This is a genomic window from Mycobacterium sp. 3-98 (assembly GCF_035918355.1).
GTDB lineage: Bacteria > Actinomycetota > Actinomycetes > Mycobacteriales > Mycobacteriaceae > Mycobacterium > Mycobacterium intracellulare.
In genome coordinates this window covers 4,667,083-4,778,604 of record NZ_CP142360.1, presented here as the reverse complement: position 1 = coordinate 4,778,604, position 111,522 = coordinate 4,667,083, and the positions used below count along the sequence as shown (strand labels likewise).

Below are 111,522 nucleotides of genomic sequence, written 5' to 3'. Positions count from 1 at the left end.
ATCGCCGACCTTGGGACCGCCCTCGACGAAGACGCGCCCTTGGTGGCCAAGGGATTCCCACGACACCAGCGACTCCGGTCCGCCGGAGCGCAGCGCGGTCTTCGGCGGCGCGCTGTCGGGGTTCATCTCGTTGTTGGCCGACGCGAAGGTGTCGTTCATGGTGCGCATGGCGAACTTGAGCACGACGCCGTTGAGCACGGTGACGGTCAGGACCGCCAGCGTGACGACCACGATGGTCGCCGAGAGCCGAAACGGCACGAACCGGTCGACCTGACCGACCAGGAAGCGGACCAACCAGCGGGTGAACTGGCCGATTTCGACCACCGTGAACAGCACCACCAGCGAGAGGACTCCCGACAGCGGGTAGTCGTACCACTCCAAATGTGGCACGCCCATCAGGTCGCGCACGTCGTCCTGCCACACGTGGAACCAGATCGCCATCAGTACCTGGCCGACCACACCGATCGGGATCAGCACCTTCCAGGCCCAGCGTGGCGGCGGCGGGCTGTGATCCTTTTCCCGCATGAACCGCACCAACCAGACCGAAAAGACGCCCAGCCCATAGCCGATGGCGCCGGAGAGCCCGCTGACGAGTCCCTGGAACAACGGGCCGCGCGGCAGCAGCGAGGGCGTCAGCGAAAGCCAGATGAAGACCAGGCCGACCGTGGTGCCGGTGAATGTGTAATGCCGCACCCACCAAGGCTTTTCGGTCCACGGCAGGGTGGGGGCGGCGCGCCCGGCCCGCGGGGCGGGCGGGGCCTGTGAAACGGCGACCGCGGATTCCTCGACGTCGTCCGCCGGCTTGTCGCCGGTGTCGACGTTGGTCGCGGAGCCGGGTTCGCTCATGGTGCGTCCTAGCGGTGGGTGAAGTTCGGCGCGCGCTTCTCGACGAAGGCCGCCATCCCCTCGGATTGGTCCTCGGTCGCGAAAGTGGAGTGGAACAGCCGGCGTTCGTAGAGCAGCCCCTCGGCCAGCGTGGATTCGAACGCGCGGTTGACGGCCTCTTTGGCCATCCGCGACGCCGACCGCGACATCTGGGAAATGGTGGTCGCGACTTTCTTCGCCTCGGTCAGTAGGTCGTCGGCGGGCACCACGCGCGAAACCAGCCCGCTCCGTTCGGCCTCCGCGGCGTCGATGGTGCGCCCGGTCAGGATGAGGTCCATGGCCTTGGCCTTGCCGATGGCGCGGGTCAGGCGCTGCGAGCCGCCCATGCCGGGCAGCACACCGAGTTTGATCTCGGGCTGGCCGAATTTCGCTGTGTCGGCGGCGATCAGCACGTCGCACATCATGGCCAGCTCGCAGCCGCCACCGAGCGCGTGCCCGGCCACCGCGGCGATCGTCGGGGTGCGGACCTCGGCGAGTCTGCCCCAGGGGGCGAAGAAGTCGGCGCCGAAGGCGTCGGCGAACGTCAGCTCGGCCATCTCCTTGATGTCGGCGCCGGCGGCGAACGCTTTGGCCGAGCCGGTGATGATGATCGCGCCGATGCCGGGGTCGTCGTCGAAATCCGCTGCCGCACTGGTGACCTCGTTCATCACCTGGGTGTTCAGCGCGTTGAGGGCCTTCGGCCGGTTCAGGGTGATGATGCCGACGCGCTCCTCGCGCTCGACGAGGATGGTCTCGTACTGCGTGTCTGTCATCTGGGCCGCCTTTCTAGAAACTCAGGTCGTCGTCGACCGGGGTGAAATACGCCTCGACATCGGCCGCCGTGACGGCGGCCAGCTGCGCCGGCGACCACTTGGGATTGCGATCCTTGTCGATCAGCTGCGCGCGAATTCCCTCGACCAGGTCGTGTGAGCGCAGCGACGCCGAGGACACCCGATAGTCCTGAACGAGAACGTCTTTGAGCGTTTCCAATTCGGCCGCGCGGCGTACCGCCTCCAGCGTCACCGACAACGCGATGGGGGAGCGGGTGGCGATCAGGTTGGCGGCGTCGTTCGCCGGGCCCGCGCCGTGGCCCGCGAGGGCCGCGACGATGTCCTCGACCGTGTCGCGCGCGAAGCAGTCGTCGATCCAATCGCGTTGTGCGGCAAGTTCACTCGGTGGCGGTTCGACGGTGTATTTGGCGAGCGCGTTCTCGACTCCGTCCCCGACGATCGCCCGACGGAACGCCTCGATGTCGGCGTGCGGCACGTAGTGGTCGGCGAAGCCCATGGCGATGGCGTCGGCTCCCGAGAACGGCGCCCCGGTCAGCGCGGCGTGCAGGCCCAGGCCGCCGGGCGCGCGCGACAGCAGGTAAACCCCGCCGACGTCGGGGATGAAGCCGATTCCGACCTCGGGCATGGCGATCTTGGAGGTGTCGGTCACCACCCGGGTGTTCGCGTGCGCGCTGACGCCCACACCGCCACCCATCACGATGCCGTCCATCACCGCGACGTATGGCTTGGCGAAGTCGGCGATCTGGGCGTTGAGCAGATATTCGTCGCGCCAGAAGCGTCGCGCCTCCGCCCCGTCCTTGCGCGCGCTGTGGTAGATCGAGACCACGTCGCCGCCCGCGCACAGTCCGCGTTCACCGGCGCCGGAGAGCACCACCGCGCGCACCGCCACGTCGCCGGCCCAGCCGGTGAGGATGGCGGTCAGATCGTCCACCATCCGTTGGTTCAGCGAGTTGATCGCCTTGGGCCGGTTGAGCGTGATCAAGCCGACGCTTCCGTCAACCTCGGTGAGAACCTCATCGGATCCGTCGGTCACGCCCTAGCCTCCCTCGCGCCGGTCCAGCCTCGAGGAAGAAATCTAGATCGTCACGACCGGCGCGGTATGCGCGGGTAAGGGTTATGTTTAACGCGACGACAACGGCTTAAGCCTTCCAAGGCTCGAGAACTCCGCAAAATGCCCAGCTCGGCTGGGAACCTGGGTGGGCCGCTGATCGTTGAGATGGTGTTCGCACAGCTCGAAGCCAATAAGAGAGGATCCGACGGTGCGGGAGACAAGCAACCCGGTATTTCGTTCGCTGCCTAAGCAGAGGGGCGGATACGCGCAATTCGGCACTGGCGCGGCCCCGATGCAGGGCTACCAGGCCGACCCCTATGCGGCTCCCTACCAGGCCCCGTACCAGGAGGCCCGGCCTTCGCGCCCGCTGACCATCGACGACGTCGTCACCAAGACCGGCATCACGCTGGCCGTGCTGGCGGCCTCCGCCGTCGTCTCCTACTTCTTGGTGGTCTCGAACCTCGCGCTGGCGATGCCGCTGACCCTGATCGGCGCGCTCGGCGGCCTGGGCCTGGTGCTGGTCGCGACCTTCGGTCGCAAGCAGGACAGCCCGGCGATCGTGCTCAGCTACGCCGTACTCGAGGGTCTGTTCCTGGGAGCGCTTTCGTTCGTCTTCGCCCACTTCTCGGTGTCGAACGCCAACGCCGGCGTGTTGATCGGGGAGGCCGTCATGGGCACCTTCGGGGTGTTCTTCGGCATGCTGGTCGTCTACAAGACCGGCGCCATCCGGGTCACGCCCAAGTTCACCCGCATGGTGGTCGCCGCGCTGTTCGGCGTGCTGGCCCTGATGCTCGGCAACTTCGTGCTGGCCATGTTCGGTGTCGGCGGCGGCGCGGGCCTGGGCCTGCGCAGCGGCGGCCCGCTCGCGATCATCTTCTCGCTGGTGTGCATCGGCATCGCGGCGTTCAGCTTCTTGATCGACTTCGACGCGGCCGACCAGATGGTCCGCGCCGGTGCGCCGGAGAAGGCGGCGTGGGGCATCGCGCTGGGCCTGACCGTGACGCTGGTCTGGCTGTACATCGAGATCCTGCGCCTGCTCAGCTATCTACAAAACGATTAGCTCTGCCACCCAAAAACCGGCACGCCGATGGGCGTGCCGGTTTTTTTGTCTGCGGTCCTCGTGCACTGCCGTTGAGTGTGAAGCGCCGGCGCCGAGGGTGAACCAGCGGTGCGCTGGCTCGGCTTGGGCTCAAGGGGTGATTGCAACACTTCGTAGTTAGGGGTGTTGATGACGGGTCAGCCTCAGTTGTTGTCGGTGCAGCGCCGGTATTGGGAGTTGATCGCGTCCGGGGTGTCCTCGGAGGACGCCGGGGTTGCGGTCGGCGTGTCGGCGACGTGCGGCGGCAAGTGGTTTCGCAGGTTTGGTGGTGTGAATCCGCGATGGTTAGCCCCTCAGGGGCAGAAACGGCCGCGGTTGTCGGCTGATGAGCGTGAACAGATCATGATCGGCGCCGCTCAGGGCGAATCGATTCGCTCGATGGCAGCCCGGTTGGGCCGGGCCCCGTCGACAGTCATGCGCGAGATCGCCAACAACGGCGTCATGCGGGGGTATGTGGGCCGTTATCGTTCTCGTTACCGCTTCGGAGCCCGCCGAGCGGGCGTGGATGCGAAATCGGGCTATTCGGCGCGGATTGCTCAGCTTCGCAGCGAGCAGCGAGCGCGCCGGCCCAAGATCGGCAAGCTGGGTCGCTGCCCTGCGTTGCGTGATCAGGTGCAAGCGTGGTTGGTCAAGAAGTACAGCCCGGAGCAGATTGCCGGGATGTTGGCCACGACGTATTCCGACCGCCCGGAGATGCAGGTGTCCCACGAAACCATCTACAAGGCGCTCTACGTGCAAGGACGCGGGGAGCTACGCCGCGAGCTGACTAAGTGTTTGCGGACCGGGCGGGCATTGCGCAAGCCACGGGCCAGAGTCGGCGCCCGTAGCGGCTGCGGCCGAATTCCGGGCATGGTCAACATCAGTGAGCGGCCCGCTGAGGCCGCTGACCGCGCGGTGCCCGGGCACTGGGAGGGTGACTTAATCCTGGGCAAAAATCAACACTCTCAGATCGGCGCCCTGGTCGAACGTTCCACCGGGTTCGTGCAACTGCTGCACCTGCCCGCCCGTCGCGACCCTGAGACGGTGGCTGATGCGATGATCGCCACCATCAAAACCCTGCCCCAGGCATTGCGGCGCTCGCTGACCTGGGACCAAGGCCACGAAATGTTGCGCCATGCCCGCATCAGTATCGACGCCGGCATCGACATCTACTTTTGCGATCCACACTCACCCTGGCAGCGCGGCAGCAACGAAAACACCAATGGCCTATTGCGCCAATACTTTCCGAAAGGCACCGACTTATCCGTGCACTCGGCCGACTACCTCGCCGAAGTCGCCGCTGAACTCAACGAACGCCCACGCAAACGCTTCGGCTGGGACAGCCCCGCCCAAGTCCTCAACCGGCTACTGTCAAACCCGCCACAAACCACTGTTGCAACCAAACCTTGAAACCACCCGGCGTGTCGCCGCCCAGGCTTCACACTCAAAGCCCGGGTTTCACACGCCAAAGCCGGGACGCACCCAACGACGAGCGGCTCAGCTGAGCCGCTCGATCACCATCGCCATGCCCTGCCCGCCGCCGACGCACATGGTCTCCAGGCCGAACGTCTTGTCGTGCGTCTGCAGGTTATTGAGCAGCGTGGTGGCGATGCGGGCGCCGGTCATGCCGAACGGGTGGCCCAGCGCGATCGCCCCGCCGGACACGTTCAGCTTGTCCTCGTCGATGCCCAGCTCCCGGGCCGAGCCCAGCACCTGGACGGCGAACGCCTCGTTGATCTCGAACAGGTCGATGTCGCTGACCGACAGCTTGGCCCGCGCCAGCGCCTTCTTGGTCGCCTCGATCGGGCCCAGGCCCATGATCTCCGGGGAGAGGCCGCTGACCCCGGTGGACACGATCCGCGCCAGCGGCGTCAGGCCGAGCTCCTTGGCCTTGGTGTCGCTGGTGATCACCACCGCGGCCGCGCCGTCGTTCAGCGGGCACGCGTTGCCCGCGGTCACCGTGCCGTTGGGCCGGAACACCGGCTTGAGCTGGCTGATCTTCTCGTAGGTGGTGCCGGGGCGGGGGCCGTCGTCGGTGCTCACCGTGGTGCCGTCGGGCAGGGTCACCGGGGTGATCTCCCGCTCGAAGAACCCGCTCTTGATCGCCTCCTCGGCGCGGTTCTGGCTGCGCACTCCCCAGTGGTCCTGGTCTTCGCGGCTGATGCCGGTCAGCAAGGCGACGTTCTCGGCGGTCTGCCCCATCGCGATGTACACGTCGGGCAGGTTGCCGTCGGCGCGGGGATCGTGCCACTCGTCGGCGCCCTCGGCCGCGGCGGCCGAACGCTCCTGAGCCTCGCCGAACAGCGAGTTCTTGGTGTCCGGCCACGAGTCGGCGCTGCCCTTGGCGAACCGCGACACGGTTTCCACACCCGCCGAGATGAACGCGTCGCCCTCACCGGCCTTGATCGCGTGGAACGCCATCCGGGAGGTCTGCAGCGAGGACGAGCAGTACCGGTTGACGGTGGTGCCCGGCAGGAAGTCGAAGCCGAGCTCGACGGCGATGACTCGCGCCAGGTTGTATCCGGATTCGCCGGCAGGCTGCCCGCAGCCCAGGATCAGGTCGTCGATCTGGTGCGGGTTCAGGGCGGGCACCTTGTCCAGCGCGGCCTTCACGATCTGGACGGTCAGGTCGTCGGGGCGCATGTTGACCAGCGACCCCTTCATCGCGCGGCCGATCGGCGAGCGAGCAGTTGAGACAATGACGGCTTCAGGCATGGTGGTTCCCTTCAGATCCCTGCAGATCCCACAGATGGGGCTGGCTCGCTTCATCATCGGGCGGTGGGCCCACGCCGACGGGCGAAGACAAATCTAGTCGCTGCCAACCTCGGGGCACGAAGACGGGGCAGGTCCGGGTGCCGGGCGCCGCCACAGCCGCGACATCACGCTGGCCCGCGTGTGGCGCTGCCCCAGGACCGGCTCCGCCGGCGGCACCGGCGGACTCAGCGGCGGGCGCTCCACCTCCTCGCCCAGCGCGTCGCACAGGGCCAGCAGCAGCGCGTCGGCGGCCAGCGCATAGGCGGGCGCCGACGGGTGGTAGCCGTCGGCGGAGAACATCGCGTCGGGCGTGGCCCGGAACTGCGGCGCCATCAGCTGCGCCAGCGGCACCGGCACGCCGCCGGCCGAGCGGACCGCCGCGGTCTGGGCGCGGGCGAGTTGCAGGCAACGCTCGTGCGCGAGCGACCGCAGCGGCTGCGGAATCGCGCTGATGAAGCCCAGATCCGGGCAGGTGCCGACGATCACCACGGCGCCCCGGGCGCGCAGCCTGCGGACGACCAACCCCAGCCGTTGCGCCGACTGGCTCACTCCGTTGAGCGCGGTGACGTCGTTGGCGCCGACCATGACCACCGCCACGTCCGGCGGGGGGCCGGCCACGAACATGGCGTCGACTTGGCCGCACAAGCCCTTCGAGGTGGCGCCCACAATGGCCTTGGTGCTCAGCCGGATTCGCTTGCCGGTCTGCTCGGCCAGGCCGCGCGCGATCCGCACCCCCGGCACCTCGTCGGCACTCATGCATCCGTATCCGGCGGCGGTCGAATCGCCGAAGATCATCAGGTGCAGGTCGGCCGCCATGCCGCGGCGCCACCGCTCCACGGGCCCGCCGCCGCGCGTGTACACGCCGTCGGCGCGGGGCGGGATGTCCCATGCCTTGGGGATGACGGTGCGCGCGTGGGACGCCTGGCCGACCAACAGACTGCGTGCCCCCAGGTAGGCGGTTCCTGTCGAGGCCAGCGCGCCCGCTGTGGCCAGGGCGATCGCCGACCGGCGTGGCACCCGAATGGTCACGCACTCAAGTTTAGGGCCGCTGCGGAGTTTGCGCGGCCGGTGCGAAAAAACGAACTGATCACGGTGCGAAGCAAAACTGGTATCAACTCAGAGATTTCATACGTTGCACTAAGCGATGGCTGTCAAGCTGAGAACAAGGGGATGGCTGAGCGCTTTGGCAAACGGTCGAACCAGACGCTCAACAGCCTCGTCACATGCTGTATCGCACTACAACGGCGTAGGAAGTGTTGAGCATGACCGCACCTAGCAAGGTATCGGGGTCGCCTGAGGCCACCGTTCGTGCCCATGATGTCCTCAAAGCCCGTCGCGCCCAGACGCGCAAGTTCGCGATCAGCGACGGCGCGCCCGTCGAGGTCCTCGAATCCGGCCCCAGCGTTGCTGCGCGATTGGCCAACCTGACGTCACGGCTGACGATCCGACCGATTCTGACCGTCGGCAGCCACGTCCCCAACCTGCCGTGGCCGTGGGGCCTCATCGACCTCACCGCGCGGGTGCTGATCCCGGCGTCGGCCACCGTCCGCGAGACGGTGAAGTTGCCGCACGCCTCGGCGCAGCTGGTGCGCGCGCCCGGCGTGCTTCCCGCCGACGGCAGCCGCCGCGTGGTCGTCTACCTCCACGGCGGCGCGTTTCTGACCTGCGGGGCAAACTCGCACGGCCGGCTCGTCGAGGCCCTCTCCAAGTTCGCCGACGCGCCCATCTTGGTGGTCAATTACCGTCTGCTGCCCAAGAATTCGGTGGGCATGGCGATCGAGGATTGCCACGACGCCTACCGATGGCTGCGGCTGCGCGGCTACCAAGCCGACCAGATCGTGCTGGCGGGCGATTCCGCGGGCGGCTACCTGGCGCTCACCCTCGCGCAACGCCTGCAGGAGGAAGGCGAGGAGCCCGCGGCGCTCGTGGCGATCTCGCCGCTGCTGCAGCTGGCGAAGGAACCCAAGCAGGCCCACCCCAACATCGACACCGACGCGATGTTCTCCGCCGGGGCGTTCGACGCCCTCGCCGAGCTGGTTGCCGCCGCGGCCGGAAAGAACAAGGTCGACGGCAAAGCCGAGGAGATCTACGAGCCGCTGGAACACATCAAGCCGGGCCTGCCGCGCACGCTGATTCACGTCTCGGGCTCCGAGGTGTTGCTGCACGACGCGCGGTTGGCGGCGAGCCGGCTGGCCGCAGTCGGCACCCCGGCCGAGGTGCGGGTGTGGCCCGGCCAGATCCACGACTTCCAGCTGGCCGCGCCGATGGTGCCGGAGGCCGTGCGCTCGCTGCGCCAGATCGGCGACTACATCCGCGAGGCCACCGAGTAGCGCGCCGCCCGAAACCGCCTGAGACGATGTGACGCATGCGGATCGCGCAGCACATCAGTGACCTCATCGGCGGCACGCCGCTGGTGCGCCTGAACTCCGTCGTTCCCGACGGTGCCGGCATCGTGGCGGCCAAGGTCGAATACCTCAACCCCGGCGGCAGCTCGAAGGACCGGATCGCGGTCAAGATGATCGACGCCGCCGAAGCCAGCGGACAGCTGCGGCCCGGCGGCACGATCGTCGAACCCACGTCGGGCAACACCGGCGTCGGGCTGGCGTTGGTCGCCCAGCACCGCGGGTACAAGTGTGTGTTCGTCTGCCCGGACAAGGTCAGCGAGGACAAGCGCAACGTGCTGATCGCGTACGGCGCCGAGGTGGTCGTGTGCCCGACGGCCGTGCCCCCCGACCACCCGGACAGCTACTACAGCGTCTCCGACCGGCTGGTCACCGAAATCGAGGGCGCGTGGAAACCGGACCAGTACGCCAACCCGGAAGGCCCGGCCAGCCACTACGCCACCACCGGCCCGGAGATCTGGGCCGACACCGACGGCAAGGTCACCCACTTCGTCGCCGGCATCGGCACCGGCGGCACGATCACCGGCGCCGGCCGCTACCTCAAGGAGATATCGAACGGGGCCGTGCGCATCATCGGCGCCGACCCCGAGGGCTCGGTGTATTCGGGCGGCACCGGCCGGCCCTATCTGGTGGAGGGCGTCGGCGAGGACTTCTGGCCGCAGGCGTATGACCGCACGGTGCCCGACGAGATCATCGCGGTGTCCGACTCCGACTCGTTCGACATGACCCGGCGCCTGGCCCGCGAGGAGGCGATGCTGGTCGGCGGGTCGTGCGGGATGGCGGTGGTCGCCGCGCTGCGCGTCGCCGAGCAAGCCGGACCCGACGCGCTCGTCGTGGTCCTGCTGCCCGACGGCGGCCGGGGCTACATGTCGAAGATCTTCAACGACGCCTGGATGTCGTCGTACGGGTTCCTGCGCAGCCGGCTCGACGGGTCCACCGAGCAGTCCAGGGTCGGCGACGTGTTGCGCCGCAAGTCCGGTGCGCTGCCCGACCTGGTGCACACCCACCCGTCGGAGACGGTGCGCGACGCCATCGGCATCCTGCGCGAGTACGGGGTGTCCCAGATGCCGGTGGTCGGCGCCGAGCCGCCGGTGATGGCGGGGGAGGTCGCCGGCAGCGTCTCCGAACGTGAATTGCTGTCGGCGGTGTTCGAGGGCCGGGCGAAACTGGCCGACGCGGTCGCCCAGCACATGAGCCCGCCGCTGCCGATGATCGGCGCGGGTGAGCTGATCAGCGCGGCGGGCACGGCGTTGCGGGACTGGGACGCGTTGATGGTGGTCGAAGAGGGCAAACCGGTCGGCGTGATCACCCGTTATGACCTGCTGGGCTTCCTCTCCGAGGCGCCCCGTGGACTGAGCGGACGCCGGTAGTTCGCCGCGCTCGGCGGGTGATGCGCGTCTCGCCCGTGCGTGAAACGCTCAGGTACGGTAATTCGGCTAATCCAGCGAGATGTCCAGCTGTTCCGCAGTGGAAGGTTGCCCATGACCGATCAACCGCCGACCGGCGGCGCCTACCCGCCGCCCCCCTCGTCGCCCGGCCCATCCGGTGGGCAGCAGCCGCCGTCCGGCGGTCAGGAGTTCCCGCCGCCTCCGTCGGCGCCCGGCGGCGGTTCCTACCCCCCGCCGCCACCGCCACCCGGCGGGTCCTACCCGCCACCGCCGCCGTCGTCCGGGGGCTACGCGCCGCCGCCGCCGGGACCGGCGATCCGGACCCTGCCGACGCAGGAGTACACGCCGTGGCTCACCCGCGCGCTGGCGTTCGTCATCGACATCCTCCCGTACGTCGTCGTGCACGGCATCGGCACCGCGATCCTGCTCGCCACGCAGCAGACGGCCTGCATCACCGACGTCACCCAGTACGCCGTCAACCAGTACTGCGCCACCCAGAATTCGACCCTGGGCATGGTGGCGCAGTGGTTGGCGTCGATCGTCGGGCTGTTCTACCTGATCTGGAATTACGGCTACCAGCAGGGCACGACCGGGTCGAGCGTCGGCAAATCGGTGATGAAATTCAAAGTGGTCAGCGAGATCACCGGCCAACCCCTGGGCTTCGGCCTGTCCGTGGTGCGGGCGCTGGCGCACTTCATCGACGCGATCATCTGTTTCATCGGTTTCCTTTTCCCGCTGTGGGATTCGAAGCGTCAGACGCTGGCGGACAAGATCATGACGACCGTGTGCCTGCCGATCGACGGGACCGAAAGGCCGCCGGTCACCTAGGCTGATCGTCGATGAGCGACGACGGCAACCCACACCCCGAGTTCACCGGGCTGGCCACCAAAGCGATTCACGCCGGCTACCGGCCGGACCCGGCGACCGGAGCGGTCAACGCCCCGATCTACGCCAGCAGCACCTTCGCCCAGGACGGCGTCGGCGCGCTGCGGGGCGGATTCGAATACGCGCGCACCGGCAACCCGACCCGCGCCGCGCTGGAGGCCGCGCTGGCCGCCGTCGAGGAAGGCAGCTACGGCCGGGCCTTCGCCTCGGGGATGGCCGCCACCGACTGCGCCCTTCGCACAGTGCTGCGGCCGGGTGACCACGTCGTGATCCCGAATGACGCCTACGGCGGCACGTTCCGGCTGATCGACAAGGTCTTCACCCAGTGGAACGTCGACTACACGCCCGTCGCGCTGCACGAGCCGGACGCCGTCGCCGCCGCGATCACGCCGCGCACCCGGATGATCTGGGTGGAAACCCCGACCAACCCGTTGCTGTCCATCGCCGATATCGCCGCCATCGCCGAGCTGGGCGAGCAGCATTCCGCGAAAGTGTTGGTGGACAACACCTTTGCCTCACCCGCGCTGCAGCAGCCGCTGACGCTGGGGGCGGACATCGTGCTGCACTCCACCACCAAGTACATCGGCGGCCATTCCGACGTGGTGGGCGGCGCGCTGGTCACCAACGACCAGGAACTCGACGACGCTTTCGGCTTCCTGCAGAACGGGGCCGGCGCGGTGCCCGGCCCGTTCGACGCCTACCTGACGATGCGCGGACTGAAGACCCTGGTGCTGCGCATGCAGCGGCACAGCGAAAACGCCATGGCCGTAGCGGAATTCCTCGCGGGCCATCGCGCGGTGAGCGCGGTGCTCTACCCCGGCCTGCCCAGCCACCCCGGGCACGAGGTCGCCGCGCGGCAGATGCGCGGGTTCGGCGGCATGGTCTCGGTGCGCATGAAAGGCGGCCGAGACGCCGCCCGGGATCTGTGCGCCAACACCAAGGTGTTCATCCTGGCCGAATCGCTGGGCGGGGTCGAGTCGCTGATCGAGCACCCCAGTGCCATGACGCATGCGTCGACGGCCGGGTCGCAATTGGAAGTGCCCGACGACCTGGTGCGGCTGTCGGTCGGCATCGAGGACGTCGCCGACCTGGTGGCCGATCTGCAGCAGGCCCTCGCCTAGCGCGCCTCGCGCAAAGCGATCAGGAGTGGTACGGCTCCGCGCTGACCAGGGTGACCTCGACGGTGTTGCCGTTGGGCACCACGTAGCTGCGGGTCTCGCCCACCTTGGCGTCGATCAGGGCGCCGCCCAGCGGTGAATTCGGCGAGTACACCTCGAGCTTGCCGTCGTTGACGCCCTCCTGGCGGGTGGCGATGAGGAACGTCTCGGTGTCGGACTTGTCGCCGTTGTAGTAGACCTTCACCACCGAACCGGGCAGCGCGACGCCGGACTGCTTGGGCGCTTCGCCGACCTTGGCGTTGTTGAGCAGATCCTGCAGCTGGCGAATCCGGGCCTCCTGCTGGCCCTGCTCTTCGCGGGCGGCGTGGTAGCCGCCGTTTTCGCGCAGGTCGCCCTCCTCGCGGCGGTCGTTGATCTCCGCGGCGATGACCGGACGATTCGCGATCAACTGGTCGAGCTCGGCCTTGAGTCGGTCGTGCGACTCCTGGGTCAGCCAGGTCACCGAAGTGTCCGTCATCTCGTCGTGCTCCTCGTATGTTGTTCCGCGAGTTCGCGTAAGTCCTGTTAACTCCGCCGTCGAAAGCGTGCGGGTCCATCCCCGTGTGCTGCGGCGCCGATCTGCTGACGGCCGCTAATGCAGCAACACGGTCCCAATCGGAACCGTGCATTCACCCATGTTACCACCGCGCGAACAACTGATGACTCCATCTTCGCTGTTCGGCGTCGATGGCGACGGTCAGGACGGGCGCAGGTAGGCGGGCACATCGGTGCCGCAGCCATAGATGTCGGCCACCGCCGGCGGCTGAGAGGATTTGACCGTCGTCGTCACCTGCACCGTGGCCGCGTCGGACGGCGGGACCAGCAGCTCACGTCGTCCCGTCTCGCTCCCGTCGGCGGAGCGGACCCGCACGATGCAGTCCACCGGACGCGACGGATCCGATCGGGTCACGCTGATCGTGATCGACGCCGTCTGGTCGTCGATCACCCGATAACCCGCCAGCGATCCCTTGACGTCGCTGGTGCCGAACCGGTGATAGCCGATGACGGCCACGACCAGCCCGGCGGCGACGACCAGCACCCCCAGCGCGACGAGCAGCCACCGCCGGGAGATACGCGACAACCGGGAACGCCCGTAGCGGGCCTCCGGACGCGGAACGGGGGTTTCGGTCATGGTTATGCCTGGTTGTCGGCCGTCGGGCACCGGCCGACGGCATGCACGCGATGTGGAACTGGAATTATAGGGTCAGACCGGGCGACCACCAGAGCTGACAAGGGGGCACGTGAGCGAATTGCGGTTGATGGCGGTGCACGCCCACCCCGACGACGAGTCCAGCAAGGGCGCGGCCACCCTGGCCCGCTACGCCGACGAGGGGCATCGGGTGCTGGTGGTGACGTTGACCGGCGGTGAGCGCGGCGACATCCTCAACCCCGCGATGGATCTGCCCGAGGTGCACGGGCACATCGCCGAAATCCGCCGCGACGAGATGGCCAAGGCCGCCGAGATCCTCGGGGTGGAGCACACCTGGCTCGGCTTCGTCGACTCCGGACTGCCCAAGGGCGACCCGCCGCCCCCGCTGCCCGAGGGGTGTTTCGCGCTGGTACCGCTGGAGGAGTCGATCGAGGCGCTGGTGCGCGTCGTACGCGAGTTCCGCCCGCACGTGATGACCACGTACGACGAGAACGGCGGCTACCCCCATCCCGATCACATTCGCTGCCACCAGGTTTCGGTCGGCGCTTTCGAGGCGGCCGGCGATTATCGGCGCTTCCCGGACGCCGGTGAACCGTGGACGGTGTCCAAGCTGTACTACAACCACGGCTTTCTGCGGGCCCGGATGCAGTTGCTGCACGACGAAGCCCTCAAGCACGGTCACGAACCGCCGTTCAAGAAGTGGCTCGAGCACTGGGACGCCGCGCACGACCCGTTCGAATCCCGGGTGACCACGCGCGTCGAGTGCTCGGCCTATTTCAGCCAGCGCGACGACGCGCTGCGGGCGCACACCACGCAGATCGACCCCGACCACGACTTCTTCGCGGCGCCCATCGAATGGCAGCAACGGCTTTGGCCCACCGAGGAATTCGAGTTGGCCCGCTCGCGGATCCCGGCCCGGCTGCCCGAGGACGACCTGTTCGCCGGGATCGAGACGGACGCGTGAATCACCTCGTCCTCCTCGCGAGCGCCGCCGGCTGGCAGGCCGACAACGCGCCGCAGCACACCGGGCCCGACTTCGGCAAGGCCAGCCCGGTCGGGCTGCTGATCGTCGTGTTGTTGTTGATCAGCACGCTGTTCTTGCTGCGCTCGATGAACCGGCAGCTGAAGAAGGTGCCGGAGTCGTTCGACCCCAAGCATCCCGAGCCGGACCAGGCCGCGGACGAGGGCACCGACGCGGTCGACCCGGGCGCCGGGCAGGCCCCGGATCGGGCGGACGGGTCACCGCGACCCCCGGGATCCGGCGATGAGCCAGGCTGACTCGTCCGCCGCGAACACCCTAGGGCTGGCCACCAGCCCGTATCTGCGCCAGCACGCCGACAATCCGGTGCACTGGCAGCAGTGGACACCGGAGGCGCTGGCCGACGCCGCCGCCCGCGACGTGCCGATCCTGCTGTCGGTCGGCTACGCGGCCTGTCACTGGTGTCACGTCATGGCGCACGAGTCGTTCGAGGACGCCGACGTCGCCGCCGCGATGAACGCGGGATTCGTCTGCATCAAGGTCGACCGCGAGGAACGGCCCGACATCGACGCGGTGTACATGAACGCCACGGTGGCCCTCACCGGGCAGGGCGGCTGGCCGATGACCTGTTTCCTCACGCCGGACGGGCGGCCCTTCTTCTGCGGCACCTACTATCCGAAAGATAGCTTCCTGCAACTTCTTTCGGCTGTCGCGGCCACATGGCGGGAGCGTCGTGGTGAGGTCGAGGAGGCGTCCGACCACATCGCCGGCGAGCTGCGCAAGATGGCTTCCGGTGTCGCGCGTGGCGGCCCCGCGGTGGCGGCCGACCTGTGTGACCACGCCGTCGCCGCGCTGCTCGGGGACGAGGACACCGTGCACGGCGGGTTCGGCGGTGCGCCCAAATTCCCGCCCTCGGCGCTGCTCGAGGCGCTGCTACGCAACTACGAGCGCACCGGATCGCCGGCGGCGCTCGACGCGGTGTCGCGCGCGGGCAGCGCGATGGCCCGCGGCGGCATCTACGACCAGCTCGGCGGCGGCTTCGCCCGGTACAGCGTCGACAACGCTTGGGTGGTACCGCATTTCGAGAAGATGCTGTACGACAACGCGCTGCTGCTGCGCGCCTACGCGCACTGGGCCCGGCGTACCGGCGATCCGCTGGCGCGCCGAATCGCCGACCAGACCGCGCGGTTCCTGCTCGACGACCTCGCCGACGGTGCCATGTTCACCTCATCGCTGGACGCCGACGCCGACGGCCGCGAGGGCTCGACCTATGTGTGGACGCCGGAACAGCTGAGCGACGCGCTCGGGCCCGACGACGGTCGTTGGGCCGCACAGGTTTTCGCGGTCACCCCGGCCGGCACCTTCGAGCACGGCGCCTCGGTGCTGCAGCTCCCCGCCGATCCGGAGGATGCGCCGCGGGCCGAACGCGTGCGGGCCGCGTTGTTGAACGCCCGGCGCGCCCGCGTCCAGCCCGGCCGCGACGACAAGATCGTCACGTCCTGGAACGGGCTGGCGATCACCGCCTTGGCCGAGGCCGGCGTGGCGTTGGACGAGCCCGAGTTCGTCCACGCCGCAAGCCGTTGCGCGCGGGCGCTGCTCGACCTGCACGTGGTCGACGGCAGGCTGCGGCGCGCCAGCCTCGGCGGCGTGGTCGGCGACAGCGCCGCCATCCTCGAGGACCACGCGATGCTGTCCACCGGGCTGCTGGCGCTCTACCAGCTGACGGGCGAGGCGGCCTGGCTGACAAGGGCGACCGATCTGTTGGACACCGCGTTGGCGCACTTCGCCGATCGTGAGCAGCCCGGCCGCTGGTTCGACACCGCCGACGATGCCGAGCGGTTGATGCTGCGGCCCGCCGACCCGCTGGACGGGGCGACCCCGTCGGGCGCGTCGTCGATCACCGAGGCCCTGCTGACCGCGGCGCACGTGGTCGACGGGGAGCGCGCCGAGCGGTACCTGCGGGCGGCGGACGACGCGCTGCGCGCGCACTCGGTGCTGCTGGAGCGTGCGCCGCGGTCGGCCGGGCATTGGCTGGCCGTGGCGGAGGCCGCGGTCCGCGGGCCGCTGCAGATCGCGGTGGCCTGCGACCCGTCGTGGTCGCCGCTGCTGGCCGAGGCGCGACGGCTGGCGCCCGGCGGGGCGGTCGTCGTGGGCGGGGACGTCGATTCCTCGGCGCTGCTGGCGGGCCGCGACCGGGTGGCCGGCGCCGACGCCGCCTACGTGTGTCGTGGCCAGGTCTGCGACCTTCCGGTGACCACCGCGGCCGAACTGGCCGCCGCCCTGGCTGTTTCCAGCCGCTGAGCCGGTGGTGGTGACCCGCTGCGCCCGGCTGCGCCGCGCTGGCGATCACCACTGAAGCCGGGTTACCCTGCCTCCCATGCCGAATGCCGCCAAGACCGAAGCGATCAGAAGCACGGTCCACCGCTACATCGAGCTGGTCGCCAAGGGCAGCGCCGACGACTTGGTCGAGCTGTACGCCGACGACGCCACGGTCGAGGACCCCGTCGGCGGCGAGGTGCACATCGGGCGCCAAGCGATCCACGGCTTCTACTCCGCGGTCGACAACCTGCAGCGCGAATGCGAACTGAAGACGCTGCGCGTGGCCGGCAACGAGGCGGCCTTCCAGTTCCGGCTGACCGTGACCGCCGGCGAGCACCGGATGGTGATCGAGCCGATCGATGTCATGGTCTTCGACGGCAGCGGGAAGATCGCGGCGATGAAGGCGTACTGGTCACCCGACGACGACGTCGACGAGGGCTAGCCGGGCGATCAGGCTCCCAACAGCCACGCGTGTTCTTCCGTGTAGAACACGGCGAACCACATGGCGATGTAATGCAGGATCGCCGCGATCGCGGTGAAGGCGTGGAAGAACTCGTGATAGCCGAACGTCCGCGGCCACAGGTCGGGCCAGCGTAGACCGTAGAAAATGCCACCGACGCTGTAGAACACGCCGCCGACGGCCAGCAGCACCATCGCGGCCACCCCGGCCTGGTGCAGAATCGTCGGCGCGTACCAGATCGCCACCCAGCCCAACAGCAGATAGAGCGGTACGCCCAGCCAGCGCGGCGCCGTCGGCCAGCACACCTTCAGCGCGATGCCCGCGAGCGCGCCGCCCCACACGATGCACAGCACCACCACGCCGGTGTCCTGCGGCATGACCAGCCGCGCGAACGGCGTGTAGCTGCCGGCGATGAAGATGAAGATCATCGAATGATCGAGCCGCTTCATGCGAATCCGGGCCAGGTCCGACTTCCAGTGCACCCGGTGATAGGTCGCGCTGACCGCGAACAACGCCACCGTGCACGCGGCGTAGATCAGCGTCGAATGCCCGGCGCGGGGCGAGGACGCCGCCCACGACACGGACACCAGCGTGGCGCCGGCGATGATCGCCAGCCACGCCGAGTAGAAGTGGATCCAGCCGCGCATCCGGGGTTTGCCCAAAACATTGGCGGCCCCTTCGGCGAGTCGCTCGACGCTGTTGCCCGGGGCGATCGGCTCGGGTTCGCGCTCAGGATGCGGGACGGTGCTGGTCTGGCTGCTCATGTCTCCTGTGGAATGTCTCTACAACGGGGGACGCCGGTGGCCACGGTGCCATGGGCGGGGTGTAAGAGCCAGAGTAGCCAGAGATGGTTACGGCGCAGTGTCGACTTCTCGCCCGGCTGCTCGGATGACCGGCCGAAATCGCAACCCGGAATCCATTGCGCCTGGCAGTAGGGTGTGTGTTCGTGGAAATCATCCCGCGGCGACTCAAAGAGCCGCTGTATCGGATCTACGAGATGCGGCTGCGGCAGGGCCTGACCGCTTCCAAGTCGGAACTGCCCCGCCACATCGCGGTGCTGTGCGACGGGAACCGCCGGTGGGCGCGCGACGCGGGATACGACGACGTGAGCTACGGCTACCGGATGGGCGCGGCCAAGATCGCGGAGATGCTGCGCTGGTGTCAGGAAGCCGGCATCGAGATGACCACCGTGTACCTGCTTTCCACGGAGAACCTGCAGCGCGATCCCGACGAGCTGGCCGGGCTCATCGAGATCATCACCGACGTCGTCGAGGAGATCTGCGCGCCGGCCAACCGCTGGAGCGTGCGCACCGTCGGCGACCTCGAGCTGCTCGGCGAGCAACCGGCCCGCCGGCTGCGCGGGGCGGTGGAGTCCACCCCGGTCGTGGCGCCCTTCCACGTCAACGTCGCCGTCGGCTACGGCGGTCGCCGCGAAATCGTCGACGCGGTGCGTTCGCTGCTGAGCAAGGAACTCGCCAACGGCGCGACCGCCGAAGAGCTGATCGACACCGTCACCGTCGATGCGATCTCGGAAAATCTCTACACCTCCGGTCAGCCCGATCCCGACCTGGTGATCCGCACCTCGGGCGAGCAACGGCTCTCCGGCTTCCTGCTGTGGCAAAGCGCGTACTCGGAGATGTGGTTCACCGAGGCGCACTGGCCCGCCTTCCGCCGCGTCGACTTCCTGCGCGCGCTGCGCGACTACAGCCAGCGCCATCGCCGCTACGGGAAGTAAATCCGCTGCGCCTGTGACTCGTGGGGCGGCTGATCCCGCCCGACTGGCGCGTGTCAAATATTTACCCGATAACGGGAATAGCCGGGTGAACCACCTCGTCGTTGTATCCGTGGCAATAGCCAACACCGCCATCGCGAGGAGTAATCACATGTTGCTTGTTTCTGGTGTATCCGGCCTCACCACGCGGCCCCTCTACGACGCGACCGACTCGCTGTTGCGCTTCGCCGTGCGCGCCGACGCCACCCTGACGGGACTCTTCGGCTTGGTCATCGCCTTCCTCGCCGACCCGCTCTCGTCGCTGACCGGCCTGACGTCCTTCGAGAATTACGCCATGGGGGCCTTCTTCGTGATCTACGGCCTCGTGGTGTTCAGCCTCGGGGCGATGCCGGACGTGCGCGGTGTCGGCATCGGCGTGATCGTGGCCAACATCTTTTTCACGCTGTCCTCGATCGTGGCAACCGAAGCATTGCCGCTGACCGTCACCGGGGCCGCGCTGACGCTGGCCAGCGGCGCCTACGCGGCCGCGTTCGCCGCGCTCCAATACCTGGGAGTGCGGCGCCTCGAGACGGCGTAGTCGCGCCTAGAGCTTGCGCAGCCGCAGCCGATTGATGGAGTGGTCGGCGTCCTTGCGCAGCACCAGCGTGGCGCGCGGCCGGGTGGGCAGGATGTTCTCGACCAGGTTGGGCCGGTTGATGGAGCGCCAGATCTCGCGGGCGGCGGCGACGGCCTTGGTGTCGTTGAGCGCCGCGTAGTGGTGGAAGTGCGACTCGGGATCGGCGAAGGCCGTGCTGCGCATGGCCAAAAACCGCGAGATGTACCACTGCTCGATGTCCTCGATCCGCGCGTCCACATAGACGCCGAAGTCGAACAGGTCCGACACCATCAGGGTCGGACCGGTCTGCAAAACGTTGAGGCCCTCGAGGATCAGGATGTCGGGATGCCGCACCACGTGCTTGGCCCCGGGGATCACGTCGTATTTCAAATGCGAATACACCGGCGCGCACGCGTAGTCCGAGCCCGACTTGACCGACGTAACGAACCGCATCAGTGCCCGACGGTTGTAGCTTTCCGGAAACCCCTTGCGATGCATCAGGTTTCGCCGGTCCAGCTCGGCATTGGGGTACAGGAATCCGTCGGTGGTCACCAGGTCCACCCGGGGATGATGGTCCCAGCGCGCCAAGAGCGCCTGCAGCACACGGGCGGTCGTCGACTTGCCGACCGCCACGCTGCCGGCGACCCCGATGATGAACGGCACCGGCCGGTCCGGGTTTTGCTGAGGTTCACCCAGGAACTCGGCGGTGGCGGCGAACAACCGCTGGCGCGCCGCGACCTGCAGGTGAATCAGCCGGGCCAGCGGCAGGTAAACCTCTTCGACTTCGAGCAAGTCGATCTGTTCACCCAGACCGCGCAGGCCGACCAGTTCCTCCTCGGTGAGGGCCAGCGGCGTCGACATACGAAGCGCACGCCATTGCTTTCGGTCGAACTCCACATAAGGGCTCGGCTCGCTAAGCCGCGGCATAGTGCAAGTGTTGCAGGAGCGCCGAAAAGCCCGACGGCTGGGCTGGCGAAAAGTCGGCGCTGGATAGACTGGCGCCGTGACTGCTGCACCTGACGCCCGCGCCACGACCTCCGTGATGTCCGCCCCGCTCGCCGAGGTTGATCCCGACATCGCCGGGCTGTTGGGCCAGGAGCTGGGCCGCCAGCGCGACATGCTGGAAATGATCGCGTCGGAGAACTTCGTCCCGCGCGCGGTGCTGCAGGCCCAGGGCAGCGTGCTGACCAACAAGTACGCCGAGGGCTTGCCGGGGCGCCGCTACTACGGCGGCTGCGAGTACGTCGACGTCGTGGAGAACATCGCCCGCGACCGGGCCAAGGCCCTCTTCGGCGCCGACTTCGCCAACGTGCAGCCGCATTCGGGCGCCCAGGCCAACGCCGCCGTCCTGCACGCGCTGATGACGCCGGGGGAGCGGCTGCTGGGTCTGGACCTGGCCAACGGCGGCCACCTGACGCACGGCATGAAGCTGAACTTCTCCGGCAAGCTCTACGAGAACGGTTTCTACGGTGTCGACCCGACGACGCATCTCGTCGACATGGACGCGGTGCGCGCCAAGGCGCTGGAATTTCGCCCCAAGGTCATCATCGCCGGTTGGTCGGCCTACCCGCGGATCCTCGACTTCGCGGCGTTCGCCTCGATCGCCGACGAGGTCGACGCCAAGCTCTGGGTGGACATGGCGCACTTCGCGGGCTTGGTCGCGGCCGGCCTGCACCCCTCGCCGGTGCCGCACGCCGACATCGTGTCGACGACCATTCACAAGACGCTCGGCGGCGGCCGCTCGGGCATGATCCTCGGCAAGCAGGAGTACGCCAAGGCGATCAACTCGGCGGTGTTCCCCGGCCAGCAGGGCGGACCGCTCATGCACGTCATCGCGGGCAAGGCCGTCGCGCTGAAGATCGCGAGCACCCCCGAATTCGTCGAGCGGCAGCAGCGCACCCTGTCGGGCGCGCGCATCCTCGCCGACCGGCTGTTGGCCGCCGACGTCGCCAAGGCCGGCGTATCGGTGGTCAGCGGCGGCACCGACGTGCACCTGGTGCTGGTGGATCTGCGCAACTCCCCGCTCGACGGCCAAGCCGCCGAGGACCTGCTGCACGAGGTCGGCATCACCGTCAACCGCAACGCCGTGCCCAACGACCCGCGGCCGCCGATGGTCACGTCGGGGCTGCGGATCGGCACGCCCGCCCTGGCCACCCGCGGCTTCGGCGACGCCGAGTTCAGCGAGGTCGCCGACGTCATCGCCACCGCCCTGGCCGCGGGCAGCTTGGCCGACGTGGCGGGGCTGCGCCAGCGCGTGACACGGCTGGCGCAGGAGTTCCCGCTGTACGACGGCCTGGAAGACTGGGCGCTGGTCGGCCGCTGACGCCCGTCTGGTCGGGTTCGAGGACCAACGTCACCACTTGCTCCGACACGACCCCGCCGATTTCATGAACCTGTGTACGCGGGTTACAGTTATCTCATGGCCGAAAGACCCGTCGCTAACGCGCTGACCCTGGAACTCGAGCCGGTCGTCGAAGCGAACGTCGACCGCCACCTGTCCACCGAAGAGCTCTGGTTCGCCCACGATTACGTGCCGTTCGATCGGGGCGAGAACTTCGCATTCCTCGGTGGGCGCGACTGGGACCCGTCGTCAATGACGTTGCCGAGACCGCTGACCGACGCCTGCGAGATCATGCTGCTGCTCAAGGACAACCTGGCCGCGCACCACCGCGAGCTGGTCGAGCACTTCATCCTCGAGGACTACTGGGGCCGCTGGCTGGGCCGGTGGACCGCCGAGGAGCACCTGCACGCCATCGCGTTGCGCGAGTACCTGGTGGTGACCCGTGAGGTCGACCCGACCGCCAACGAAGAGGCCCGCGTCCAGTACGTCATGAAGGGCTACCGCGCCGACACCTACTCGCAGGTGGAGACCCTGGTGCACATGGCGTTCGTCGAACGCACCCACGCCGTGTTCTGCGAGAACCTGGCCGCCAAGCTCGAGGAGCCCATCCTGGCCGGCCTGATCGACCGGATCGCCCGCGACGAGCGGCGGCACGAACTGTTCTTCTCCAACCTCGTCGAGCACTGCCTGGGATACACCCGCGACGAGACGATCGCGGCGATCGCCGCCCGTGCGGCCGACCTGGATGTGCCCGGCGCCGACATCGACGCGTACCGCGACAAGGTGCAGAACGTCGAAAAGGCAGGCATTTTCGGTCCGGAGCAGCTGCGTCAGGCGATCTCCGACCGCATCGCCGCATGGGGGCTCGCGGACGAGCCCGCGCTGCGGCAATTCATCGTCGGCTGAGCCGCGGCCCCCTCCCCGCCGATCCCTTTGGGGCGTCGTCGCGGCTCGTCATGTCGGCGCGCCTGCACAGCGGGCACGCGACCACGGGAGTAGCGTCGTTCCCGATGGTCAGCGTCATGCTCTGCTGCCAGGGCGGCACCTCCCGTCACCACAACGGAAGGACCGGCCCCGGTCCTGGTGCTGCGGTTCCCGTCGACATGCCTGTGCGGGTCCGCGCGGGCTCATCCCGCTCGAGGAGCGCTACGTGACCGATATCCGGACCTACGTGATCGACACTTCCGTGCTGCTGTCCGACCCATGGGCGTGCAGCCGGTTCGCCGAACACGAGGTGGTTGTTCCGTTGGTGGTGATCAGCGAGCTGGAGGCCAAACGCCACCACCACGAGCTGGGATGGTTCGCCCGCCAGGCGTTGCGCCTGTTCGACGATCTTCGGCTTGTGCACGGGCGCCTGGATCAACCCATTCCCGTTGGGATACAAGGCGGTACGCTCCACGTCGAACTCAACCACACCGACCCGGCGGTGCTGCCCGCCGGCTTCCGCAACGACAACAACGACTGCCGGATCCTGAGTTGCGCCGCCAACCTGGCCGCCGAAGGCAAACGAGTCACGTTGGTCAGCAAGGACATTCCGCTTCGGGTCAAGGCCGCCGCGGTGGGGCTGGCCGCCGACGAATACCACGCCCAAGACGTCGTGGCCTCCGGCTGGTCGGGCATGCGCGAGATCGAAACCGCCACCGAGGATATCGACGCCCTGTTCAGCGACGGCGAGATCGATCTGGCGGAGGCCCGAGACCTGCCCTGCCACACCGGCATTCGGCTGCTCGGTGGCAGCTCTCACGCGTTGGGCAGGGTCAACGCGGACAAGCGCGTTCAGCTGGTCCGCGGTGACCGCGAGGTGTTCGGATTGCGTGGGCGGTCCGCCGAACAGCGGGTCGCGCTGGACTTGCTGCTCGACGAGTCGGTCGGCATCGTGTCGCTGGGTGGCAAGGCCGGCACCGGCAAGTCGGCGCTGGCGCTGTGCGCCGGGCTGGAGGCCGTGCTGGAGCGGCGGACCCAGCGCAAGGTGGTGGTCTTCCGCCCGTTGTACGCCGTCGGCGGCCAGGAGCTGGGATACCTGCCCGGCAGCGAGAGCGAAAAGATGGGCCCGTGGGCGCAGGCAGTGTTCGACACCCTCGAGGGGCTGGCCAGCCCGGCGGTGCTAGAGGAAGTGCTGTCCCGCGGCATGCTCGAAGTGCTGCCGCTGACCCACATCCGGGGACGTTCGCTGCACGACTCGTTCGTCATCGTCGACGAGGCGCAGTCGCTGGAGCGCAACGTGTTGCTGACCGTGCTGTCCAGGCTGGGCACCGGGTCGCGGGTGGTCCTGACCCACGACATCGCCCAGCGCGACAACCTGCGGGTGGGCCGCCACGACGGGGTCGCGGCGGTGATCGAGAAGCTCAAGGGCCACCCGCTGTTCGCCCACATCACCCTGTTGCGCAGCGAGCGCTCGCCGATCGCCGCGCTGGTCACCGAGATGCTCGAGGAGATCGCCGGGCCGCACTGAGCGGTTTCGCCGCGAAGCTGTATTCCACGACAGCTCCACTCGCGATATGTGTCGCTGGTTGCAGTCTCGCGGTGAGTACGCTTTTACCGTGGCGAAACGACCCGACACCTTGGCCTGGCGCTACGGGCGCACGCTGGCCGGTGTCGTCGCCGCCGTCGCGGTGCTGGTTATCGGCGGGCTGACCGGTCACGTGACGCGCGCCGACGACCTGTCCTGCTCGGTCGTCAAATGCGTCGCGTTGACCTTCGATGACGGCCCCGGCCCCTTCGACGAGCGGCTGCTGCAGATCCTCAAGGGCAACGACGCGAAGGCCACCTTCTTTCTGATCGGCAACAAGGTGGCCGCCAACCCGGCGGGGGCCAAACGCATCGCCGACGCGGGGATGGAAATCGGCAGCCACACCTGGGAACACCCCAACATGACCACCATCCCGCGGGAGGACATCGCCGCGCAGTTCTCCAAGGCGAATGACGCGATCACCGCCGCGACCGGCCACACGCCGACGTTGTACCGGCCCGCGGGCGGCTTGTCCGACCCGGTGGTGCGCCAGACCGCCGGGCAATTCGGGCTGGCCGAAATCCTGTGGGACGTCATCCCTTTCGATTGGGCCAACGACTCGAACACGGCTGCGACGCGATCGATGCTGATGACCTACATCAAACCGGGCTCGGTGGTGCTGTTCCATAACACCTACTCGAGCACCGTCGATCTGGTCTATCAGTTCATCCCGGTGCTCAAGGCCAACGGCTACCGGATGGTGACGGTCAGCGAACTGCTGGGACCACGCGCGCCCGGCAGCAGTTATGGCGGCCGGGAGAACGGGCCACCCGTCAACGGTCTGCGCGACATCCCCGCCAGCGACATCCCCACGCTGCCCAACACGCCCTCACCCAAGCCGATGCCCAACTTCCCGATCACCGACATCCCCGGGCAGAATTCCGGCGGGCCGAACAACGGTGCCTAGCGCGACGAGCGGGCCCGCGACGAAAGGACGAAAGTCCGCTCGACGGTGGATGTTTCACTACGGCCTCGACTTGAGTCTGTCGTATGTGCTGGCGGTCGTCGAAGCGGCCGCCATCTTGATCCCGTTGCGCGGCCACACGTCCGTCGGGGCCAACGCCGACTTCGCGCGGCACAGCACGGGGCCGGTGGCGCTGCTCGTCGTGCTGGGCATCATCGGCGTCTCGGTGGCCGGCGCCTTGAGCCTGGCGCCCACACTGCGCTGGTTCGTGCCGGGCGACGAACCGACACCACAACAACGCGAGGCCGTGATGAAGCTCGCCGGGCGCCAGTCGGCGATCCTGGTGACGGCCTGGGCGCTGAGCGGCGGGACCTTCATCCTGCTGAATCTTGGTGGCGGGGCCCGGCTTCTGCTACCCATCGTGCTCGGCGTGCTGCTCGGCGGCTCGGCCGCCGCCGGCACGGGGATGCTGCTCGCGCAACGCACCCTGCGCCCCATCATGCGTGCCGCCACACTGGGCGCCGAGCCACGGCTGGCCGTGCCGAGCGTGTACGCGCGACTGGTTCTGCTGTGGTTCCTCTGCAGCGCGTTTCCCATCGCGGTCATCGCGTCCCTGGTCGTTTTGCGCTCCTACGGGTGGCTGATCGAGAAGTCGGCATCGTTGGACGTGCCGATCCTGGTGGTGTCGCTGGCGGCGCTGGTGTTGGGACTGCCGACGATGATCCTGACCTCGCGGTCCATCTCGGACCCGATCGGGGAGGTCGTCGACGCCATGGCGGAGGTTGAACATGGCCGCATGGAAACCTACGTCGGCGCCTACGAACGTTCCCAGATCGGGCGGCTGCAAACGGGTTTCAACCGTATGGTGGCCGGGCTCGCCGAGCGCGACCGGCTACGTGACCTGTTCGGCCGCCACGTCGGCGCCGACGTCGCGCAGCGCGCCGTCGAAGAGGGAGCCTCCCTGTCCGGCGACGTGGTCGAAGCGGCGGTGCTCTTCATCGACCTGGTGGGTTCCACGCAGCTCGCGGAAAGCCGCCCGCCGCAAGAAGTCGCCGAGGTGCTCAACGACTTCTTCCGGATCGTCGTCAACGCCGTCGACGAACACCACGGATTGATCAACAAATTCGCCGGAGACGCCGCGCTGGCCGTCTTCGGGGTGCCATTGCCGACCAGCGAGCCGGCGTCCGCAGCGCTGGCGACGGCCCGGGCGCTGGCCACTCAACTGCGCCGGCTGCCAGTCGATTTCGGCGTCGGCGTCTCCGCGGGGCGCGTGTTCGCCGGCAACGTCGGCGCCGAGAACCGGTACGAATACACCGTGATCGGCGACGCCGTCAACGAGGCCGCGCGGCTGGCCGACCTCGCCAAGACGTCCGATCGGCGAATCCTGTGTTCGGCGGCCGCCATCGATGCGGCCGGTGAGGCCGAACGCGGACACTGGGCCGAATGCTATTCCACCGTATTGCGTGGGCGATCCGAGACGACCCACGTCTCGGCGCCGACCACCTAGGACCAGGGCCGCGTCAGGATTTCGCCACCTTCAGCGCGGCGATGATCTTGCCGACGAGGTCCGCCGACGCGGTGTCACCGATGGGTGTGCTGCCGATGAACACGGTGACCGGCTTGGTGTCGACCGCGATGATGCTGACCGAGTCGCCCTTGACGTTGCGGGTGGGATCGGCGATCGTGACGTCGGCGTCGGCCCGCACCGCCTTGGTCCCGTCCACGGTGATCGACGACGTCTTGACCGGTCCCAGCGTGGGTGTCGCGTTGGCATAGCCGGGCCCGTTGACCACGCACTGCATCAGTTTGGTGGCTTGCGCCGTGAGGTCCATGCTGGCAACGAAATTGGTGATGCCGACCTCGGCCGTCATCATCCACTGATTGGCCCCGGGCACGTCCTGGGCGACGCCGAGTCCGCCGATCAGGTTGGGGCCCTGGTCATCGGAGAACACCGTCCACCCGGACGGCGCCGCACTGGCCGGGAACGACAGCTTTCCGGCGGTGATCGAGTCGCCCCGGGGCATCTCGCCGCCGGACACGTTCGGGGTGCAATCCGTGGCGTTCTGTGCCGAATTCTTCGGTTGCGAGACCGACGTGCTCGTCGACGGCGGCGCGGCGCTCGATCGCTTGTTGCCGTGGCCGCCCTTCATCACCACGAGGGTGGCCACCAGCGCGATCACGGCCAGCGCGACCAGGCCGGCGACGATCAGCCAGGGCAGCTTCGAGCCGCCTGGGGGAGGGCCGGGCGGGTAGGGCCCGCCGGGCGGAAATGGTTGTCCCGGCGGGGGATACTGCGGTGCCTGGTACGGATTGACGGCGGGACCACCCGGCGGCGGATACGGGTACTGACCGCCCGGCGGGTAGCCGTAGGGACCGCCCTGCGGGTAAGGACCCTGCGGGTAAGGGCCGCCGGCTGGCGGCTGGCCACCCCAATTCGGTTCCTGCCCATAGGGGTTGCTTCCGTAAGGCCCAGGGCCGTAGGGGCCGCCGCCGGGAGGAGCCGTCATGGAAAAACCACCCTTACACTCATCGACACCGTCGCCGCGTGACGGTCGGGCCTAGTCTTCCGGCTTGACCTTCGCCATGGCCAGCACGTCGAGCCGGCGGTCGAGCTCCTCGATCGACAGCTTGTCGCCGGTCAGGCCGCGGTCGATCACGGTCTGGCGAATCGTCTTGCGCTCCTTGAGGGCCTGCTTGGCGACCGCGGCGGCCTCCTCGTAGCCGATCGCCGAGTTCAGCGGCGTCACGATGGACGGCGACGACTCGGCGAGCTCGCGCAGGTGCTCGACGTTGGCCGCCAGGCCGGTGATGCAGCGCTCCGCGAACAGCTTCGAGACGTTGGTCAGCAGCTTGAACGACTCGAGGATGTTGCGGGCCATCATCGGGATGTACACGTTGAGCTCGAACGCGCCGTTCCCGCCGCCCCACGCGACCGCGGCGTCGTTGCCGATCACCTGCGCGGCCACCTGCGTAACTGCCTCGGGGAGAACGGGATTCACCTTACCGGGCATGATCGAGCTACCCGGTTGCAGGTCGGGCAGCTGAATCTCGGCCAGGCCGGTCAGCGGGCCCGAGCCCATCCAGCGGACGTCGTTGGCGATCTTGGTCAGCGACACGGCGATGGTGCGCAGCGCGCCGGACGCCTCGACCAGGCCGTCGCGCGCGGCCTGGGCCTCGAAGGAGTTTGCCGCCGTGCGCAATTCGCTCAGGCCGGTGGAGGCAACCAACGTTTCGACGACCTTGGCGCCGAAGCCGTCGGGAGCGTTGAGGCCGGTGCCCACCGCGGTGCCGCCGATCGCCAGCTCACCGAGCCGGGGCAGCGTGGCGCGCACCCGCTCGATGCCGGCCTCGATCTGGCGGGCGTACCCGCTGAATTCCTGGCCGAGCGTCACGGGCACGGCGTCCATCAGGTGGGTGCGGCCCGACTTGACCACGGTGTGCCATTCGCGGGCCTTGCTCGCCAGCGCGTCATGCAGCACCTCGAGCGCCGGAATGAGGTGGCGCACGGCGGCTTCGGTGGCCGCGATGTGGGTCGCGGTGGGGAAGGTGTCATTCGAGGACTGCGACATGTTGACGTCGTCGTTCGGGTGCACCGTGACGCCGTTGGCCGCGGCGATGCTGGCGATCACCTCGTTGGTGTTCATGTTGGAGCTGGTGCCCGAACCGGTCTGGAAGACGTCGATCGGAAACTGGTCGTCGTGGCGGCCGTCGGCGATTTCGGCGGCCGCGGCGATGATCGCGTCGGCCTTCTCCGGGGCCAGCAGCCCGAGGTCCTTGTTGACCTGCGCGCACGCGCCCTTCAGCAGGCCCAGGGCGCGGATCTGGGTGCGCTCCAGCCCGCGGCCCGAGATCGGAAAGTTCTCGACCGCGCGCTGGGTTTGCGCGCGCCACAACGCTTTTGCGGGGACGCGGACCTCGCCCATGGTGTCGTGCTCGATGCGGTACTCGGTGTCATCCGTGGCCATAGAGTGCTGGCTTCCTCGTTCTTCGATCTGGCGGTCAGGGCAGGGGATAGGCGGCAGAACTGTCGCCGGTGAAGTCGATGGCGGAGTATTCGTTGAGCTTCGAAAGCCGGTGGTAGGCCTCGATCATGCGGACGGTGCCCGATTTCGACCGCATGACGATCGACTGGGTGGTGCAGCCGCCGGGGTAGTACTGCACGCCCTTGAGCAGGTCGCCGTTGGTGACCCCGGTGGCGCAGAAGAAGACGTTCTCGCCGGACACGAGGTCCTCGGTGGTCAAGATCTGATCGAGGTCATAGCCGGCGTCGATGGCCTTTTGGCGTTCCTCGTCGTCGGTGGGGGCCAGCTGCGCCTGGATGGCGCCACCCATGCACCGGATCGCGGCGGCCGCGATGATGCCTTCCGGCGTACCGCCGATCCCGGCCAGCATGTCGGTGCCCGAGTGCGGCCGGCAGGCCGAGATCGCGCCCGCGACGTCGCCGTCGGTGATCAGCCGGATGCGGGCCCCGGTGGCCCGGACGTCCTCGATCAGCTGGGCGTGCCGCGGCCGGTCGAGAATGCATACGGTCATGTCGCGCACCGACAACGCCTTCACCTTCGCGACGGCCTTGATGTTCTCGGCGATGGGCGCGGTGATGTCGAGCACGTGCGCCGCCTCGGGGCCGACGGCGATCTTGTTCATGTAGAAGACCGCCGACGGGTCGAACATCGCGCCGCGGTCGGCCACCGCCAGCACGGAGATGGCGTTGGGCATGCCCTTGCTCATCAGTGTGGTGCCGTCGATCGGATCGACGGCGAAGTCGCACTCCGCGCCGTCCCCGTTGCCGACCTCTTCGCCGTTGTAGAGCATCGGCGCGTGGTCCTTCTCACCCTCGCCGATCACGACCACGCCGCGCATCGACACCGAGTTGACGAGCTCGCGCATCGCATCGACGGCCGCGCCGTCACCGCCCTCCTTGTCGCCGCGGCCTACCCAGCGTCCGGCCGCCATGGCGCCGGCCTCGGTGACCCGGACCAGTTCCAAGGCCAGGTTGCGGTCTGGAGCCTCACCGCGCGGCCGCGCCTGCGCTGGAGCTCGGCCATTGGCGGTGGACGAGCGGTTGCCCTCAACTGTCATGGTTGCTGATTGTCCCAGAAGCGGATCGGTCCGCTGGAACTGGGATACTCGGGGGATGACCGAGAAGCCGCCGCTGAATGCCAGCTCGGACGGCTCTGTGGCCGACGAGCCGGCCCCGGCCGCCGGGCCCGCGCCCAGGCCGGCGAAGCCTCGGCTGCTGCAGGACGGCCGGGACATGTTCTGGTCCCTGATTCCGCTGGTCATTGGCTGCGTGGTGCTGGCCGGGCTGCTGGGCATGTGTTCGTTTCAGCTCGACAGCCGCAGGGGCCCCATCCCGTCCTATGACGCCGCGGCGGCCCTGCGGGCGGACGCGGCGACGCTCGGCTTTCCCATCCGCCAACCGCAGTTGCCCGGCGGCTGGCAGGCCAACTCCGGGCACCGCGGCGGCATCCCCAACGGGCGATCCGACCCCGCGACGGGTCAACGCGTGAACGCGCCCATCTCGGTGGTCGGATACATCAGCCCGAGCGGCATGTATCTGAGCCTGACCCAGAGCAACGCCGACGAGGACAAGCTGATCAACTCGATCCATCCGTCGGCGTATCCCACCGGGGCGGTCGACGTCAGCGGGACCAACTGGGTCGTCTATCAGGGGTCCGGCGAAAGCGGCGCGGACGCCGAAGCCGTGTGGACGACCCGGCTAAGCGGCCCGGGCGGCGCGACGCAGATCGCGATAACCGGCGCCGGAAGCAGCGATCAGTTTCGTACGCTGGCCTCGGCGACGCAATCGCAGCCGCCGCTGCCGACGAGCCGATAGAAGGGGACTCGCATGGGTGCACCGGAGGCAGATCTGTCCGGGTGGTCGGCGGCGCCGTTCAGCGGTGGCGGCTACACCCACGACGTCTACCGCAAGGGCGCCGGCCCCGGTGTGGTGCTGATCCCTGAGCTGCCCGGAATACATCCCGGCGTGCTGGGCTTGGGTAATCACCTGGTGGACAACGGTTTCACCGTCGCAATCCCGTCGCTGTTCGGCGAGCCGGGCCGTGCCAAGACGGCCGGTTACCTCGTCGGCGCCATCGGACGAGCCTGTGTGGCAAGGGAATTCGCGGCGTTGGCGCTGAACAAGCAGCGGCCGGTGTCGGCGTTCCTGCGCGCGCTCGCGCGCGACCTCAACGCCTCGACGCCCGGCAAGGGCGTCGGCGTGATCGGCCAATGTTTCACCGGGGGATTCGCACTGGCCGCCGCGGTCGACGACAGCGTGCTGGCCCCGGTACTGTCGCAGCCGTCGGTGCCGTTCCCGCTCGGCGCCGCTCGGCGCCGCGACCCCGGCCTGAGCGAGTCCGAGCTGACCACCGTGGCCGACCGCTGCGCCACCGACGGCTTGTGCGCCATGGGATTACGATTCAGCGAGGACAAACTGTCGCCGGGCGAGCGGTTCGCGACGCTCAAGGAGCGCCTCGGGGACGCGTTCGAGGTGATCGACATCGATTCGGGCCCGACCAATCAGCACGGCTTCGGCAAGGCAGCGCATTCGGTGCTGACCGATGAGGTCCGTGAAATCGACGGACACCCCGCCTACGAGGCCCGTAAACGCGTGGTCCGATTCCTCACCGAGCGGCTCACCTAGCGGTCCGCTAGGCCGACCGCCTCGAACTGGCGAAATTCTCGGCGAGATCTGCTGCCTTGGCGACGCTTTCGGCGGGTGTCGTCATCCGGGCGGCAAGGTCGCGAGCTCGGATTGCGTACTCCGGCGCCAAGATTCGGCGCAGGTCTGCGACGAGCGATTCCCGGGTGGTGGCGGATAGGCGGCGGTGGGTGCCCACCTTGAGGCGGCGTTTCACCTGGGCTCCCCAGATGATCTGATTGCCGTCCACGGACAGGACCAGGGTGGGAATTCCGGCACGCAGACTTGCGGCGGTGGTGCCCGATCCGCCGTGGTGCACGGCGGCCCGGCACAGGGGAAAGATGGACGCGTAATTCAGCGCGCCGACCACCTTGACGTGATCGGAATGCGGGACGTCGTCGAAGTCGCTCCAGCCGGCGCAAATCAACGCGCGCTCGCCCAACTGCGCGCACGCCCCGCTGATCATCTCGATCGTGTCGGACGGAGATTCCACCGGCATGCTGCCGAAGCCGAAGAAAATCGGCGGTGTTCCCGCGGCAATCCACGAGGCGGCCTCGTCGTCGGCGCCCGTCGCCAACTCCATCGTCAGCGCGCCCACGAAGGGCCGTTGGCGCCGCCATTTCGCCCATTCGGCCGCCAATCCCGGGAAGGCAACCTCGTCGTATGCCTGCATTTCCAAGGCTCTCAATGCGGCAATTCGTCGCGGTGAGGAAGACGTTGTCTTCGGCAGGCCGAGTTCGCCGCGCTGCGCGTCCTCGAGCTTTTTGCTCAGGCGCCACGTCAGCCAGTCGAACGCCCGCACCGCGAAGCGAGAGGCCGGTGCCGGCAAGATCGCCACAACCTGGCCGTTGGGACGCATCGGAACATGGTGCAGGGTAACCAACGGAAGACCATGGTATTCAGCCACATTGGCGGCGATTTCCTGATAGGTCTGCCCGGCGAGTACCACGTCGGCCCCCTCCGCCAACGACTTCAATGTCTCGTTCATGTGCGCCCAAGACTGGTCGGTGACCTTCTTGATTTCGAGCCCAGACCGCGATATGTCCCGAACCCTCCAGAACCTGCTGAACAGCGTCGTGGTGAAGGTGCGAAACGCGTCCATCCAGGCGTTCGTCTCCGCCCCGTAGGGCACCGCGGACAGGCCGGCCGATTGCGCGAAGCCGACCAAATCGGGCGGGACTGCGATGCACACATCATGCCCTCTGCGCTGCAGTTCGCGGCCGATAACAACAGCAGGCTCGATATCGCCTCGAGTTCCATAGCTTGCCAGCGCAAATCTCATGACGGATCTCAAACTTTCAATCGAGTGAAACCGGGACGGGTCACGTTATCTCTGAGTACAATTCGGACCATTTCACGATGTCGTCCAGGGGGCTGAGGAAATCAGTGTGCCTAATATCGCTGCACTCTATGGCAGCTCTCTCGGCGTGTGAACGGTGAAAATGGAATCTGATGGCGGCGCGTTACCGGCGGCCGCGGCGGCCGAACCGGCCAAGAGGTTGTTGTCGATCGACCTACTCGATGCCGATGAACACAGCCAGCTCGACGAATGGGGCAACCGAGCGGTGCTCGCACAGCCGGCCCGCACGCCGGTCTCGATTCCGCAATTGTTCGCGGCGCAGGTGGCCCGCGACGCGGAGGCGGTAGCGGTCACGTGCGGGAGCCGCTCGATGACCTACGGCGAGCTGAACGCGGCATCTAATCGATTGGCGCACCTGCTCGTTGGCCGCGGCGCCGCCCCGGGCGAGCGTGTGGCGATGCTGCTGCCGCGCTGCGCCGAGGCGATCGTGGCGGTCCTGGCCGTGATCAAGACCGGGGCGGCCTACGTGCCGATGGATCCGGCGCACCCCGATGCGCGCCTCGGGATGGTCCTCGGTGACGCTGCCCCGATCGCCGTGATCACCACCGCGGACCTGCGTCTGCGGGTGGACACCTCGGACGTGCCCGTCATCGACATCAACGACTCCGCGATCGACGCCGGAGTTGCTGCAGCGTTGCCGACCCCCGCCGCCGACAACCTCGCCTACATCGTCTACACCTCGGGCACCACCGGCATGCCCAAGGGCGTGGCCGTCACGCACCGCAACGTGACCCGGCTTCTCGAGTCACTCGACGCCGAACTGGCGCGGGGACAGGTGTGGACGCAATGCCATTCCCTGGCCTTCGACTACTCCGTCTGGGAAATCTGGGCTCCGCTTCTGTACGGCTCTCGGCTGCTGATCGTGCCCGACGGTGTCGTGCGTTCGTCGGAAGAATTCCACGCCCTGCTGGTGCGCGAACAGGTCAGCGTCTTGAGCCAGACCCCGTCGGCGTTCCACGCGCTGCAGACCGCCGACGCGCTGCACTCCGAGATGGGGCAGCTGAACCTCCAGACGGTGGTCTTCGGCGGCGAAGCGCTTGAACCGCAACGCATTGCGTCGTGGTTCCGTAATCATCCGGGGTCGCCGCGGATGATCAACATGTACGGCATCACCGAGACGACGGTGCACGCCTCGTTCCGGGAGATCGCCGTCCGCGACGTCGAGAACAGCGTCAGCCCGATCGGCGTGCCGTTGGCGCATCTCGCCTTCTTCGTGCTCGATAAGTTCCTGCGTCGGGTGTCGGCGGGCGCCGTCGGTGAGCTGTATGTGGCCGGTGCGGGAGTGGCCTGCGGATACTGGGGCCGGTCCGGGTTGACGGCGTCGCGGTTCGTGGCGTGCCCGTTCGGCGATGCCCAGGCGCCCGGCCAATGTATGTATCGCACGGGCGATCTGGTGCGCTGGGACGCTGACGGTGAGCTGCAGTATGTGGGCCGCGCGGATGAGCAGGTGAAAATCCGCGGATATCGCATCGAGTTGGGCGAGGTCAGGGCGGCACTCGGCGCGCTGGACGGCGTCGAGCAGGCTGCCGTGATCGCCCGTGAGGACCGTCCCGGCGACAAGCGCCTGGTCGGCTACGTCACCGGGACCGCCGATCCGGTCAAGGTTCGCGCGCAACTGGCGGATCGATTGCCGGAATATATGGTGCCGGCCGCGGTCGTGGGGCTGCAGGCTCTGCCGCTGACGGTCAACGGCAAACTCGACACACGCGCCCTGCCGGCACCGGAGTACCGGGACGCCGACCGTTACCGCGCGCCGGGAGACGCGGTCGAGCAGGTCCTGGCCGATATCTATGCCCAGGTCCTCGGTGTCGATCGGGTCGGCGTGGACGACTCGTTCTTCGACCTGGGCGGGGACAGCGTGTTGTCGATGCAGGTGGTGGCCCGGGCGCGCGCGGCCGGTGTGGCGTGTCGACAGCGCGATGTCTTCGTCGAGCAGACGGTGGCCCGGCTTGCGCAGGTGGCCGTCTTGCTCGATGGCGAGGCGGCGGAGGTCGACGAGGGCGTCGGTGCGGTGGTGGCCACCCCAATCATGCGCTGGCTACACGATTTTGACGGTCCGGTCGATGAGTACAACCAGACGGTGGTGCTGCAAGCTCCCTCCGGAGTGACCGAGGCCGACGTCGTCGTCGTGTTGCAAGCCCTGCTGGACCGCCACGCCATGCTGCGGCTGCGCGCCGCGGACACCGGGAACGGGGATTGGTCGCTGTGGGTACCCGAGGTAGGGGCCGTGGACGCCCGCGCCTGCCTGCAGTCGGTGGATGCGCTGTCCGACGAGGCGCTCGTGGCCGCCCGGTCACGGTTGAATCCGGCGACCGGGGCGATGTTCACCGCGTTGTGGGTGCCGAACACGGGCCAGTTGGCGTTGATGATTCACCATCTGTCCGTGGATGTGCCGTCGTGGCGAATCCTGTTCGAAGACTTGAACATTGCATGGGCGCAACATCACCACGGGCAGCCGGTCGAATTGCCCACTGGTGGAACGTCGTTCGCGCGGTGGGCGGCGATACTGAGTGAGCACGCGCGCAGCCCGGCGGTCGTGGAGCTGGCCGACGCATGGCGCCAATTGCTGGCGACGCCCGCCGCGTTGCCCGCGGTGCGACCGGCGGTCGACACCTACGCCCGCGCTGGTCACCTGTTGGCGACGCTGGATATCGAGACCACTCACCAGTTGCTGGGCGAGGTGTCGGCCGCGTTTCACGCTGGGGTGCAAGACGTTCTGTTGATCGCGTTCGGGTTGGCCTGGAACGAATTCCTCGGCGCCGCCGGCGCACCGATCGGTATCAGCGTCAAAGGTCACGGCCGCGCCGAAGAACTGCGGCGCGACGTCGACCTGTCGCGCACCGTGGGATGGTTCACAAGTAAGTACCCGGTGGCGCTGACGGTGGGTGAATTGCCGTGGGCGCACGTAGCCGCCGGCGGGGCCGCGCTGGGACCGTTGATCGCGGCCACTTTGGAACGGCTTCGCGCCATGCCTGACGGCCTGACCTACGGTCTCCTGCGCTATTTGAATCCCGAAGTGGGACTGGCTGGTTCGGAGCCGACCATCGAATTCAACTACCTCGGGCGGTTTGACGCCGATGCGGCCGTTCTGTCCGAACATCTCTGGCGGGTCGACGAGGACGCCATGGCGACCATCCCCGCGGCGTCGGCGATACCCACGCCGCTCGGCCACACCGTGGAATTCAACGCCGCCCTCCTGGATACCGGTACCGGCCAGCGCCTGCACACGACATGGACGTGGGCACCCTCGGCACTGGACGAGGAACAGATCCAGCGGCTGAACCGGCTGTTGTTCGAGGCACTGACCGGCATCTGCGCGCATGTGCGGCACGGTGGCGGCGGCGAGCCGGCACCGTCGGCCTGATCGTCGACGATAATGGCGAACGACCCTGTTGAGCTCACTCGGGAGATTGTGCACGCGCATGGCGATCGACGACCTGGTGGTCGAAACCAGCAACGGCCCGGTCCGCGGCGTCGACGACGGCCGCGTCAAGGCGTGGAAGGGCATCCGCTACGCGGCGGCGCCGGTGGGCGACTTACGTTTCCGGGCGCCGCAACCGCCCGGGCGCTGGACCGAGATCGCCGACGCCACCGTGTTCGGGCCGGCCTGCCCGCAACCGGTCTTTCCCAACATGCCGCTGGATCTGGGCGCACCGCAGGGCGAGGACTGCCTGCGGCTCAACGTCTGGGCATCCTCTGAGACCCGGCCCGGGGACGCCAAACCGGTCCTGGTGTGGCTGCACGGCGGCGCCTACGTCCTGGGATCGAGCAGCCAGACGCTCTATGACGGCAGCAGGTTGGTCAGCCACGGCGACGTCGTCGTGGTGACGGTCAACTATCGGCTCGGCGTGCTCGGCTTCCTCGACCTGACGTCGTTGGACACCGCGGGGCGACGGTTCGACTCGAACGTCGGGCTGCGCGACGCGCTCGCGGCGCTGGAGTGGGTGCGCGACAACGTCGCCGCCTTCGGCGGCGATCCGCACCGGGTCACGCTGTTCGGTGAATCCGCCGGGGCGGGCATCGTCACGACGCTGCTGGCCAGCCCGGCAGCCGACGGCCTGTTCGCCGGCGCGATCGCGCAGAGCTCGCCGGCCACCTCGGTGTACGACCGCGACCGAGCGCACCGGGTCACCCAAGCCTTCCTCGGCAAACTGGGAATCGCCCCGTCGGAGGCGCAGCGGTTGGTCGACATGCCGATGGCGGCGATCCTGGCCGCGTCGCAAGAGGTGTTCGACGAAGTGCCGGCGCGCAACCCGGGAACGCTGGCGTTCGTGCCGATCGTCGACGGCGACGTGCTGGGCGATTACCCGGTCAAGCTGGCGCAGGAGGGCCGCACCCACCCGGTCCCGCTGATCATCGGCACCAACAAACACGAGGCGGCACTCTTCCGGCTGATGCGCTCGTCGCTGATGCCGATCACCCCGAGCGCGATCACCTCGATGTTCAACCAGATCGCCGCCGAGCAACCCGATTTGCAGTTGCCCACCGAGGAGGAGATCGGCTCGGCGTATTCGCGATTGCGGCGCAAGGCGCGGAGTTTGAGCATCGCCACCGACGTCGGCTTCCGGATGCCCTCGGTGTGGCTGGCCGAGGGACACGCCCACGCGGCACCGGTGTATCTGTACCGGTTCGACTACTCCACCCCGTTGTTGAGACTGCTGACGGTCGGAGCCGCGCACGCCACCGAATTGCCTTACGTCTGGGGAACTCTCGGTGCGCCCAAGGATCCCACGCTGAAGCTCGGCGGCACCAGAACCGCCAAGGCGGTCTCCAAGAGGGTGCGCACCCGATGGATCAACTTCGCCGCGCACGGCGCGCCCGCGGGACCCGCCGGTGAGCCGGAATGGCCCCGCTACCGGGCGACCGACCGTGCCTGCCTGCTCATCGGCAAGAAGGACACCCTCGCCCATGACGTCGACGCGAACATCCGCGCCGCCTGGGGCAGCGAGATGGTGAGCTTTCGCTAACCGGATGCCTTGGCCGTCAACGCGTCTCGCTTCATCTGCTCGAACATGCCCACGTAGTACGGCAGACATTCCGACAGCGCCTGCTCCGTGGTGAACAGCGGTTGATAGCCGAGGTCACGAGACGCTTTGGCGATCGAGAAGAAGTTGTCCAGGTACAGCCGCTCGACGGCCAGTGGCTCGAGCAGCGGCGCCGGTATCCCAAACCGGAAATGCAGCCGTTGCCAACCCGTCATCGCCGCGCGCACGACGGGGCCGTTCACCCGGACGCGGGGCCAATTCTCGCCGCAGGCCTCGATCACCGGCCGCGCGAACTCGAACATGTTGATCGGCTCGGCGTCGTTGATGAAGTACGCCTGACCGGGTGCGGTGCCGCCGGGTACCAGATGCTGGGCCGCCAAGATGAAACCGTGAATCAGGTTGTGCACGTAGGAGTTGTCCAACCTGGCCGATTTGCGGCCGATCAACACCTTGACGTGACCGGCGATCACGCTCTCGAACAGCTTGCGGAACATCGTCTGGTCGCCGCGGCCCCAGATGCCGCTGGGCCGGATCGCACACGTCAGTAGGCCGTCAACATTGTTCTGGCCCAATACAAATCGCTCGGCGATCACTTTGGTCTCGGTGTACAGATCGTTGAACCGGTCGGTGTAGGGCAGCGTCTCGTCGCCGCCCGCGATGTTCTGGCCGCCCATCACGACACTGTTCGACGAGGTGTAGACGAAGCGCTGCACCCCGGCCGCCTGCCCGGCGCGGACCAGGTTCTCGGTGCCCCCGACGTTGACCCCGAAGCTGCGCTGGCGGTACTCCTCGGTCACCGACGCGCCGCCCATCAGGTCGATGATCGCCGCGGTGTGAAACACCGTGTCGATGCCGTCGACCGCTCGGGCGCACACGGCCGTGTCGGTGATGTCTCCCTGCAGCACCTCCAACTGGGGATGCTTCGGTAGCGGCGAAGGGGCGCGGTCAAACGAGCGGACCTGATGCCCGCGGTCGAGCAGGGTGGTCACCAGGTTGGCGCCGACGAATCCGGACCCCCCGGTGACCAGGACGCGGCCGAGCTCGGCCGTCAGAGATGCATCACCCATGCGCGAAATCATAACTGAAACGTGTTCCAGTTCGGAAAAAATCTTTCAACGCAGCCCTCCGATGTTGCGGGTCTCAGGCGTCGTCGGCGTCGCCGGAGGCGAGCGCGCCCTCGATCCGCTTGCGGGCGCCAGCTAAATGCTCCTCGCAGCGTTTAGCCAGCTGTTCGCCTCGTTCCCATAGCTGCAGCGACGCATCGAGGTCCAGCCCGCCCTGCTCCAGCAGCCGCACGACCTCGATCAGTTCGTCCCGGCACGCTTCGTAGCCCAGCTGACTAATAGGTGTAATGGATTCGGTCCCCTCCGGCTCGGCGGGGCCCTCCCCGGCGTCATTCTTACGGGCCATCGGCCGGCCCCTCGCTGACGGCGGCCACGGCGCCGTCAGCCACCCGCACCCGCAAGCGGGTGCCCGCCGGCGCGTCGTCGACCGAACGCAGCACCCGGCTCTCGGCGGGACCGACCGATTGCACGACCGCATAGCCGCGCGCCAATGTGGCCGCCGGGCCCAGCGTCGCCAGCCGCGCGCTCAGATGGCCGATCCGTTCGGTTTCAGTGGCGGCCAGCCGGGTGATGTCGCGGCGAATCGCCGACCGGGCGCGGTGAATCTCGTCCGCGCGTGCCTTCAGCGCCGTCAGTGGCTCGGCGAGCACCGGGCGGCTGCGTATCTGGGCCAGGGCACGTTGCTCGCGAGATACCCAGTTGCGCAACGCCTGTGCGCTGCGCCGGCGCAGGTCGTCGATCAGCCGCTGTTCGGCCGCGGTGTCGGGAACCACCTTTTTGGCCGCGTCTGTCGGGGTGGCCGCACGCAGATCGGCGACCAGATCGCACAGCGGGTTGTCGGGTTCGTGGCCGACGGCGCTGATCACCGGGGTGCGGCACGCCGCGATCGCGCGGCACAGCGTCTCGTCGGAAAACGGCAACAGGTCCTCGACGCTGCCGCCGCCGCGGGCGAGGACGATGACGTCGACGTCGGCGTCGCGGTCGAGCTCACGTAGGGCGTCGACGATCTGCGCAACCGCGCTGGGCCCCTGGACCGCCGTGCTGCGCACCGCGAAACGGACCGCAGGCCAGCGGGCCGCCGCCACCGTTCTCACGTCGCGCTCGGCCGCGCTCGCCCGGCCGGTGATCAGGCCGATCATGTTGGGCAGGAAGGGGATTGGGCGCTTGAGCCGCGGATCGAAAAGCCCTTCGGCGTCCAACAGCCTGCGCAGCCGATCGATGCGTGCCAGCAGCTCTCCGAGCCCCACCGCGCGAATCTCGCTGAGCCGCAACGAAAATGTGCCGCGACCGGTGTAGAACGAGGGCTTGCCGCACACCACCACCTGCGTGCCCTCCGCCAGCTTCACCGGCGCATTCAGCACCAGGTCGCGCGGGCACGTCACGCTCAGCGACATGTCGGCGGCGGGGTCACGCAGCACCATGAACACGGTCTTGGAATCGGGCCGCATCGAGACCTGGGCGAGCTGACCCTCCACCCAGACGGTGCCCAGCTTGTCGATCCAGCCGGCCACCCGGATCGCCACCGCGCGCACCGGAAAAGGGTTTTCCGCGGAATTCGGTTCGGACGTATTGGCTCGGGTCACTTCGCGTTCGCGCGGGTGATCCTGTTGGCGAGCAACGTCTGGAACGGGGCGCGGCCCTTGGTCGCCTGCTCGTAGGCCAGCAGGTCTTCGAGTTCATCCACGCTCAGCGATTGCAGACGGGCCCGCAGCTGGGCCAACGTCAGCGCCGAGTAGTCCAGCTCGGTGGCCACCGCCGGCTGCGAGACCGACGCGCCGGCCGCCGGCTTCTTCGATGGGCGGGCGGGTTTGGTCAGCGCGCTGGCATCTTCGTGCGCGTCGGCCACCGAGTACAGCGCGAACCGTCCCTCGGCCCGGCGTTCGCCCTCGCCGCCGTCGGTCACCGTGGCATAAGCCCCGTCGATCGCGTCGTCCACGTCCTCGTCGAACGTCGCCCATTCCGGCTTCTCGTCCTTGGGCGGGAAAATCGACTCGAGGGTGCTGTCCCCCTTGATCACCAGCTCGGCGAGGTTTTGCTGGAAGCGCATCACGATGTGCGCCGCCTGACTGGCCAGTGTCATCGGGTACATCAGGATGGTTTTCGGCAGCCTGATGGTCTCCTCAACGGCGACCGTCGCCGCGCCGACCAGCAGCCGAACCCCATACGGTGCAGTAGCCATGGGTCCAAGATTGCCTTAAGCGGCGGCTAACTCCAAGCCCGCCGCCGCGAGCTGGCAGCCCCGTGTCGGCAGAACGTACCCTGGGGGACATGCCCTCGACCGTCGACATGGGGATTCCCGGCGCAACCAGCTCGGTCGCCGTCCCCCCGACCCGCAAGCGCGTGCTCCTGGCGGAGCCGCGCGGTTACTGCGCGGGCGTGGACAGGGCCGTCGAGACCGTGGAGCGCGCGCTGGAAAAGCACGGGCCGCCGGTCTATGTGCGTCACGAGATCGTGCACAACCGGCACGTGGTCAGCACGCTGGAAAAGGCCGGTGCGGTGTTCGTCGAGGAGACCGACGAGGTGCCCGAAGGCGCCATCGTGGTGTTCTCCGCGCACGGCGTCGCCCCCTCGGTGCACTCGGCGGCCGCCGAACGCAACCTGCACACCATCGACGCCACCTGCCCCCTGGTCACCAAGGTGCACAACGAGGCCCGGCGATTCGCCCGCAACGACTACGACATCCTGCTCATCGGCCACGAGGGCCACGAGGAGGTCGTCGGCACCGCCGGGGAGGCGCCCGACCATGTGCAGCTGGTCGACGGGGTCGCTGCCGTGGACAACGTGACGGTTCGCGACGAGGACAAGGTGGTGTGGCTCTCGCAGACCACGCTGTCGGTCGACGAGACCATGGAAATCGTCGAACGGCTGCGGCAACGATTCCCCAAGCTGCAGGACCCGCCCAGCGACGACATCTGCTATGCGACCCAAAACCGGCAGGTTGCGGTCAAGGCGATGGCGCCGGAGTGCGAGCTGGTGATCGTCGTCGGGTCGCGCAATTCGTCGAACTCGGTGCGCCTGGTGGAAGTGGCGCTGGGCGGCGGGGCCGCCGCGGCCCACCTGGTCGACTGGGCCGACGACATCGACCCGGCCTGGCTCGAGGGAGTCACCACGGTCGGCGTCACGTCCGGGGCGTCCGTTCCCGAGGTCTTGGTGCAAGGGGTGCTCGAGCGGCTCGCCGAGTGCGGCTTTGACCTGGTGCAACCGGTCACCACCGCGCAGGAGACCCTCGTGTTCGCGCTGCCGCGCGAGATCCGCTCAGCCCGCTGAGGGCCTTGGACCGCTGGCGGTGACTCGCCGCGCCCGGCTGCGCCGTTAGACGTCGTACTCCCAGGATTCCGCCGCGGGCCGCCCGTGCGCGCGACCCGGTGTGCGTGAGCGACTCCGGCGCTCGGTGTGCGGCTCCCGCGGTTGGTCCTGGGTGCCGCCGCGGTAGCGGACCTGCGAGATGGGGTGATGCGTCCCGCCGCTCCCGGTCGAAGGGGGCCGCCGGCGCCGCGGCTCGTAGGGCTCGCGGCTTTCCTCGTACCTGTCGCCGTAGGGCTCAAAGCCGTCGAAACGGCTGCCGCGGGGCGCGGGCCGGTCGTAGGGGCGCTCGTAGGGATTGCGGCGGGTGCGCGGCTCGCGGCGCGGCTCCCGGGGGGTTTGGCCGCGCAAGTCCGGGTCGCCCTCCGGCCTGGGCCGGCGCCGTGACCGGCGGGGCGGTTCGGCGTCGTAGTCGCGAGCGGCCGCAGGATTGCGGCGGGTACTGCGCCGTGGACGCTCGGGCCGCTCGACCGACTCGTCGTCGAGGGACGGTCGCGCATGCCGGGAGCGGGAACGCGTGGAGGAGCGACCGTCGCGCGCCGTTCTGCGTGTCCTGGCCGACGAGCCCGACGCGCGGCCGCGGCGCGACTCGGTGGCCTCGTCGGTGTCGTCGGCATCGGGCTGCAGCGCCGACTGCAGTTTGGCGCCGATGCTGTTGAAGAAGGACTTGACGTGCACGCCGGTGGCGCCGGCGGAATCGGCCGACGTGCTCGCCGCCTTCGTGCCCTGGGCGTTTCCGAAATACCAGCGGGCCAGTCCGATCGCCAGGACGGCGCCGGCGGTGCCCAGCATGAGCGGGAAGCGCTCGATGAGCGGATAGCCGCAGTTGATCAGCAGGTCTTTGAGGCGGCCGATCTTGGCGTCGTGGAACAGCCAGTAGGCGCCGGGCACGGCGCAGAACAGGATCAGCGGCGGCTGGATGATGGTGGTGAAAATGCCGTCCTGGCGCACCGCGAGCACCGCCGCCACGCAACCCGCTATATAGAAGCCCGCGAAGACGTGGGTCAGTTCCTTGTGACCAGCGTCGATTCCGTAGCCGATAGCTGTCGCGGTGACGGCGATAAGCAGGGCTGCATACCAGGGGGCGCCTGGGATGTTGGGGTGGACCGAACGGTGAGCACCATCCACCGTCGCACTAGCCCGCTGTGCTGACACATGTAGACCGTACCGGGAATGGACCGAAAGGCTCGTAAATACCTCGTAGCGATCCTGTGGCGTGCCCCATTCCCGCGCACGCTCGGCCGCGTGGCGGTCCCGATCGTCCGGCACGCCCGCGGCCCCTAGACTTGGCTCCCTGTGAGCCTGAGCCTGGGAATAGTCGGCCTGCCCAACGTCGGCAAGTCCACGTTGTTCAACGCGCTGACCCGGAACAACGTGGTGGCGGCCAACTACCCGTTCGCGACGATCGAACCCAACGAGGGCGTCGTCCCGCTGCCCGATCCGCGGCTGGACAAGCTGGCGGAGATGTTCGATTCCGAGAAAATCGTGCCGGCGCCGGTCACATTCGTCGACATCGCCGGGATCGTGAAGGGCGCGTCCGAGGGCGCCGGGCTGGGCAACAAGTTCCTGGCCAACATCCGCGAGTGTGACGCGATCTGTCAGGTGGTGCGGGTGTTCGCCGACGACGACGTCGTGCACGTCGACGGCAAGGTCGATCCGCGCTCGGACATCGAGGTGATCGAGACCGAGCTGATCCTCGCCGACATGCAGACCCTGGAGAAGGCCGTGCCGCGCCTGGAGAAGGAAGCCCGCAACAACAAGGAACGCAAGCCGGTGCACGAGGCGGCCGTCGCCGCGGAGGCGGTCCTGAACTCGGGCAAGACGCTGTTCGCGGCCGGCGTCGACGCGTCCCTGCTGCGCGAGCTGAACCTGATGACCACCAAGCCGTTTCTGTACGTGTTCAACGCCGACGAGTCCGTGCTGACCGACGATGCCCGCAAGGCCGAGCTGGCCGCGATGGTCGCCCCCGCCGACGCGGTGTTCCTGGACGCGAAGATCGAGGCCGAGCTGCAGGAGTTGGATGACGAGTCCGCCGCCGAGCTGCTCGAGTCCATCGGGCAAACCGAGCGGGGGCTAGACGCGTTGGCGCGGGCCGGTTTTCACACCCTCAAGCTGCAGACCTACCTGACGGCGGGCCCAAAAGAGGCGCGCGCCTGGGTGATTCACCAGGGCGACACCGCTCCCAAGGCCGCCGGGGTGATTCACACCGACTTCGAAAAGGGCTTCATCAAGGCCGAGATCGTGTCCTACGACGACCTGATCGCCGCGGGTTCGATGGCGGCGGCCAAGGCGGCCGGCAAGGTCCGCATGGAGGGCAAGGACTACGTCATGGCCGACGGCGACGTGGTGGAGTTCCGCTTCAACGTCTAAGCCATCAAAGTAGGGCGGTCGCTGGCGAACGAAGTCGAAAGTCTGCCTCGATCGATGTCCCGCACTCGTTCGCGACCTCTCACGCGACGGCGTGGGCGATCAGCAGGTGCGGTGCGTTGGCGTCTCCACTGATCTGGCGGTGTTCGACCGTGAGGCCGGTGCTGCGTAACGTGTCGATCACGTCCGGCACCGGACGGAGGTGAAAGCCGTGTTCCGTGAATGGCAGTTTTGCCATGACGTCGGGGTCGGCCAGTCCGATGACGAGTCGGCCCCGACCGTTTATCACCCTGGCAAGCTCTCTGAACGCTCTGTCGAGCTCGGCGACGAAGTAGATGGTGTTGACGGTGATGGCGCCGTCCAATGCCCCATCGGGAAAGGGCAACTGCGTCATGGACCCGGAATGCAACGACAGCCGCCCGGTTGCGATGTCACGGCGGTAGCGTCGCGCGGCTCGGCTGAGCATCGTCTCCGACACCTCGACACCGTGAACTCTGCCCGACGGACCGACACTTTCGAGCAGGAATTTCAGCCCCACTGCGCCACCGAATCCGACATCGGCCACCGCCGATGCTTCATCGGGTTGCAGCGCCCGCGCGGCGGCGCTCACGAAGCGCCGGTTGCCCCGATTGAGCGCCGCACCAACCAACCGCCCGCGCAGACCACTTGGATGGCCGAGCTGCTGAGCAATACCCGCCATGACCGCGTCCCGGACACCCATTTGACGACCGTAGAGCACGGACACTGATGCGGCACGGCTCATCGGATGAAGTGACTGGAGCCTGGGCAACGAAGGTGTCCGGTCGGCGGACGAATATCGTCCAGCACATCGTGACGACGCGCCGACGGCGACGTCGTGGAGTTCCGGTTCAACGTCTAGCTCCGTCCCAGGCCAACGCCGGCCGCGTGATCATGGCCCGAAGGACTCGCCGGTCGACTTGTGGCATCATGGTATGCATCAAATGATGCGTATGGAGGTGTCGATGAGGACAACAGTGACCATCGACGATGCCTTACTGGCTCAGGCGGCGGAACTGACCGGCGTGACGGAGAGTGCGGCGCTTCTCCGTCAGGGATTGCAGACCCTCATTCGGGTAGAGAGCGCCCGCCGTCTCGCGGCGCTCGGCGGCACGGACCCCAAGGCGTCGGCCGCCCCGCGGCGGAGGCCGCCGACCCGTGATCCTCGTTGACACATCGATATGGATTGACCATCTGCACGTCGCCGAGCATCGCCTCGTCGGCCGCTTGACCAACGACGAAATCGGTTGCCACCAAATGGTGATCGAGGAGCTGGCACTCGGTATGATCAAGCAGCGCGACGACGTACTGAGATTGCTGTCCCATCTGCGCGAGTTTCCGTTGTTGACGCACGCGGAAATCCTCCATCTCGTTGACCGTCGCCGCTTGTGGGGAAGGGGATTGAGCGCAATCGACGCCCACCTTCTTGGGTCGGTTGCTGTCGTCGACGGTGCACGGCTTTGGACGAGGGACAAGAAGTTGAAAGCGGCGTGTAAAGAAGTGGGTGTTGCGATCGTCGATGAGTCGTGACGTTGTTCGGTGCAGCCGTCATCCCGCTCCGCTTCAACAGTCACAACAAGGAGGCGCTATGCGGTGGCGGGGCGTGTGTCACGTCGAGTTCGCGGTGTTGGACTACGACGACTCGATCGCGTTCTACGACGCGTTGTTCGGCTGGCTCGGCTACAGCAGCTTCTCGTCGCTCAACATGGAATACCAGTCGACGTATTACATGACGCGTAATGTCAACCCGCACAGCTACATCGGCATCCAGCCCGCCCGCACCGGCGAGAAGTTGACGCACTCCGATCAGGCGGTCGGCATCAACCACATCGCGTTGTGGGCGCGCAGCAGGGCAGAGGTCGACCGCTTCCATCGTGAATTCTTGGTCGAACGTGCGATCCGCGTCACCGACGAGCCGAAGGAGTACCCGCAGTACTGGCCCGGCTACTACGCGGTGTTCTTCGACGACCCGATCAATGGGATTCACTGGGAGTTGGCCTGGGTTCCGAAAGTCCCTACGCCTCGCCAACTTTGGGCGTTCTATCGCGCGATTCGTGCCTTCGCGAAGAGCCGGCCGGACCTGGCGAACACGGTCCCGGGCGTCACGATCAGGCCAGGAGAACCCTGCCGGCCCGATGACCGCCGCCGTTGTCGGGGGTGGCGGTTAGCATCCTTCCCGCACGACACCCACACCGCCGGGGCCCGCAGGAGGACCGCATGAAGTTCGTATCGACCCGCATCATCACCGCCGACGTCAAGCGCCTGGTGGGTTTCTACGAGATGGTCACCCAGATCGCGGCCGTGTGGGGCAACGAGTTGTTCGCGGAGATTCCGACCCCGGCCGGCACGCTGGCCATTGGTAGCGACAAGACGGTGCCGCTGTTCGGGGCGGGATCGGCCGAGCCGGCGGCGAACCGGAGCGCAATCGTGGAATTCATCGTCGAGGACGTGGACGCCGAGTTCGAGCGGCTGCGCGAGCGTGTCACCGAGGTCGTGACGACGCCGACGACCATGCCCTGGGGCAACCGCGCGCTGTTGTTCCGGGATCCCGACGGAAACCTCGTCAACCTGTTCACTCCGGTCACCGACGAGGCGCGCGCGAAGTTCGGGCTCTGATCGCCGGGCGCCGCGATGGGGCGGTCGAACGGACCTGCAGGTTGCAGATGATCCGCAGAACTACTTGCCCACATCCCGGTCCAGGGAAATCCTGGGGAGATGACGACTGTCAAGCGAACGGGACCGTGGCCGCGGCGGGCTGCGCGCGTGCTGGTGAGCAGCGGGTTGGCATTGTCCGCGTTGGGGCTGGCCGGCGGCCCGGGCGCGCAGGCGGCACCGGCGCCCACCGACCACTGGTGCCCGGGCGAGCCATGGAACCCGGCCTGGGGCAACGTCTTGGACTGGGACTGGAATCGCTGCCACGAGTGGCAACATCCGGGCGGCCCGACCGCCCCGTCGGGCTGGGGTCCCTGGGGCCCCCCGCCGGCGTGGGCGCCGCCGCAGCCACCTCAACCGGCGTGGGCGCCGGGGGCTCAACTGATGTGGAACCCGACCGACGCCGATTGGGGCCTGTGGAACAACGGGATATGGACGCCCATCTGAGCAGGCGCCGTCTCGGGCCAAGGCCGCTTTGATCAGACGCGATTGGCGGCGCTAACGGTCAATCCTCGGCGCTAGGGTGAACTGTGGCCGCAGACGACCGCGCCCAGCCGCCCGAGGAGCCGGAATGCGGGCCCGACGCGCTCGAGGAGCGCGAAAGGGCCCTGGTCCGGCGGGAGGCTGAGCTCCGAAAGCGTGAATTTCTTGCCGGCAAAAGGGACCGTTTCGCCGATGAGCGCGACGAGATTGCCGACGAGCGCGAGCGGGCGGCGGACGAACGCGAGCAGCGCGCCGACGAACGCGAGGGCACGAGCGAAGAGCAGGAACACGCGCGACTGCGGCGCGCCGATGAAGGGGTGCAGCGCGCACAGGCGCGCGCGGAGCGGGACCAGGCCGACGTTGACCGCGAGATTGCGCAAAGCGAACGGGGCCCTGACCCCGCCTGACGGGTGACGCGACCGAGGTACCCCTGGACGGCATCGCCTAAATGCGGGCAATTTGCCGCCAAAAATATACCTGTGTGTAATAAATTTGCTTTAGCTGCGGCACAGGTCATTGCTGGTTTACCGAATGACGTGCGCCACAAATTTTGGTTGGCAATATATGTTATTGCTAGCCTCGCTGCCCATGGTCGTTATTGCTACATTGATGTCGTTGATCAATCAGGTTTCCGGCACGCCGTATATCGCGGGCGGAGATTCTCCCGCCGGGACCGATTGTTCGGGACTCGCTTCGTGGATTGCGAATGCCGCAACCGATAGGCCAGTTTTTGGGGATCGATTTAATACCGGAAACGAAGAAGCGGCGTTGCTGGCGCGAGGGTTCCAATACGGGACCGCGCCCAACGCCTTGGTCATCGGATGGAACGGTGGCCACACCGCGGTGACGCTGCCCGACGGGACGTCGGTGGCCAGCGGTGAGCGCGGCGGCGTCCACGTGGGCGGCCCCGGCGCCTACCAGGCCGGATTCACGCACCACATGTTCCTTCCGATGGAGTTGGAGGACGCGTTGCCGCCGCCGCCGGACGCCGCTTTGCCGCCGGACGCGTTGCCGCCGCCGCCCGACGCCCCTCCGCCGGCGGACGCTTTGCCGCCTCCGCCCGACGCTGCTGCGCCGGCGGACGCGCCCGCGCCCCCGCCGGAAGAGCCCGCTGTTTTGATCGACGCTGCGGCGCCGCCGATGGACGCCCCGCCGGCACTTTAATTGTATTTGTCCGACAGCGCGGTAATTGCGGATTCATAACAAATGAAATGCGTGCCGTCGGCCATTTATCGGTTCTTTCCGACGATTGGCGGCGGCCATCCCGACGGGCCGGCACAATAGTGAAATGACACGATCACCGAGTCTTGTGTGAGCTACGACACTGCCTTCGGAAAAGTGGCGGAAGTGCGCGCCGCGGCGAAAGTTTCTCCTGGGTTGCTTGTGACTCGTGAGAACACTTTGCTGCTGGCGTAGCTGACCGAATACGCGCCCGACACCCCGCCGCGGCAGTGCCCGCCGCCAGATAGGCTGGCGCTGCCTGCGGTGCGGGCACACCGAAATCGGCGAACCGAGGCGGGGCCGCAATGATCTTCATCGTCGTCAAGTTCGAAACCAAACCCGAGTGGACGGATCGGTGGCCTGAACTCGTCGCCGCGTTCACGGCGGCGACTCGTGCCGAGGAGGGCAACCTGTGGTTCGAGTGGTCGCGCAGCCTGGACAACCCGGCGGAGTACGTCCTGGTGGAAGCGTTCCGCGACGATGAGGCGGGCGGTGTCCACGTCAACAGCGATCACTTCAAGCGGGCCATGCACGAACTTCCGCAGGCGTTGAAGTCGACGCCGAAGATCATCAACCAGACGCTCGATGCCACTGGGTGGTCCGAGATGGGCGAGATGTCGGTCGGCTAGCCGCCGGCCACGGATGTCGGCGGCCGGCCAGACACCCTTCCCCCCAAGCTAGCCGGCCACCACGATCTCGATTTCGTCGCCCAGCGCGTATCCCGGTGTGAGCGGCAGGCTCTCACCGCTCCAGAACGAGCCGGGGTCAAACCAGTTCGAGTACTTCTCCGTGGCCATCAAACCCATTTCCTCGTAGGTGATGGCCACCGTTTCCGCGCAGTAGGCGGCCTCCAGGCCGAGGCGCTGGCGCTCCTTGCGCCGCAGCGTCGACTCTCGAACTTTCCTGTCCACGACCGGGATTCCGCGCGCCCAGTCGTACGCGTTCGGCAGGCGGCCGCGCAACCACCGGCCGGTCAGGCGCATGGTGGTCGGAAACGCGGTGCCGTCCATGCGGGCGATGACGCGCAGCAGCTTGTTCTCTTGCTCGCGGTTGGCCGGCGGCGTCAGCTGGCGCAGCCAGCACCGCTGGTGGTAGCGCTGGGTCCACTGCAAGACGGACTGCTGCAGATCGTTGAGTTGCACGCCGCGGTGGTTCGTCCCCGTCCACAGGTCGGCGAGCTTGTCACCCAGTTCGGCGTGCCAGATCAGCGGCGGCAAGTCGTCGATGGCCACCGTCATTCCCACGTGGTTCACCGGGGCGTTCGTCAAGGTCTGGATGGCACGGTCGGGTCCCGAACCGCCGCGAAACAGCCAAAGATCGCCCGTACGGGTCTCCTCGAGCGCTTGGTTCAAGGTGAGCATGGTTGTGTAAGCCCGTTCGCCGCTGCGGCTTTCGCCGGTCTCCTCGTCTCCTGAGCCCGCCTGCGCGTCGCGGTGCCGTGCCTCGCGGGCACACCAGTCAATCACAACCAGCGCGCGACGACGGGGACTACGCATAGCCTGGTCTCATGCGCAGTGTGTGGAAGTGGCTGGGACTGGCCGGTGCCGCCGGCGTCGTCGCCGGGGGCGTGCTGGTGGCTCGCGACCAGCGCAAGCGGCGCGCCTACACCGCCGACGAGGTCCGCAATCGGTTGCATCAGCGGTTGGCCGAATACGAAGGGGGAGGCCTTCAGTCCGGGCCGGGATCGGCCGAGGGCTCAACGGCGAACAACCGATAGCTGCCCGAAAAACCCTTCAGCTCGACGTCGCGGCCGCCGTCGAAACGGATGCCCTCGGACTCCGAAAGCGCGTCCCGCACCGGCTGACTCACCAAGATCTCGCCACCGGCGGCTTGTGCCGCGACCCGCGCCGCCATGGCGACATTGCGGCCGAACAAGTCATCGCCGCGGCGCACCGACCGTCCCATATGGATGCCGATCCGAACGCGAATCTCCTCGTGCCGCTTGCGGTTTGCATCCCTGCGCAACGCGCGTTGCAGGTCGATCCCGCAGCGCACCGCCTCTTCGGCGCGCGCGAAGGCGATCATGAATCCGTCGCCCTGACTCTTCACCACGTGCCCGGACCGCCGCTGCACCAGATCCGAGACCAGCTTGTCGTGCGAGCTGATCAGTTTGACCCACGCCCGGTCCCCGATGCGCTCGTTCAGCGCGGTGGACTCCTCGATGTCGGAGAACAGGATCACCACCCGGCCGTCCGGCGTGACCCGCGCGAGGTCGGGCCGTTCGACCTCGGCCCAGTCCGCGAGGTCTTCGATCGAGCTGCGCACCGCCGCCCCGAAGCCCTCCTTGCGCACCAGGTTGGCGGTGTTCCACACCGTCTTCACGGCTTCGCGGCCGCCCGACAGCAACCAGCTGCGGGCGTCGTTTCGCTGGCGCAGCTCGTCGAGCTCGCGCTGACTGCGCGCGAGCAGCTGCCACAGCACCACCAACCCGATGGCCTCGATCGCAGCAAACCCGGCCAGAATGTAGACCGAGACATGCAGCGCGTCACCCATGCCGGTCATCCTTGCAAGGCCGCGGTCCGGCTAGGTTGTCGGCCCTGTGAGCAGTGTCTAGGGTTGAGGCCGCCGGCCGCGGGTAGTGATCTCAGGGGCGTCCCATCAGGTGACTTTCGGGAGGAGCGGTTTTGGCCGACGGCGACGGTGATTCATCCGACCTGCTGGTGATCTTCGGAATCACCGGCGACCTGGCGCGCAAGATGACGTTTCGCGCCCTGTATCGCCTCGAGCGTCGCGACGAGCTACACCACCCGATCATCGGCGTGGCCAGCGACGACATCACCACCGAGCAGCTGCTGGACCGGGCGCGCGACGCCATCCAGAAATCCGGCGAGAAGTTCGACGACGCGGTGTTCGACCGGCTGGCCGGCCGGATCTCCTACTTGCACGGCGACGTCACCGATGCCGATCTCTACAAGCAGCTCGCCAAGGAGATCGATTCGGACGCGCATCCGCTCTACTACCTCGAGATGCCGCCGGCGCTGTTCGCGCCCATCGTGGAGAACCTGGCGAAGGCCGACCTGCTGGAGCGGGCGCGGGTGGCGATCGAGAAGCCGTTCGGCCACGACCTGGAGTCGGCGCGCGACCTCAACGCCCGGCTGCGCGCGGTGCTCGACGAAGACCAAATCCTGCGCGTGGACCACTTTTTGGGCAAACAACCCGTCGAAGAACTGCAGTACCTGCGCTTCGCCAACAACGGCCTGGCGAAGCTGTGGGACCGCGAGAGCATCTCCGAGATCCACATCACCATGGCCGAGGACTTCGGGATCGAGGACCGCGGCAAGTTCTACGACGCGGTGGGAGCGCTGCGCGACGTCGTGCAAAACCATCTGCTGCAGGTGCTGGCGCTGGTCGCCATGGAGCCCCCGGTGGGCGCCGGCGCCGACGACCTCAACGACAAGAAGGCCGAGGTTTTCCGGGCCATGCCCGCGCTGGACCCGGAGCGCTGCGTGCGTGGGCAGTACCGCGGTTATACCGAAGTCGCCGGCGTGGCAAAGGATTCCACCACCGAGACCTACGTCGCGCTGCGCACCGAGATCGACAACTGGCGCTGGGCCGGCGTGCCGATCTTCCTGCGCGCCGGCAAGGCGCTGCCGGAAAAGGTCACCGAGGTCCGGATGTTCCTGCACCATGTCCCCGGGTTTTCGTTCCTGCCCAACCGTCGCCCACCCGATCCCAACCAGATCGTGCTGCGCATCGACCCCGACCCCGGGATGCGGCTGCAGCTGTCCGCTCAGGTCGGCGATTCGTGGCACGACGTTCACCTGGACTCGTCGTTCGCCGAGGATCTCGGCGAGCCGGTACGCCCCTACGAACGGCTGCTCTACGCCGCGTTCAACGGAGATCGCCAGCTGTTCGCCCGCGAGGACGCCATCGAAGAGACGTGGCGGATCGTGCAGCCGTTGCTGGACAAGCCGGGTCGAATCCACCACTACGACCAAGGCTCCTGGGGGCCGGAGGCCGCCGAAGCGCTGGTGCGTGGCCACCACGCCTGGCAGGAGCCGTGGCTGCCGCGCAGCACGGCCACGAAACAGTAAGGAGACCAGGGACAGCATGCAGCTTGGGATGATCGGCCTCGGCCGGATGGGCGCCAACATCGTCCGACGCGTGGTCGCGGGAGGACATGAATGCGTGGTGTACGACCACAACCCCGACGCGGTGGAGGCGATGGCGGGGGAGGACAAGACCACCGGGGTGTCCTCGCTGCAAGAGCTCGCCGAGAAGATGACCGCGCCGCGCGTCGTATGGGTGATGGTGCCGGCCGGGACGATCACCACCGGGGTGATCGACGAACTGGCCGAGACACTCGAGTCCGGCGACATCGTCATCGACGGCGGGAACTCCTACTACCGCGACGACATCAGCCACGCAAAGACGCTGTCGGAGAAGGGCATTCACTTCCTGGACTGCGGCACCAGCGGCGGGGTGTGGGGCCGCGAACGTGGATACTGCCTGATGGTCGGCGGCGACGACGAAGCGTTCGCGCGCGCCGAGCCGATCTTCGCCACCGTCGCGCCGGGCGTCGACGCGGCACCGCGCACACCGGGCCGCGACGGCGAGGTCGCGACGTCGGAGCAGGGGTACTTGCATTGCGGGCCGGCCGGCGCCGGGCACTTCGTGAAGATGGTGCACAACGGCATCGAGTACGGCATGATGGCCTCGCTCGCCGAGGGGCTGAACATTTTGCGCAACGCCGACATCGGCAAGCACGTCCAGGAAGGTGACGCGGAAACGGCGCCGCTGTCGAATCCGGAGTTCTACCAGTACGACTTCGACATCCCCGAGGTCGCCGAGGTGTGGCGGCGCGGCAGCGTCATCGGGTCCTGGCTCTTGGATCTGACGGCGATCGCCCTGCACGAATCCCCGGAGCTGAAGGAATTCTCCGGGCGCGTCTCGGACTCCGGAGAGGGACGGTGGACGTCCATCGCCGCGATCGACGAGGGAGTCCCCTCGCCGGTGCTGACCACCGCGTTGCAGTCGCGCTTCGCCTCGCGTTCGCTCGACGACTTCGCCAACAAGGCGCTTTCGGCGATGCGTAAGCAATTCGGCGGGCACGCGGAGAAGCCGGCGAACTGACCGAACTGGTCAGTGGCGTTGGACGAATTTCACCACGGCGTCGCTGAACGCGTCGTTGTCGTCGCCGGCCGCGGTGTGCCCGGCGTTGGACAGCTCGACGAACTCCGCGCGCGGCACGGTGGCCAGGAAGTGCCGAACGCCCTCGGGGCTCACCACGTCGGAGAGCTTGCCGCGGATCAGCAGGACGGGAATCCTCAGGTTCTTGGCGGCCTGCTCGAAGCTCTCGGTGCGCAGTTCGGGATCGTCGCCGGGCTTGGTCATGAACGCCGGGTCCCAGTGCCAGTACCAGCGGCCGTCGCGCAGGCGCAGGTTCTTCTTCAGCCCCTCGGGGCTGCGGGGCTTGCTGCGGTAGGGCAGGTAGGCGGCGACGGCGTCGGCCGCTTCCTCCAGCGACTCGAACCCCTCGAGGCCGCTGAACATGAAATCGCGGATGCGGGCGCTGCCGCCCTTCTCGAAGCGGGGCACCACGTCGACCAGCACCAAGCGGGTCACCTTCGCCGGGCCGGCCCGGTGCGCGGCGAGGATGCCGGTCAACCCGCCCATGCTCGCCCCGATGATCGTCACCGGCCGCCCGATCGCGTCCAGCACCCGAAGGACGTCGGTCGTCAACGTCTCGATCTCGTAGTCGGCATCGGGTGAGCGATCGCTGTCACCGTGCCCGCGGGAGTCCAGGGCCACCACATGCAAACCCTCGTCGGCCAGCCTCTGACCGGTGTTCTTCCACGAAAACCGGTTCTGGCCGCCCCCGTGCAGCATCAGAATGCTCGGCCGGCCGGCGGCATCGGTGCCCCGATTCCATTCGTCGGCGATCAGGGTGATGCCCTTGGCGCCGGCAAACTCAACCGTCTGGGGGCTGCTGCTGACGGTGCTCATGCGTCCTGACGTTACATAGGTCGCATAAGCACTCTTGCGCGGGTCGACGGCGCGATGACTTTCCGTGTTCGCGGGGGTCTGTCTGTCGAACCCCCACGAGCGACCCAGGAGGCCATGCACATGCCATCGATCACCCCGTCGTTATGGTTCGACGACAAACTGGAGGAAGCCGCCGGCTTCTACACCTCGGTGTTCCCGAACTCCCACATCGAGGGGCTCAACCGGACCACCGACGCCGGACCTGGGGAGCCCGGCACCATCCTGTCCGGCAGCTTCGTGCTCGACGGCGCCCGGTTCATCGGGATCAACGGCGGTCCGCACTTCCAGTTCAGCGAGGCGGTCTCCTTCACGGTCCACTGCAAGGACCAGGACGAGGTCGACTACTACTGGGACCGGTTGACCGACGGCGGCGAGGAATCGCAATGCGGCTGGCTCAAAGACCGCTTCGGCCTGAGCTGGCAAATCGTCCCCGATCGGCTCTACGAATTGATCGGCGATCCCGATCGCGGCCGGGCCGCGGCCGCCACCCAGGCGATGTACGGCATGCGCAAGATCATCATCGCCGAGCTGGAACGGGCCGCGGAGGCGTCCGGCGACCCCGCGCGGTGATGACTCACTCTGACCGCGAAACCCCCTGAGGCGGGCCATATTTGACGAATATCCCGCGCCGGTCGGTGCATCGCGGAGTCCCACGGGTTAGGTTTGTCCGTGCGGACGCGCCGAACAGGAGTGGATATGGCGGACAACGCGAGATGACCGAGCCGCGGTGGATCGACGTGCCGGGGCCGCCCGGGGATCTCAAGGCGCTGACCTGGGGACCCGCCGACGGTCCGATCGCCCTATGCCTGCACGGCTTTCCCGACACGGCCTACGGCTGGCGCAAGATGGCCCCGCTCCTCGCGGCGGCGGGCTGGCGGGTCATCGCGCCGTTCATGCGCGGATACGCGCCCTCGTCGATTCCCGAGGACGGCAGCTATCACGTCGGGGCGATCATGGACGACGCCCTGCGCGTGCGGGCGGCCGCGGGAGGAACCGACCGCGACGTGGTGATCGGTCACGACTGGGGTGCGCTGGCGGCCACCGGCCTGGCCGCGATGCCCAACAGCCCGTTCACCAAAGCCGTGATCATGTCGGTGCCGGTCTCGGCCGCGTTCCGGGGGCAGGTGAGCGAGCGGGGCCGGCTGGCCCGTCAGCTGCCGCGCCAGTTGTTGCGCAGCTGGTACATGTTTTATTTCCAATTGCCTTTGCTGCCAGAGCGTTCCGCGCGCTGGATCTTGCCGCTGCTGTGGCGGCGATGGTCGCCGGGCTATCGCGGTGCCGACGAGGATCTGCGGCACGTCGACGCCGCGATCGGCACACCGGAAAGTTGGCGCGCGGCCCTGGGGACCTACCGGGCCACCCTGCGCAACACCAAGCCCCCGCAGCGGTACGCCGAGCTGAACGAGCGCTGGACCGAGGCGCCCATCCTGCCGAGCTTGTATCTGCACGGCCTCGACGACGGTTGCATGACTCCGGCTTTCGCGCACTGGACGGAAAAAGTGCTGCCGCCCGGAAGCGACGTGGCCATCATCGATCACGCCGGGCATTTCCTGCAGCTCGAACAGCCCGAGAAGGTGGCCGAGCGGGTGCTTGCGTTCGTCGGCCCACCCGGCTGACGCGATGACTGCGCGCCGGATGGCGGCCGTCGATGCGCAGTTCTACTGGATGTCGGCGAAAATCCCCAGCGACGAGTTCCTGCTGTACGCCTTCGCCGGCGAGCCCGCCGACCTCGGCCGTGCCGTCGAACAGGTTCGCCGCCGGGCGAATGGTTGCCCCGCCCTGTCGGTGCGGGTCCACGACCGGTCCTTACTGAGGTATCCGCAGTGGGTTCCCGCTCGGGTGGTGTCGGAGCAGATCGTGCGCCACGAGCTCGTCGAGCGCAGCTGGGGTGCGTGCCTGGAAGCGGTCGCCGGCCTCGCCAACAGCCAGCTGGACGTTCGCCGGATGCCCTGGCGGGTGCACCTGTTCACGCCGGTGGACGGCATCCCGGGCGTCGACGGCCCGGGCGCGGTCGCGGTCGTGCAGCTCGCGCATGCGCTGGCAGACGGGGGCCGCGGTGCGGCGATGGCGGCCTGGCTGTTCGGCCGGGACGTTCCGGTGCCCGAGGTGCGACGGTTGCCGGCGGGGTTCCTGCCGTGGCGGGCCGTGCAGGCGGCCCGCGCCGACCGCCGCCGGGTCCGCGATATCCGCGCGGGCGTGCTGACGCCCGGTGCCGGGCCCCGCCCGCTGTTGCCGACGAATGCCCGCCCGAACGGTGCGCGCTCGGTGCGCACGCTGGTGCGTCCCCGCGCGCAGCTTCGTGGGCCCACGGTGACCGTCGGGGCTCTCGCCGCCGTGTCGACCGCGCTGTATCGACTGCTGGGACGGGGATCCGAGACGTTAGGGGCCGAAGTCCCGATGGCCAAACCCGGTGTGCCTCATGCCAATAACCACTTCGGGAACGTGGTCGTCGGGCTGTACCCAGAGCTTGATCTGGATGCGCGGCTGCGGCGGATCGCGGCCGAGTTGGCCGATGGCCGGCGCCGGTTCGAGCATCCGGCCACGCGGACCGCGGACCGGGCCTTCGCCGCGGTGCCCGCACCGCTGTTGCGTTGGGGGATCAACCAGTTCGACCTCGACCAGCGTCCGAGGCAGGTGGCCGGCAACACCGTGGTGTCCAGCGTTTACCGCGGCGCCGCCGACCTGAGTTTCGGCGGCGCCCCGGTGGTGCTGACGGCCGGATATCCGGCGCTGTCGCCGATGATGGGTCTGACGCACGGCGTGCACGGCATCGGCGACACCATCGCGATCAGCGTGCACGCGGCGGCCTCGGCCATTCCCGATATCGACGCCTACACGGCGCTGCTCGACGAGGCCCTTTAGCTATTGCGCGTCGCCGGATCTGGCCGCTTCCTCGCGGGTCAGGCCGACGGCGACGATGAGTTCTTCGTGCAGCTCGAACCACACCGTGTGGTAGGAGTCGACCAGCGGCCTGGCCAGCCAGGAGGTCTCCCCGGCCTTGATTTTGTCCAATGCCGCAGCAAGTTTCGTCGCGTAGGCATTGAGTCGGGGCAGTTGGGCCGCGGCGGCCTCGACGATCGGCACGGCGCGGGCGTGCACGTCGTCGAGGCGGGCGAGCACGGCGGCGTCGTACTCGGCGTCGTCGTGGGTGTTGGGAACGCCGCCGGGGCCTCCCCTGAGCTGCCAATCCGTCACGAGGCGCTTGAAGTCGGCGTTGACGGCGCGAAAGTCGTGGTACACGGCGGCCATCGCGCCCGCATCGATGCCCTCGCGCTCCTCGGCCAGCAGCGTCGCCAACCGGTCGCTGCCGGCGCGGGTGATCTGCACGGTTGCGCCCTCGGCCAGCAGGCCCGCCGCGGTCAGTTGCTCGACGATGGTAGTGATGTCGCCGGGATCGGCCCCCAATGTCGCGGCCAGATCGGTTCTGCTCACCCGGCCCTTGAGCCGGACCCCTTGCAGCACATCCAGTTCGGTCATGGCGCCGCCCCCGCGGCCAGCCGCAGCGCGGTCAGCATGACGATCAACGGGGTGGCCGAGACCACGTCGGTGTGTCCGCGGTCGATGGCGGCACGCACGGCGGCCTCGGAGTTGTCGTCCAGCCGCGGATGGTCTCCGGTGACGTGGGCGCGCAGCGGGCTGACGCGTCGCGCGATGTCGGCCAGCTCGCGCAGCTCCGGCGAATCGTCTTCCGACCACGCGGACAAGGCCAAAAGGCCTTCGCGCACTTCACCTTCGGCGCCATCGACGGTGATCTGTCTGCCTGCCAGCGACGCCGCCACGCCCTGGCCGCAGCCCACCACCGCCACCCGGCCCAATTCGCGGCTGACCACCGCCGCATGACTGGCGGCGCCACCCACCTCGGTGACGACGCCCTGCGCCGCCAGCATCCCCGACACGTCTTCGGGCCGGGTGTGATCGCGCACCAGGATCACTCGTTCGCCACGGTCGGCGGCACGCAGCGCCTCGTCGACGTCGGTGTATGCCGTGCCCGACGCCACGCCCGGGCAGGCCGGCAGCCCCTTGGCCAAAAGCGGCGCCGCCAAGCGTATTTCGGGCTGAAGCGCGGGAAGCAGTAGGGTCTGCACGTGGGCCGGGGTCACCCGCCGCAGTGTTTCCGCGTCGTCGATGAGTCCCTCGTGCCGCAGCTGCAGCGCCGTGCGCACCGCGGCCTGCGCCGACCGCTCCGCCGCCCGGGTCTGCAGCAACCACAGTTTGCCGCTTTCGACGGTGAACTCGATCTCTTGGACGTCGGCATCCAGCCGCTCGAGGGTGCCGGCGGCGGCGACCAGCTCGTCGTAGACGGCCGCCTGCTCGTCGCGCAGCGCGGTGATCGGTTGCACCTCAACCGATCCCGACACCACGTCGTCGCCCTGGCCGCCGGGGAGCCACTCGCCGAACGGCTCGTTGTCGCCGGTTATCGGATTGCGTGAAATGAATGCCCCGGCACCGGAATTGGGGCCGTAATTCCCGAACACCATGGCCTGGACGACCACGGCGGTGCCGTGCTGATCACCGAAACCGTAGTGGGTGCGGTAGGCGACCGCGCGGGGCGAGTTCCACGAGGCGAACACGGCCTCCACGCCGGCGCGCAATTGAGCGTACGGGTCGGACGGAACGTCGTGCTGCTCACCGCCGCCCACGATGCGGCGGTACATGTCGCAGAACCGCCGGCGGGTGTCGCGGGCGAACGTCGGGTCGCCCGCCGCCAACGCCTGCTCGACGTCGTCGTTGATGCCCAGGTCCAAGATGGTGTCCATCATGCCCGGCATGGACTGGGTGGCGCCCGAGCGCACGCTGACCAGCAGGGGATTCGGTCCCCGTCCGAACGTGCGCGAGGTCTGGGTCTCCAGCCAGCCCATCCGGTCGAGCACGTCGTCCCAGATGGCGTCCATCGTCGCCGCGGGGTCGGCGAGGTACCGCAGCCCCACCGCGGTGGTGATGCAGAAGGCGGGCGGCACCGGCAGCTGGTGGCGGCGCATCGTCTGGATGCCGTGGCCCTTGTTGCCCAGCAGTTCGCGCGGGTGGTTCGATGCGCCGTCCAGTAACACCACGGGATGCTCGGCACGCGTGGCCCCGCTCGACGCATGGCGGTGGGCGCCGCTACCTGATGCGGTGCGAGCCGTGGTGCACCCCCTTTGTGGACTTAGCTACCGATGCCGACGTCGGAACGCCCGCTATGTTCCCACACGTACCAGCGGATAAAGCGCCGTAGCTGCTCGGCGGCTCTTGTCTTGCCACCCGCCCCATGATCTAGGTTTACAGTTATGACTTCATATGACACGTTCCATGACGTCGGAGTACTGATCCTGCGGCTGGTGTTGGGCGTGACGTTGGCCGCGCATGGCTACAACAAGTTCTTCGGCGGCGGCCGCATCCCGGGCACCGCACGGTGGTTCGAGAGCATCGGCATGAAACCCGGAAAGTTTCACGCCACGGTGGCGGCGACCACGGAAATGGCCGCTGGCCTGGGCCTGGCGGCGGGTTTGCTCACCCCCATCCCGGCCGCGGGCTTCGTCTCGCTGATGCTGGTCGCGGCCTGGACCGTGCACCGCGCCAACGGCTTCTTCATCGTCAAGGAGGGCTGGGAATACAACCTGGTGCTGGCCGTCAGCGCGGTCGTCGTGGCCACGCTGGGCGCCGGGAAGTACAGCCTGGACTACCTGGTCTTCGGGAAGAACTGGATGGACGGCTGGCACGGCCTGCTGATCTCGGTGGTGCTCGGCCTGGCCGGTGCCATCGGCCAGCTGGTCATCTTCTACCGGCCGCCGGCCAAGCAAGCCGGCTAGCCCCGGCGCCCCCCGCGCCGAACGTCGAGTTGTTGGGCCGACACGCCGGCGACGCGCGCAACTAGTCGACGCTCGAGGCCGCCACGGTCGCCGTGTCGGCCGCGGTCACCTCGGCCGCGGCGCGCTCCCCGGAGCGGATCGCGCCGTCGACCCACCCGCACATGACGGCCGAGCTCTCGGTGCCGGCCCAGTGGATGCGGCCGCAGGGTTCGCGCAGGGTGTAACCGAATTCGGTCAGCACGCCGGTGGGCGCGTGGCTGATCATGCCGCCGCCGGAATAGCGCTCCACCGTCCAGTTCTGTTCGTGGAATTCGCGGTAATCGTTCGCCTTGCTCCCGAAGCGGTCGACCAGCTCGCCGATGATGACCGCGTGGCGTTCCGCCTCGCCGAGCCTGCCGAGCCGTCGCGCCGCGGGCCCCTCGCTGATGACGCACATGACCCCCGGATTGCCCGTGTCGGTGCAGGCGTCGATGGTCAGCGTCGCCGGGCATCCCGGCGCGGCCGACTGGCCGGACAGCCCGTCGGCCCGCCAGAAGGGCTCGTCATAGACGACCGAGATCTTGACGACCGCGCCGCTCGGCATGCGCTGGTGCAGAAACGCCCGATCCACCGGCAGGGCCGGTTCGTAGGCGATCGACGTGGCGATCGCCAGCGGGATCGCCACGATCACCCGCCGCGCCCGCACCGTCATGCCCTCCGCGCTGACGGTGACGCCGTCGGCGTCCTGCGCGACCTGCCGGACCGGCCGCGACAGGTGCACCGCATCACCGAGCTCGGCGGCGATCTGTCGGTAGATGGCGCCCATGCCGCCGACCGGGCGGGCGTCCTGGGAGCCGCCCTTGCCGGAAATGGCGAACGTCGGGCCGCCGGCCGATCCCGTCTGCAGCAGCGCCCACAGCAACGACGTCTCGGATCCCGCCGAGGTGTACAGGCCGGACAGGGCCATGTCCAGCATTTGCCGGGCCGCCTTGGACAGCGTGTGCTTCTCGATCCACTCGCCCAGGCTGATCCGGTCCCACGCGGCGGCTTGCGTTGCCTCCCAAGGGGCTTCGCGCGGGAGCGTTTTGCACATTCTCTCGAACGACATCAGGGCGAGGCCCAGGTTGGTGACGGCCCACGGGCTCATCGTCCAGGGGATGGTGCCGCCGTAGCGGTGCTTCTTGCCGCCGACGATCATCATCGCGTCGCCGTCGTTGTGCTGCTTGTACTCGGGCACGCCGAACTCGTTCATCAGCGCGTAGATCCGGTCCTGGCCCGGGCCGATCCACGCGCCGCCGCGGTCGATCCACGTCCCGTCCGGGCGGGTCTCGGTGAAGGTGCGCCCACCGACCCGGTCGCGCGCCTCCAGCAAGGCCACCGATCGGCCGGCCCGCTGGAGCCGCAAGGCGGCCGTCAGGCCCGCGAATCCCGCTCCGACCACGCAATAATCGACGTCGGACATGGCCGGCTCCTCACCGTAGTCCCGCCCCAGCAGCAAACTACACCGACGGCGGCGTCCGCGACAGCGAGTTCACCCGGATTTCCGAGACGACGGTGTGGTCGGCGGCTCACGGAACCACGGGCACATGCCGGTTTTCGGCGGGACCGTTGTTGCCGAACTCGCCCGGCGGCGGGGGCGGAGGCACCACCCGTGGCGACCGCTGCCGCCCACACTTGCCTTGACGAGGGAAGCAACCGCAGTTTAGGCCGATGATGCAGCCAGTGAATCCCGCACCGCCAGCACGACTTTCGGGCGAAGCCGGAAGCGGTTGTGCCGGCGCCCCGCCGAACGAAGCGGCCGTCGTGGTGATCGACGGGCCCGCCGACGTCGCGACGACGCCGTCGTCGCATCCGACCGCCGAGACAAGCAGCGCGGCACCACCGAGAATTGTGAGGGTCTTCGCGACCAAGAATGTGGACAAAATTTCTCCCTGAAATACAGGTCCCGCGCGTACACCCGCCGATTGAGAGAGGTGTGCGGTGGCGCGTGAGCAGCAGGAGTTAACGTCGATGCGTCTGAGCGGCCGTCGCGCATGGCATGACGGCCGGTCCTGGCCGATCAGCGTCTGGAGACGCAGAGCCGGGTCAAAAGATCTTGGGCGCCAAGGGAAGTGCCGGTTGTACACGGGTCGACGCCGTCGGCTCGCCAACTCGACATGGATGAAGCCGGCGACGGTGACCACGGCGGCGCCGGCGTCCAGCGCGGCGAATTCGCTTGCCGGCCATGAGGTGCGGCCGCGGTCGCGGGAGGCTTGTGGTACTCGGCGGACAAACCCTGGTCAGGAGCCGGGTGGTCGTCGTGGCCAATAGCGGCGACCACCGGATGCGGGGCCGCGGACGCGGGAGGCCCGGAGCCCGCTGACTCCGAGCGCGACGGGCCGGATCCGACGACCGCGGCTAGCAACACCACCATGGCGGCGATCGCAATGACCGGGGGCGACCGTCGCGGTCTGGTTCCGTCGTTGAACCACACAATGATTCGATTCTAGCGACGGCGCGCTGGGCGCCGCCGAAACTCTGGCCGATCTCATATGTGCCGACCGTGGCCATACAGGCGGCAGATCAGTCCGGTTCGCCGTACTCGTCGAACCAGTACGCCAGTTTGCCGCGGCGACTCACCGCGCGGAGCCTACGCTCGGTGGGGGCGCGCGTCTTGGGTGTCGTGACGATCAGCAGCTCATCGCCGGCTTGGATGCGGGTGTGGGGCTGGGGGACGAAGGTACGGCCTTTCCGGATGATGAGCGTGATGACGGCCGGGTCGGGTAGCCGCAACTCGAGCACCGAGACATTGTGCAGCCGCGACGGTGGCGACACCGTCATCGTCAACAGTTCGGCCTCCAACACGTCCAGCGGCGCCGCTTCCACCTGGATCTCCCTCGTGGCTTCACGCGAGATCAGCCCGATCCTGTGCGCCAGCAGGCTCAATCCGGGGCCCTGGATCAGGGTGAAGACCACGACCAAAATGAACACGATGTTGAGCAGCCGGTAGCTGTCCGCGACCCCTTCGACGATGGGAAACGTCGCCAGCACGATGGGGACCGCGCCGCGCAACCCGGCCCACGAGAGGAACACCTGCTCGCGCCAAGGTACCCGAAACGGGGCCAGGGAGATCAAGACCGAGAGCGGCCGACCGAGCAACAGCAACACCGCGCCTACGACGATCGCCGGGATCAGTTCGCTGCCCAATTGGCTCGGGCTCACCAACAGGCCGAGGAGCACGAACAGCCCGATCTGAGCCAGCCAGCCGAGCCCCTCCGCGAAGGACCGGGTCGCCGAGCGATGGGGCAACCCGGAGTTCGCCAATATCACCGCCGACAGATACGCGGCGATGAACCCGCTGGCGTGGGCGCTGGCGGCCGCGGCGAACGCCACCATGCCCAGCGCAAATGTCGCCAACGGATAGAGGCCGGAGGCCGGCAGCGCCGCCCGTCGCATCGCGAAGGCGCCCAGCACGCCGCTGAACAGGCCGACCGCGACGCCGACGACCAGCTCGTACACCACGCCAGTCGCGGCGGTTCCCGGCGCCAGCGTCATGGGGGTCGTGCTGAACATGAGCACGAGAATCGCGGCGGGCGCGTCGTTGAATCCGGACTCGGCCTCGAGAAGACCGGCGAGGCGCCTGGGCAGCGGTAGGACGCGCAGGACCGAGAACACCGCGGCGGCATCGGTGGGCGAAACGATCGCCCCGAGCAACAACGAGAGCTGCCAGTTGATGCCGAGCAGCAGGTGCGCGCCCGCGGCGGTGATCACCATGCTGATGCCCACCCCGAGGGTGGCCAGCACACCCGCGGGTGCCAGCAGCTTGCGGATGTCGGCGAACCGCGTCGTCAATCCGCCTTCGACCAGAATGACGGCCAGCGCCGTGGTGCCGAGGTCGCTGGCGAGCTGGACGTCGTTGAATTCCAGCCCCAGCCCGTCGTTGCCGAGGGCCACGCCGACCGCGAGGAACAGCAGCAGGCTGGGCAACCCCACTTTGGCGGCCGCCCGGGTGGCGACGATGCTGGCCAGCAGCACGAGGCCCCCGACCAGCAGCGTCACGTACAGCTGCTGCAAGGTCATGTTGTTCATCGCCGTTCGGTCGCGGCTCAGGCCAGCGAAGTCGGGTTGTGTGCAAGTGAATCACTAGTAACACTAATGACTAGCTGGGGTACACGCCGACCAGCCGTCAGGAGAGTGGATAGTGCGCATCGGGATCGCCGGCGCGGGCGCGGTCGGTCGTTCGGTCGCACTCGAGCTACTCGAGGCCGGTCACCGCGTCTTGCTGATCGAGCGCAACGTCGACCATTACGTACCGCAGACGGTGCCCGACGCGGAGTGGTTACTCGCCGACGCGTGTGAGCTGGCGTCGCTCCAAGAGTCGGGACTGCAGCTGTGCGATGTCGTCATCGCGGCAACCGGCGACGACAAGGTGAACCTCGCGGCGGCGTTGTTGGCCAAGGCCGAGTTCGGGGTCGCCCGAGTGGTGGCGCGCGTCAACGACTTGAGAAACGAGTGGCTGTTCACCGAGGCGTGGGGCATCGACGTGGCGGTCTCCACGCCCCGCGCCATGGTGGCCGGGGTCGAGGGGGCCATCGACGTCGGCCACCTCGTGCAGCTGATGGGGCTCGCGCGCGGTCAGGTCGGCCTGTCGAAACTGACACTGCCGGTGGACAACCCGCTTGTCGGCCGCCGGATCAGTGACCTGCCGCTGCCGGATAACGCCGCGTTGATCACCGTGCTGCGCGCCGGCAGCGTCATCTTGCCGCAGCCCGACGACGTGCTCGAGGCCGGCGACGAAATGTTGTTCGTCGCAGGCAGTGCCGCCGAGAATCAGGTCCGCGCCCTCATCGTCCAGGGTGCCCCGGCCCGGGCGGCGCGCCGGCGTGAAATACCGGCCGGCCCGGTGAGAAACTTGCCCGCCTAGTTCGGGCCCAACGCGTGCCACCTACCTAGAACACGTTCTAGTCTGTGGAACCATGGGATTTCTGAAGCCCGAGCTACCGCAGCTCGACATGGCCGAATGGAACAAGGGCAGCCGCAGCGACAAGATCCGCCCGATGGCCAAGCACTGGGCCGAGGTCGGCTTCGGCACACCGGTCGCGCTGCACCTGTTCTACGTCGTCAAAATCCTGCTCTACATCCTCGGCGCGTGGGTGTTCGCCTCGGCCACCCGCGGCCTCGGCGGGTTCACACAGGTCGCGTCGTGGTGGTCGGAGCCGATCGTGTTCGAGAAGGTCGTGCTCTACACGATGCTGTTCGAGGTGATCGGCTTGGGTTGCGGCTTCGGCCCGCTGAACAACCGGTTCTTCCCCCCGATGGGTTCGGTCCTGTACTGGATGCGCTTCGGCACCATCCGGCTGCCACCCTGGCCGGACCGCGTGCCACTGACCAGGGGCACCAAGCGCAAACCGATCGACGTGGCCCTGTATGCGCTGTTCCTTCTGGTGACGTTCGCGGCGCTGTTCGCCGACGGCACCGGGCCGATCCCCGAACTGGGCACGACCATCGGGCTGCTGCCCGCATGGAAGGTCGTGCTGATCCTGCTGCTGCTCGCGGTGCTCGGCCTGCGCGACAAGGTGATCTTCCTGGCCGCGCGTGGCGAGGTCTACGCGACGATGGCGGTGACGTTCCTGTTCGCCGCGCCCGACATGATCGTCGGGTCCAAGGTGGTGTTCCTGGTGATCTGGATGGGCGCCGCGACATCCAAACTCAACAAACACTTTCCGTTCGTGATCTCCACGATGATGTCGAACAATCCGCTGGTGCGGCCCCGCTGGCTGAAAAGGCGCTTCTTCGAGAAGTTCCCGGACGACCTGCGGCCGGGGTGGCTGTCGCGGTGGCTGGCGCACCTGAGCACCGCCATCGAGATGCTGGTGCCGCTGCCGCTGTTCTTCTGTCACGGCGGCTGGCCCGTCACGGTGGCCGCGGTGGTCATGGTGTGCTTCCACCTCGGCATCCTGGTCTCGATCCCGATGGGCGTGCCGCTGGAGTGGAACGTCTTCATGATCTTCGGGGTGCTGTCGCTGTTCGTCGCCCACACCCAGCTCGGTCTCGCGGATCTCAAGCACCCGGTGGTGGTGGCGATCCTGTTTGTCGTGATCGCGGGAATCGTTCTGCTGGGCAACATGTTTCCGCGCAAGATCTCGTTTCTGCCCGGGATGCGGTACTACGCGGGCAACTGGGACACCACGCTGTGGTGCATCAAGCCGTCCGCCAACGACAAGATCGGCAGGGGCATCGTGGCGATCGCCAGCATGCCGCAGGCCCAGCTGGAACGGTTCTATGGCAGCCCGGAGGCGGCGCAGATTCCGCTCTACATGGGATACGCGTTCCGCGGCTTCAACACTCACGGCCGGGCGCTGTTCACGCTGGCGCACCGCGCCATGGCCGGCCAGAACGAGGACGACTACGTCCTCACCGACGGCGAGCGGATCTGCAGCACCGCGATCGGCTGGAACTTCGGCGACGGCCACATGCACAACGAGCAGCTGATCAGCGCGCTGCAGGAGCGCTGCCACTTCGAACCGGGCGAGGTCCGCGTGGTTCTGCTTGACGCGCAACCGATTCACAAGCAAACGCAGGCGTATCGGTTGGTCGACGCCGCGACCGGTGAGTTCGAGCGCGGCATCGTCCGGGTCGCCGACATGGTCACCCGCCAGCCCTGGGCCGACGACGTTCCCGTCGAGGTGGTGTCGGGGTAGGCGCGGTTGTAACGCCACGGCGACATTTCCCGCCGGAAGCCGCCGTGGCGTTACTCCCGCGATGCCTCAGACCCCCGCGCGCACTTCCTGCGCGGCGGCGACCATGTTCTTCAGCGACGCGGTCACCTCGTCGGAGTTGCGGGTCTTCAGTCCGCAGTCGGGGTTGACCCAAAGCCGTTCGGCCGGAACGGCTCGCAGCGCCGCGCGCAGCGACTCTGCCATCTCCTCGGTGCTCGGCACCCGGGGCGAGTGGATGTCGTAGACGCCCGGTCCGACGCTGTTGGAGAAGCCGATCGCGTTGAGGTCGTCGAGCACCTCCATGTGTGAGCGTGCCGCCTCGATCGACGTCACGTCGGCATCCAGATCGGCGATCGCGCCGATCACATCGCCGAATTCCGAGTAGCACAGGTGGGTGTGGATCTGCGTGGAGTCCGCGACACCCGACGTGGCCAGCCGGAAAGCCCCTACGGCCCAACGCAAGTAGTCGTCCTGGTCGGCGCGACGCAGCGGCAGCAGCTCACGCAGCGCCGGCTCGTCGACCTGGATCACCGCGATACCGGCGGACTGCAGGTCCACGGTCTCGTCGCGAATCGCGAGCGCCACCTGGTTGGCGGTGTCGGCCAGCGGCTGGTCGTCGCGCACGAACGACCACGCCAGGATCGTCACCGGACCGGTCAGCATGCCCTTCACCGGCTTGTCGGTCAGCGACTGCGCGTACTTGGCCCACTCCACCGTCATCGGGTGCTGGCGGATCACGTCGCCATAGAGGATCGGCGGACGCACGCAGCGGCTGCCGTAGGACTGCACCCAGCCGTTCTTGGTGGCGAAAAAGCCCTCCAGCTGCTCGGCGAAGTACTGCACCATGTCGTTGCGCTCGGGCTCGCCGTGCACCAGCACGTCGATCCCGAGGTTCTCCTGCAGCTTGATGACGTCGGCGATCTCCTGCTTCATCCGCTTTTCGTACTCGGCCGCGTCGATCTCGCCGGCGACCAGCGCGGCGCGGGCCTTGCGGATCTGAACGGTCTGCGGAAACGACCCGATCGTCGTCGTCGGCAGCGGCGGCAGCTGCAGCCGCTCGTCCTGGCTGGCCCGGCGCCTCGCCGCGTCACCGCGGTGTGTGCCGGAGGCCACGATCGATTCGATGCGGGCACGGATGCGGTCGTTGTGCAGGCGCGGATCGCTCTTGCGGGAGGCCACCGCGGCGTTCGATGCCGCGATCTCCTCGGCGACCGCCTCGCGCCCCTCGCGCAGCGCGCGAGCGAGCGCCACCACCTCGCCGACCTTCTCCTGTCCGAAGGCCAGCCAGCTGCGCAGCGCCTCGTCGAGTCCGGTCTCCGGCTCCAACGAATACGGGACGTGCAGCGTCGAGCAGGATGTCGAGACGGCAACCGCGGCAGCCGAACCCAGCAGGCTCGCCAGCTTGTCCAGCGCCGCCTGCAGGTCGGTGCGCCAGATGTTGCGTCCGTCGACGACGCCGGCCACCAGTACCTTGTCGGCTAGTTCGGGGACCGCGGCGATGGCCGTGTCGGGACCGTAGACCAGGTCGACGCCGATGGCCTCGACGGGCGTGCGGGCCAGACCGGCTAACGCCGCGCCGGGGTCACCGAAGTAGGTGGCGACGTAGATCGACGGCCGGTTGCTCACCGCGCCGAGCTTGTTGTAGACGGCCTCGGCCAACGCGGGCGCGTCGGGGGAGGCGTCGGTCACCAGCGCCGGCTCGTCGAGCTGCACCCACTGCGCGCCGTTGTCGGCGAGCAGCGACAGCAGCTCGGAATAGATCGGCACCAGTTCCTCGAGTCGTTCGATGGGTGCGCCCGCGCCGTCGACGCCCTTGCTGAGCAGCAGGAAGGTGATCGGCCCGATGACGACCGGCCGCGCGGGAATGCCCTGTGCCAGTGCCTCTTTCAGCTCCGAGAGCACCTTGTCGGGGTTCAGCGCGAACTTCGTGGTGGGGGCGATCTCGGGAACGATGTAGTGGTAGTTGGTGTCGAACCACTTGGTCATCTCCAGCGGCGCGACGTCGGAATTGCCGCGCGCGGCAGCGAAGTAGCGGTCGAGGTCGTCGGAGACCTGCGTGGCACGGGCCGGCAGCGCGTCGAGCATCACCGCGGTGTCCAGCATCTGGTCGTAGTAGGAGAAGGTGTTCACGGGCACCGAGTCGAGGCCCGCGGCCGCCAGGCCCGCCCAGGTGTCGCGGCGCAGTGTCGCGGCGACGGATTCCAGTTCCGATCTGCTGGTGCGGCCGGCCCAGTAGCCCTCGGTGGCGCGCTTGAGTTCGCGTTTCGGGCCGATGCGCGGCGAGCCGGTAACCGTGGCGGTGAATGGTTGAGTGGTCACGTTTTTCGTCCTTTTATCAACGGTCTGGTCACCGCCGGCGGACGCGAGGCCGAACCGTCTCGCGGTGCGTGCCCGATTTTCTTTCAGGCACTTACCACTAACGGTTACGGTCAAACGCCCATTCCACGAGGCGATGAGCCCGCCGGACGCGGCGCGTCCGGCACAGCTGGCAGGTCTTCGGACTCGCAGGCGCGCACCAGGTGGTGCTCACGCCCGGCCGACGATGCGGCCCGGAAGGGCCGCTGAGGAGCCGGGCAGTTCCTAATGGCCGTCGCTTCCCAGTCTTTTCGCCAGACCAGTGCTCGTGACGGCGGTCGTTCCTGCATACCGCTGCGGGACAGTCCCGGACTCCCACCGGGTTCCCTCTTGCGAAGCATGTCTAACATGTCTCGCTCGATGCCGACGCCGCGTTGTGCGGTGACGGCAGACCAGCTGCGTAGCGCAGCTTACTCCGCTGGTGACGGGGTCAGCGAGCCAGTGCCTGGGCGATCGGGACGTCGCCGTTGTTGAACTCGATGGTGCGGCCGATCGTGGAGTCGTCCGCCAGCGCGGCGGCGGCGACGTGCGCGACGTCGGCGCGCGAAACCGAGCCCTTGCCCTCGCCCAGCGCGATGCGCCCGGTCGCCGGCTCGAGGGTGAGCCGACCCGGGCCCAGCACCGTCCAGTCCAAGTCGCTGGCGCGCAGGTGGGCGTCCGCGGCCGCCTTGGCCTCCGCGTAGGCGAAGAACGGGTCGTCTTGCGGCACACCATGATCCGGGCCCGCGCCGAAGTAGGACACCATCACGAACCGCGTGACGCCCGCCTGGGCCGCGGCATCGATCACCCGGATGGCCGCGTCGCGGTCGACGGCATAGGTCCGTGCCGGGTTCCCGCCGCCGGCCCCGGCGGAGAACACGACCGCGTCATGCCCGGCCAGCAGGCCGGCCAGGGCGTCGGTGTCGAGCCGCTCGATGTCGGCCGTCACCGGTTCGGCGCCGGTGGCGGCGACATCGCCGGCGTGGTCCGGGTTGCGGAAGACCGAGCTCACGTCGTCGCCGCGTTCGGTCAGGATCCGGGCCAGTTGCAGGGCGACCTTGCCGTGGCCGCCGATGAGGGCGATGCGAGCCATGCCCCCACGCTACTTCCCGCCAAACTGCAACTCCCGACGCGAACGCCGGGTAGAGCGGTAGGCGGTTACAGTCTCGCGGGAGAAAGGTTAGAGCTTCACCTTGCCCATGATGATGTCGATGATCGGCTTGCCCGGCGCGTAGGCACCGGTCATCGAGGCCATGGTGTGGCCCGAGTCCACCAGCAGGGTGATCCCGCTGACGCCGCAGGCCGCCTCGCTGTTGAGGAAGGCCATCACGTCGCCCATCTGCTCGGGCGTGTGCACCTTGGAGCCGGTCTCGTCGCGGTAGTCCTGGGCGAAGGACAGCCACAGGTCGGCGTTGGCCTGGGCCAGCGGGGTGTCGGTCGGGCCGGGGCAGATCGCGTTGATGCGAATGCCCTTCTTCGCCAACGGGTAGCCCTGGGTCGCCACGTAGGTGTTGATCACCTTTTTGCTGGTGCCGTAGTGGTTGATCCCTTCGGCCTCGTGCGCCTGGCACCACGCCTCCGCCGCCGCGAAGTCCGGGGTGGCCAAAAATTCCAGCATCAGGTCCAGGTCGTTCTCCCAGCCCATGCCCGCGACCGAGGAGATGAAGCAGATGGCCGAGCCGTTGGGCAGTTGGTCCTTTTCCAGCAGGCGGTCGATCAGGTGGCGGTGGCCGATGAAGTTGATCTTCATCAGGTCGATCGTTCCGTCGGCGACGCCGGCGGCGGAGAACACCGCGTGGATGGGGCCGTCGACCTGCTCGAGGGCGGAATCGATGGACGCGGGGTCGCGCAGGTCCACCTGGACGGACTGGGCGACCTTGTAGTCCACCGGCGCGTAGTCCATCACGATCACTTCGGCCCCCAGTTCGGCCGCTGACTTGGCCGCGGCGGCGCCCATGCCAGTCGCGCCGCCGACCACCAGAGCGCGCTTGCCGTCGTAGCGCAACCGATCGACCATGGTCATGGAAATCCCCTTCTCGGATAATGCCAACGCGGTTCTAACTGCTCAACTGTATGGGTAACAGTTATTTGGTTCAATACCGGGGCGGGTTATTGCGGTTTACTTGCCGCGCACGGCGACGCCGCGCAGCACGGTGTCGCGGGCGTGTACCAGTCCCGCGCGTTTGCCGACGTCTCGGAGGATGTTCTCCGGTATCCACTGCAGGCCGACCACGCAGCGTGCCAACATCGCGGTGGACGGCGCGTCGACGCCGATCTCCCCGGACCGGATCCCCTCGGAAAGCAGCGTTTTCATTTGCCGCAGCCGCGTGGCGTACAGCCAGCCCGGGTTGGGCGTGTCCGGGGGCGATTGACGCATCCAGGCGAGTTGGATCCTGAACTCGTCGGAAAACCGGTCGAGCGCGTTGACATTGACCCAACTCAGCGCGTCCAGCTTTTCGATCGGGGTGGCATCCGAGCGCAGGACGTTGACCCAGCCCGCCTCCACCTTCTTGCCGAAGGACTCCATGATCGAGGCGAGCAGCTCGTCCTTGGATCCGATCACCCGGTACACGGTCCCGGTGCCAAGCCCGGCGGCCGACGCGATGTCCCTGATGGTGGTGACCTCATAACCCCTGCGTCCGAATTCCGTTCGCGCCACCGCGCGCACGAGTGCCGCCTTGTCGCTGGGGTCGGCGTCGCTGTCGTCGGACCAGGTGGCGATGACGTCGTCGGCGGCGGCGAAGGCCTTCGAGCGGTCCAGCGCGGCGTCGGTCGGCGAGCGAGTTGCCAACCCTTGCAGGATGATTCGGCACAGCAGGCCGGCCACCTGATCCCCGGGAGATTTGTGGCGCATGACGTCGAGGCCGACCTGCAGCATGGTTTGGCAGATGCGGTCGGCCAGTGTGGGCAGGTCGATGTCGGGTTTGATGTAACCACTCCACCGGCCGGCGCGCAGCGTTTGCAGCATCGCCTCCTGAATCGCGACCGGCCGCTGCTGCGTCAGCTTGATCAGCTCCGGATCCGTGCTCGGCCCCTCGTAGAAGGACATCTGCAGGGCGGCGCGGTGTTCGACGGCGCAGTTGGCGATCGCCGCCCCGAGCTCGATGATCTGTTCGGCGACCGGACGGGAGTCCGGTTCGTCCAGCTTCGCCTGCGCGGACCGGCCGATCCGTTCCAGATCGTCTTGGTAGCGCCGGATCAGCTCGACGAGGATCGCCTCTTTGGACTCGAAGTGGTGATACAGGCTGCCGGGAAGAATGCCTGCGGCATCGGCGATTTCCTGTAGCGAGGTCCGCAATCCGGAGGACGCGATCAGTGATGCCGCCGTGGCAAGGATCTCGGCGCGGCGCGTGGGGGAGTCGGTGATTCCGCCGGACCGCAGTGACTCGGCTTTCGCCATGATCAGCGGTGTGGGAATCCGGACGAGTGCGGGGTGGCGAGCATGCGCATTCGTCCTCTCGTGCCGAACCAAATCTTTGTTAGAGGCTATCAGACCCGGACCCGATGAATGCGCTGCACAAGCGGCGAAAACCCCATTCTAGAGCGCCGGGCCATCCCAGCGGTCGCGCGCGACCACGTCCTCGACCGGGCGCCGCGGGGCCGGCCGGAAGGTGCGGCCCGCGCGTAGGCGGCCCACCGGCAGCAGGCAGCCCTGAACGTAGGTTTGCGGAATCCCGAGCAACTTTCGGACTTCTTCCTCGTGGTGCAGGTGCAGCGTCGTGATGCAGGTCCCGTATCCGCGGGTGTGCAGGGCCAGCTGAAAATTCCACACCGGCGGGAAGATCGAACCGTACAGCGTTGCCAGGTGGAACGATTCGTCACCGTCGATGCGGGGCAAGTAGGCCTCATAGCAAGGGATCACCAGCAGCGGCACGCGCGCCATGTTCTCGACCAGCCACTCGGTGGACGACATGACCCGGCTCTCGGGTGTTCCCGCCGGCATCAGATCGGCAAGCAGCTGCCCGCCGACCCGCCGCAGGTAGGCCTCGCGATACAGCTCGGCGATCTTGGCGCGCAGCGCCGGATCGGCGATCACGAGCCAGCGCCACGACTGCGCGTTGGACCCGTTCGCGGCCTGCAGGCCGATCCGCAGGCACTCGCGGATGTCGCCGAGATCGACGTCGGCCTCCAGGTCGAGCGACTTTCGCGCCGACGGGGTTGCGGTGAGCAGATAGTCGATCTCCATCAGTGACAGCCTCTCTTCGCAAGGCGCGCACCGATTTCGGTGAGGTACCGGTCGGGCCCGCCGAGAAACGCGCTCCAGCCCAGCAAGCGCTTGAGATAGAGGTGAGCGTCGTGTTCCCAGGTGTAGCCGATCCCGCCGAACACCTGGATGGCGGTGTCGGCCACGGTCGCCAGCCGTCCGGCGAACGCCTTGGCCCGCAGCGCGGCAACATGCCGCTCGCCGCCGGATTGCCCGTCGGCGCCGGGGTGCGCGTCGCTGGCCCACAGGGCGTGGATCACCCCGCTGCGGGCCAGCTCGACGGTCTCGTACATGTCGACGCACAGATGCTGGATCGCCTGGAACGAGCCGATCGGCTGACCGAATTGCGTTCGGGCTTTGGCGTATCCGACGGCGAGGTCCATGACTGCGCGCGCGGCGCCGAGCGCGTCGGCGGCGGACGCGATCAGCACGTCGTCGATCACCGCGGCGATCTGGTGCGCAGACACCGGGGCCAGGCGCCGGGCGGGGGCGGCGTCGAACGAGACGCGAAACTGCTTGCGGGTCGGGTCGATGCCGGGCTGGGCCGCAATTGACACCCCGGGCGAGCCGTTTCGCACCGCGAAAAGCCCGGTGTCGCCGGCATCGTCGGCGAGCACGAGCAGCTCGTCGGCGGCGGCGGCATCGGGTACGCCGATGGCCTCGCCGCGGAGCGTTATGCCGTCGTCGCGGCGGCTGGCGGTGACGGACGCGTTGCCGAGGTCCAGGAAGCAGACGGCGGCGATCGTGGTGCCGTCCGCGATCCCGCGCAGCAGCTCTGCGGCGGTATCGTTGGCGCCCAACAGGTTCAGCGCCTGTGGGGCGGCCACCGCGGTCGACAACCACGGTCCCGGATGCAGTGCGGCCCCCAGCTCTTCGGCGACGATGCCGGCCTCGACCATCGTCATGCCGGAGCCGCCGCAGTCCTCCGGCACCAGCAGACCGGTGACGCCGAGACCGGCCAGGCCCCGCCACACCGACTCATCGGTGCCGGTCGGGTCGTCGAGTAGCGGGCGCACGTGGTCGGAGACGGAGGCCTTTTCGGCGAGGAAGCGCCGCGTGGTGTCGCGCAGCGCTGCCTGCTCGTCGCTGAGTTCGAGGTTCATTTTCGCGGCAGCCCCAGTACCCGTTGGGCGGTGATGTTCTTGTTGATCTGGCTGGTGCCGCCCGCGATGGTCAGCGCGCGCGACGTCAGGCGGTAGTCCGCCCACGGGGCACCGGTGTCGCGGCCGCCCAGCGCGTCAAAGGCCAGGGCGGCCAGGTCCTGCCCGATCTCGCCCCACACGGTCTTGGCGAGGCTGGCCGACCCCAATGCATCACCGCCGTGCATCGTGGCCGAGATCGATCGTTGACACAGGACTTCGAGATACTTGATGCGGACGGCGATTTCGCCGAGGCGCCGCAGCGTGACCGGGTCGTCCAGCGCGCCGGTGTCCGCCGCGGCGAGATCGTCCACCAGCTCTTCGAGCCGCACCTGCATCTCGGCGTACAACCGGGCGGCCCCGGCACGCTCGTGGCTGAGCGTGGTGGTGGCCACCTGCCAGCCGGCATTGAGTGGCCCGAGCAAGGCGTCCGCCGGCACCCGCACGTCGTGAAAGAACACCTCGGCGAAGTCGGCGTCGCCGTTGAGCGTGACCAGCGGGCGTGCCTCGATGCCGGGCAGGGTCATGTCGACGATCAGACAGGAGATCCCCTTGTGCTTGGGAGCGTCGGGATCGGTGCGCACGTAGAGCTGGCACCAGTCGGCCCGATGTCCCAGCGACGTCCAGATCTTTTGGCCGTTGACGATGAAGTCGTCGCCGTCACGCACGGCGCGGGTGCGCAACGCCGCGAGGTCCGAGCCCGCCTCGGGTTCCGACATGCCCTGACACCAGATGTCGTCGGCGCGCATCATGCGCGGGAGCAGGGTGCGCTTCTGGGACTCGGTGCCGTATTGCATGATCGCCGGCGCGATGTTGTTCAGCCCAATGACGTTGAGCGGCACGGGCGCTCGGGCGCGGGTGGTTTCCTCGGTGTAGACCAGTTGCTCGAGCACCGACGCGCCGCGCCCGCCGTACTCACGCGGCCACGACACCGCGGCCCATCCCGCGTCGGCCATCGTCGCGTTCCACACGCGCAGCTTCTCGAACGCGGCGTCGTTGCGCCCGGTGGGCCGGCGGGCGGCCACCAGCTCGTCGGTCAGGTTTTCCGAAAGCCACTCACGCAGCTCGGTGCGGAACTGTTCCACTTCCGCCGGGTATGAGAAGTCCACTTTCCCGGACTTTACGGTTGGGCACATAGGGGGTCAATGACGCGACGCCAGAAGCGGACGATCACGGGGCGTGCGCGGCCCCGACCGCGCGCGCAGCGCTGCGCGCGGTCGTAGATCGCCGTGCGATCGACCGGGCGCCGGACCTGCTCGCGCAGTTGGTCATCCACGGTCAGCTCCCGTGGTGTTGGGGTGCGGGGAATTCGATGTCGGTCCCGCCCGGCATCGGGCTGACACCGCGCCGCGCGCACACTTCGAGCACCTCGTCGACGATCGACGCGGGGATGATGAACTTCTCCGTCGACGACATCTGCTCGAGGTGTGCTTCGATGTCCTCGGCGGTGGGCCGGCTGCCCGCGTCGGAGAGCCATCCTTGGGTGAGGCCCACGAACACCCGCGCGTAGCGGCCGGCGGATGCCGAATAGTTGCGATGGCTGAACGTGCAGGCCCTGCTGGCGAGAAAAATCACCAACGGCACGACGAGTTCGGGCCTGATGGCCTGCATGAACCCGGATTCGGCGAGGAACTTCTCGTCACCGACGGTTTCGGTGACCATGCGCGAGAAGCCGGTCGGCAGCACGGAATTGGCGAGTATCCCGTGTGCCTCGCCTTCGATCGCGATGACGTTCGTCAACCCGACCAGGCCGGCCTTGGCTGCGGCGTAGTGCGCCTCCATCGGCTGACCGAAGATCCCGGCGGATGACGAGATGAACACGAATCGGCCGCCGCCGTTCTTCTTCATCACGCGGTACGCGGGCTGCGACAGGTGAAAGCCGCCGTCGAGATGCACCCGCAGCATGCGCGCCCAGTCGTCGTGCGAGAGGTCCTCGAAGGGTGCACTGCCGAAGATGCCGGCGTTGCTGATCACCGCGTCCAGGCGCCCGTACGTGTCGACCGCGGTGTCGACGATCGCCTGACCACCGGCGGGGGTGTCGACCGAGTCGTAGGAAGCGATCGCGGTGCCGCCGGCCTTCGTGATCTCGTCGACCACGTCGTCGGCCACGCGGGCGTCGGCGGCTTCGTTTGGTAGGCCCCGCATTCCGCCGCCCAGGTCGTTGACCACCACTGTGGCGCCGCGGCGGGCCAGGTCGAGCGCGTACAGCCGACCGAGCCCGCGGCCGGCGCCGGTCACCACCGCCACCTGGCCGGTGAAGTCAATCATGATGTGCTCCCGACTAACTCGTGTCCACCCGCGGTGGGGCGCCGGCCCGTTGGGACAGACCAACCCGGGCGATTGACTGCGCTCACGGCGGACTTTACGGTGGAACAGATATTTGGTCAACGACTGGTTCGGAGGTCCGGGGTGGCGGACGACGCGCGTGGCGACCGGGTGCGGGGGCTCGCGATGCTGGCCTCGGCGCTGGCGGGCCGCGCGGTGGCCGTCGCCGAACTGCAGCCGGGTGAACCGCCGTGGACGGACGGCCAGACGATCTACGTCGACCCGGTCGCGCCAGACCGCGCTCGGCTCGCATCGGTTGCGGTGCAGGCCTCGCTGATCGCGGCCGGCAGTCTGGATCCCGCCATTGTGCGTGCCCTGGTACGCCACCCGCGGCTGGCCAGACGCTATCTGGCGGTGGAGGGTCATCGCGCACTGGTGAGTAACGCCGACGTGCTGCCGGGCATCCTTGCGTCGGTCGGTGATCGCGGCGTCGCCGGCCGCAGTGACTCGCCTGCGGCGTCGCTGCGCATCGCCTCCGGCCGGGGCGCCGTCGAGGTCCCGCGGCCGGAATTCGGCGTGATCCGTGCGGCAAAGGTGGTGACGGCGGCCTCCCGCTTGGCACCGCAACGGAATCAGGCTGAATCCCAACACGTTCCGCGAAATTCGAGCGAGCAGAAGCGGGAACTCGAGGAGCTCGACGACGGTGACGTCGACGATTCCGACGACCCGGACTTGTTCACCAGCCCGGTGGGCGGGGGCGGCTTCATCGGCAAATGGCTGAAAAAGATGCTGTCGTCCGCGCGCAAGACCGGGAGCGGCGGGGGTCCGCCCGGCGCGGACGGCTTCACGCATCGCACCAACTCCACCAAGCGCGGCGCCTACGCCGTGGCGTCGCTGGCGTCGGCGCCCGGGGACGAGGGGAACGAGCAGGACCCCATCGCGGACGGCGTGCGGTATCCGGAATGGGATGTGGCGCGCAAGAGCTACCGGCCCGCATGGTGCACCGTGCGCGAGATCCAACCCGAGATCAAGGCCACCGCGACACAGGCCATCGACGACGCCATCGGTGTGCGCCGGCCACTTTCGCGGCTCGGCATGGGGTTGCACCGCCGGCACCGGCAGTCGCAAGGCGACGACATCGACATCGATGCCGCCGTCGAAGCCCGGGTCGAAGTGCGGGCCGGCGCGGTGCCCGACGAGGCGGTGTACCTCGACAGCCTGCGGCGCCGGCGCGACCTGTCGGTGTTGCTGCTGCTCGACGTGTCGGGGTCGGCGGGCGAACCGGGAACGGTCGGGCGGACGGTCCACGAGCAACAGCGCGCCGCGGTCGCCAACCTCACCGTGGCCCTGCACGACCTGGGCGACCGCGTCTCGCTCTACGCCTACTACTCGCAGGGCCGGCGCGCGGTGAGCATGGTGCCCGTGAAGCGCTTCGACGACCAGCTGAACGCCCTGGTCATCCGGCGGCTCAACAGCCTGGAACCCGGCGCGTACTCGCGGCTCGGCGCGGCGATCCGGCACGGTTCGGCGGTCCTGGAGGCGCGCGGCGGAACGTCGCGGCGGCTGCTGGTGGTGCTGTCCGACGGGCTCGCCTACGACCACGGATACGAGCGCGCCTACGGTGCCGCCGACGCGCGCCGCGCCCTGACCGAGGCCCGCCGGCGGGGGACCGGCTGTGTGTGCCTGACCGTCGGCGCGGGCACCGACGTGCAATCGCTGCGCAGGGTGTTCGGCAGCGCCGCGCACGCGACGATCGCACGCCCCGATCAGCTGGCCGGCGTCGTCGGCCCGCTGTTTCGGTCTGCGCTGCGCTCGGCGGAGGTTCGCCGCAGGGTGTCGGTGATGTCAAGTCCCAGAACACAGTTGGCGCGCCAACTCACCGGCCCCGCACGTTACGACGCTTGAAAACAAACATCTGTTCCGGTTAGGCTCCAATCGCCGGACGATCTGAAGGGAAGCTATGGCCAACGAGTCCGGGCTTGCGTACTTCGACCGCGGTAAGTCCGAGGGGGACGAAAAGGGAGAAGTGCGGCCCTATTACCAGGCGGTCGGTAGCGAAGAGACCGTCTTCAAGGCGGCGTACCGCCAGGGCCTGTCGCTGGTCCTCAAGGGTCCGACGGGCTGCGGAAAGACCCGATTCGTCGAGGCGATGGCCTACGACCTGGGCCGGCCGCTGATCACCGTCGCCTGTCATGACGACCTGACGACCGCGGACCTGGTCGGCCGCTATCTGCTGCGCGGTGACGAGACCGTCTGGGTGGACGGCCCGCTGACCCGGGCCGTGCGCGAGGGTGCGATCTGCTACCTCGACGAAGTGGTCGAAGCCCGGCAGGACACCACCGTGGTCCTGCATCCGCTCGCCGACCACCGCCGTCAGCTGCCCATCGAGCGGCTCGGTGTCACGCTGGACGCCGCCCCCGGATTCGGCCTGGTGGTGTCGTACAACCCGGGGTATCAGAGCGTGCTCAAGGACCTCAAGGATTCGACCCGGCAGCGCATGGTCGCGATCGAATTCGACTTCCCCGCAGCCGATGTCGAAGAGGGAATCGTCGCGCACGAGGCCGGGGTGGACGCCGCCGTCGCGGCCGAGTTGGTCCGTTTCGGCCAGGCGATCCGCCGGCTGGAGACCGGTGGGCTGCGTGAGGTCGCGTCGACGCGCGTGCTGATCGCGGCGGGCAGGCTGGTGGCCGAGGGGCTGAGCATGAAAGAGGCCGCCCGGGCCGCCATCGCGGGGCCGCTCACCGACGATGTGGCGGTGGGCAGGGCCCTGGGCGAGATGATCGAGATCTATCTGTGCGGGCCCGACGGGCGCGGTCATTGACGCTGCATACCGGCCCGGCTAGGGTCTGAACAAATATTAGGTTTTTGATTTGGGGCGCGCGCCTGAGTTCGTCACCCGGGAGGTCAGATGTCCTACGAAAGCAGCGCTGAGCCGATCAAGGTCGGCTACCTGATGGATTTCACGCTGCCGCCGGGCTTTCCGGAGGATCTGTTCGCGTCGTTCACCCAGACCTTCGACCTCATCTTCGAGGAGGCCGTCGCCCAGGGCCTGATGGACCGTCCGGTGCAGATGATCTATCGCGAGGTGGAGGGCCTGCCCAAGGGTTCGGTCAAGGCGGTGATCGATGCCTACGGCGAACTGGTCGACGAGGGCTGCCTGGTGGTCTTCGGCCCCAACATCACCGACAACTGTGTGCCGTTGCGCGAAGCGATCGAGGAGCGGTTCAAGGTGCCCGCGATCAGCGTGACCGGCACCGACGACTGGCTAGGCGAGTGGACCTTCGCGTTCCCCCAGGGATCGATGACCGACGAACCCATCTTCCTGGCCGACCTGATCGCCAAGCGGGGACTCGCCGAGGTCGGTGTCCTGGTCGAGCAGAGCCTCATCGGGGAGAGCTACCTGAAGAACCTGCGAAGTGCCTGTCGGCGCAAGGGCATTCGGATCGTGGCGGAGGCGGCGATCGCCCAGACGGCTCAGGACATCAACGCTGCGGTGCAGACGCTCCACGAGGCGAAGGCCGAGGCGATCGTGCACCTGGGATTCGGGTTCGGGATCGTCTTCATCAACCCGGCGCTCGAGGCTCTCGGCTGGGACCCACCCCGCTTCACCACCACCGCGTGGCAGAACGCCTGGGTGAACCCGATCATGTGGAACGCGTTCATGGGCTGGATCGGCGTCGACCAATACGACGAGGCCAACCGTATCGGCCAGGACTTCCTCGACAGCTACGCCAAGAAGTACAACGGCAGCCGCCCCGAGTTCTGCGTGACCGTGGTGAATCGCGACGTCGCCGCGACACTCGTGCGCGCATTCACGGACGCGCACCCGCTCAGCCCGCGCGGCGTCAAGGAGGCGCTGGAGCGGGTGAAGATGATGCCCGCCGCCTCGGGGGCGCCCGGAACCCGGGTCTCCTTCGGCAAGTGGACGCGCCGGGCATGGATGGGCGCCGGGTATCTCGTGGCCCGGACGTTGGATGCCGACGGCGTCAACTCGCACCTGGTTGATCGCTTCGGCGAGGAAGGGTGACGACGATGTCCACCGAACAGTCCACACCCCCTGCCGCGCCGCAGGAAACGGTTTCCCCGCCGCGAACCAACAGGCGCGGCTGGGGCGGTTGGATCTCCGGCGCCGCGCTGGCCGCCTTCGTGTTGTTCTTCATCGCGAACTGCCGGGTGGCCCTCGACCCGCGCGTGGCCAATCCGAACGTGCAGGGGCGGCCGCGCCCGGTGAAGTTCATGTTCGGGCTGGACTACATCGACTTCCTGGACTGGGCCACCGTGGTGGCGCTGATCGTGCTGTTGATCGTCTTCATCAGGGGCTGGCGCCGCAACCCCGGCAGCCCGGCGATGCTGATGTTCTTGTGCACCACGCTGATCGTGTGGCAGGACCCGATCATGAACTGGTCGCCGTTCGCGGTCTACAACCCCGATCTGGTGCACTGGCCGGAATCCTGGCCGCTGGTTTCGCTGTCGCCGACGGTCGAGCCGTTCGTGGTCTTCGGTTACGTGATGTTCTACTTCGGCCCCTACTTCCCGGCCGTCTGGCTGCTGCGCAAGCTGCAGGCGAAATACGGGCCCGCGAGCTATGCGTCGCGGCACCCCCTGGTGTGCCTGGGTCTGATCACCCTGGTGATCGGTTTCGTTTTCGACGCCTTCCTGGAGAACACGCTCGTCCACTGGGGCATGTACATCTACTCGCAGGTCATTCCGTGGGGATCGGTGTTCACCGGCACGACATTCCAGTTCCCGTTGATCTGGGAGTCGTTCTCGGTGTGCTTCGTGATGGTGCCGGCCGCGATCCTGTGTTATCGCGACGACACGGGTAAGTCGGTCGCGGAAAAGCTTGCCGCAAAAGCGAAGTTGTTCCCGGGGCGACCGGTGCTGGGCACGTTCCTGGTGATGTTCGTCATCATCAACGTGTCCTACTTCGCGTACGGCGGCTGGTTCTGGGTCATCAAGGTCACCCATGCCGCCACCTCGGTGGCTTGCCCGTGGCCGTACCCCGAGGCCAAAGTCTATGACCCGCAAGGCTTCTACGAGAAGGCGGGCGCGCAGGGTCCGTACTCGGTCGGCATCTGGTCGACGTGGGCGAGCGGGGAGCCCAACGGTCGACCCCACGTCGAGCCCCCGCCACCGGGCGAAGGCCCGTGTGCGACTCCCCCGTCGGGCAACCATGGCTGAGCCGCGCACGGTCGTCATCACCGGCGCGTCGCGCGGGTTGGGGTTCGCCTCGGCGGTGCGGCTGTATCGGGAGGGGTGGCGGGTCGTCGCGGCCATGCGCACACCCGACCGGGGAATGCCACTGCTGCGTCGGGCGATTCAGGACCGGGGGCTGTCGCCCGACGACGAACGGTTGATCGGTGTGCAGCTCGACCTGACCGACACCGCGTCGATCGCCGCGGCGGCCAAGGCCATCGAAGAGGCCGTGGGTGCACCGTATGCGCTGGTGCACAACGCGGGCATCTCCGCCGCCGGAATGGTGGAGGAGACCGACATGGCGTTGTGGCAGCGCATGTTCGCCACAAGCGTCCTGGGGCCCGTCGCGCTCACCCAGGCCCTGCTGCCGTCGATGCGGGCGGCCGGTGCGGGTCGAATTGTGTTGGTGTCCAGCGCCGCTGGAGTGCGCGGCCAGCCCGCCACCGCGCCGTACTCGGCGGCCAAGGGGGCGCTGGAGCGGTGGGGGGAATCGATGGCGTGCGAGATCGCGCCGTTCGGTCTCGGGGTCACCGTCCTGGTGGCGGGCACGTATGACACCGATATCATCACCGACGCCGGCACCATCGATGACCGCAACTTCGGCGGCCCGTACGCCCGGCTGCACACCACCATGAACAGCCGCGGGCGCTTCGCGATGAAATTGGCGCGGCCACCCGAGCGGTTCACCGACGGCCTGCTCAAGGCGCTCGAGGACCGCGCGCCGTTTCGCCGCCGCGGCATCGGCCCGGACGCGTCGATCCTGCTGGCGGCCAACAGGATCCTGCCCGCCTCAGGCATGCACCACATGTCGCGGACCGTGCTGGGCATACCGAGACAGGGGTCGATGCGGGGCGGGGCGTGGCCGCTGACGTGGGCCCAAAAGGCGATGGTGCTCGCCGCACGCGTTCTTCCGCAGCCCGTGCTGCAGCGCCTTGCGGCGCTGGCGGGGCGGCGTCAACAGGGGAGTGAGGGGAACTGATGGAGCAACTTTTCGACGACCTGGAAGACTTCGGCGCGTTCGATGACGCGGTGTCGGGCGACGTGCGCGACCCGTACACCGAATTGGCCCGGCTGCGCCGCGAGGAACCCATTCAGCGCCTCGACGCGTCGGGCATGCCGCATGAGGAATCCAAGCCCGTCTTCATCGTCTACCGCCACGAGGAAGCCCAGCAGATGCTGCGCGACAACGAGACGTTCTCCTCGGCGGCCGTCATCGCCGCGTTCGGCCCCGTGCTGGGGGAGCGGGTCATGCTCGGCATGGACGAGCCGGTGCACGGCCGGCTGCGATCGCTGGTGTCAAAGGCCTTCTCGCAGAAGGCCTTGGCTCGGTGGGAAGACGAATTGGTCGGGCGCGTGGGCAACAGCCTGATCGACAAGTTCGCGGCCAACGGCAAGGCCGATTTGGTCAAGGAATTCACCTTCGACTATCCCAGTCAGATCATCGCCGGCCTGCTGGGCCTGCCGCAGGAGGACTACCCGCAGTTTCAGCGCTGGTCCATCTCGCTGCTGAGCTGGATGCTGAATCCGGAACGCGGGCTTGCCGCCTCGGCCGCGCTGTGCGACTACTTCGCGCCGATCCTCGCGTCCCGCCGCGCCGAGCCCAAGGACGATCTGATCAGCGGGCTGGCCCAGGCGGAGATCGACGGCGAGAAACTCGAGGACGAGGAGATCTACTCGTTCCTGCGCCTGCTGCTCCCCGCCGGCGTCGAGACGACCTACCGGTCGCTCGGCAGCCTGCTGTTGGCGCTGCTGTCCGACCCCGTGCAGCTCGATGCCATCCGCGCCGACCGGTCGCTGCTGCCTCAGGCCATCGAAGAAGGCGTGCGGTGGGAACCGCCCCTGCTGACCATCACCCGGGTGGCCACCCGCGACACCGAACTCGGCGGGGTGCCGATACCGGCCGGCTCGACGGTGATGCCGATGCTGGGCGCGGCCAATCGGCAGGAAGACCGCTACCCCGAACCGGACACGTTCGACATCTTCCGCTCACCGAAGAGCCACCTGGGCTGGGGGCACGGCGTGCACGTCTGCCTCGGCATGCACTTGGCCCGGCTGGAGATGCGCACCGCCATCAACCTTTTGCTCGACCGGCTGCCGAACCTTCGGCTGGACCCCGACGCGGACGACCCCCATATCCGTGGACAGGTCTTCCGGTCGCCGACGTCGGTGCCGGTGCTGTTCGACCCGCAATAAGCGGCCCCGCGACCGGTCGCACCTTGCCAATCGGCTAGTTTCCGGTAAGGCTCTCCGTAGCCCCTCAACGACCCAGAAGAGAGTGACAGATATGACTGAGGCTGTAAAGGTCCGCTTCGAGCCGAAGATGATGATCGACGGCAAGCTCGTCGACGGGCAGGCCGGCACCTTCACCAACATCAACCCGGCGACCGAGGAGTCGCTCGGCGAGGTCGCGGACGCTTCCAAGGAGGACATGCACCGGGCGATCGACGCCGCCCGCCGCGCCTTCGACGAGACCGACTGGTCGACCAACCGCGAACTGCGCAAGCGCTGCCTGTTGCAGCTGCACGAGGCGATCGAATCGGAGAAGGAAGAACTGCGCGAGGAGCTCATCCTCGAGGTCGGCTCGCCGCGGGCCATCACGTTCGGCCCCCAGCTGGACGCCCCGCTGGAAGACGGGCTGAAGTATCCCGCCCGGTTGATCGACGAGTATGCGTGGGAGACCGACCTGGGCGACAAGGTCATCAGCCTCACCGGCACGCTGACCACCCGCAAGGTCTGGCGGGAGCCGGTGGGTGTGGTCGGTGCGATCGTGCCGTGGAACTTCCCGTTCGAGGTCACCCTCAACAAGCTCGGCCAGGCGCTGGGAACCGGCAACACGGTGGTGCTCAAGCCGGCGCCGAACACGCCGTTCAACGCCACCCGGCTCGGCCGGTTGATCGCCGAGAAGACCGACATCCCCGCCGGTGTGGTCAACGTCGTCACCGCGTCCGACCACTTCGTGGGCGAGGAGCTCACGCTGTCACCGAAGGTCGACCTGATCTCGTTCACCGGTTCGACGGTCGTCGGCAAGCGGATCATGGAAAAGGGTGCCGCCACCATGAAGCGGCTGTTCCTCGAGCTCGGCGGCAAGTCGGCCACCATCGTGCTCGAGGACGCCGACTTCGGGACGGCCTGCATGGTCGGCATCGCGCCGTGCATGCACGCCGGTCAGGGTTGCGCCAACCCGACCCGGCTGCTGCTGCCGCGGTCCCGCTATGACGAGGGCGTGGAGATCCTCAAGAACATCTACGAGAACGTCACCTGCGGCGACCCGCAGGACCCCGGAACCCTTTGCGGGCCGGTGATCTCGCAGCGGCAGCTCGACCGGGTGACGGGCTACATCAAGAAGGGCGTGGAAGAAGGTGCCACCGCGCTGGTCGGCGGTCCCGACGCCCCGACCGGATTCGACAAGGGATATTTCGTCCGCCCAACGCTTTTCACCAACGTCGACAACTCCATGACGATCGCGCAGGAGGAGATCTTCGGCCCGGTGCTCTCGGTCATCCCGTTCGACGACGAGGAGGACGCGATCCGCATCGCCAACGACAGCGTGTACGGGTTGGCCGGCAACGTGTTTGCGGGCTCCCTCGAGCGTGCGCTGTCGGTGACCCGCCGCATCAAGGCCGGCTTCATGGGCGTCAACGGCGGCGCCCCGTACGGTGCCGACACGCCGTTCGGCGGCTACAAGGAAAGCGGCGTGGGGCGCCAGAACGGTGTCGCCGGGTTCGACCAGTACACCGAGATCAAGTCGGTCGCCTACCCCGCCGGCTGAGGCTTGGGCGCGCCACCCAAAGCGGCTGTGACAGCGCTCTTTACGTGGCTGCCGAATGCGCCGGCACCCGTGCTGGCGCATTCGGCCACGCAATCGGTCACCTCGGCTCGATACGGGTGAGAAGCACCCCGGCCCTCGCCCTCCCAACCCCTTGGTTGACAATCGAGGCAAGACTCACTCGTTTTTCGAAGTCCACGTGTCAAAGGAGACAAGACCATGGCTGAAGCCGTCATCGTCGAGGCAGTGCGTTCACCGATCGGGAAGCGCAACGGCGGATTGTCCGGGGTGCACCCGGCGGATCTGTCCGCGCAGGTGCTCAACGGCCTGGTGGACAAGGCCGGCGTCGACCCGGGCATCGTCGACGACGTCATCTGGGGCTGCGTCATGCAGGCCGGGGAGCAGGCTCTCGACATCGGCCGCACCGCGCTGCTGACCGCCGGGTGGCCCGAGACCGTCCCCGGCGTGACCGTCGACCGTCAGTGCGGGTCGAGCCAGCAGTCGATCCACTTCGCGGCCGCCGGGGTGATCGCCGGGCACTACGACGTCGTCGTCGCCGGCGGCGTCGAGTCGATGTCGCGCACCCCGATGGGGGCGTCGCTGGCCAACGGCGGGCGGCCGTACTCGCAGGCCTTCCTGGACCGCTACCAGGGCCAGATCCCCAACCAGGGCATCGGGGCGGAAATGATCGCCGAGAAGTGGGGCTTCGACCGCACGGCGCTCGACGAGTTCTCGTTGGCCTCGCACGAAAAGGCCGCGGCCGCACAGGATTCCGGTGCCTTCGACGATCAGATCGTCGGCATCAAGGATCAGGACGGCAATGTGGTCCTCAAGGACGAGGGCATCCGCCGCGGCACGCCGATGGAGAAGATGGCCTCGCTGAAGCCGGCGTTCAAGGAGGACGGCGTGATCCACGCCGGCAACTCGTCGCAGATCTCCGACGGTTCGGCGGCGCTGCTTTTCATGTCGGCCGAGAAGGCCAAGGAGCTGGGCCTCAAGCCGATCGCCAAGGTGCACACCGCTTCGCTGGCCGGGGCCGACCCGGTGATCATGCTGACCGCCCCCATCCCGGCGACGCAGAAGGTGCTGAAGAAATCGGGGCTGTCCATCGACGACATCGGCGCCTACGAAGTCAACGAGGCGTTCGCGCCGGTCCCGCTGGCGTGGCTCAAGGACATCGGCGCCGACGAGAAGAAGCTCAACCCCAACGGCGGCGCCATCGCGCTGGGCCACCCGCTCGGCGGATCCGGCGCCCGGATCATGACCACCCTGCTGTATCACATGCGGGACAAGGGAATTCGCTACGGTCTGCAGACCATGTGCGAGGGTGGCGGCCAGGCCAACGCCACCATCGTGGAACTGTTGTGACCCAGGAGCCGGGCGCCCTGGCCGAACGCCGGGGCAACGTGATGGTGATAACCATCAACCGGCCGGAGGCCCGCAACGCGGTCAACGCCGCGGTCAGCATCGGTGTCGGGGATGCGCTGGAAGCGGCGCAACACGACCCCGAGGTGCGGGCGGTGGTGCTCACCGGCGCGGGCGACAAGTCGTTCTGCGCCGGTGCCGACCTCAAGGCGATCGCGCGCCGCGAAAACCTGTATCACCCCGACCATCCCGAATGGGGCTTCGCCGGCTACGTGCACCACTTCATCGACAAGCCGACCATCGCGGCGGTGAACGGGACCGCGTTGGGCGGCGGCACCGAGCTGGCGTTGGCCAGTGACCTGGTGGTGGCCGACGAGCGGGCCCAGTTCGGGCTCCCCGAGGTCAAGCGTGGGCTGATCGCCGCCGCCGGTGGCGTTTTCCGCATCGCGCAGCAGCTGCCGCGCAAGGTGGCGATGCAACTGCTGCTGACCGGCGAGCCGCTCACGGCGGCCGCCGCCTGCGAGTGGGGGCTGATCAACGAGGTCGCCCCGCAGGGCTCGGTGCTGGACGCAGCGCTGGCGCTGGCGGCGCGGGTCACCGTCAACGCGCCGCTGTCGGTGCAGGCCAGCAAGCGGGTCGCCTACGGCGTCGACGACGGGGTCGTCGTCGGCGACGAGCCGGGTTGGGACCGCACCGTGCGCGAGATGCGGGTTTTGCTCAAATCCGAGGACGCCAAGGAGGGGCCGCTGGCGTTCGCCGAGAAGCGGGAGCCGGTCTGGAAGGCGCGGTAACGCGCTGCTAGGCGGGCTAGTGCGCCAGGACGTTCACCCCGCGGCGGAACACCCCCGGTAGCAGCGTGCACGCCGGCACGACGGCGCGGCGCACCGCGGGCGGCGTGCTGGCCAGCACCAGCCCGCGGGTGAGCAGCCGGTAGTCGCGGGTGATCCGGTGCCAGGCCCTCTCGTAGGACGCGGGCGCCTCGGCGGCGATGGCATCGACGGCCGCGGCGGCCTGCTTGAGGGCCAGACTGATGCCCTCGCCGGTCAGGGCGTCCTCGTAACCGGCGGCGTCGCCGACCAGCAGGACGCGGCCCGCGACGCGCCGCGAGACCACCTGGCGCAGCGGGCCGCAGCCGCGCGGCTGCCCGCGGCTCGCGCCCTCCAGCTGCCGGGCCAGCCGCGGAAACCAGGCCAGGTCGGGCCGCCCGCGGGACAGGATCGCCACCCCGACCAGGTCGGGCTCGACCGGCGTCACGTACGCCTCGCCCCAGCGCGACCAGTGCACCTCGACGAAGTCGGTCCACGCCGGCACCCGGTAGTGCCAACGCACGCCGTAGCGTCGCGGCGTTCCCGCCGTCGCCGCGATGCCGACGTCCCGCCGGACCTGTGAATGCAGGCCGTCGGCCGCCACCAACCATTTCGCGCGCACCCCCGCGGCCGATACGCCGTGCGCGTCCTGCCGGACACCGGTCACCCGCGCTCGGATCCAGTCCGTGTCTTGCTCTTTGGCTCGCGCGGCCAGCGCCGCGTGCAGCGTGGTGCGCCGCACGCCGCGCCCCGGCCCGCCGCGAAACCGCGCCTGGGCCCGCCGCCGTTCGCTCACGTAGGCGATGCCATGGAACGGCATGCCGGCCGGGTCGACGCCCAGCGCGGTGAGCTCGGCCAGGCCGCCGGGCATCAGCCCCTCACCGCACGCCTTGTCGATGGGGCTCTCGCGCGGCTCGGCCACGATCACCGAAAGTCCAAGGCGTCGAGCGTGTAACGCCGTGGCCAGGCCGCCGGGGCCGCCGCCGACGATCAGCAGGTCCGCGTCGTAATCGCTCATGTGTAACCCAGAGCCGAGTTCTCCACCCGCAGCCGCACCCCGAGCAACGCGGCGTTGGCCAGCGTGAAGATGGCCGCGGTCAGCCACGCCGTGTGCACCAGCGGCAACGCCAACCCCTCAGCCACCACCGCAACATAGTTCGGATGGTGCAGCCAGCGGTAGGGACCTCGTCGCACCAGCGGGGCCTGCGGCAACACGATCACCCGGGTGTTCCACCGCCGCCCCAGCGTCGCGATGCACCACCAGCGCAGCGCCTGGCTGGCCGCCACCACCGCCAGCATCGGCCAGCCCAGCCACGGAATGAACGGCCGGTGCAGCGCCCACGGTTCGACGAGGCAACCGACCAGCAGCCCGGTGTGGATGACCACCATCACCGGATAGTGCGATCGGCCAAATTCTTTGGCGCCCTGGGTAAACGACCATCGCGCGTTGCGGGTGGACACCACCAGCTCGGCGACGCGCTCGACCCCGACGGCCAGCACCAGCAGGTAATACATGGCTACAGTCTTTACCAGCGCTACCAGGCCAGCAGCACCAGTTCGGAGCAGAACGCCGGCCCCATCGCGATCATCAGGCCGATCGAGCCCGGCGCCGGCGGATCGGCCATGTTGGCCGCGAGCACGTCGAGCACCGAGACCGACGACAGATTGCCGTTCTCGCGCAACGACTTTCGGGTGCGGTCCAGGGCGTCCGCGGGCAGGTCCAACACGTGCTCGACGGCCTCGATCACCCGGGGGCCGCCCGGGTGGCAGACCCAGGTCGTCACGTCGCGGGGGCGCAAACCGTAGTCGGCGAGGAAATCGCGGACGTCGTCGCCCAGGTATTTCTCGGCGATGGTGGCGATGTCGGCGGACAGCACGATGCGGAATCCGTCGCCGCCGATCTTCCAGCCCATGACGTCTTCGGTGTCGGGATAGATCCGGCTGCGGGTGGCCAGCACCCGGGGGCCGGTGTGTTCGGCGCCGGTGCGTTGGGCGCCCTCGCTGATCACCACGGCCGCGCCGTCGCCGAAGAGGCTGGTGGCGACCAGGTTGGCGACGGACGTGTCGTCGCGCTGGATGGTCAGCGAGCACAGTTCGACCGCGAGCAGCGCGGCCGTGTGGTCGGGGAAGGCGCGTAAATAGTCGTGCATGCGCGCCACCCCGGCCGCGCCGGCGACGCAGCCCAGCCCGAACAGCGGGACGCGTTTGACGTCGGGCCGCAGGCCGACCCGCGTCGCCAAGCGCGCTTCCAGCGTCGGCACGGCGAGCCCGGTGACCGTCGTGGAAAACACGATGTCGAGCTCCGACGGCTTGACCTTGGCCTCGTCCAGGGCCGCCACCAGCGCCTGCTCGCCGAGCTCGAGCGCGACGTCGAGGTAGGCGTCGTTGGCCTCGGTGAAGCCGCTCAGCTCGCGGTAGCGGGGCAGCCGCAAGGCGGTGTTGCGGAACTCGACCCCGCTGCTGCCGCCGAAACGGCGGAAATCGGGGCCGGCGATGTCGGTCAGCGCGCGGATGGCCTCGTGTTGGGTGTAGCGATTGGGCGGGAACTTCACCGCCACGCCGGCGATGGACGGATATTTCACCGCGGTGTCCGCGGCGCCCCCAGTGAACTTCTTCATGCCCCCGGTCACGGTGCCGGTGCCGCGCCGGTTCAAATTCGTCTTTGCGTCGCGCGGGCCACGGGCCAGATCGTCGGGCTAGGGTCGGGGTATGCGGGTTCTGGTCACCGGTGCCACCGGCTATGTGGGATCACGGCTGGTCACGGCGCTGCTGGAAAACCGGCACCAGGTGGTGGCCGCCACGCGAAACCCGTTGCGGCTCAAGCGCTTCGGCTGGTTCGACGACATCACACCGGTGACCCTCGACGCCGCCGACCCGGAGTCGCTGCGGGCGGCCTTCGCCGGCTGCGACCCCATTGACGTGGTGTATTACCTGGTGCACGCCATCGGTCAGCCCGGTTTCCGCGACGCGGACAAGTCCGCGGCCGCCAACCTCGCGACCGCGGCCCGCGACGCGGGGGTGCGCCGCATCGTCTACCTGGGCGGCTTCGTGCCCGCCGACGAGGCGTTATCCGAGCACCTGACCAGCCGGGCCGAGGTGGCCGAGGCGCTCACTGTCCCCGACGGCCCGGAGCTGGTGTGGCTTGGCGCGGCGATGATCATCGGCGCCGGCTCGACGTCGTTCGAGATGATGCGCTACGTGGGGGACCGCTTCCCGGTCATCCCGATCCCGAGCTGGATGGACAACCCGATCGACCCGATCTCGATCCGCGACGTCCTGCACTATCTCGTCGCCGCGGCCGATCGTGACCGGGTGCCTGCGGGGGCCTACGACATCTCGGGGCCCGACACCACCTCCTACCGGCGGCTGCTGAAGACCTACGCCCGTATTTCCGGGCGCTGGCACACCGGCTTGCCGGTCGGCAGGGTCGACACGGGGCTGGCCTCGCTGATCACCGGCGTCGCCCTGCCGGTGCCCCCGGGCCTGGCTGGGGACCTGGTCGAGTCGCTGGACCACCCGATGGTGGCGTCGGTCAGCGACCTGCGCGACCGGGTACCCGATCCGCCCGGCGGCCTGCTCGGGATCGACGACGCCATCGCGCTGGCGCTGCGCGGCCTCTCCAATCAGCGGCCGCGCCCGGTCAACGCCCTGGCCGATCCGCACGACCTCGCCAACACCGACGCCGCCTGGGCCGGTGGCGACGCGCGGCGCCTCCGCCAACTCGCCCAGCGCGTCACACCGTCCATCGCGCGGCCGACCCTGGGGCTGGTGAACAGGGTCCCCGGTCCGGTTGCCGGAGCGCTTCGCACCGGCCTCGACATTTTGATCGCCCTGACCCCGAAGGTGCGTCCCGCATGAGCCAGTCAACGGCCCCCTACCACAGCAGCGTCTTCGCCGAGTTGCGGCGCGCGATCACCAATGTTGCTGTGCCCCATCATGAATCGCCGTCCGTCGTGCGGCGGCGCCGCGTCATCGTCGCGATCACGCTGGTGGTCGGCGCGGCGGTGCTGGGGTATTCGTTGCGGCGCCATCCGGGGGAGGCCAGCTTCTACTGGCTGACGCTGGCGCTCGCGGCGGTGTGGACCGCGGGCGCGTTGGTCTCCGGCCCGCTGCACCTGGGCGGCATCTGCTGGCGGGGCCGCAACCAGCGGCCGGTCATCACCGGGACGACCGTCGGCCTGCTCGTCGCTGGCGCGTTCGTGGTGGGTGGGCTGATCGCCCGAGAGATCCCGGCCGTCTCCGACCTGATCACCCGGGTCCTGCTCTTCGCCCATCAGGGGTCCTTCCTGCTGGTCGTGCTGATCACCGTCATCAACGGCGTCGCCGAGGAGCTGTTCTTCCGCGGCGCGCTTTACACCGCGCTGGGCCGCTATCACCCGGTGCTGATCTCCACGCTGCTCTACACCGCCGCCACCATGGCCAGCGGCAACCCCATGCTGGGATTCGCCGCGATCATCCTCGGGACGGTGTGCGCGCTGGAGCGCCGGGCCAGCGGCGGCGTGCTGGCGCCGGTGCTGACCCACGTCGGCTGGGGGCTGATCATGGTGCTGGTCCTGCCGCCGATGTTCGGGGTCTGAGTCACCCCGGCGTGACGACCTCGCGCGCCAGGCCCCGCAGCGCCGCGACGCGCAACGGCCACACCGTGCGCCGGTACATCCGGCCGAGGACGCCGCGCGGCACGAAGATCAGCCGTTGCGTGTACCGGCTGGCGCCGCCGTCGTGCGGCCGCGTCGTGATCTCCAGCCAGGCCCGGCCCACTCGACTCGGCGTGGAGTGCAGCCGCAGGCCGACGCCGGGATCGCTTTCCTCGACCGTCCAGCCGCTAAGCGGTAGGCGTCGCTGCCACCGGCGGGCGGTTGCCGCGGCGCGGGCCGCCGACCACACGTCACCGGGTGCGGCGCCGGCGATCGCGGTCCGCACGTCGGTGTAGACGATCTCACCGGCCCAGTCGGGGTCGCTGGGCAACGGCTCGGCCGGCTCGGACCGCAGCGAGGACCAGCTGGTCTCGGGGACGCCGCGGGCGGCTCGCCGCAGCGCCAACTCGACCGCGCGGCGGTATCCGGTGAGCCCGCCCGGCGGCGGGGCGATGATGTCGTCGATGTCGGAATCACGGGTCACCGCATCGCATTCCAGCGACTCGACCAGCGGCCGGGCCAGGCCGGACGGGATCGGGGTCACCAGACCCACCCACAGGCTGGCGATCGCCGGGGTGAGAAACGGCAGCACGAACAGGTAGCGGTTGCCCAGCCCGGCGACCTCGGCGTAGACGCGCATCATGTCGCCGTACTCCAACACGTCGGGGCCACCGATGTCCCAGGTCCGCGACTTCGGGACCGGGGTGGTCGCCGCGGCGGCCAGGTAGTGCAGCACGTCGCGCACCGCGATCGGCTGGATCCGGTTGTGCACCCACTTCGGTGTGGTCATCACCGGCAACCGGTCGGTGAGGTGCCGGATCATCTCGAACGACGCCGACCCCGACCCGATGACCACCCCGGCCTGCAGCACCACGGTCTCGACGCCGGAGTCGATGAGGGCCTCGCCGACGGCCTTGCGCGACGCGAGATGCGGTGAGAGATCAGCGTTTTCGGGATGCAAGCCACTGAGGTAGACGATCCGGCGCACCCCGGTGCGCCGGGCGGCCGTCACGACATTGCGGGCGGCGCGGGTCTCCTCGGCGGCGAAGTCCTTCGACGTTCCCATCGAGTGGACCAGGTAGTACACCACGTCGATCCCGTCGCAGGCGGCGATGAGCGAATCGACGTCACCGAGGTCGCCGCGCGCGACCTCCGCCCCTTGCCGCCACGGCACCTCGGCCAGCTTGTCCGGGTTGCGCGCCAAGGCCCGAACGTGATGTCCCGCGTCCAGCAGCCGGGGCACCAGGCGCCCGCCGATGTAGCCGGTCGCTCCGGTCACCAGGCACCGCACCTGTTCGGGCATCGATTCTCCGCTCGTCAGCCGTCGTTCTCCTGACGAGAGGGTTACCGCATCGGCGCGGGCTCAAGCGTCGCGCCGGGCGGGCGCGACGGCCGTCAGCGGTCGGTGAAGTTGGGCGTGCGGCGCTGTTGGAAGGCCGTGGCGCCCTCGACGAAGTCGGGGGACTTCAGCAGCACCGACTGCCCGTCGAACTCCCGCTGCAGGGCCGGATCCAGTTCGGTGAGCGTGGCCGCGTTGATCGCCAGCTTGGTCTTGGCGAAGGCGACGGCCGGGCCGCCCAACAACCGTGCGATCACCTTGTCCACCTCGGCCTCGAAGTCGTCGGCCGGATAGACCGCGGTGACCAGCCCCCAGGACAACGCGTCGGCGGCGGTCAACCGTTCGGGCAGCAAGGCCATCTGCATGGCCCGGATCCGCCCGATCGCGGCCGCGATCAACGCCGACGCGCCGCCGTCGGGCATCAAGCCGATCTTGGTGAAGGCGAGCATGAAAAACGCGCTCTCCGAAGCCAATACGACGTCACAGGCCAGGGCGATGGAAACGCCCACCCCGGCGGCGGGGCCCTGGACGACCGCGACCACCGGGTGGGGCAGCGCGGCGATCGCGCGCACCAGCCGGTTGATCTCGAGGATGATCTCGTCCGGCGGGACGCCGCCCCCGTCGGACACGTCGTCGGCGCTGATGCCCGCACCGGAGCTGAAGCCGCGTCCGGCGCCGCCGAGCCGCACCACCTTGACCTCGGGGTCGGTCGCCGCGTACTCCATCGCGTCGGCGATCCCGGTGATCACCGGAATGGTCAGGGAATTCAGGCTGTCGGGCCGGTTGATGGTCACCGAGAACACGCCGCCGGACAGCGTGACGTCGAGGCCGGCGACGGGGGCGAGGGTGGCGATCGCGGATGAAGGCATGGGCTCACCATAAGTGACCGGGCTGCGCGGGCCACGGGCACGGCTGCGAAGATGTCGAACGACCGGTTGTTTGAGCACGAACGGTCGGAGTCGTCAGAGCGGACGAAAGGTCGGTGGATCATGGCTGGACCGTTGAAGGGGTTGCGTGTCATCGAGTTGGCCGGCATCGGGCCGGGCCCACACGCCGCGATGATCCTGGGGGATCTGGGTGCCGACGTGGTGCGCATCGATCGTCCTTCCTCGGGCCCCGGGGGTGTCGCCAAGGACGCCATGATGCGCAACCGCCGCGTGGTGACCGCCGATCTGAAGTCCGACGAAGGCCGCGGTCTCGTCCTCAAACTGATCGCCAAGGCCGATGTGCTGATCGAGGGCTACCGCCCGGGCGTCACCGAGCGGCTCGGCCTCGGCCCCGAGGACTGCGCGAAGGTCAACGACCGCCTCGTCTACGCGCGGATGACCGGCTGGGGTCAGACCGGCCCGCGCAGCCAGCAGGCCGGCCACGACATCAACTACATCTCGCTCAACGGCATCCTGCACTCCATCGGCCGGGTGAACGAACGGCCCGTCCCGCCGCTGAACCTCGTCGGGGACTTCGGCGGCGGCTCGATGTTCCTGCTGCTGGGCATCCTGTCGGCGCTGTGGGAGCGGCAGACGTCCGGCAAGGGGCAGGTCGTCGACGCGGCGATGGTGGACGGCTCGAGCGTGCTGGTCCAGATGATGTGGCAGATGCGCTCGTCGGGCATGTGGACCGACGCGCGCGGCACCAACCTGCTCGACGGCGGCGCCCCGTATTACGACACCTACGAATGCGCCGACGGCCGCTACGTCGCGGTCGGCGCCATCGAGCCGCAGTTCTACGCCGCGATGCTCGCCGGGCTGGGGCTGGACGGCGCGGACCTGCCCGGGCAGAACGACGTCGGCCGCTGGCCGGAACTGCGGGCGGTGCTGACCGAGAAATTCGCCGGCCAGGACCGCGACCACTGGGCCAAGGTGTTCTCCGACTCCGACGCGTGCGTGACGCCGGTGCTGGCCTTCGGCGAGGTGCAGACCGAGCCGCACATCACCGAGCGGGACACCTTCTACGAGGTCGACGGCGGCCTGCAGCCGCGGCCGGCGCCAAGGTTCTCCCGCACGGCGCCCGAGACACCGCGCCCCGCGACGCCGGTGGCCGACGCCGAAGCCGTACTCAACGACTGGGTATAGTCCCAACCAACCAGTTGGCTGGAATCCAGGAAATCAGGGAAGGACTCGCATGGAGATCAAAGACGCCGTCGCCGTCGTCACCGGGGGCGCCTCAGGGCTGGGCCTGGCCACCACCAAGCGGCTGCTCGACCGCGGCGCCCAGGTGGTGGTGATCGACCTGCGTGGCGAGGACGCCGTCCGCGAGCTGGGCGAGCGCGCCCGCTTCGTCGAGGCCGACGTCACCGACGAGGCCGCCGTCGGCAAGGCCTTGGACGCCGCGGAGTCGATGGGCACGCTGCGCATCAACGTCAACTGCGCCGGCATCGGCAACGCCATCAAGACGCTGTCCAAGGACGGCCCGTTCCCGCTGGACGGGTTCAAGAAGGTCATCGGCGTCAACCTGATCGGCACCTTCAACGTGCTGCGACTGGCCGCCGAGCGCATCGCCAAGACCGAACCCATTGGGCCCGAAACGAGCCCAGAGCGCGGCGTCATCATCAACACCGCCTCCGTCGCGGCGTTCGAGGGCCAGATCGGCCAGGCCGCCTACTCGGCATCCAAGGGCGGCGTGGTCGGAATGACGCTGCCGATCGCCCGCGACCTCTCGCGCGAGCTCATCCGCGTGGTGACTATCGCGCCCGGGCTGTTCAAGACCCCGCTTTTGGGTTCGCTGCCCGAGGAGGCGCAGGCCTCGCTGGGCAAGCAGGTGCCGCACCCGGCCCGGCTGGGCGACCCCGACGAGTACGGCGCGCTGGCCGTGCACATCGTCGAGAACCCGATGCTCAACGGCGAGGTCATCCGCCTGGACGGCGCCATTCGCATGGCGCCGCGCTAGGCGCGTGCCGCCGTCGGACAAAACGAAAGCCCCCCGCGTCGGCGGGGGGCTTTCGTGATGACCACGATCGATGGTTACTTGCGGAACCACCGACTGACGGAGGGTTCGGCCATTAACAGCCGTGCGAGCATGCTCATGGTCTGCCTCAGCTCGCCGCTTGCAGTTCGTCGAACTGCTCCGAGGTCTCGCCTTCCACCAGCACGTCGCCGTGGTAGAGGGCCTCGAAGTCGACCTTGATGACGTCGGCACTTGTGTCGTCGATCCACATGACACTGAGCGTATGGGCCACCCTTAAGGAAACTTTGAGTCACGATTCGGAAAATGGTGGCAATTTACCCGCGGGTAGGGTGGCCGCCATTTCCGCTGGGATTTGCGCCCTGAGCTGCTTATTTGCGACACAATTTTCTGGCCGGACTCTTACCGTTCTACCGGTTTAAAAAATGCGGCGTTGAACGATCCACCCGCCCGCCTGCGTGCTTAAGGACAACACTGTTCGACGCGTGGACATTAGCGTTTGTTACGTTGTCGCGGACTAGCCAGCCGCCAGCGCAACGGGGCACCGGCAGCGGAAGGGCTCACAATGCTGCAGAAAATCGCCCGAGTCGCTATCGCGGCGCCGCGCCGGATCATCGCGATCGGGGTGCTGGTTTTCATCGCCGCGGCCGTCTTCGGCGTTCCCGTCGCCAAGAGCTTGTCTCCCGGCGGCTTCCAGGATCCGGACTCGGAGTCCGCCCGCGCCATCGCCGTGTTGACCGACAAGTTCGGGCAGAGCGGTCAGCAGATGCTGATCCTGGTGACGGCCCCCGGCGGCACCAACAGCGAACAGGCCCGCGCGGTGGGCACCGACCTCGTCCACCAACTCCAAGGGTCCCCGCTGGTCTACAACGTGTCCTCGCCGTGGACCGGCGCGGCCCCAGCCGATCTCGTGAGCCGCGACGGCAAATCGGGCCTTATCGTGGTCAACCTCAAAGGCGGCGAAAACTTCGTCCAGAACAACGCGCAGACGCTGTCGGACCAGTTCGTCCACGACCGCGACGGGGTGACCGTCCGCGCCGGCGGCGCGGCCATGCAGTACGCCCAGATCAACAAGCAGAACCAGGACGACCTGCTGGTGATGGAGATGATCGCGCTGCCGCTGAGCTTCGTGGTGCTGATCTGGGTGTTCGGTGGGCTGCTGGCCGCCGCGTTGCCGATGGCGCTGGGCGCGCTTGCCGTCGTCGGCTCGATGTCGGTGTTGCGCCTGATCACCTTCACCACCGAGGTGTCGATCTTCGCCCTCAACCTCAGCACCGCCCTGGGCCTGGCGCTGGCAATCGACTACACGCTGCTCATCGTCAGCCGCTACCGCGACGAACTGGCCGAGGGCCACGACCGCGACCAGGCGCTGATCCGGACGATGGCCACCTCCGGCCGCACGGTGCTGTTCTCCGCGGTCACCGTGGCGCTGTCGATGTCGGCGACGGTGGCCTTCCCGATGTACTTCCTCAAATCGTTCGCCTACGCCGGGGTGGCCACGGTCGCCTTCGTCGCCACCGCCTCGATCGTGATCACCCCCGCCGCGATCGTGCTGTTGGGCGACCGGCTGGACGCGTTCAATGTGCGCCGGTTCTTGCGGCGGATGCTGCGGCGACCCGAGCCGGCGCCAAAGCCCGTCGAGCAACTGTTCTGGTATCGGTCGAGCAAGTTCGTGATGCGCCGCTGGGCGCCGGTCGGCCTGGCCGTCGTCGGCCTGCTCCTGCTGCTCGGGCTGCCGTTCTTCTCGGTGAAGTGGGGGTTCCCCGACGACCGGGTGCTGCCGCGCTCGGCGTCGGCGCACCAGGTCGGCGACCGGTTGCGCAACGACTTCGCCGACGATTCCGCGACGTCGGTGCCCGTCGTCGTCCCCGATGCCTCCGGCCTGAATCCCGGGGATTTCGACAGCTACGCCGCCGCGCTCTCGCGCGTGCCCGACGTGGCGGCCGTGTCCGCGCCCGGGGGCACCTTCACGGGCGGAAACCGGGTGGGGCCACCGGCCGGGGCGACCGGGCTGGCCCAGGGCAGCGCCTTTTTGACCGTCAGCAGCACGGCGCCGCTGTTCTCCGCGGCTAACGACGCCCAGCTCGCACGGTTGCACGACGTCCCCGGACCGGCCGGGCGGGCCATCGAGATGGGCGGCGTGGCGCAGGTCAACCGCGACAGCGTCGACGCCGTGACCGAACGGCTTCCGCTCGTCCTCGGGCTGATGGCCGCGATCACCTTCGTGCTGCTGTTCCTGCTCACCGGCAGCGTGCTGCTGCCGATCAAGGCGCTCGCGTGCAACTTCCTGTCGTTGACCGCGGCGTTCGGCGCGCTGGTGTGGATCTTCCAGGACGGCCATCTCGGTGCGCTGGGCACCACGCCGAGCGGGACGCTGGTGGCCAACATGCCGGTGCTGCTGTTCTGCATCGCCTTCGGACTGTCGATGGATTACGAGGTCTTCCTGCTCTCCCGGATCCGCGAATACTGGCTGGCGTCCGGCGCCGCCCGGCCCGCCCGGCCCACCCCGAAGCAGGCCCACGCCGCCAACGACGAGAGCGTGGCCCTCGGCGTCGCCCGCACCGGTCGGGTCATCACCGCGGCCGCGTTGGTGATGTCGATGTCGTTCGCCGCGCTGATCGCCGCGCACGTCTCGTTCATGCGGATGTTCGGTCTGGGCCTGGTGCTGGCCGTCTTCGCCGACGCCACCCTGGTGCGGATGGTGGTCGTCCCGGCCTTCATGCACGTGATGGGCCGCTGGAACTGGTGGGCGCCCCGGCCCCTGGCGTGGCTGCACGATCGGTTCGGGATCAGCGAAGGCGTCGACCCCGCGCCCCGCCCGCCCACCCCCGAGCCCGTCGCCGGGGCGGCGCTCGTGGAGCCGGTGCCCAATATCGGTTAACGTCCGGCCTGTCCCGGCGCCGAACCCTATTCTGGGCGTCATCCGAGACGGAAGGTTCACACACGTATGACAACGGCGGTCGTCGACAATCCCTTCTTCGCGCGCGTCTGGCCTTTCGTCGCCAACCATGAAGCCGAGGCGATCCGGGTCCTGCGGCGGGAGAACCTGGCCGGGTTGTCCGGCCGGGTGTTGGAAGTCGGCGCGGGGATCGGGACGAACTTTCCGCACTACCCGGCGTCGGTCGACGAGGTCATCGCGGTGGAGCCCGAACCGCGGCTGGCGGCGCGGGCCCGCGCCGCCGCCGACGCGGCCCCCGCCCGGGTGATCGTTTCCGGCGAGACGGCCGAAAGCCTCAGCGCCGGTGAGCCGTTCGACGCGGTGGTGTGCTCGCTGGTGTTGTGCTCGGTCCGTGACCCGGGCGCCGTGCTGCGGCGCCTGTACTCGTTGCTGCGACCGGGTGGGGAACTGCGCTACCTCGAGCACATCGCCAGTGCCGGCGCGCGGGGCCGCTTTCAGCGTTTCGTCGATGCGACGTTGTGGCCCCGGCTGTTTGGCAACTGCCACACCCATCGCGACACCGAACGCTCGATCCTCGACGCGGGATTCGAAGTCGACACCTCGCGGCGGGAGTGGACGCTGCCGGTCTGGGCGCCGATGCCGGTGTCCGAACTCCTGCTGGGCCGCGCGCGCCGGCCCGCCTAGTTCAGCAGGGCGGGCAGCCGCTGCAGCAGTCCCGGCAACGCCTGGCTCGCCGACTCGCGGATGCTGAGGGTGGCGTTGGCCGACAGCGGCGTGACTTCGGGATTGACCTCGATGACGGCGGCGCCGCGCGCCAGCGCCAGCTCCGCGAGCCCGGCCGCCGGATAGACGATCGCCGACGTCCCGACCACCACCATCACGTCGGCGGACTGGGTCGCCTCGACGGCGCGCCGCCACGGCTCGTCGGGCAACTGTTCACCGAACCACACGATGTCGGGCCGGATCAGGCCGCCGCAATGACACACCGGGGGCTCCACCTCGAGCGCCGGTTCGGGCATGTGCGGGAGCGCGCCGCTGTATGGCTCAGCGCAACGCGCACAACGGAATTCGAACAGGCTCCCGTGCAGGTGGTGGACGGAGCCGCTGCCGGCGCGCTCGTGCAGGTCGTCGACGTTCTGGGTGATGACGGTGACCCGGGCGTCGTCCTGCCAGGCGGCGATGGCGCGATGACCCGCATTGGGTTGCACGTCGGCGACCAGGTAATGCCGCCACAGGTACCAGCCCCAGACGCGCTGGGGGTTGTCGCGCCACCCTTGCGTGCTGGACAGCTCGTAGGGATCGAAGCGGGCCCACAACCCGTTCTTGTCGTCGCGGAACGTCGGCACACCGCTTTCCGCGGAGATCCCCGCGCCGCTGAGCACCGCTACGCGCATCCCACCAAGATAGCCGGAGGTGGGGGATACTGAACGGGTGGAGCTGGGTGACTGGTTGCGGGTCGACGTGAAGGCGGGCAAGCCGTTGTTCGACCAGCTCAGGACGCAGGTTATCGACGGGGTCCGCGAGGGCGCGCTGCCGCCGGGCACGCGCCTGCCCACCGTGCGGGACCTGGCCGGCCAGCTCGGGGTCGCGGTCAACACCGTGGCTCGCGCCTACCGCGAGCTGGAGACCTCCGCCATCATCGAAACCCGCGGCCGCTTCGGCACATTCGTCGCCCGCTACGACCCGACCGACGCCGCCATGGCCGCCGCCGCACGCGAGTACGTCCGGGTAGCGCGCGGACTCGGGTTGGACAAAGCCGATGCCCTGCGCTACATCGAATCGGTGCCCGACGAGTAAGCGCTACCGTTCGGCATCGAAAAGCGTTGGCGCGCAGCCCATGCGGTAGTACCGCTCAGCGCAGCACCTTGTCGAGCGTGCGCAGGTTGCGCGTCGTGGTCGACGACTTGTAGCGCGCCTTGCCCATCGTCTTGCCGATGGTGCTGTCCAGGGTGCCGCCCTTGGGGACCTGCCAGTAGACCACGCCGTCACCGCGGCTGATCCGCTCGTCCGGGCCGGCCTCCTGACCCAGCGCGGCGAGCTCGTCGAGCACCGCCTTATCGGCGACGAACGTGACGTAGGACTGGTAGCCGTCGGCGTCGCGCTCGAACGGATAGGCGTCGACCACCTCGCGCACGGTGCCGATGACATAGGCGAGCACCCAGGCGTCGTAGCCGAACCGTTCGCGCAACGCCGCCTCGGCCTTCCTGCGCACCGCCGCCACGCCGGCCGACGACTCCAGCACGACGTTGCCGCTGGCCAACACGGTTCGCACCTCGGTGAAGTCCGCGTCGGTCAGCGCGGCCGCCACCTCGGCCATCTTCAGATTGACGCCCCCGACGTTCACGCCACGCAGAAACGCCGCGTACTTGGTCATGCCCCGATTCCACCAGCCCGGCCGGGGGACGACCATCCCGGGCCGCCCGGGCGGCGCGCGACGTAGGCTTTCGTCATGGGACGCCAAGTCTTCGACGACAAGCTGCTGGCCTTGATAAGCGGACATTCCCTCGGGGTGCTGGCCACCATCAAGCGCGACGGGCGACCGCAACTGTCGAACGTGAGCTACCACTTCGACCCGCGCAGCATGGCGATCCAGGTGTCGATCACCGAGCCGCGCGCCAAAACGCGCAACCTGCGCCGAGACCCGCGGGCGTCGATCCTGGTCGACGCCGACGACGGCTGGTCGTACGCCGTCGCCGAGGGCACCGCCGAACTGACCCCCCCGGCGGCCGCGCCCGGCGACAGCACCGTGGAGGCGTTGATTGCCTTGTACCGCAACATCGCCGGCGAACATCCCGATTGGGACGAATACCGGCAGGCGATGGTCACCGATCGGCGGGTGCTGCTGACGTTGCCGATCTCGCACCTGTACGGCATGCCGCCCGGCATGCGGTAGCCGCGCCGCCTGCGCGCCCGCCCGTCAAACCGGGGCTAAGCTGCCCCTATGGCCGCATCGAATGCCCGGCAGGGTTCACAGTCGTCCAAGGCTTCGGGGGCTTCTGAACCGCCCGGGTCGGACGAGGACACCAAGCGCAAGTTCCGCGAAGCGCTCGACCGCAAGATGGCGAAATCCTCGACCGGATCCGACCACAAGGACGGCGCCGGCAAGCAGTCCCGGGCGCACGGCGCGGCGGGTAACCGGCGCGAGTTCCGCCGCAAGAGCGGCTGACCCCCGAGACTCGTTGGTAGACGGCCCGATTCGCCTAGCCGCTGGGTGGGCAGAACAGGCCGATCGAGGGGTCGTCTCGCCCCGGTTTGCCGCGCAGGCTTCCTCGGGTGCTGGGATGTCCGAAGTCCAGTCGGGACGGGTCGTTCTGGTAGGCCCAGTCCGCCACGATGGTGCGCCGGCTGAACTTCCAACGGCCGTCGTGCCTGGTGTACTCGTCCAGGTACCGGCCGCCGATGATGACGTCGACGTCGTGGTCGGGACCGGCGAAGGTGTGAAACACCAGGCAGTAGACCTCACCGTGGGCCTTTTCGCCCGCGACCACGAAGTTCGTCGTGGTGATGTTGTGTTGGGAGACACGCACATACGGCTGCGCGGCCTGCAACTGCGCGATGAACTGTTCGACACCGCCGGTCGAGAACGAGCCGTGCGAGTCGGTCGCGTCGGGGTGATACATCTCCCGCAGGCCTTCGTAGTCGGCGCGGTCGACGGCGCGGCAGTAGGACGTGACGAGCGCGTGCAGTTCGTCGCGGGCCAGCATCAGCTCCAATCGGGCCTCATCCACCACCACGTCACGATAACTCGACGGTTAGGGTGCTGGTCGTAGGCGCGGTTTCGGCGGTTGCTGTCGCACCAACCGGCCTCGGTCGTAGGGTGTTCACCGAAAGGAAGGTCGTTGACGGTGAAACTTTGGCTGGCTCAAGATCCCGAGGCCGACGCGCTGCTGGACGAGAATCCGTTGGCCCTGCTCATCGGGATGGTCCTCGATCAGCAGGTGCCGTTCGAGACCGCCTTTTGGGGACCGAAGAAGATCGCGGACCGCATGGGCGGTTTCGGCGCTCACGAGATCGCCGAGTACGACCCGGACAAGTTCGCCGCGCTGTGCTCGGAAAGACCTGCGATACACCGTTTTCCGGGATCGATGGCCAAACGTATCCAGACCCTGGCCCAGATCATCGTGGACCGCTACGACGGTGACGCCGCGGGCTTGTGGACCTCGGGTGACCCCGACGGCGAGGAGCTGCTGCGGCGCATCAAGGGGCTGCCCGGTTTCGGTGCGGTCAAGGCGCAGATCTTTCTGGCGCTGCTGGGCAAGCAGTACGGCGTGACGCCAAAGGGCTGGCGCGCGGCCGCCGGTGAGTTCGGCAAGGCGGGCACGCACATCTCCGTCGCCGATATCGTCGACGCCGAGTCGATGGGCGCGGTGCGTGCCTATAAGAAGCAGATGAAGGCGGCAGCCAAAGCGGCGAAGTAGTCGGTGCACAGAAGGGAAGGGCAGCAACGTGAAGACACACATAACGTGTCCGTGCGGCGAGGCCATTGTCGGCAAGGACGAGGACGAGCTGGTCGAACTGACCCAGGCTCATCTCGCCAGCGTTCATCCCGGCCTCGAATACGACCGCGACGCGATCCTGTTCATGGCGTACTAAAGCGAACGCGCGTGACCCCGGTGCGGGGACACGCGCGTTCGCAGGCGGCGAAACGGTGACGGCGCCGGTGTGTTACGGCACCACCGTCGAGCCGATCGTGGGCATGAACTGGCACTGCTTTTCCTTGGTCGTGACCTGACCGAAGATCGTCGACATGATGCTGCCCGAGCCCGTGTCGGCGATCGCGCTCAGCGTCGTCGGCCCGTCCGGGTTGATGTCCGGTCGCGGCTTGAGGGCGACGGTGCCTGACTTGCCGGTGGTCAGGTTCACCCAGGTGACGTTCAACGGCAGCTTCTGCACCTCGGCGGGTCCGGGCGTGCCGACCGCGGTGAACACGTAGGCGGTCTGGCCGGGCCCCGGGCCGGGAAGCGGAATCTTGGCCGGGCCCGCGACCGACAGCGCGGTGGCGATGGCGCTGCTGCCATCCGCCAGGCAGTTGGTGCCGATCGAGGGATACATGAAGTCCTGCGTGGGCGGCGTGTCGGCGCCGAATCCCGGGGCGGCCGCGGTCGGGGCGGCGTCCGGCGCGGGTGCGGGCGCCGGGGCGGCCTCCGGTGCCGGGGGTGCGGCGGCGGGTGCTGGTGGTGCCGGAATCGGCGCCGCGACGGGCACATTGGCGGGCTGGGCGGGCGCGGGCGCCGGCGCGGCGGCGGGTGCGGGCCCGGCCGCGTGCGCCGGGTCGACGCCGGCCGGCAGGTGCGCCTCGGGTGCCGGCTGGGGTGCGGGTCCCGCCGCGTGCACCGGGTTGATCCCCGCCGGCAGGTGCGCCTGCACACCGGGTTCCACCCCGGTCGCCGGAACGTGTTGCACCGGCGCGGTGGGCTCTTGGACGAACTGATTCACCGCCGCCGCCACGTTTTTGGACTCGCTGGGAGCGGTCGGGCTGTGGGCGAAGGCTTGCGCGGCGGCCATGAGCAGCTGTGTCGCCTGCTGCGGGTCGCCGGCCGCTTGCTGGATGAGCGGGCTGAGCTGCGACAGGGCAGGCAGCCCCGGCAGCTGTTGGGCCGCGCTGGATTGTGGTGTCGGCTGCGGCGCCGCCGGGTCGGCTGCCGCGCTCGGGCAAAGCCCGAGCGCGGCAACCGATGCCGTGACGACAGCGGACAAACCTTTGGACAGATTCCAAGTGGTTGCCACGGTTGTCCTCCGGTTCTCAGTGGTGGGTTAGGCCGATGACGACGCTGCTCAAGGCAGTGCGGCGAGCAGCGGCGCTGCCGGTCCGGCCGGGCTGGCGGCCGGCGCGGGTGCGGCCGGAGCGGCTGGTGCCGCCGGGGTCTGGCCCGAGGCCAGCGCCGGCAGATCCTGCGGAAGCCGCACCTGCGGGGGCACGTTGACCGGAAGGCCCGCCGGCATCGCCGGCATGTTGACCTGCGCCTGCGGGATTTGCGGTGCGGGCGGGGTGGCCGGCGCGCTCGGCGCCGACAGCCCCGGGATCGCGGGCAGGCCCGGGATCGACGAGGCCGGCGCGGCCGGACTCGCGGCCGCCGGCTGTGCGCCGGTCAGGCCCTGAATCATCCCCGGAATGCCGCTCGCCGCGGAGGGTGACGCCGGCGCGGCGGGCGTCGCCGACTGCGCCAGCCCCGGAATGGACGGCACCGCCGCCGGAGATGACGCGGGAGCGGCGGGTGCCGCCGGCGTCAGGCCGGGGATCGACGGGATGCCCGCCGTGGTCGCCGATGCCGGCGAGGCGGCCGAGGGAACACCCGGGAAGCTGATGCCCGGTGTGGCGGGCGCCGCGGGCGGCGTGGCGCCGAGCGCGGTCGCGAGGTTCTGCAGGATTTGCGGTGCGTTGGCCGCCGAGCTGATCAGCTGCTGCGGAATGTTCGGCACCGCCGGAGCCGGCACGGGGTCGGCGTGGGCGATACCGCCCGTCAATAGTGCTGCGGACGAACCGGCCAGGACGGCGGCTGCACGCAAGTAAGTCCAGATGGTTGGCATGACTCTCCCTGATTGATCGATTACAGGTCCCGGCGCTGAAGCTACTTTGATGCAGATGGGACTCAAGTGACACGTGTGGCATTTATTTATTCGTTACGGATACGAGTGGGAGCGGTGACCGAACGCGCGAAATGGCGCGCACTGCATAGATGTGCATGGGTCATCGGGGGACCGACGGGGCCGCGCCGCATGGTCCGATCGCTAAAGTCGGGCGGATAGACACCATCTCTGCCGCCCCGGCGGCACCCGTCACCCAGCGGTTGGCGAATCGCCTCGTCGTGGCCGCGCCGATCCTGCTCATCGCGAGCGTCGCGGCGCGGCTGGCCTGGACGTACCTGGCCCCCAACGGCGCGAACTTCGTCGACCTGCACGTCTACCTCGGCGGAGCCGCCGCGATCGACCATCCCGGCACCCTGTACAGCTACGTCTACGCCGACCAGACACCGGACTTCCCGCTGCCGTTCACCTACCCGCCCTTCGCGGCCGTCGTCTTCTACCCGCTGCACCTGCTGCCGTTCGGGCTCGTCGCATTCCTGTGGCAGATCGCGACCATGGCCGCCCTGTACGGCGCGATCCGGATCAGCCAGCGCCTGACGGCCGCGCCGGCCGGTCCCCGCGGCCGCCGACTGGCGATGGCGTGGACGGCGATCACGATCTGGATTGAGCCGCTGCGCAGCACATTCGACTACGGTCAGGTCAATGTTTTGCTCATGACCGCGGTGCTGTGGGCGGTCTACACCACGCGATGGTGGCTGTCGGGATTGCTGGTCGGCGCGGCCGCCGGAATCAAGTTGACCCCCGCGATCTCCGGGGTCTATCTGGCCGGCGCCCGGCGGTGGGGCGCGGCGGTGTTCTCGGCGGTCGTTTTCGTTGCCACCGTTGGGATTTCGGTCGTGGTCGTCGGCGGCCAGACCCGCTACTACTTCACCGAACTACTGGGCGACGCTCACCGGGTGGGTCCCATCGCCACCTCGTTCAATCAATCGTGGCGCGGCGCCATCTCACGCATCCTGGGCCACGACGTCGGATTCGGGCCGCCGCTGGTGGTCGCGCTCGTCGTCACCGCGGTGCTGGCCGTCCTGGCCTGGCGCGCGCTGGACGCCGCCGATCAGCTGGGCAGGCTGATCGTGGTCGAGCTGTTCGGGCTGCTGCTGTCGCCGATCTCCTGGACCCACCACTGGGTGTGGCTGGTGCCGTTGATGATCTGGGCGATCCACGGCGCGGGGCGCACGCTGCGCGGGGCGCGGATCGCCGGCTGGGCGTGGTTGGCGCTCACCCTGATCGGCGTGCCGTGGTTGTTGAGCTTCGCTCAACCGACCATCTGGCAGATCGGCCGCCCGTGGTATCTGGCCTGGGCCGGGCTGATCTACACCGCGGCCGCGGTGGCGACGCTGATCTGGATCGCGGCCACCGGCAACCGCGGCCGAGACGCCGCGCCCGGGGTACAGGCCGCCGGCTAGCTGTCGACGATCCCGTTGATGTCGCGGGCCATGTCGATATCGTTTTGGGTGATGCCACCCTCGGAGTGGGTGACGAGAGCGAAAGTCACTGTCCGCCAGCGTATATCGATGTCGGGGTGGTGGTCCTTGCTTTCCGCGTGCTCGGCGACGCGGCGCACCGCATCGATGCCGGCCAGGAAGCTTCCGAATTTGATCGAGCGGCGCAGGGCGCCGTCGGCACGCTCCCATCCGTCCAGATCGGGCAATGCGGCGTCTACTTGCTCATCCGTTAACACAGCCATGACTCGTCACCGTTCTGTTGTCCAAAATCCTTGCTACCGAGAATGTTACGGAGATCCGGGACGTCAGGACCTAGACTCCCCGCCACTGGTCGGGCTTCTGTTTGTCGCTGAGATGGCGGACGCGGGCGACGAGGGGTGAATGGCCCTGCTGCTTCGCCCAGTCGATGGCCTCCTGCTGGGTTTGGCTCTGGTGGAGCTCGCTGTCGCCGTGGTCCTCGACGACGTAGTGCGTGATCGGGTCTCCGTCGCGGCCCTTTGGTCGCGGTTCGATGAACACGTTGGGCATGGCGCTTCTCCTCACTGAGTGCGATCGGCCGACCTAGTGCATACCCAGACAACGCCGGCCTTCACAGCGCGCCGCGAATGAGTGCGCCAACCTCGGCGCCCGCCGTGGTGGCCGCGCGATAACACAGCCAGGACGCGACGGTATACCGTCACTGGCCATGCCGAACCAGATCGTCGTCGCGGGCGCCCTCATCCGCGACGCGCGCGTCTTGGTGGCACAGCGGGTACGCCCGCCGGAGCTGGCCGGGCGCTGGGAGCTGCCCGGGGGCAAGGTCGCGCCCGGTGAGACCGAGCGCGACGCGCTGGCCCGCGAGCTGGCCGAGGAGCTCGGTTTGGCGGCGGGCGACGTCGCGGTGGGCGAGCGGCTCGGCGCGGACATCGCGGTGGACGGCGGGATCACGCTGCGCGCCTACCGGGTGCATTTGCTCGGCGGCCGTCCGGACGCGCGTGAGCACCGGGCCCTGCGCTGGATCACCGCCGCTGAGCTGCACAATCTCGACTGGGTGCCGGCCGACCGGGGCTGGCTTCCGGCCCTGGCCGGCGCCTTATGAACGGGCCTGGCAACAAGTCCACAGACTTCCCGCAGCTGATGTACAGCCGCGTTGCAGGTCGCCACAGTGAACTGAAGGCAACAAAATGACTTGTAATAACGCCACACGAATCTGCCCTGGATGTGCGTGCCGATAACTAGCCAGATGGTTGTCCAGACCTTTGCCGTCCCGGCTCGGTGCCCGACCGGGAGGCCTTCGCGTGCGCGAAAACCGATGCTCATGACCCTGTTTCTCGCAGACTCACCGCGCGCGGCGAAGGTGATCGCCCCGCGCACATCGACCTATGCTGGTGCGGTATCGCCGCCCGCCCCGCGGGCCCGAAATGCCGATGGCTGAGCCGATCCGAGTTGGTGCGGACGGGCGGCTCAGGGGGCTGATCGCCGAACACAACTCAACTGGGGCCACGCACAGGGCCGGGCGACGCGGCGCGACGCTACCGACGAGGAGGAGTACTTCTTGACTGCCACACCGCACATTGGTGGAGTGCTCGAGGAGCTCTTGGAGCGCAGCGGGCGGTTCTTCACGCCCGGCGAGATCTCGGCCGACCTGCGCACCGTGACGCGGCGGGGCGGCCGCGAGGCCGACGTGTTCTACCGCGACCGGTGGAGCCACGACAAGGTGGTTCGCTCCACGCACGGCGTGAACTGCACCGGGTCCTGCTCCTGGAAGATCTACGTCAAAGACGGGATCATCACCTGGGAAACCCAGCAGACCGACTACCCGTCGGTGGGTCCGGACCGCCCCGAGTACGAGCCGCGCGGTTGCCCCCGCGGTGCGTCGTTCTCCTGGTACAGCTACTCGCCCACCCGGGTGCGCTATCCCTACGCCCGCGGCGTGCTGGTCGAGATGTACCGGGAGGCCAAGGCGCGCCTGGGTGATCCCGTGCTGGCGTGGGCCGACATCCAGGCCGACCCCGAACGCCGCCGGCGCTATCAGCGGGCGCGCGGAAAGGGCGGACTGGTCCGCGTCACCTGGGCCGAGGCCACCGAGCTGATCGCCGCCGCCCACGTGCACACCATCAAGACCTACGGCCCGGATCGGGTCGCCGGATTTTCCCCGATCCCGGCGATGTCGATGGTGTCGTATGCCGCCGGCTCGCGATTCTTCGAGCTGATCGGCGCTCCGATGACGTCGTTCTACGACTGGTACGCCGACCTCCCGGTGGCCTCACCGCAGGTGTTCGGCGACCAGACCGACGTCCCCGAATCCGGAGATTGGTGGGACGCAGCGTATTTGATGATGTGGGGCTCCAACGTGCCGATCACCCGGACCCCCGACGCGCACTGGATGGCCGAGGCGCGTTACCGCGGCACCAAGGTCGTCACCGTCAGCCCCGACTACGCCGACAACACCAAGTTCGCCGACGAGTGGATGCCGTGCGCGGCCGGCACCGACGGGGCGCTGGCCATGGCGATGGGGCACGTCATTCTCTCGGAATGCTATGTGCAAAAGCAGGTTCCATTCTTCGTCGACTATTCGCGTCGCTACACCGATCTGCCGTTCCTGATCAAGCTGGAAGAACGCGGCGACATGCTGGTGCCGGGCAAGAACCTGACGGCGGCGGACCTGGGCGAGGCGGTCGAGAACGCGGCACTCAAGCCCGCGGTGCTGGACGAAACGACCAATTCCGTTGTGGTGCCACATGGTTCGCTGGGATTTCGGTACG

Annotated in this window: 109 protein-coding genes, 1 pseudogene and 1 riboswitch (2 of these 111 cut by a window edge); of the genes and pseudogenes, 63 read left to right on the top strand and 47 right to left on the bottom strand. The window is 68.3% G+C overall.

Annotated elements, in window-relative coordinates; genetic code table 11:
- The 3 genes in view from QGN30_RS22310 to QGN30_RS22300 are tightly spaced (at most 13 nt apart) and all read right to left on the bottom strand, a layout consistent with a single transcriptional unit that may run on beyond the window.
- On the bottom strand, window positions 1–846 hold the start of the coding sequence (locus tag QGN30_RS22310; RefSeq protein ID WP_014381955.1) for an alpha/beta hydrolase. The gene continues 927 nt to the left of window position 1, outside the view; the window shows 846 of its 1,773 coding nt (coding positions 1–846); the start codon lies at window positions 844–846; its stop codon lies beyond the left edge, outside the window.
- 8 nt (window positions 847–854) lie between these two features.
- On the bottom strand, window positions 855–1,637 hold the full coding sequence (locus QGN30_RS22305; RefSeq protein ID WP_008254287.1) for an enoyl-CoA hydratase: 783 nt from the start codon (window positions 1,635–1,637) through the stop codon (window positions 855–857).
- A 13-nt stretch (window positions 1,638–1,650) separates the two neighbouring features.
- Window positions 1,651–2,688 carry an enoyl-CoA hydratase/isomerase family protein gene (locus tag QGN30_RS22300; protein WP_248923525.1) on the bottom strand — a complete coding sequence of 346 codons (1,038 nt, stop codon included), beginning with the start codon at window positions 2,686–2,688 and terminating at the stop codon, window positions 1,651–1,653.
- A 226-nt stretch (window positions 2,689–2,914) separates the two neighbouring features.
- On the opposite strand from QGN30_RS22300, the gene QGN30_RS22295 reads away from it, so the two are divergent.
- Both QGN30_RS22295 and QGN30_RS22290 read left to right on the top strand, forming a co-directional pair.
- Window positions 2,915–3,766: a Bax inhibitor-1/YccA family protein gene (locus tag QGN30_RS22295; protein ID WP_026071427.1), complete on the top strand. Its 852-nt coding sequence runs from the start codon at window positions 2,915–2,917 to the stop codon at window positions 3,764–3,766.
- 168 nt (window positions 3,767–3,934) lie between these two features.
- The gene (locus tag QGN30_RS22290) at window positions 3,935–5,194 is read left to right on the top strand and encodes an IS30 family transposase (RefSeq protein ID WP_326565607.1); all 1,260 of its coding nucleotides are present in this window, start codon (window positions 3,935–3,937) and stop codon (window positions 5,192–5,194) included.
- 87 nt (window positions 5,195–5,281) lie between these two features.
- Here the strand turns inward: QGN30_RS22290 and QGN30_RS22285 are convergent, their stop codons facing one another.
- Both QGN30_RS22285 and QGN30_RS22280 read right to left on the bottom strand, forming a co-directional pair.
- The gene (locus QGN30_RS22285) at window positions 5,282–6,499 is read right to left on the bottom strand and encodes an acetyl-CoA C-acetyltransferase (RefSeq protein WP_009954588.1); all 1,218 of its coding nucleotides are present in this window, start codon (window positions 6,497–6,499) and stop codon (window positions 5,282–5,284) included.
- 93 nt (window positions 6,500–6,592) lie between these two features.
- Entirely contained in the window at window positions 6,593–7,555 is a 963-nt protein-coding gene (locus QGN30_RS22280; RefSeq protein ID WP_225325524.1) for an SGNH/GDSL hydrolase family protein, read from the bottom strand.
- A gap of 245 nt (window positions 7,556–7,800) precedes the next feature.
- On the opposite strand from QGN30_RS22280, the gene QGN30_RS22275 reads away from it, so the two are divergent.
- The 4 genes from QGN30_RS22275 to QGN30_RS22260 all read left to right on the top strand — a co-directional run bounded on the left by QGN30_RS22275 (window position 7,801) and on the right by QGN30_RS22260 (window position 12,334).
- A complete protein-coding gene (locus QGN30_RS22275; protein ID WP_248923526.1) occupies window positions 7,801–8,868 on the top strand; it encodes an alpha/beta hydrolase in 1,068 nt (355 codons plus the stop codon).
- Between the two features lie 35 nt (window positions 8,869–8,903).
- The gene (locus QGN30_RS22270) at window positions 8,904–10,310 is read left to right on the top strand and encodes a cystathionine beta-synthase (RefSeq protein WP_014383986.1); all 1,407 of its coding nucleotides are present in this window, start codon (window positions 8,904–8,906) and stop codon (window positions 10,308–10,310) included.
- Between the two features lie 111 nt (window positions 10,311–10,421).
- Complete coding sequence (locus QGN30_RS22265) at window positions 10,422–11,156, top strand: RDD family protein (protein WP_225330734.1); 735 nt, start codon at window positions 10,422–10,424, stop codon at window positions 11,154–11,156.
- Between the two features lie 11 nt (window positions 11,157–11,167).
- Window positions 11,168–12,334, top strand: a complete 1,167-nt coding sequence (locus QGN30_RS22260) for a cystathionine gamma-synthase (protein ID WP_014381961.1) — start codon at window positions 11,168–11,170, stop codon at window positions 12,332–12,334.
- A 19-nt stretch (window positions 12,335–12,353) separates the two neighbouring features.
- Here the strand turns inward: QGN30_RS22260 and greA are convergent, their stop codons facing one another.
- Together greA and QGN30_RS22250 are read right to left on the bottom strand one after the other, a co-directional pair.
- Complete coding sequence (gene greA / locus QGN30_RS22255) at window positions 12,354–12,848, bottom strand: transcription elongation factor GreA (RefSeq protein WP_007168983.1); 495 nt, start codon at window positions 12,846–12,848, stop codon at window positions 12,354–12,356.
- A 219-nt stretch (window positions 12,849–13,067) separates the two neighbouring features.
- Complete coding sequence (locus QGN30_RS22250) at window positions 13,068–13,502, bottom strand: DUF4307 domain-containing protein (protein WP_248923527.1); 435 nt, start codon at window positions 13,500–13,502, stop codon at window positions 13,068–13,070.
- A gap of 109 nt (window positions 13,503–13,611) precedes the next feature.
- On the opposite strand from QGN30_RS22250, the gene mca reads away from it, so the two are divergent.
- The 4 genes from mca to QGN30_RS22230 all read left to right on the top strand — a co-directional run bounded on the left by mca (window position 13,612) and on the right by QGN30_RS22230 (window position 17,260).
- Window positions 13,612–14,484 (top strand): mycothiol conjugate amidase Mca, encoded by an 873-nt coding sequence (gene mca, locus QGN30_RS22245; protein ID WP_225330732.1) that lies wholly within the window; start codon window positions 13,612–13,614, stop codon window positions 14,482–14,484.
- Window positions 14,481–14,798: a hypothetical protein gene (locus tag QGN30_RS22240; protein WP_009954600.1), complete on the top strand. Its 318-nt coding sequence runs from the start codon at window positions 14,481–14,483 to the stop codon at window positions 14,796–14,798. The genes mca and QGN30_RS22240 overlap by 4 nt, the downstream gene beginning before the upstream one ends.
- A complete protein-coding gene (locus QGN30_RS22235; RefSeq protein ID WP_248923528.1) occupies window positions 14,785–16,800 on the top strand; it encodes a thioredoxin domain-containing protein in 2,016 nt (671 codons plus the stop codon). The genes QGN30_RS22240 and QGN30_RS22235 overlap by 14 nt, the downstream gene beginning before the upstream one ends.
- Before the next feature lie 76 nt (window positions 16,801–16,876).
- Complete coding sequence (locus QGN30_RS22230) at window positions 16,877–17,260, top strand: nuclear transport factor 2 family protein (protein ID WP_095579873.1); 384 nt, start codon at window positions 16,877–16,879, stop codon at window positions 17,258–17,260.
- Between the two features lie 8 nt (window positions 17,261–17,268).
- On the opposite strand, the gene trhA is transcribed toward QGN30_RS22230, so the two are convergent.
- Window positions 17,269–18,042 carry a PAQR family membrane homeostasis protein TrhA gene (gene trhA, locus QGN30_RS22225; protein WP_248923529.1) on the bottom strand — a complete coding sequence of 258 codons (774 nt, stop codon included), beginning with the start codon at window positions 18,040–18,042 and terminating at the stop codon, window positions 17,269–17,271.
- 182 nt (window positions 18,043–18,224) lie between these two features.
- On the opposite strand from trhA, the gene QGN30_RS22220 reads away from it, so the two are divergent.
- Both QGN30_RS22220 and QGN30_RS22215 read left to right on the top strand, forming a co-directional pair.
- Window positions 18,225–19,013, top strand: a complete 789-nt coding sequence (locus tag QGN30_RS22220) for a (2Z,6E)-farnesyl diphosphate synthase (RefSeq protein WP_008254334.1) — start codon at window positions 18,225–18,227, stop codon at window positions 19,011–19,013.
- 148 nt (window positions 19,014–19,161) lie between these two features.
- A complete protein-coding gene (locus QGN30_RS22215; RefSeq protein WP_008254335.1) occupies window positions 19,162–19,587 on the top strand; it encodes a hypothetical protein in 426 nt (141 codons plus the stop codon).
- Window positions 19,588–19,593: 6 nt separating this feature from the next.
- Here the strand turns inward: QGN30_RS22215 and coaA are convergent, their stop codons facing one another.
- On the bottom strand, window positions 19,594–20,532 hold the full coding sequence (gene coaA / locus QGN30_RS22210) for a type I pantothenate kinase (protein WP_008254336.1): 939 nt from the start codon (window positions 20,530–20,532) through the stop codon (window positions 19,594–19,596).
- Window positions 20,533–20,647: 115 nt separating this feature from the next.
- Here coaA and glyA point away from each other — a divergent pair, with 115 nt between their 5' ends.
- The 5 genes from glyA to QGN30_RS22185 all read left to right on the top strand — a co-directional run bounded on the left by glyA (window position 20,648) and on the right by QGN30_RS22185 (window position 26,866).
- A complete protein-coding gene (glyA, locus tag QGN30_RS22205; RefSeq protein WP_248923660.1) occupies window positions 20,648–21,928 on the top strand; it encodes a serine hydroxymethyltransferase in 1,281 nt (426 codons plus the stop codon).
- A 96-nt stretch (window positions 21,929–22,024) separates the two neighbouring features.
- Window positions 22,025–22,852 carry an acyl-ACP desaturase gene (locus QGN30_RS22200; protein WP_008254339.1) on the top strand — a complete coding sequence of 276 codons (828 nt, stop codon included), beginning with the start codon at window positions 22,025–22,027 and terminating at the stop codon, window positions 22,850–22,852.
- A 244-nt stretch (window positions 22,853–23,096) separates the two neighbouring features.
- Window positions 23,097–24,398 carry a PhoH family protein gene (locus QGN30_RS22195; RefSeq protein WP_014941401.1) on the top strand — a complete coding sequence of 434 codons (1,302 nt, stop codon included), beginning with the start codon at window positions 23,097–23,099 and terminating at the stop codon, window positions 24,396–24,398.
- A gap of 88 nt (window positions 24,399–24,486) precedes the next feature.
- Window positions 24,487–25,362, top strand: a complete 876-nt coding sequence (locus QGN30_RS22190; protein ID WP_008254353.1) for a polysaccharide deacetylase family protein — start codon at window positions 24,487–24,489, stop codon at window positions 25,360–25,362.
- 49 nt (window positions 25,363–25,411) lie between these two features.
- On the top strand, window positions 25,412–26,866 hold the full coding sequence (locus QGN30_RS22185; RefSeq protein ID WP_008254355.1) for an adenylate/guanylate cyclase domain-containing protein: 1,455 nt from the start codon (window positions 25,412–25,414) through the stop codon (window positions 26,864–26,866).
- A 13-nt stretch (window positions 26,867–26,879) separates the two neighbouring features.
- Here QGN30_RS22185 and QGN30_RS22180 read toward each other — a convergent pair whose 3' ends face one another.
- Genes QGN30_RS22180 through glpX form a run of 3 tightly spaced genes read right to left on the bottom strand, consistent with a single transcriptional unit; the run spans window position 26,880 to window position 30,438 of the window.
- Window positions 26,880–27,866 (bottom strand): hypothetical protein, encoded by a 987-nt coding sequence (locus QGN30_RS22180; protein WP_248923530.1) that lies wholly within the window; start codon window positions 27,864–27,866, stop codon window positions 26,880–26,882.
- A gap of 51 nt (window positions 27,867–27,917) precedes the next feature.
- Window positions 27,918–29,324, bottom strand: coding sequence for a class II fumarate hydratase (locus QGN30_RS22175; protein ID WP_248923531.1), 1,407 nt, complete (start codon window positions 29,322–29,324; stop codon window positions 27,918–27,920).
- A 34-nt stretch (window positions 29,325–29,358) separates the two neighbouring features.
- Window positions 29,359–30,438 carry a class II fructose-bisphosphatase gene (gene glpX, locus QGN30_RS22170; protein ID WP_248923532.1) on the bottom strand — a complete coding sequence of 360 codons (1,080 nt, stop codon included), beginning with the start codon at window positions 30,436–30,438 and terminating at the stop codon, window positions 29,359–29,361.
- 55 nt (window positions 30,439–30,493) lie between these two features.
- Between glpX and QGN30_RS22165 the strand changes: the two genes are divergently transcribed.
- Both QGN30_RS22165 and QGN30_RS22160 read left to right on the top strand, forming a co-directional pair.
- Window positions 30,494–31,195, top strand: coding sequence for a DUF4245 domain-containing protein (locus tag QGN30_RS22165; protein ID WP_008254364.1), 702 nt, complete (start codon window positions 30,494–30,496; stop codon window positions 31,193–31,195).
- Window positions 31,196–31,207: 12 nt separating this feature from the next.
- Window positions 31,208–32,005, top strand: coding sequence for a dienelactone hydrolase family protein (locus QGN30_RS22160; RefSeq protein ID WP_009953450.1), 798 nt, complete (start codon window positions 31,208–31,210; stop codon window positions 32,003–32,005).
- 7 nt (window positions 32,006–32,012) lie between these two features.
- Here the strand turns inward: QGN30_RS22160 and QGN30_RS22155 are convergent, their stop codons facing one another.
- Window positions 32,013–33,284, bottom strand: coding sequence for a glycosyltransferase (locus tag QGN30_RS22155; RefSeq protein ID WP_248923533.1), 1,272 nt, complete (start codon window positions 33,282–33,284; stop codon window positions 32,013–32,015).
- A gap of 154 nt (window positions 33,285–33,438) precedes the next feature.
- Between QGN30_RS22155 and QGN30_RS22150 the strand changes: the two genes are divergently transcribed.
- Together QGN30_RS22150 and QGN30_RS22145 are read left to right on the top strand one after the other, a co-directional pair.
- A complete protein-coding gene (locus tag QGN30_RS22150) occupies window positions 33,439–36,726 on the top strand; it encodes an amino acid adenylation domain-containing protein (RefSeq protein ID WP_326565591.1) in 3,288 nt (1,095 codons plus the stop codon).
- Between the two features lie 58 nt (window positions 36,727–36,784).
- Window positions 36,785–38,329 carry a carboxylesterase/lipase family protein gene (locus tag QGN30_RS22145; protein ID WP_248923535.1) on the top strand — a complete coding sequence of 515 codons (1,545 nt, stop codon included), beginning with the start codon at window positions 36,785–36,787 and terminating at the stop codon, window positions 38,327–38,329.
- Here QGN30_RS22145 and QGN30_RS22140 read toward each other — a convergent pair.
- The 4 genes from QGN30_RS22140 to QGN30_RS22125 form a co-directional block, all read right to left on the bottom strand.
- Entirely contained in the window at window positions 38,326–39,426 is a 1,101-nt protein-coding gene (locus tag QGN30_RS22140) for a 3-beta-hydroxysteroid dehydrogenase (protein ID WP_248923536.1), read from the bottom strand. The genes QGN30_RS22145 and QGN30_RS22140 overlap by 4 nt on opposite strands.
- Window positions 39,427–39,487: 61 nt before the next feature.
- On the bottom strand, window positions 39,488–39,757 hold the full coding sequence (locus QGN30_RS22135; protein WP_248923537.1) for an exodeoxyribonuclease VII small subunit: 270 nt from the start codon (window positions 39,755–39,757) through the stop codon (window positions 39,488–39,490).
- Window positions 39,747–40,994, bottom strand: a complete 1,248-nt coding sequence (gene xseA, locus QGN30_RS22130) for an exodeoxyribonuclease VII large subunit (protein ID WP_248923538.1) — start codon at window positions 40,992–40,994, stop codon at window positions 39,747–39,749. Before xseA ends, QGN30_RS22135 begins: the two co-directional genes overlap by 11 nt.
- Window positions 40,991–41,590 carry a lipid droplet-associated protein gene (locus QGN30_RS22125; RefSeq protein WP_009953444.1) on the bottom strand — a complete coding sequence of 200 codons (600 nt, stop codon included), beginning with the start codon at window positions 41,588–41,590 and terminating at the stop codon, window positions 40,991–40,993. Before QGN30_RS22125 ends, xseA begins: the two co-directional genes overlap by 4 nt.
- An 89-nt stretch (window positions 41,591–41,679) precedes the next feature.
- Here QGN30_RS22125 and QGN30_RS22120 point away from each other — a divergent pair, with 89 nt between their 5' ends.
- Window positions 41,680–42,678, top strand: coding sequence for a 4-hydroxy-3-methylbut-2-enyl diphosphate reductase (locus QGN30_RS22120; RefSeq protein ID WP_248923539.1), 999 nt, complete (start codon window positions 41,680–41,682; stop codon window positions 42,676–42,678).
- Between the two features lie 45 nt (window positions 42,679–42,723).
- On the opposite strand, the gene QGN30_RS22115 is transcribed toward QGN30_RS22120, so the two are convergent.
- Window positions 42,724–43,869 carry a DUF6542 domain-containing protein gene (locus QGN30_RS22115; RefSeq protein ID WP_248923540.1) on the bottom strand — a complete coding sequence of 382 codons (1,146 nt, stop codon included), beginning with the start codon at window positions 43,867–43,869 and terminating at the stop codon, window positions 42,724–42,726.
- A 141-nt stretch (window positions 43,870–44,010) separates the two neighbouring features.
- On the opposite strand from QGN30_RS22115, the gene ychF reads away from it, so the two are divergent.
- Complete coding sequence (ychF, locus tag QGN30_RS22110; RefSeq protein WP_009953440.1) at window positions 44,011–45,084, top strand: redox-regulated ATPase YchF; 1,074 nt, start codon at window positions 44,011–44,013, stop codon at window positions 45,082–45,084.
- A gap of 79 nt (window positions 45,085–45,163) precedes the next feature.
- On the opposite strand, the gene QGN30_RS22105 is transcribed toward ychF, so the two are convergent.
- Window positions 45,164–45,826, bottom strand: coding sequence for a class I SAM-dependent methyltransferase (locus QGN30_RS22105; protein ID WP_248923661.1), 663 nt, complete (start codon window positions 45,824–45,826; stop codon window positions 45,164–45,166).
- 238 nt (window positions 45,827–46,064) lie between these two features.
- Between QGN30_RS22105 and QGN30_RS22100 the strand changes: the two genes are divergently transcribed.
- From QGN30_RS22100 to QGN30_RS22065, 8 genes and pseudogenes are all read left to right on the top strand, one after another.
- Window positions 46,065–46,271, top strand: coding sequence for a type II toxin-antitoxin system VapB family antitoxin (locus tag QGN30_RS22100; RefSeq protein WP_026071432.1), 207 nt, complete (start codon window positions 46,065–46,067; stop codon window positions 46,269–46,271).
- Window positions 46,258–46,629 carry a type II toxin-antitoxin system VapC family toxin gene (locus QGN30_RS22095; RefSeq protein WP_041784823.1) on the top strand — a complete coding sequence of 124 codons (372 nt, stop codon included), beginning with the start codon at window positions 46,258–46,260 and terminating at the stop codon, window positions 46,627–46,629. The genes QGN30_RS22100 and QGN30_RS22095 overlap by 14 nt, the downstream gene beginning before the upstream one ends.
- A 58-nt stretch (window positions 46,630–46,687) precedes the next feature.
- Window positions 46,688–47,238, top strand: a pseudogene (locus QGN30_RS22090) (VOC family protein).
- 78 nt (window positions 47,239–47,316) lie between these two features.
- Window positions 47,317–47,715 (top strand): VOC family protein, encoded by a 399-nt coding sequence (locus QGN30_RS22085; protein WP_009953435.1) that lies wholly within the window; start codon window positions 47,317–47,319, stop codon window positions 47,713–47,715.
- A 99-nt stretch (window positions 47,716–47,814) separates the two neighbouring features.
- Window positions 47,815–48,198, top strand: a complete 384-nt coding sequence (locus QGN30_RS22080; RefSeq protein WP_026071433.1) for a hypothetical protein — start codon at window positions 47,815–47,817, stop codon at window positions 48,196–48,198.
- Between the two features lie 83 nt (window positions 48,199–48,281).
- Window positions 48,282–48,641 carry a hypothetical protein gene (locus tag QGN30_RS22075; RefSeq protein WP_248923541.1) on the top strand — a complete coding sequence of 120 codons (360 nt, stop codon included), beginning with the start codon at window positions 48,282–48,284 and terminating at the stop codon, window positions 48,639–48,641.
- A gap of 157 nt (window positions 48,642–48,798) precedes the next feature.
- Window positions 48,799–49,398, top strand: coding sequence for a peptidoglycan endopeptidase (locus tag QGN30_RS22070; protein ID WP_416366873.1), 600 nt, complete (start codon window positions 48,799–48,801; stop codon window positions 49,396–49,398).
- A 362-nt stretch (window positions 49,399–49,760) separates the two neighbouring features.
- Complete coding sequence (locus QGN30_RS22065) at window positions 49,761–50,084, top strand: putative quinol monooxygenase (protein WP_009953431.1); 324 nt, start codon at window positions 49,761–49,763, stop codon at window positions 50,082–50,084.
- 48 nt (window positions 50,085–50,132) lie between these two features.
- On the opposite strand, the gene QGN30_RS22060 is transcribed toward QGN30_RS22065, so the two are convergent.
- Complete coding sequence (locus tag QGN30_RS22060; protein WP_014384004.1) at window positions 50,133–50,816, bottom strand: hypothetical protein; 684 nt, start codon at window positions 50,814–50,816, stop codon at window positions 50,133–50,135.
- Between the two features lie 146 nt (window positions 50,817–50,962).
- On the opposite strand from QGN30_RS22060, the gene QGN30_RS22055 reads away from it, so the two are divergent.
- A complete protein-coding gene (locus QGN30_RS22055) occupies window positions 50,963–51,172 on the top strand; it encodes a hypothetical protein (RefSeq protein WP_014381976.1) in 210 nt (69 codons plus the stop codon).
- Here the strand turns inward: QGN30_RS22055 and QGN30_RS22050 are convergent.
- Window positions 51,124–51,957 carry an adenylate/guanylate cyclase domain-containing protein gene (locus tag QGN30_RS22050; RefSeq protein WP_009953429.1) on the bottom strand — a complete coding sequence of 278 codons (834 nt, stop codon included), beginning with the start codon at window positions 51,955–51,957 and terminating at the stop codon, window positions 51,124–51,126. The genes QGN30_RS22055 and QGN30_RS22050 overlap by 49 nt on opposite strands.
- Before the next feature lie 122 nt (window positions 51,958–52,079).
- Here QGN30_RS22050 and QGN30_RS22045 point away from each other — a divergent pair, with 122 nt between their 5' ends.
- Together QGN30_RS22045 and gnd are read left to right on the top strand one after the other, a co-directional pair.
- Window positions 52,080–53,489: a glucose-6-phosphate dehydrogenase gene (locus tag QGN30_RS22045; RefSeq protein ID WP_014384005.1), complete on the top strand. Its 1,410-nt coding sequence runs from the start codon at window positions 52,080–52,082 to the stop codon at window positions 53,487–53,489.
- Between the two features lie 16 nt (window positions 53,490–53,505).
- Entirely contained in the window at window positions 53,506–54,528 is a 1,023-nt protein-coding gene (gnd, locus tag QGN30_RS22040) for a phosphogluconate dehydrogenase (NAD(+)-dependent, decarboxylating) (RefSeq protein ID WP_009953426.1), read from the top strand.
- A 9-nt stretch (window positions 54,529–54,537) separates the two neighbouring features.
- Here gnd and QGN30_RS22035 read toward each other — a convergent pair whose 3' ends face one another.
- Window positions 54,538–55,401: an alpha/beta fold hydrolase gene (locus QGN30_RS22035; protein ID WP_008254400.1), complete on the bottom strand. Its 864-nt coding sequence runs from the start codon at window positions 55,399–55,401 to the stop codon at window positions 54,538–54,540.
- Window positions 55,402–55,521: 120 nt separating this feature from the next.
- On the opposite strand from QGN30_RS22035, the gene QGN30_RS22030 reads away from it, so the two are divergent.
- From QGN30_RS22030 to QGN30_RS22020, 3 genes are all read left to right on the top strand, one after another.
- A complete protein-coding gene (locus QGN30_RS22030; protein ID WP_326565582.1) occupies window positions 55,522–56,010 on the top strand; it encodes a VOC family protein in 489 nt (162 codons plus the stop codon).
- Window positions 56,011–56,153: 143 nt separating this feature from the next.
- Window positions 56,154–57,056, top strand: coding sequence for an alpha/beta fold hydrolase (locus QGN30_RS22025; protein ID WP_008254405.1), 903 nt, complete (start codon window positions 56,154–56,156; stop codon window positions 57,054–57,056).
- Between the two features lie 4 nt (window positions 57,057–57,060).
- A complete protein-coding gene (locus QGN30_RS22020) occupies window positions 57,061–58,302 on the top strand; it encodes a WS/DGAT domain-containing protein (RefSeq protein ID WP_248923542.1) in 1,242 nt (413 codons plus the stop codon).
- On the opposite strand, the gene QGN30_RS22015 is transcribed toward QGN30_RS22020, so the two are convergent.
- Both QGN30_RS22015 and QGN30_RS22010 read right to left on the bottom strand, forming a co-directional pair.
- Window positions 58,303–58,917: a hypothetical protein gene (locus QGN30_RS22015; protein ID WP_008254409.1), complete on the bottom strand. Its 615-nt coding sequence runs from the start codon at window positions 58,915–58,917 to the stop codon at window positions 58,303–58,305.
- Window positions 58,914–60,491 carry a pyruvate, phosphate dikinase gene (locus tag QGN30_RS22010; protein WP_008254411.1) on the bottom strand — a complete coding sequence of 526 codons (1,578 nt, stop codon included), beginning with the start codon at window positions 60,489–60,491 and terminating at the stop codon, window positions 58,914–58,916. Before QGN30_RS22010 ends, QGN30_RS22015 begins: the two co-directional genes overlap by 4 nt.
- Before the next feature lie 213 nt (window positions 60,492–60,704).
- Between QGN30_RS22010 and QGN30_RS22005 the strand changes: the two genes are divergently transcribed.
- Window positions 60,705–61,226, top strand: a complete 522-nt coding sequence (locus tag QGN30_RS22005; RefSeq protein WP_008254413.1) for a DoxX family protein — start codon at window positions 60,705–60,707, stop codon at window positions 61,224–61,226.
- A 61-nt stretch (window positions 61,227–61,287) separates the two neighbouring features.
- Here QGN30_RS22005 and QGN30_RS22000 read toward each other — a convergent pair whose 3' ends face one another.
- Both QGN30_RS22000 and QGN30_RS21995 read right to left on the bottom strand, forming a co-directional pair.
- Window positions 61,288–62,667 carry a flavin monoamine oxidase family protein gene (locus QGN30_RS22000; protein WP_051473048.1) on the bottom strand — a complete coding sequence of 460 codons (1,380 nt, stop codon included), beginning with the start codon at window positions 62,665–62,667 and terminating at the stop codon, window positions 61,288–61,290.
- 1,100 nt (window positions 62,668–63,767) lie between these two features.
- Window positions 63,768–65,264 carry a potassium/proton antiporter gene (locus QGN30_RS21995; protein WP_026071435.1) on the bottom strand — a complete coding sequence of 499 codons (1,497 nt, stop codon included), beginning with the start codon at window positions 65,262–65,264 and terminating at the stop codon, window positions 63,768–63,770.
- Window positions 65,265–65,385: 121 nt separating this feature from the next.
- Here QGN30_RS21995 and QGN30_RS21990 point away from each other — a divergent pair, with 121 nt between their 5' ends.
- Window positions 65,386–66,108 (top strand): potassium channel family protein, encoded by a 723-nt coding sequence (locus QGN30_RS21990; protein WP_009957546.1) that lies wholly within the window; start codon window positions 65,386–65,388, stop codon window positions 66,106–66,108.
- Window positions 66,109–66,160: 52 nt separating this feature from the next.
- Entirely contained in the window at window positions 66,161–67,885 is a 1,725-nt protein-coding gene (locus tag QGN30_RS21985) for a DUF3556 domain-containing protein (protein ID WP_009957547.1), read from the top strand.
- Window positions 67,886–67,951: 66 nt separating this feature from the next.
- Here QGN30_RS21985 and metE read toward each other — a convergent pair whose 3' ends face one another.
- The 8 genes from metE to QGN30_RS21945 form a co-directional block, all read right to left on the bottom strand.
- Window positions 67,952–70,222: a 5-methyltetrahydropteroyltriglutamate--homocysteine S-methyltransferase gene (gene metE, locus QGN30_RS21980; RefSeq protein ID WP_009957549.1), complete on the bottom strand. Its 2,271-nt coding sequence runs from the start codon at window positions 70,220–70,222 to the stop codon at window positions 67,952–67,954.
- Window positions 70,223–70,391: 169 nt separating this feature from the next.
- Window positions 70,392–70,615: riboswitch (cobalamin riboswitch) on the bottom strand.
- A 73-nt stretch (window positions 70,616–70,688) separates the two neighbouring features.
- Window positions 70,689–71,330, bottom strand: a complete 642-nt coding sequence (locus tag QGN30_RS21975) for an SDR family oxidoreductase (protein ID WP_009957550.1) — start codon at window positions 71,328–71,330, stop codon at window positions 70,689–70,691.
- 87 nt (window positions 71,331–71,417) lie between these two features.
- On the bottom strand, window positions 71,418–72,260 hold the full coding sequence (locus QGN30_RS21970; protein ID WP_038535287.1) for an SDR family oxidoreductase: 843 nt from the start codon (window positions 72,258–72,260) through the stop codon (window positions 71,418–71,420).
- 96 nt (window positions 72,261–72,356) lie between these two features.
- The gene (locus QGN30_RS21965; protein WP_009957551.1) at window positions 72,357–73,637 is read right to left on the bottom strand and encodes a TetR/AcrR family transcriptional regulator; all 1,281 of its coding nucleotides are present in this window, start codon (window positions 73,635–73,637) and stop codon (window positions 72,357–72,359) included.
- Window positions 73,638–73,775: 138 nt separating this feature from the next.
- Window positions 73,776–74,423, bottom strand: coding sequence for a nitroreductase family protein (locus tag QGN30_RS21960; RefSeq protein ID WP_009957552.1), 648 nt, complete (start codon window positions 74,421–74,423; stop codon window positions 73,776–73,778).
- Window positions 74,423–75,544, bottom strand: a complete 1,122-nt coding sequence (locus QGN30_RS21955; RefSeq protein ID WP_009957554.1) for an acyl-CoA dehydrogenase family protein — start codon at window positions 75,542–75,544, stop codon at window positions 74,423–74,425. The genes QGN30_RS21960 and QGN30_RS21955 overlap by 1 nt, the downstream gene beginning before the upstream one ends.
- Window positions 75,541–76,716, bottom strand: coding sequence for an acyl-CoA dehydrogenase family protein (locus QGN30_RS21950; RefSeq protein WP_179293418.1), 1,176 nt, complete (start codon window positions 76,714–76,716; stop codon window positions 75,541–75,543). Before QGN30_RS21950 ends, QGN30_RS21955 begins: the two co-directional genes overlap by 4 nt.
- A 142-nt stretch (window positions 76,717–76,858) precedes the next feature.
- Window positions 76,859–77,848 (bottom strand): SDR family NAD(P)-dependent oxidoreductase, encoded by a 990-nt coding sequence (locus QGN30_RS21945; protein ID WP_009957558.1) that lies wholly within the window; start codon window positions 77,846–77,848, stop codon window positions 76,859–76,861.
- A gap of 141 nt (window positions 77,849–77,989) precedes the next feature.
- Between QGN30_RS21945 and QGN30_RS21940 the strand changes: the two genes are divergently transcribed.
- The 9 genes from QGN30_RS21940 (at window position 77,990) to QGN30_RS21900 (ending at window position 88,963) form a co-directional block, all read left to right on the top strand.
- The gene (locus QGN30_RS21940; RefSeq protein WP_014381984.1) at window positions 77,990–79,750 is read left to right on the top strand and encodes a nitric oxide reductase activation protein NorD; all 1,761 of its coding nucleotides are present in this window, start codon (window positions 77,990–77,992) and stop codon (window positions 79,748–79,750) included.
- Between the two features lie 55 nt (window positions 79,751–79,805).
- Window positions 79,806–80,666, top strand: a complete 861-nt coding sequence (locus tag QGN30_RS21935; protein WP_014379398.1) for a CbbQ/NirQ/NorQ/GpvN family protein — start codon at window positions 79,806–79,808, stop codon at window positions 80,664–80,666.
- An 87-nt stretch (window positions 80,667–80,753) separates the two neighbouring features.
- A complete protein-coding gene (locus QGN30_RS21930; RefSeq protein ID WP_009957561.1) occupies window positions 80,754–81,872 on the top strand; it encodes an ABC transporter substrate-binding protein in 1,119 nt (372 codons plus the stop codon).
- A gap of 5 nt (window positions 81,873–81,877) precedes the next feature.
- Complete coding sequence (locus QGN30_RS21925) at window positions 81,878–83,026, top strand: spirocyclase AveC family protein (protein ID WP_026071436.1); 1,149 nt, start codon at window positions 81,878–81,880, stop codon at window positions 83,024–83,026.
- Complete coding sequence (locus QGN30_RS21920; protein WP_038535290.1) at window positions 83,019–84,020, top strand: SDR family oxidoreductase; 1,002 nt, start codon at window positions 83,019–83,021, stop codon at window positions 84,018–84,020. Before QGN30_RS21925 ends, QGN30_RS21920 begins: the two co-directional genes overlap by 8 nt.
- Window positions 84,020–85,234 carry a cytochrome P450 gene (locus QGN30_RS21915; RefSeq protein ID WP_009957564.1) on the top strand — a complete coding sequence of 405 codons (1,215 nt, stop codon included), beginning with the start codon at window positions 84,020–84,022 and terminating at the stop codon, window positions 85,232–85,234. Before QGN30_RS21920 ends, QGN30_RS21915 begins: the two co-directional genes overlap by 1 nt.
- A gap of 91 nt (window positions 85,235–85,325) precedes the next feature.
- On the top strand, window positions 85,326–86,810 hold the full coding sequence (locus QGN30_RS21910) for an aldehyde dehydrogenase family protein (protein WP_008254448.1): 1,485 nt from the start codon (window positions 85,326–85,328) through the stop codon (window positions 86,808–86,810).
- A 216-nt stretch (window positions 86,811–87,026) separates the two neighbouring features.
- A complete protein-coding gene (locus QGN30_RS21905) occupies window positions 87,027–88,175 on the top strand; it encodes a thiolase family protein (protein WP_008254449.1) in 1,149 nt (382 codons plus the stop codon).
- Window positions 88,172–88,963, top strand: coding sequence for a crotonase/enoyl-CoA hydratase family protein (locus QGN30_RS21900; RefSeq protein ID WP_009957567.1), 792 nt, complete (start codon window positions 88,172–88,174; stop codon window positions 88,961–88,963). The genes QGN30_RS21905 and QGN30_RS21900 overlap by 4 nt, the downstream gene beginning before the upstream one ends.
- A gap of 16 nt (window positions 88,964–88,979) precedes the next feature.
- Here the strand turns inward: QGN30_RS21900 and QGN30_RS21895 are convergent, their stop codons facing one another.
- Genes QGN30_RS21895 through QGN30_RS21885 form a run of 3 tightly spaced genes read right to left on the bottom strand, consistent with a single transcriptional unit; the run spans window position 88,980 to window position 91,596 of the window.
- On the bottom strand, window positions 88,980–89,996 hold the full coding sequence (locus QGN30_RS21895) for an NAD(P)/FAD-dependent oxidoreductase (protein WP_014381992.1): 1,017 nt from the start codon (window positions 89,994–89,996) through the stop codon (window positions 88,980–88,982).
- Complete coding sequence (locus tag QGN30_RS21890) at window positions 89,993–90,493, bottom strand: isoprenylcysteine carboxyl methyltransferase family protein (RefSeq protein WP_014379405.1); 501 nt, start codon at window positions 90,491–90,493, stop codon at window positions 89,993–89,995. The genes QGN30_RS21895 and QGN30_RS21890 overlap by 4 nt, the downstream gene beginning before the upstream one ends.
- 20 nt (window positions 90,494–90,513) lie before the next feature.
- A complete protein-coding gene (locus QGN30_RS21885) occupies window positions 90,514–91,596 on the bottom strand; it encodes a type III polyketide synthase (protein ID WP_043955624.1) in 1,083 nt (360 codons plus the stop codon).
- A gap of 91 nt (window positions 91,597–91,687) precedes the next feature.
- On the opposite strand from QGN30_RS21885, the gene QGN30_RS21880 reads away from it, so the two are divergent.
- Together QGN30_RS21880 and QGN30_RS21875 are read left to right on the top strand one after the other, a co-directional pair.
- Window positions 91,688–92,836, top strand: coding sequence for an NAD(P)H-binding protein (locus tag QGN30_RS21880; RefSeq protein ID WP_014381994.1), 1,149 nt, complete (start codon window positions 91,688–91,690; stop codon window positions 92,834–92,836).
- On the top strand, window positions 92,833–93,555 hold the full coding sequence (locus QGN30_RS21875) for a CPBP family intramembrane glutamic endopeptidase (RefSeq protein ID WP_014381995.1): 723 nt from the start codon (window positions 92,833–92,835) through the stop codon (window positions 93,553–93,555). The genes QGN30_RS21880 and QGN30_RS21875 overlap by 4 nt, the downstream gene beginning before the upstream one ends.
- 1 nt (window position 93,556) lies before the next feature.
- Here QGN30_RS21875 and QGN30_RS21870 read toward each other — a convergent pair whose 3' ends face one another.
- Window positions 93,557–94,915 (bottom strand): NAD(P)H-binding protein, encoded by a 1,359-nt coding sequence (locus QGN30_RS21870; RefSeq protein WP_036458332.1) that lies wholly within the window; start codon window positions 94,913–94,915, stop codon window positions 93,557–93,559.
- Window positions 94,916–95,007: 92 nt separating this feature from the next.
- A complete protein-coding gene (locus QGN30_RS21865; protein ID WP_014379411.1) occupies window positions 95,008–95,820 on the bottom strand; it encodes an enoyl-CoA hydratase in 813 nt (270 codons plus the stop codon).
- Window positions 95,821–95,940: 120 nt separating this feature from the next.
- Between QGN30_RS21865 and QGN30_RS21860 the strand changes: the two genes are divergently transcribed.
- Both QGN30_RS21860 and QGN30_RS21855 read left to right on the top strand, forming a co-directional pair.
- Window positions 95,941–97,023, top strand: coding sequence for a CaiB/BaiF CoA transferase family protein (locus QGN30_RS21860; protein WP_014381997.1), 1,083 nt, complete (start codon window positions 95,941–95,943; stop codon window positions 97,021–97,023).
- A gap of 49 nt (window positions 97,024–97,072) precedes the next feature.
- Window positions 97,073–97,837, top strand: a complete 765-nt coding sequence (locus QGN30_RS21855) for a 3-hydroxyacyl-CoA dehydrogenase (RefSeq protein ID WP_009954646.1) — start codon at window positions 97,073–97,075, stop codon at window positions 97,835–97,837.
- Window positions 97,838–97,982: 145 nt separating this feature from the next.
- Here QGN30_RS21855 and QGN30_RS21850 read toward each other — a convergent pair whose 3' ends face one another.
- Window positions 97,983–98,105: a hypothetical protein gene (locus QGN30_RS21850; RefSeq protein ID WP_003878506.1), complete on the bottom strand. Its 123-nt coding sequence runs from the start codon at window positions 98,103–98,105 to the stop codon at window positions 97,983–97,985.
- Window positions 98,106–98,417: 312 nt separating this feature from the next.
- Here QGN30_RS21850 and QGN30_RS21845 point away from each other — a divergent pair, with 312 nt between their 5' ends.
- Both QGN30_RS21845 and QGN30_RS21840 read left to right on the top strand, forming a co-directional pair.
- The gene (locus QGN30_RS21845) at window positions 98,418–100,733 is read left to right on the top strand and encodes an MMPL family transporter (RefSeq protein WP_095562492.1); all 2,316 of its coding nucleotides are present in this window, start codon (window positions 98,418–98,420) and stop codon (window positions 100,731–100,733) included.
- Window positions 100,734–100,799: 66 nt separating this feature from the next.
- Window positions 100,800–101,435 carry a class I SAM-dependent methyltransferase gene (locus QGN30_RS21840; protein ID WP_042792245.1) on the top strand — a complete coding sequence of 212 codons (636 nt, stop codon included), beginning with the start codon at window positions 100,800–100,802 and terminating at the stop codon, window positions 101,433–101,435.
- Here QGN30_RS21840 and QGN30_RS21835 read toward each other — a convergent pair.
- Window positions 101,432–102,145, bottom strand: a complete 714-nt coding sequence (locus tag QGN30_RS21835) for an NAD-dependent deacylase (RefSeq protein ID WP_009954638.1) — start codon at window positions 102,143–102,145, stop codon at window positions 101,432–101,434. The genes QGN30_RS21840 and QGN30_RS21835 overlap by 4 nt on opposite strands.
- Before the next feature lie 37 nt (window positions 102,146–102,182).
- On the opposite strand from QGN30_RS21835, the gene QGN30_RS21830 reads away from it, so the two are divergent.
- Entirely contained in the window at window positions 102,183–102,548 is a 366-nt protein-coding gene (locus tag QGN30_RS21830; RefSeq protein WP_038535302.1) for a GntR family transcriptional regulator, read from the top strand.
- A 55-nt stretch (window positions 102,549–102,603) separates the two neighbouring features.
- On the opposite strand, the gene QGN30_RS21825 is transcribed toward QGN30_RS21830, so the two are convergent.
- A complete protein-coding gene (locus QGN30_RS21825; protein ID WP_248923543.1) occupies window positions 102,604–103,125 on the bottom strand; it encodes a DUF1697 domain-containing protein in 522 nt (173 codons plus the stop codon).
- A gap of 75 nt (window positions 103,126–103,200) precedes the next feature.
- On the opposite strand from QGN30_RS21825, the gene QGN30_RS21820 reads away from it, so the two are divergent.
- Together QGN30_RS21820 and QGN30_RS21815 are read left to right on the top strand one after the other, a co-directional pair.
- On the top strand, window positions 103,201–103,644 hold the full coding sequence (locus tag QGN30_RS21820) for a PPOX class F420-dependent oxidoreductase (RefSeq protein WP_008254475.1): 444 nt from the start codon (window positions 103,201–103,203) through the stop codon (window positions 103,642–103,644).
- Window positions 103,645–103,692: 48 nt separating this feature from the next.
- The gene (locus QGN30_RS21815; RefSeq protein ID WP_009954636.1) at window positions 103,693–103,917 is read left to right on the top strand and encodes a DUF5302 domain-containing protein; all 225 of its coding nucleotides are present in this window, start codon (window positions 103,693–103,695) and stop codon (window positions 103,915–103,917) included.
- A gap of 34 nt (window positions 103,918–103,951) precedes the next feature.
- Here QGN30_RS21815 and QGN30_RS21810 read toward each other — a convergent pair whose 3' ends face one another.
- The gene (locus QGN30_RS21810; protein WP_009954635.1) at window positions 103,952–104,485 is read right to left on the bottom strand and encodes a nuclear transport factor 2 family protein; all 534 of its coding nucleotides are present in this window, start codon (window positions 104,483–104,485) and stop codon (window positions 103,952–103,954) included.
- 111 nt (window positions 104,486–104,596) lie between these two features.
- Here QGN30_RS21810 and QGN30_RS21805 point away from each other — a divergent pair, with 111 nt between their 5' ends.
- The gene (locus QGN30_RS21805; RefSeq protein ID WP_036458338.1) at window positions 104,597–105,169 is read left to right on the top strand and encodes an HhH-GPD-type base excision DNA repair protein; all 573 of its coding nucleotides are present in this window, start codon (window positions 104,597–104,599) and stop codon (window positions 105,167–105,169) included.
- Between the two features lie 28 nt (window positions 105,170–105,197).
- A complete protein-coding gene (locus QGN30_RS21800; protein WP_003875447.1) occupies window positions 105,198–105,344 on the top strand; it encodes a hypothetical protein in 147 nt (48 codons plus the stop codon).
- 72 nt (window positions 105,345–105,416) lie between these two features.
- Here the strand turns inward: QGN30_RS21800 and QGN30_RS21795 are convergent, their stop codons facing one another.
- Together QGN30_RS21795 and QGN30_RS21790 are read right to left on the bottom strand one after the other, a co-directional pair.
- Window positions 105,417–106,478, bottom strand: coding sequence for an Rv1157c family protein (locus tag QGN30_RS21795; RefSeq protein ID WP_201407795.1), 1,062 nt, complete (start codon window positions 106,476–106,478; stop codon window positions 105,417–105,419).
- Between the two features lie 48 nt (window positions 106,479–106,526).
- Window positions 106,527–107,279, bottom strand: coding sequence for a hypothetical protein (locus QGN30_RS21790; RefSeq protein ID WP_038535309.1), 753 nt, complete (start codon window positions 107,277–107,279; stop codon window positions 106,527–106,529).
- 149 nt (window positions 107,280–107,428) lie between these two features.
- Here QGN30_RS21790 and QGN30_RS21785 point away from each other — a divergent pair, with 149 nt between their 5' ends.
- Window positions 107,429–108,739, top strand: coding sequence for a mannosyltransferase (locus QGN30_RS21785; RefSeq protein WP_248923544.1), 1,311 nt, complete (start codon window positions 107,429–107,431; stop codon window positions 108,737–108,739).
- On the opposite strand, the gene QGN30_RS21780 is transcribed toward QGN30_RS21785, so the two are convergent.
- Both QGN30_RS21780 and QGN30_RS21775 read right to left on the bottom strand, forming a co-directional pair.
- Window positions 108,736–109,020: a 4a-hydroxytetrahydrobiopterin dehydratase gene (locus QGN30_RS21780; RefSeq protein WP_009952356.1), complete on the bottom strand. Its 285-nt coding sequence runs from the start codon at window positions 109,018–109,020 to the stop codon at window positions 108,736–108,738. The genes QGN30_RS21785 and QGN30_RS21780 overlap by 4 nt on opposite strands.
- 70 nt (window positions 109,021–109,090) lie before the next feature.
- On the bottom strand, window positions 109,091–109,306 hold the full coding sequence (locus QGN30_RS21775; RefSeq protein WP_008254496.1) for a hypothetical protein: 216 nt from the start codon (window positions 109,304–109,306) through the stop codon (window positions 109,091–109,093).
- 157 nt (window positions 109,307–109,463) lie between these two features.
- Here QGN30_RS21775 and QGN30_RS21770 point away from each other — a divergent pair, with 157 nt between their 5' ends.
- Window positions 109,464–109,856: a (deoxy)nucleoside triphosphate pyrophosphohydrolase gene (locus tag QGN30_RS21770; protein ID WP_036458340.1), complete on the top strand. Its 393-nt coding sequence runs from the start codon at window positions 109,464–109,466 to the stop codon at window positions 109,854–109,856.
- Between the two features lie 456 nt (window positions 109,857–110,312).
- Window positions 110,313–111,522, top strand: the 5' portion of a protein-coding gene (locus QGN30_RS21765) for a nitrate reductase subunit alpha (RefSeq protein WP_248923545.1). It continues 2,489 nt past the right edge of the window; 1,210 of the gene's 3,699 nt are visible here — the first part of the coding sequence; the start codon lies at window positions 110,313–110,315; its stop codon lies off the right edge, out of view.

Excerpts from the sequence above, each read along its gene's own strand:
- QGN30_RS22305 (WP_008254287.1), bottom strand. The coding sequence starts at position 1,637 with ATGACAGACACGCAGTACGAGACCATCCTCGTCGAGCGCGAGGAGCGC.
- QGN30_RS22290 (WP_326565607.1), top strand. The coding sequence starts at position 3,935 with ATGACGGGTCAGCCTCAGTTGTTGTCGGTGCAGCGCCGGTATTGGGAG.
- QGN30_RS22285 (WP_009954588.1), bottom strand. The coding sequence starts at position 6,499 with ATGCCTGAAGCCGTCATTGTCTCAACTGCTCGCTCGCCGATCGGCCGC.
- QGN30_RS22275 (WP_248923526.1), top strand. The coding sequence starts at position 7,801 with ATGACCGCACCTAGCAAGGTATCGGGGTCGCCTGAGGCCACCGTTCGT.
- QGN30_RS22270 (WP_014383986.1), top strand. The coding sequence starts at position 8,904 with ATGCGGATCGCGCAGCACATCAGTGACCTCATCGGCGGCACGCCGCTG.
- QGN30_RS22265 (WP_225330734.1), top strand. The coding sequence starts at position 10,422 with ATGACCGATCAACCGCCGACCGGCGGCGCCTACCCGCCGCCCCCCTCG.
- QGN30_RS22260 (WP_014381961.1), top strand. The coding sequence starts at position 11,168 with ATGAGCGACGACGGCAACCCACACCCCGAGTTCACCGGGCTGGCCACC.
- greA (WP_007168983.1), bottom strand. The coding sequence starts at position 12,848 with ATGACGGACACTTCGGTGACCTGGCTGACCCAGGAGTCGCACGACCGA.
- QGN30_RS22250 (WP_248923527.1), bottom strand. The coding sequence starts at position 13,502 with ATGACCGAAACCCCCGTTCCGCGTCCGGAGGCCCGCTACGGGCGTTCC.
- QGN30_RS22235 (WP_248923528.1), top strand. The coding sequence starts at position 14,785 with ATGAGCCAGGCTGACTCGTCCGCCGCGAACACCCTAGGGCTGGCCACC.
- QGN30_RS22230 (WP_095579873.1), top strand. The coding sequence starts at position 16,877 with ATGCCGAATGCCGCCAAGACCGAAGCGATCAGAAGCACGGTCCACCGC.
- trhA (WP_248923529.1), bottom strand. The coding sequence starts at position 18,042 with ATGAGCAGCCAGACCAGCACCGTCCCGCATCCTGAGCGCGAACCCGAG.
- QGN30_RS22215 (WP_008254335.1), top strand. The coding sequence starts at position 19,162 with ATGTTGCTTGTTTCTGGTGTATCCGGCCTCACCACGCGGCCCCTCTAC.
- coaA (WP_008254336.1), bottom strand. The coding sequence starts at position 20,532 with ATGCCGCGGCTTAGCGAGCCGAGCCCTTATGTGGAGTTCGACCGAAAG.
- glyA (WP_248923660.1), top strand. The coding sequence starts at position 20,648 with ATGTCCGCCCCGCTCGCCGAGGTTGATCCCGACATCGCCGGGCTGTTG.
- QGN30_RS22200 (WP_008254339.1), top strand. The coding sequence starts at position 22,025 with ATGGCCGAAAGACCCGTCGCTAACGCGCTGACCCTGGAACTCGAGCCG.
- QGN30_RS22185 (WP_008254355.1), top strand. The coding sequence starts at position 25,412 with ATGTTTCACTACGGCCTCGACTTGAGTCTGTCGTATGTGCTGGCGGTC.
- QGN30_RS22180 (WP_248923530.1), bottom strand. The coding sequence starts at position 27,866 with ATGACGGCTCCTCCCGGCGGCGGCCCCTACGGCCCTGGGCCTTACGGA.
- QGN30_RS22175 (WP_248923531.1), bottom strand. The coding sequence starts at position 29,324 with ATGGCCACGGATGACACCGAGTACCGCATCGAGCACGACACCATGGGC.
- glpX (WP_248923532.1), bottom strand. The coding sequence starts at position 30,438 with ATGACAGTTGAGGGCAACCGCTCGTCCACCGCCAATGGCCGAGCTCCA.
- QGN30_RS22165 (WP_008254364.1), top strand. The coding sequence starts at position 30,494 with ATGACCGAGAAGCCGCCGCTGAATGCCAGCTCGGACGGCTCTGTGGCC.
- QGN30_RS22160 (WP_009953450.1), top strand. The coding sequence starts at position 31,208 with ATGGGTGCACCGGAGGCAGATCTGTCCGGGTGGTCGGCGGCGCCGTTC.
- QGN30_RS22155 (WP_248923533.1), bottom strand. The coding sequence starts at position 33,284 with ATGAGATTTGCGCTGGCAAGCTATGGAACTCGAGGCGATATCGAGCCT.
- QGN30_RS22145 (WP_248923535.1), top strand. The coding sequence starts at position 36,785 with ATGGCGATCGACGACCTGGTGGTCGAAACCAGCAACGGCCCGGTCCGC.
- QGN30_RS22140 (WP_248923536.1), bottom strand. The coding sequence starts at position 39,426 with ATGATTTCGCGCATGGGTGATGCATCTCTGACGGCCGAGCTCGGCCGC.
- QGN30_RS22135 (WP_248923537.1), bottom strand. The coding sequence starts at position 39,757 with ATGGCCCGTAAGAATGACGCCGGGGAGGGCCCCGCCGAGCCGGAGGGG.
- QGN30_RS22125 (WP_009953444.1), bottom strand. The coding sequence starts at position 41,590 with ATGGCTACTGCACCGTATGGGGTTCGGCTGCTGGTCGGCGCGGCGACG.
- QGN30_RS22120 (WP_248923539.1), top strand. The coding sequence starts at position 41,680 with ATGCCCTCGACCGTCGACATGGGGATTCCCGGCGCAACCAGCTCGGTC.
- QGN30_RS22100 (WP_026071432.1), top strand. The coding sequence starts at position 46,065 with ATGAGGACAACAGTGACCATCGACGATGCCTTACTGGCTCAGGCGGCG.
- QGN30_RS22085 (WP_009953435.1), top strand. The coding sequence starts at position 47,317 with ATGAAGTTCGTATCGACCCGCATCATCACCGCCGACGTCAAGCGCCTG.
- QGN30_RS22080 (WP_026071433.1), top strand. The coding sequence starts at position 47,815 with ATGACGACTGTCAAGCGAACGGGACCGTGGCCGCGGCGGGCTGCGCGC.
- QGN30_RS22070 (WP_416366873.1), top strand. The coding sequence starts at position 48,799 with ATGTTATTGCTAGCCTCGCTGCCCATGGTCGTTATTGCTACATTGATG.
- QGN30_RS22065 (WP_009953431.1), top strand. The coding sequence starts at position 49,761 with ATGATCTTCATCGTCGTCAAGTTCGAAACCAAACCCGAGTGGACGGAT.
- QGN30_RS22060 (WP_014384004.1), bottom strand. The coding sequence starts at position 50,816 with ATGCTCACCTTGAACCAAGCGCTCGAGGAGACCCGTACGGGCGATCTT.
- QGN30_RS22055 (WP_014381976.1), top strand. The coding sequence starts at position 50,963 with ATGCGCAGTGTGTGGAAGTGGCTGGGACTGGCCGGTGCCGCCGGCGTC.
- QGN30_RS22050 (WP_009953429.1), bottom strand. The coding sequence starts at position 51,957 with ATGACCGGCATGGGTGACGCGCTGCATGTCTCGGTCTACATTCTGGCC.
- gnd (WP_009953426.1), top strand. The coding sequence starts at position 53,506 with ATGCAGCTTGGGATGATCGGCCTCGGCCGGATGGGCGCCAACATCGTC.
- QGN30_RS22035 (WP_008254400.1), bottom strand. The coding sequence starts at position 55,401 with ATGAGCACCGTCAGCAGCAGCCCCCAGACGGTTGAGTTTGCCGGCGCC.
- QGN30_RS22030 (WP_326565582.1), top strand. The coding sequence starts at position 55,522 with ATGCCATCGATCACCCCGTCGTTATGGTTCGACGACAAACTGGAGGAA.
- QGN30_RS22025 (WP_008254405.1), top strand. The coding sequence starts at position 56,154 with ATGACCGAGCCGCGGTGGATCGACGTGCCGGGGCCGCCCGGGGATCTC.
- QGN30_RS22020 (WP_248923542.1), top strand. The coding sequence starts at position 57,061 with ATGACTGCGCGCCGGATGGCGGCCGTCGATGCGCAGTTCTACTGGATG.
- QGN30_RS22015 (WP_008254409.1), bottom strand. The coding sequence starts at position 58,917 with ATGACCGAACTGGATGTGCTGCAAGGGGTCCGGCTCAAGGGCCGGGTG.
- QGN30_RS22005 (WP_008254413.1), top strand. The coding sequence starts at position 60,705 with ATGACTTCATATGACACGTTCCATGACGTCGGAGTACTGATCCTGCGG.
- QGN30_RS22000 (WP_051473048.1), bottom strand. The coding sequence starts at position 62,667 with ATGTCCGACGTCGATTATTGCGTGGTCGGAGCGGGATTCGCGGGCCTG.
- QGN30_RS21995 (WP_026071435.1), bottom strand. The coding sequence starts at position 65,264 with ATGACCTTGCAGCAGCTGTACGTGACGCTGCTGGTCGGGGGCCTCGTG.
- QGN30_RS21985 (WP_009957547.1), top strand. The coding sequence starts at position 66,161 with ATGGGATTTCTGAAGCCCGAGCTACCGCAGCTCGACATGGCCGAATGG.
- QGN30_RS21975 (WP_009957550.1), bottom strand. The coding sequence starts at position 71,330 with ATGGCTCGCATCGCCCTCATCGGCGGCCACGGCAAGGTCGCCCTGCAA.
- QGN30_RS21970 (WP_038535287.1), bottom strand. The coding sequence starts at position 72,260 with ATGACCATGGTCGATCGGTTGCGCTACGACGGCAAGCGCGCTCTGGTG.
- QGN30_RS21965 (WP_009957551.1), bottom strand. The coding sequence starts at position 73,637 with ATGGCGAAAGCCGAGTCACTGCGGTCCGGCGGAATCACCGACTCCCCC.
- QGN30_RS21960 (WP_009957552.1), bottom strand. The coding sequence starts at position 74,423 with ATGGAGATCGACTATCTGCTCACCGCAACCCCGTCGGCGCGAAAGTCG.
- QGN30_RS21955 (WP_009957554.1), bottom strand. The coding sequence starts at position 75,544 with ATGAACCTCGAACTCAGCGACGAGCAGGCAGCGCTGCGCGACACCACG.
- QGN30_RS21950 (WP_179293418.1), bottom strand. The coding sequence starts at position 76,716 with ATGTGCCCAACCGTAAAGTCCGGGAAAGTGGACTTCTCATACCCGGCG.
- QGN30_RS21945 (WP_009957558.1), bottom strand. The coding sequence starts at position 77,848 with ATGATTGACTTCACCGGCCAGGTGGCGGTGGTGACCGGCGCCGGCCGC.
- QGN30_RS21935 (WP_014379398.1), top strand. The coding sequence starts at position 79,806 with ATGGCCAACGAGTCCGGGCTTGCGTACTTCGACCGCGGTAAGTCCGAG.
- QGN30_RS21930 (WP_009957561.1), top strand. The coding sequence starts at position 80,754 with ATGTCCTACGAAAGCAGCGCTGAGCCGATCAAGGTCGGCTACCTGATG.
- QGN30_RS21925 (WP_026071436.1), top strand. The coding sequence starts at position 81,878 with ATGTCCACCGAACAGTCCACACCCCCTGCCGCGCCGCAGGAAACGGTT.
- QGN30_RS21920 (WP_038535290.1), top strand. The coding sequence starts at position 83,019 with ATGGCTGAGCCGCGCACGGTCGTCATCACCGGCGCGTCGCGCGGGTTG.
- QGN30_RS21915 (WP_009957564.1), top strand. The coding sequence starts at position 84,020 with ATGGAGCAACTTTTCGACGACCTGGAAGACTTCGGCGCGTTCGATGAC.
- QGN30_RS21910 (WP_008254448.1), top strand. The coding sequence starts at position 85,326 with ATGACTGAGGCTGTAAAGGTCCGCTTCGAGCCGAAGATGATGATCGAC.
- QGN30_RS21905 (WP_008254449.1), top strand. The coding sequence starts at position 87,027 with ATGGCTGAAGCCGTCATCGTCGAGGCAGTGCGTTCACCGATCGGGAAG.
- QGN30_RS21895 (WP_014381992.1), bottom strand. The coding sequence starts at position 89,996 with ATGAGCGATTACGACGCGGACCTGCTGATCGTCGGCGGCGGCCCCGGC.
- QGN30_RS21890 (WP_014379405.1), bottom strand. The coding sequence starts at position 90,493 with ATGTATTACCTGCTGGTGCTGGCCGTCGGGGTCGAGCGCGTCGCCGAG.
- QGN30_RS21885 (WP_043955624.1), bottom strand. The coding sequence starts at position 91,596 with ATGAAGAAGTTCACTGGGGGCGCCGCGGACACCGCGGTGAAATATCCG.
- QGN30_RS21880 (WP_014381994.1), top strand. The coding sequence starts at position 91,688 with ATGCGGGTTCTGGTCACCGGTGCCACCGGCTATGTGGGATCACGGCTG.
- QGN30_RS21875 (WP_014381995.1), top strand. The coding sequence starts at position 92,833 with ATGAGCCAGTCAACGGCCCCCTACCACAGCAGCGTCTTCGCCGAGTTG.
- QGN30_RS21870 (WP_036458332.1), bottom strand. The coding sequence starts at position 94,915 with ATGCCCGAACAGGTGCGGTGCCTGGTGACCGGAGCGACCGGCTACATC.
- QGN30_RS21865 (WP_014379411.1), bottom strand. The coding sequence starts at position 95,820 with ATGCCTTCATCCGCGATCGCCACCCTCGCCCCCGTCGCCGGCCTCGAC.
- QGN30_RS21860 (WP_014381997.1), top strand. The coding sequence starts at position 95,941 with ATGGCTGGACCGTTGAAGGGGTTGCGTGTCATCGAGTTGGCCGGCATC.
- QGN30_RS21855 (WP_009954646.1), top strand. The coding sequence starts at position 97,073 with ATGGAGATCAAAGACGCCGTCGCCGTCGTCACCGGGGGCGCCTCAGGG.
- QGN30_RS21850 (WP_003878506.1), bottom strand. The coding sequence starts at position 98,105 with ATGTGGATCGACGACACAAGTGCCGACGTCATCAAGGTCGACTTCGAG.
- QGN30_RS21845 (WP_095562492.1), top strand. The coding sequence starts at position 98,418 with ATGCTGCAGAAAATCGCCCGAGTCGCTATCGCGGCGCCGCGCCGGATC.
- QGN30_RS21840 (WP_042792245.1), top strand. The coding sequence starts at position 100,800 with ATGACAACGGCGGTCGTCGACAATCCCTTCTTCGCGCGCGTCTGGCCT.
- QGN30_RS21835 (WP_009954638.1), bottom strand. The coding sequence starts at position 102,145 with ATGCGCGTAGCGGTGCTCAGCGGCGCGGGGATCTCCGCGGAAAGCGGT.
- QGN30_RS21825 (WP_248923543.1), bottom strand. The coding sequence starts at position 103,125 with ATGACCAAGTACGCGGCGTTTCTGCGTGGCGTGAACGTCGGGGGCGTC.
- QGN30_RS21820 (WP_008254475.1), top strand. The coding sequence starts at position 103,201 with ATGGGACGCCAAGTCTTCGACGACAAGCTGCTGGCCTTGATAAGCGGA.
- QGN30_RS21815 (WP_009954636.1), top strand. The coding sequence starts at position 103,693 with ATGGCCGCATCGAATGCCCGGCAGGGTTCACAGTCGTCCAAGGCTTCG.
- QGN30_RS21790 (WP_038535309.1), bottom strand. The coding sequence starts at position 107,279 with ATGCCAACCATCTGGACTTACTTGCGTGCAGCCGCCGTCCTGGCCGGT.
- QGN30_RS21785 (WP_248923544.1), top strand. The coding sequence starts at position 107,429 with ATGTGCATGGGTCATCGGGGGACCGACGGGGCCGCGCCGCATGGTCCG.
- QGN30_RS21780 (WP_009952356.1), bottom strand. The coding sequence starts at position 109,020 with ATGGCTGTGTTAACGGATGAGCAAGTAGACGCCGCATTGCCCGATCTG.
- QGN30_RS21775 (WP_008254496.1), bottom strand. The coding sequence starts at position 109,306 with ATGCCCAACGTGTTCATCGAACCGCGACCAAAGGGCCGCGACGGAGAC.
- QGN30_RS21770 (WP_036458340.1), top strand. The coding sequence starts at position 109,464 with ATGCCGAACCAGATCGTCGTCGCGGGCGCCCTCATCCGCGACGCGCGC.